Source organism: Acidovorax sp. NB1, from assembly GCF_005405905.1.
GTDB lineage: Bacteria > Pseudomonadota > Gammaproteobacteria > Burkholderiales > Burkholderiaceae_C > Acidovorax.
The window spans coordinates 1-89,789 of the sequence record NZ_BJHU01000032.1 but is presented as its reverse complement, the minus strand read 5'-3'; the positions used below and the strand labels follow the sequence as shown (position 1 = coordinate 89,789).

The following is an 89,789-nucleotide window of genomic DNA, read 5'->3' as shown; positions in this document are numbered from 1 at the left end:
GCGCCGCCTGGCGGCATCGAATGCGCGCATTGGCGCTGCCATCTCGGAGTACTACCCCAAGCTGTCCCTCAGCGGCCTGGTGGGGAGCGCGACCTCTGTCTCCAGCGGCAACCTGTTCTCGGGCGGCGCCAGCCAGGCCACGGGCGTGCTCGGGCTGCGCTGGCGCCTTTTCGACTTCGCGCGCATCAATGCGCAGATTGAACAGGCCAAGGGGCAAGAGGCAGAAATGCTGGCTGCCTATCGGCTGGCAGCGCTCAAGGCCACGGAGGACGTCGAGAACGCTCTGTCTTCCCTTGCCAGGCGGCAGGAGCAGGTGGCGGTGTTGACAAGCGGTGTTGACGCGCTGGGCCGCGCGCGCGCCGCTTCATTCTCGGCGTACCAAAAAGGCGTCGTCAGCTTAATCGAGGTTCTTCACGCTGATGAGACCTTGCTGCGCGCGGCCGAGGCGCGCGTGCAGGCACAGACGGAATCCGCCCGCTCGGCCGTGGCCATCTTCAAGGCGCTGGGAGGCGGGTGGGAGGCAAATTTATATACAACAACGCCTCCCACGGTTGAGGTGCCCGCCTATTCGAGCGTCAAAACCCGCTCATGAGCAGCCGTTCGTAGTCCATGCTGCGAACGACTGCAATCAGCGGCGGATTCAACCGGTCGATGCAACACACTAACCACCGCGCAGGTGCAAGGAGTGTTGCAGATGAAACAGCGACCAAGAATCTACTATTCGGATACCCAGAAGGCACTGATGTGGGAGCGCTGGAAGCAAGGCTGGACGCTGCATGAGATCGGCAAGCTCTTTGATCGCGCCCACTCGTCTATCCACCGAATAATCGCTGAAACAGGTGGATTCCGACCTCCTGAGCGATCACGTGCAGCGATTGCATTGACGTTGGCAGAGCGCGAGGAGATCTCGCGGGCGATGGTGTCAGGCGATTCGATTCGCTCCATCGCAACTCGGCTCGGGCGAGCACCATCGACCATCAGCCGAGAGATCAAGCGCAATGGCGACTGCGATGGCTACCGTGCAAACCAGGCCGATGAAGCAGCCTGGGGGCGAGCGCGGCGCCCAAAGCGCTGCAAGCTCAGTGAGAATCGTGCATTGGCACGAATCGTGGCTCACAAGCTGCGAATACTGTGGTCGCCAGAGCAAATTGCAGGTTGGCTCAAGCAAACTTATCCTTGCGACGAGAGCCACCACGTGTCACACGAGACCATTTACCGCAGTCTGTTCATTCAAGCGCGTGGCGCCCTGAAGAAGGAGCTTTTGGAGCACCTCAGGCGCACTCGCGGGATGCGTCGATCACGGCACTACACACAGAAGACGGCAATTCACGGAAAGATTGTTGATGCAGTTTCGATCAGCGAGCGTCCTGCTTGCGTCGAGGACCGAGCGGTGCCTGGTCACTGGGAAGGCGACCTGGTCTTTGGCAGTGGCAATAGCCAAATTGCGACGCTGGTTGAACGTCAAACGCGATACGTGATGCTGGTGAAGCTGAATGGCAAAGACTCGGAGTCGGTCGTCAAAGCACTCATCAAGAGCGCCAGCAAGCTACCGCAGGAGCTGTACAAGTCACTGACCTGGGACCGGGGCACGGAGATGCACGCTCACAAGCAATTCACGATGGCTACCGACATCCAGGTTTACTTCTGCGACCCGCGAAGCCCATGGCAGCGGGGAAGCAACGAAAACACGAACGGCTTGCTCAGGCAGTACATGCCCAAGGGCATGAATCTCTCGGGTCTCTCACAGCTTCAGCTCAACGCCATTGCGAGACAATTGAATGAGAGGCCGCGTAAGACGCTGGGCTTCCACACACCCGCTGAGATGTTCAGCGAATGTGTTGCATCGACCGGTTGAATCCGCCGCCTGTAGCGGTCTTCAGCTCCCGCTTTCTTGATGGCAACATTTCGCTGATCGCTGAAGTCCAGTTTCCCTCGCACACCCGCCTGGCTGAGCTCGATTGCCTCACACCAAAGCTGAGCGGCTGCAGTCTGCCGAAGATCATCCCGCATGCGCTGGGAAATGAGGAACAACGTACTCACCGAGCTCCTGCACTACTTCTGCGGCGGGGCGAACTCCATATTTGAGATTGAAGCCAACATGGTTTACGCCAATCTCGCTTAGGGCACCGAGGTAGTTTATGAGGAAGCGGCGGCCCGACCGAAAGCCCAAAAAGGTCGGCGTCGGCGGCGCGTCCGGATCGTCAGATAGATCGATATACAGGGATTGAGAGAACGGTTTAAAGGAATGGTGCATAGAGCGCCATTGGCGAATCATCTCTGCCTGTTTATCAGCGCTTTGCGGGTAGTAAAGCCATCCGTCCGAATGCTCCGCAATCCAAGCAACTGACTGACGTGAGTTCCCTGTGACTAGCACCGGAATATCGCGCAGCGCCGGCTTGGGGAGCGTATCGCCGCCTGACAGGTCGACCCTGGGTGTTGAAACACGCGCAAAATCTTCCCGCCAGACGGTTCGCATGACGGCTAGTGCATCGCGAAACAACTCGCCTCGATCATCGATAGGTTGACGGAAGGCGGCGAACTCCGTTGGTCGATCGCCGGTCGCCAGCCCCAGCACCAGGCGCTGGGTCGAAAGCCGATCCACGGACGCAGCGGCCTTGGCAACATGCAAGGGATGCCGCAGTGTCGAAATAATGCTGCCGGTCGCAAGCGCTATGCGTGACGTGTGCGCCCCCACATGACCCATGAACACCCAGGGATCGTAGATGTGGCCCACGTCACCGAAAGACGGGACATGAAGGGGAACGTCCCGGAAGAAGAGCGCGGCGAAGCCAGCCGACTCCGCCATCTTCGCCAGTCGTACCTGGTTGGCGACGTCCATCTCAGGGACGGAACCTTGATAAGACTCGATTGCAAAGAACAGGCCCAGCGTCAGGCGCCCTTCCTTGAACATGGCAGAGTAGCCGCGGTGGCTTTCGAATTTCGTCATGCTGGCGACGACCTCAGTGTCCGTTCCGTGGTGCGGAGGGCAGGGGTGAATTTTCCAGCTTCCTCTTGCGCTGATAGGCGCGCCAAGTCATGGCCCAATGCTCGGGGCTATCGATCAGCGCGTTCTTCAGGCGGTGTACAGCCTGATTGTGCGGCGCCGTCTTCACGATCTCGGGGTTCGAATAGGCTTCTTCGGAGATCCGGGCAAGCACTGCAATCCAGGTGTCCAGTGCTTCCTTGCCGTACATCTCGCCCGCCTCGGGTGTGAAGGGCTCGGGAATCAGCCACGGATGGTGGCTCGTCCACATTGGGTCGATACCGAAATCGGCCATGCGATTCTGCACATCGTGTACATCGACACCGGTGTCCTCTTTGAGTTGTTGGAGGCTGTAGCGCGTCATTTCGAGGCGCGGGCTCTTGGCATCTGGATGAGAACGCGTGACACCACGGATGGCGAGCAGGCCACGCTCCATGTAGTTGTTCGCGAGTACCGAGAGGTCCGAAGCCTCTGCCATGCCTTCGGCCCCCATGGAGCGCGACCAAGCGTACGCCTTAACGATGACCGGAAGATTGCCCCAGAACTCACGAATCTTGCCGCAGCTTTGCGGGCGGTCGTAGTCGAGGCTGTAGCGCTCGCCGTCGAAAGCTACAAGTGGCTTGGGCATATAAGGCGCGAGCGCTGCCGAGCAACCATAGGCTCCGACTGCGGGGCCTCCCACGCCGCTTTTGGGCGCACCGAAGGTTTTGTGCAGCATGAACATGCAGGCATCGAATCCCAGCTCACTAGCGCGGATTTTGGTCATCGCAGCATTGAAGTTCGCGTGGTCGTAGAAGCTGATGCCTCCCGCTTCGCGCACGATGCGGGTCCACTCGCGGATCTCGGGGTTGTAAACACCCATATCATCGGGATTGTTGAGCATCAGTGCGGCTGTTCGGTTCGAGACCGCCGCTTTGAGCGACTCCAGCGACGGGTAGCCGTTCTCTTCGATCATCAGCGTGATCACCTTAAACCCTGCCGCGGCGGCAGTGGCGGCGCTGCTAGGATGGGTTTGAATCGTGGTGATGATCTCATCGCGCTGAGCGAGCTCGCCGCGCGCCGCATGGTAGGCCCGCGTCACCGCGCAGCTGGTGTAGGCTGCATCCGCGCCGCCGCCCGCCTGGAACACAAACTGGTCCATGCCCGAAAGCTCGCGCAGGATCTTGTCCATCCCATGAACGATCTCAAGGGCGCCCTGCATCGTGTCCTCGTCCTGGTACGGATGAAGGTGTGTGACCTCTGAACGCCAAGCCATCGCTTCGTTGATCTGCGCGTTGTACTTCATCGTGCAGGTTCCGAACAGGCTGATGTTCATCATGCCCAGGGTCTGCTGTGATAGCCGCAGATAGTGGTACAGAACTTCGGGCTCCGACAACTCGGGCAGCGCCGGCTTTTGCACCCTGCGCATGGACGACGGCACCAAGTCCGCAGCGTCGCCGACTGTGGCCCGTACCTTGTCCTCGACCGGAGAAAAGAGGACGCCTCGGCGCCCTGGATAGCCCATTTCCAGAATGACGGGCTCACTCCATACAGGAGCGTGATATTCGCGCAGCTTGGTGTTCATGCTTGAGTCACTTTCTTGAGAGCGTCGGCCAGGCGCTCGATGTCGGCCAGTGTGTGGATCTCGGTCACGCAGTACAAGGCGCTTGCACCGAGCTCCGGGAAGTCCTTGCTCAAGTCTTTGCCGCCGAAGATCCCATGCGCGAGAAGACGCTTATTGATTTGCGCCACAGGAACTCCGGTGTCATCGAAGTTGATGACAAACTCCTTGAAGAATCCATTGGGAAAAGTGACGCGCACCCCGGGGACTTCTCCTAGCAAGCGTGCGGCGTGGTGCGCGCGCTGAAGAATGAGTTCGCCAACTTCCTCGAAGCCCTTGGGACCCATCATGGCCATGTACACCGCATTTGCGATCGCCCACATATAGACGGAATGCCCTGTCCAGTCATTGCCCTTGTCGCGCAGTCCGTACGACGATTGTTCGAAGAGACTCAGCCCGAACCCATACTCGCCTTCTTTGGTCGTCTCGGAGATGCTGATGAACAGCGTGGGGTATTGATGGGCGTAGCGCTCGTCATCCCGCGAGGCGATAAATCCCGCAGAGCCTCCACCGCCATTCATGTGTACACCCAGCGGCTGGGTCGTTCCTACGACGATATCCGCGCCATAGCTGACTGGCGCTGACAGGACACCAAGAGAGATGGCGTCCACGCCCACGATCACCTCGGCACCGGCAGCATGCGCAATCTCAGCGATGGCAGCGCCATGCTTCTCGATCACGCCAAAGTACGACGGCGTTTCGAAGTACACGGCAGCGGTCTTCGAGCTGATCGTCGCCCGCAAATGGTCAAGATCCATCAGGCCGGTCGAGGGGTCGTAGTCGACCATGCGGATCGCGATATGGCTAGCCATATCGACCGGTTCACACAGGTTCTGGATGACAGCGAGTCGCTCTGGGTCAATCGCACGGACGACAATGACCTCGTTTCGACTGGTGATTCTCGATGCCATGCGGATCGCGTGCCCAGCAGCAACACCCCAGCTACGAACAGGCAAGCCGACCAGATCCATGTCGAGCAATTCCCCAAGCTGGCTGCAGAACTCGAACCACGCCTGGTTGCGACCGTGATCGGAGCTGGGCTCCCCGAAAACCGAGGTCAGCCATTCGTTGCGGCGCACGACCTCGTCGCAGGCTGCGGGAACGTGATGCTGCCAGCAACCGGCCCCAAGAAAGTTGAGGTTCTGCTCGGCGGTTTTGTTCTTGGTAAGTGTGGTCACCAGGTGTCGGCGCAGTTCGCTTTCGGCGAGCGCAGGTGGCAGGTCGATTGGCCGCTGGAGGCGATGCCCGGTTGGAATCTGCTCGAATAGCTCTTCGATGGTCTCGACACCGATGGCGTCAAGCATCTCCCGCTTGATCGAGGGCACCGAATTCGCCATGTAGGGATGGGCTGTACCGTTATTCATCTTGATTTCCTTTGCGTAAACTTGGCATTGATAAGGTCACGATCTGACTTTGAAATACACCTTGCGATCAGGCGCCGTGTGAAGCGACATGTAGCCGCTCAACATGGCGTCGATTTCTTCATCGCCTGTATCGACGTGCAGCGCACCTGCGTCCAATGCAATGAGCTTCTCCAGGGTTGTGACGACCTGGATGTGGTCACGTCCGACCTGTCGAATCACCTCTGCGCTGATCTGCTGGTTGCCTCTTCCAAACAAGCTGCCATGCCCGCCGAGCACGCTCACGACGATGTATGTTTCGCGCCCTTGCATCAGTTGCAGCAGCGCGTTTTCATTGAGGTCTGCGCCAACAAGTGTTCCGTCCAGTACAGCATCGACACCGAGTAGCGTTTTAGGCAAACCGAGTGCCGACATCACCCGACGGGTCGTAGTGCCTGGGCCTAAGATGTAAAGGCACCCTGGGCGCATCTCCCGGGCCAGTTGCCGGGAGACAGCTTCAAGCGCCACGTTCTCGGAAAAGCCGGATCCCGCCTTGGCGTTTTGGGTAAGCTGACGGTGATGGGGGCTTTGCGCATATCCGTAGAGTCGGGCCGCCATCCGGTCTTCCCGCATGGCCACCTCGTCGATGTCCATAACCTCGGCCTCGCGGAGCCGTACTGACGGATCGCCTTTTATGAAGCGTGCTGCCAGGTCGCCCGCGTTTTGTGCGTTCGTGCCAAAGACGGCGGAATACATCTTCACGCCCGTGGGAATGCCCAACACCGGTACCCGCTCCCCCACGACGCCCAACACATCGCGCGCTGTGCCGTCACCCCCTGCAAATATCAGCAGGTCGACTCCCGCTGCGATCATTGCGGCCACGGCGCCTTGCGTGTCCACGGATGTGCTTCTTGGGTGTAACTGCCCATAGACCACGTTTGGGTGCAAGCCGGCCAGTCGCGCAACGTCTTCGCCAAGGTGCCCTTGCCCCGTGACCAACGAAAATTCGACACCCGATGCTGTGAGCTTGTGCAACGCCTGCAGCGCTCTTGCGCTTGAAACAGGTTGCGCACCAAGGCGTCTCGCCTCATCCAGGATGGCGGAGCCATCGGTCCCTTTCAGGCCGACTCGCCCGCCCATGCCTGCGATCGGATTGACGATGAGGCCTAGCCTCTTGCTAGGCCCAGTTCGATGAGGCGACGGGTTGACGCTCGCTGTAGCTAGCAACTTTCGGCTGTTCATCGGGGTGGTCCTGCAACACGTCCGCCATCGCGCCTGCCGTGCATGCGAGGCTCCTTCTGCAGCTCAGAGCCCCCCCAATACAGCCAGGTCCAGCCGTCTGTCTTGCGCCTGAATATTCCGGTCGACAGATACGGGATCACTGCAGGCGCACCGCGCTCCGTTTTGTGGCCATCGATGCGGATTTGTGTCCAGGCGATATCGCCCTGCATCCAGGACATGATGATCTTCGGCTCCCACCGGATCCCCAGCGTGGTCATCCAACGCGCGCCTGCCTGCGCCATCTCAGGACCGATGAAGCACTCGTCCAGTCCGGGGCCGGTGATCACTATGTCCGGATCCGCGAAGTACGCTGCGATGCCAGATTCGGGCATGGACAGCGCATGGAGTGTCCGGGCGATGAAGGCATCAAGGGATGCCTGCGTCGCCGCGTCAGAAATCATCGATGGCGACTCGTAGTTGGTGAGACTATCGGTCATGAATGCTCCTGTGCAAGGTGAGACGGGTTAGGGCCGCTTGTTCGGCTGGGTTGACGGTCAAATGGACGTGTGCAGGCACTCGCCACCGGTGGTGGAGAGTTCCCTGCAAGGTCGGTGCCGCTGGAAGGTGGAAAGCAGGGAAGCGCTAAGAAGCTCAGGACGCGATCATTCGAGCGCTTCCACGGAACTGGCCTTGCGGCGGAGCTGGAACTTCTGGATCTTTCCGGTGGCTGTTTTGGGCAGTGCCTCGAATCGAATTTCGCGCGGGATCTTGTATTTCGCGAGCATCGTTCGGCAGTGAGCTATCAGCTCTTCGGCCGTGGCCTCGGCGCCGGGCCGCAATTCGACGAATGCCAATGGCGTCTCGCCCCATCGGGCGTCGGGCTTTGCTACAACCGCACACGACAAGACTGCTGGATGGCTATAGAGAACATCCTCGACCTCGATCGAACTGATGTTCTCCCCCCCTGAGATGATCACGTCCTTGCTGCGATCGCGAATCTTGGCGTAGCCATCTGGCTCGATCACCGCGAGGTCGCCTGTATGAAACCAGCCACCATCAAAAGCGCTGCGGGTGGCCGCCTCATTCTTCAGGTAGCCTTTCATCACAAGGTTTCCCCGAAACATGATTTCGCCGATGGTTTCGCCGTCGGCCGGCACTTCCTGCAGCGTGAGCGGGTCGCGCACCGTCATGCCTTCTTGCAGGGGGTAGCGCACGCCCTGCCTTCCATTCAAGCGAACCTGCTCGCTCAGGCTGGCTTGCTCCCAGAAAGGCTTCTTGGACGATACGGCGGCTGGTCCATATACCTCCGTGAGTCCATAGACGTGGATGAGCTCGATACCGAGACGATCCATTCCCTCGATCATGGCGGCGGGCGGCGCAGAGCCTGCCACCATCGCTCGCACCTTGTGTCCAATCTTGCGCCGGTCTTCAGCGGGCGCTGCGATCAAGAGGTTGTGCACGATCGGCGCCGCGCTGTAGTGATCAACGTTGTGATCTTGTATAGCCGCGAAGATCGCTCTAGCCTCCACCTTCCGCAGACACACGTGCACCCCACCCAGAAGCGCCACCGTCCAGGGGAAGCACCAGCCGTTGCAGTGAAACATCGGCAACGTCCAGAGGTAGCGCGAGAAATGGGGCATCGTCCAGACCGCGACGTTGCACACCGCGTTCAGGTACGCACCGCGATGGTGTGTCACAACGCCCTTAGGATCGCCGGTCGTGCCCGAGGTATAGCTGACGGCAATCGCATCCCATTCGTCAAGCGGCCCCTGCAGCCTGCTAACCGGCGCGTGTGTTGCCAGTAGCAGCTCGTACGCATGCTGGCCGACGCACTCATGCGTGCCTGCATATTCAGGATCGCAAACATCGATCACGATCGGCGTGCGAGCATGAACCTGCTTGAGTGTGGCCAGTGCTTGCCGCATCACCGGGGCGAACTCGCTGTCGGTGATCAGCACCTTCGTCTCGCAATGATTCATCTGCCACGCAAGCAGCTCTGCGTCGAGGCGGGTGTTTAGCGTGTTCAGCACCGCATTGATACCTGGCACCGCGTAGTGCGCCTCGATCATCTCGGGTGTGTTGGCAAGCATGACGCTGACCGTGTCGCCTCTTCGAACGCCGAACTGTTGGAGTACGGCAGCCAGCCGTGCGGAACGATCCCTGCATTGGGACCAAGTAAAACGTCGATCACCATGAACCACGGCGGGCATTTCGCCGAAGACTTCGGCACTTCGCTCAACGAAACTCGTTGGCGAAAGCGGCGCGAAGTTGGCGCTGTTTCGATCAAGTCCCTGCTCATAGATGCTCATCGCTATACCCCCGGTTCCAAACAAGTCCAAATTGGTCAGGCGGTGGCAGCCCCTCTCCAGAGTGCTCGCCGCAGTTAACATACGTTTCGTATGCGAGCATCTTATTTCACATACACGGCGTATGTCAACTAACATACGCAACGTAGGTCAATTTGAGGATTTCATGGCACAGAAGCGTTCGGACAAGATCTTGGAGACTCGTACCAAGCTCATCAAAGCGGCGAGGGAAGCATTCGCCACACAGGGATTCGCGGAGAGTTCGATGGACGTATTGACGGCCCAGGCAGGACTTACGCGCGGTGCCCTCTACCACCACTTCGGTGACAAGAAGGGTTTGCTCGAGGCGGTGATAGCGCAGATCGATGGGGAGATGACAGCTCGGCTCACCGCCATCGTGGAGAAGGCAGATACGACATGGGATGGCTTCATCGACGAAAGCATCGCCTACGTCCAAATGGCGCTGGAGCCGGAGATCCAGCGCATCATGTTCCTCGATGGCCCCGCTGCGCTCGGCGACCCATCTCGCTGGCCCAGTCAGAACTCCTGCATCATGAGTACGCAACGGAGCATCGAGAAACTCATGGAGGAAAAGACGATCCGACCCGTTGATGCACCTGCAACTGCACGCCTGATCATGGGCGCATTGCTTGGGGCGTCACTGTGGATCGCCAGTGCAGAAGACCCGCACTCGGCATCCCAAAAGGCAGTAGATGGTTTCTTAGCCCTTGCATCCGGGTTGCGTCGCGATGCGCGTTAGGCGACCTCGACGCGCCAGCTTTACTAGCTTCGGGCGTCGAACAAACAGTGCGCCCTCCACAATCGCGACGGTCAGCATTGCAGCGGTTGCAGCCTTCCGCTACTAGCAGGCCAATTTCCGCTTACTCCCAGAAACCGGAAGCTCGTGCGGCAAGGCCGAGATGACAGCCCGGGTCGAAGAAGACCCATTTGTGAAGTACCAAATTGCGGAGCCAGAGATCGTCGGCACTGCGCCGTCGCGCATGGCGATGGTCTTGGCTGAGCTTGCGGGATGAGCTGGCGCATGTACAGAGGTTGGCTCCCCACAAGCAGCGCGAGGGCTACGCATAGGTTGCAGCAAACGCCCCTGCGGTTTAGGTGATTTTTTTGATGAATCGCAATATCTACGTGCCACATGCGCGCATGCTCCGAGGCCATCTCCACCAATGGGGGACTGCCATGGACACTTCGGCCAGCAATGCGCATCACGAGCCTTGGAACAAGGGCAAGATCGTGGGGCAAAAGGCACCCTTCAAGATCAAGGAAATCTGGGCTCTGCGTGTGCGACTTCAGATGGAGCGACGCCTTCGCGAGCTGGCGCTCTTCAACTTAGGCATCGACAGCAAACTTCGTGGATGTGATCTTGTTGCATTGAAGGTTCGCGACGTGTCACATGGCGATCAATTGGCATCACGGGCGACGATTCTGCAAAGTAAAACCAAGCGCCCAGTCCAGTTCGAGATTACTGCAGTGACTCGGGACACCCTATCAGCTTGGATCAAGCAAGCTGCGCTGAAATCTGATGACTACCTATTCCCCAGCAGACTGCACAGATCGCCCCACCTGGGAACTCGGCAGTACGCTAGGATTCTTGGACATTGGGTCGATGAACTTGGGCTCGATCGCTCAGAGTATGGAACTCATTCGATGCGCAGGACCAAGGCGACTTTGATCTATCGACGCACAAAGAACCTGCGCGCTGTGCAACTGCAGCTTGGTCACTCCAAGCTGGAATCAACGGTGCGGTATCTCGGTATAGAAGTAGACGATGCACTTGAAATCTCAGAACAAACGGAGATTTGACCCGGGATCTGTATAAATCCACGCCTCACTCTGTCGTCGGATTAGAGGCGTCGGTTGGTGCGCTGTGAAGTCTACGGGGAGTGTTTCTCTGGAGTCAAAGCGGACGTTAGCGCTGCGGGAACGCATAGCTGCTCACAGTCTGAAGACGACAAGTCAAACCTGCGGTTTTGGCACCGAGGTTGCTGAAGTAAGGACTTTCATATCGAGCGCGCTGGAATCGGTCACCGCTCAACAATAAATGGCTGCGTTGGCCTGTTTTGAGGTCACAAATGTCATTCGGCGAAAAATCGGTCCTGTCATTCATCTCATGGGCTAGATTGCCAGGCTTGAACTAGCGCCTTCAGCGTGCCGCAACAGCTTCCGCCTCATAGATATCGATCTGCGGTGGCTCCTGACACAAGCTTGCCATTGACTGTGCGAACGTGCGCGATGCTTCCACGCGGAAATGGGCTTGCAGTGCGGCCATGTCGCTCCAGCGCTCGAAGAACACGAACCGCAGCGGCTGTTGCACGTCGCGGCTGACTTCGTGGGACACGCAACCCGGCTCCGCCCGGGACCGCAGAACATGCTCCACGGCCAGTCTCTCAACGGTCTCCTCCGTGTCCTTGCGCGCGATCACATGGCCTGTGACGATGATCATGGTTTGGTTTCCTCTTTTTGTAGTGGCTGTAGTGAACGGATGGATGCTCCCCCAGCGCTAACGTGCGCTGGCACCACCGTCGATGGGGATGATGACTCCGGTCATGTAGCTGGAAGCCGGCGAAGCCAGCAGCAGCGCCAGCCCCTGGATCTCATGCGGCTGGGCGATGCGGCCCAGTGGGATGTAGGTGCGCATGCGTTCGGCGCTCTCCTGCAAACGCAGGCGGCCTCCGTTGATGCCGGTGGCAAAGGGGCCGGGAGCGATGGCGTTGACCAGGATGTTGAACGGCGCCAGCTCGATAGCTGCCTGGCGCACCACGTTGTTCACCGCGGCCTTGGAGGCCACGTAGGCGTAGCCGGAATGTGCCTCCGACCTCAGTCCGGCGATGGACGAGGTCACGATGATCCGTCCTTGTCGGCGGGGCTTCATGTGGCGGCTGGCGGCGCGCAGCGTGGTCAGCACGCCCGTCAGGTTCACCTGGAGGACCTTTTCCCAAGCTGCCGGGTCCACATTTTCCAGACGGCCTTGCTCGGCCAGGAAGCCACGTCCAGCGCTCATGCCAGCATTGGCAAACACGCAATCGATGGGCCCTTCGGCCGCGATGGCGTCGATGTGGCGGTCTACCTCGGCGCCGTCGCTGACGTCCATCACCCGCTGCTGCACCTTCGTGTATGCCTTGCGCAGACGCTGCACTTCGGCGTCCAGCGCCTGGGCATTGCTATCAGACAGCACGACTTCCGCACCCGCCTCCAGAAGGGCTTCTGTAATCGCCAGCCCGAGACCGCTGGCAGCACCCGTCACCAGCGCTCGCTGGCCGGTCAGATCGAACAAGGATGGCAACGAGGCCATGGTGGCCGTGCCATTCATCAACGAACCCCTTGCAGCGGAATGAGGTGGTCCCAGCGCTCGGAGGCCTCGATCATGTAGTGCACGCTCAAGGTCACACGCTGAAAGAACCACTGGCCTTCCAAACGGATGTACTCGTCGTCAAAGCGCCCCACCACATAAAAGCTCTTGCCGTCCTTCACAGGTCGGCCGTCCAGGTAGCTACACCCCGTGCCCCGGTCGCCCTGCACTTGCACCACATGGCTGTGGATGAACTGCCGGGCCGTTTGCACGGGAAAGGATGCGAAGAAGGCGCGGATGTTGTCGCGGCCCCGCACTTCGGGGCGGCCGCCATAGGCCACGCAGGCATCGGGCGCAAACAGCTCGTAGAGGCGGTTGCCCGCATCCTCGTTCACGAGTTCGTGGTAGCGGGCGCGCAGCGCGCGGATGGCTTCGATGCTCTCCATGCGTTCAATGCGTTCTGACAGAGCCCTCACATGGTCGTGCAAGGCTGCAAGGTCGGTGGATGGGTGGGCTGCGGTCACTGAAGGCTCTCCTGATGAAGGTGGTGGAAATCACCCATGATTTTTTGGGCGCGTTCCCTCACGGACGCACCCGTGTGGGCATGGGGAATGACGTAGAAGCGGCGTGCGTGAATCGCGTCGACCGCGGCGCGCGCGACATCCTCGGCACTCACGGCGGAGGCGGCCATGCCGGCGCGCACCCGCTCTTCATACGCCGCTGCCGTCGGGCCGGCCCCTGCCAAGGCGGCGGGCCGGTTGCGCTGTGACTCGTTGATGCGCGTAGCCACCAAAGAGGGACACAACACCGACACGCCAATGCAAGAGCCCACCTGCTCCAGATCCTTGGCCAGGCATTCCGAATACGCGACGACCGCGTGCTTGCTGGCGCAGTACACCGCAGAGCCCCCGACGGTGGCGAGGCCTGCGGCCGACGCGGTGTTGACGATGTGGGCCGGTGTGCCCCGGGCGCGCATGCGCGGCACAAAGCTGCGCACGCCATGCACTACCCCCATCAGGTTCACGCCCAGAACCCACCGCCAGTCGTCCTCCGTGGCGTCCCAGGCCGTCCCGAGCACCGCCACGCCAGCGTTGTTGAAAAGCCAGTCCACGCCACCCCACCGGCGCCAGCTGGTTTCAGCCAGCCGCTCCACGTCGGCGGCGTTCGACACATCGCAGCGCTGTGCCATGCAATCGGCGCCTGCGGACTCCACCAGCGCCTGCGTTTGCGCCAGGGCCTCCGCCTCGATGTCCGCCGCCACCACCGGCATGCCTTCGCGGGCACATGCCAACGCCAGTGCGCGGCCGATACCGCTGCCTGCGCCGGTGACTACGGCCACTTTGGGCGACGGCATCAGAGACTCGCCCCAGACTTGCGAATCACCTCAGCCCACTTGGCGGCCTCGCTGGCCACGAAGGGCGTGAACTGCTCGTGGGGCATGCCAATCTTCACGCTCGAGACCGCGTCCAGCGCCGCTGTGACCTCGGGCGAATTCAGTGCCTGACCCACCCCATCTGACAAGCGTTTTACGATGGGCGCAGGCGTATTGGCCGGTGCAAAGATACCGCCCCAGTTCATCGCCACCACGCTGGGGATTCCGGCCTCGGTCATGGTGGGCACGTTGGGCAGCGCGGCAAGGCGGCTCGTGCTGGTCACCGCGAGCGCATTGATTTTTCCGTCCCGGATGTGCGCCCGAGATGTCTGTACATAGTCGAACAGCACATCCACATTGCCCGCGATCAGGTCGACCAGCGCTGCGGTGGTGGCCTTGTAGGGAATGTGATTGAACCGCGCGCCGGTCTGGGTTTGCAGCAACTCCAGACACAGGTGGGCAGACGTGCCATTTCCACCCGATCCAAAGTTGAGCTTGCCAGGCTGTTGCTTGCCGAACTCGATCACGTCGGCGACCGTTTTGAACTTTGTATTGGGATTGCAGACCAGGACGTTGGCGTTGCCTGTCAACCCATGGATGGCCACGAAGTCCTTGACCGGGTCGTAACGGATGTTCTTGAAGAGAACGGTGTTGGTGCCTTGTGTGCCCTGGGTGCCGAGCAGGATGGTGTAGCCGTCGGGCGCCGCGCGGGCCACGTACTCCGCACCGATGGAGCCGCTCACACCGACCCGGTTTTCGATGACGATGGGCTGACCCAGGTTGTCGCTCAGCGCCTTCGCGATCAAGCGCGCCTGGACATCCACAACGCTGCCTGCAGAGAAGGGAACGACGAGGGTGATCGGGCGCTGCGGGTAAGCGCTCTGTGCAAACACCGAGGGCGAGAGTGCCAAAGCCCCCATGGATGCCGAGAAATGGCGGCGAGTCATCATGGTCTTGTCTCCATGTTGTGTATTCGGTCGTGCTGCATGAGAGCGCAGTACGGTGAGCACCTGAGTGGTGCGGAGCGGTTTGCCCGACCGCCCCTTCCTGCATCAAACCATCGCGAAACCGCCCGATGCGCCGATGGTCTGCCCCGTGATGAACAGCGCGCGGTCTGACGCCAGGAACGCCACGATTCCCGACACATCGGTCGGCCGGGAAAGTCGCCCCACGCCTTTGGAGATAGGGTAGGCATTGAGCATCTTGCCCAGCAGCTCGTTGTTCTCCACCGTGGCGTGGATGTTGAGCGGGCCGTCCTTGATGCCCTCATGGGACACGGCGCCCAGAGCGATGGAGTTGACGGTGACCGCGTGGCGACCATGCTCCCGTGCCAGGGCCTTGGCGAAACCGGCAATGGCGGCCTTGGCGCCCGAATACACCGCCATGTTGGCCTCGCCGATGCGGCCCGCTTCCGAGATGATGTTGATGATGCGGCCTGTCTTGCGCCCCACCATGCCTGGTAGCACGGCCCGGCAGCAGTGCATGGTGCCGTAGACGTTGAGGTTCACGATCTTGGCCCAGTCCACCACGGGGGTGTCCACAAAGGCGGGTGTGCGGCCTCCTTTTTCGCGGCGCTCGGGGATGATGCCCGCGTTGTTGACCAGCACGGTGATGGGTGCGCCGAAGTGCTCAGCGGCACTGGCCACCATGGCGTCGACCGCGTCCAGTTGGGTGATGTCCGCCGGTGCGGCGTAGGCTTGCCCGCCTGCGGCGTTGATCTCATCCGCCACCGCTTGGGCGCGTTCGGCAAACAGGTCGTTCACCACCACGCGCGCACCTTCGGCGGCGAGTTCGATACAAATCTGCCGGCCTACGCCTTGCCCGCCGCCAGTGACGAGCGCGACCTGTCCGTTCAATCCGAGTTCCATGGGATGCCTTTCGTGTGTGTTGTCTGATGAAGTCGCCAGTGCGTTCAGGCCCTAGCGCCCTTTGAATTGAGGTTCGCGTTTCTCGACAAAGGCGCGCATGCCCTCGATGCGGTCTTCGCTGTCCACGATCATTGCGGCCGCATAGCGCTCGTATTCCAGTCCCGAGTCCAGGTCGGTCTGCATGCCGCGATTGATGGCGCGCTTGGCGAAGCGGACTGCCAGCGGTGGGTGCTGCGCGATGCGCTGGCTCAGTTCCAGCGCAGCCGTCATCAGTTCGGTCTGCGACACCACACGGCTGACGAGGCCGTAGCGCAGCGCCGTCTCCGCGTCCACCAGGTCAGCCGTCAGGATCAGCTCTTTGGCCCGGGCTTCACCCACCAGCCGTGGCAGCCGCTGTGTGCCACCGGCTGCTGGAATGACGCCCAGCTTGATTTCGGGCAGGCCAAAGCGCGCGTGGGAGGCCGCAATGCGCAGGTCGCAGCACAACGCGATCTCCAGACCGCCGCCCAGGGCCACGCCGTTGATGGCCGCAATGACGGGTTTTTCAAACTCTTCGATGTTGCGGAACAGTTCGTGGGTCGCTTTCTGGCGCACGAAATACTCGGTGCCGCGCACCACGTCGGTGGCGCGCTCCTTGATGTCGGCGCCCGCGCAGAACGCCTTGTCGCCGCTGCCGGTGATCAGCACCGCGCGCACCTGGTCATCGTTGCGCGCCAGCTCGAAGAAGGCGCGCGCCAAGTCCGGCTTCATGGTGCTGCCCAACGTGTTCATGCGGTCGGGCCGGTTGAGGGTGATCACGGCCACGCGGTCGCGCACCTCATAGAGCAATGTGCCCAGATCCTGGATGTCAGGGGTAGTCATTGGCTTGCTTTCAAAAATAGAGCTGAAGTGCCGTCACGCCGATGCCGACAGCACATGAGCGACGGAGACAGAACCCAGGCCGATCATGTGGGCCATGCCCCAACGCGCGTTGGGGTGCTGTCGGCCTTCGGCCTCACCGCGCAACTGGCGGGTGATTTCCGCCAACTGGCCAATGCCCGTGGGGCCGAGCGGGTGGCCCATGCCGATGAGGCCGCCCGATGCGTTGATGGCGCAGCGGCCGCCGATCTGCGAATCCCCCCGCGCCAGGTAGCGGGCGCCCTCGCCGGGGTCGCACACTCCAATGGCTTCGCTGTACAGCAGCTCCTCTACCGAGAAGGCATCGTGCAGCTCCAGCAAGTCGAGCTCCTTGGGGGCAAGGCCTGCTTGGTCAAACGCGGCTTGCGCGCTGGTGCGGACCAGCTCCACGGCGCTGTCGCCGTATTGCGTTTCGGGCCGCTCACTGCCTGCGACCGACGCCTTAATGCGCACGCAGCGGCTCGCATCCAGTCCCAATTTGCGGATGGCGTTGCCCGACACCACGATCACTGCCGCAGCCCCTTCGCCGCGCGGGCAGCATTGCTGCACCGTGAGGTCGCCCACCACGCGCGGCGATGCGAGCACCTGTTCCAGCGTCCGGGGTTTGCGGAACTGCGCAAACGGGTTGCGTGCCGCATTGCCGTGGTTCTTCACGGCCACGTTGGCCATTTCCTCGACGGAGGCACCGCGCTCCCGCAGATAGGTGCGAGCCATCATCGCGAACTTGGCCGCCGGGATGGTGGCGGTTTCGCTCAGTCTCTCCAGTCCGTCCTTGTTGGCAGCGCGGCGTCCGTCGCCATGTTTGTCCACTCCTGCCGCCAGCACCACATCGCTCATGCCGGTCGCCACTTCCATACACGCCTGGCGGAATGCGAAGGAGCCAGAGGCCGATGCGTTTTCCACCTGCGTCACCGCCAGACCCGTGGACCCCAGGTGGCGCAGCATGACGCGGCCCGCCGCCATGCCGATGGAAGTGGTGCCCACATACGCACTTTGCACGCGGTCCCATGCCAGCCCCGAGTCGGCCAGCGCAGCGCGCACGGCCGTGAGGCCCAGTTCGGTGTAGGGCGTTTCGGTAGGGAATTGATAGGGGTGCAGGCCAATACCGGCGATAAACACGCCGCCGTTGGCATCCAGCCAGTTGCCCGAATTGGATTGCTGGGTAGGGCTCATTGCGCCGCTCCTTCGTTCACGGGCACAAAGCGGCAGGCGTAGACGCCTTCTTCCGGCTTCACATCGGCAACGGCGCGAACCTCCATGCCGTGCTTCAGTGCCGATTCATCTGCAACGGCCATCACGCCTTCTTCGACGATGCCGGGGGCGATACGAATGTCTCCTGCAATGCTGGGCGCGGCCATGCCGGGCAGCAGCGGCACGTGCAGGGTCACGAACTCGAGCAGCTCTCCACCACCCGGGCGGGTAATGCGCGGGGCTTTGCTCAGCGGTTCTCCGCAATGCATGCAGCCCGGTGCGTTGGCAGGAAAGCTCAGTCCCCCACAAGCACTGCATTGCGCAAAGAAGAAGTTGAGCGAGCGGCCGTCTTCTGCCAGCTCATACAGAGTCGGCTGCAACGGCTTCAAGGAAGTCTTTGAATCGGTCATAGAAAGAAGGGAGGGGGAAAAGAAAGCTGCTGTGGGAGGGCAGGGATTGCCCGCAGCCTGTCAATCAAGCTTGGCGCCCGACTGCTGCACCACTGCACGCCACCGGGTCATCTCCGATTTCACGAAGGCGCCCATCTTGGCGTCGCGCAGGCCGACCAGCGGGACGCTGCCGAACTTCTCGGTGGCCTGCAGCATTTCGGGGTTCACGATGGCTTTGGCGATCTCGTCGCCCAGGCGCTTCACGATGTCGGGTGGCGTCTTGGCCGGAACGAACACCGCGCCCCAGGCGGTGGATTCGGCCTCGGGAACGCCCAGCTCACCCACGGTGGGCACGTCGGGCGAACTGGCCAGACGCGTCTTGGAAGTGACCGCCAGCGCCTTGAGCTTGTTCGCCTGCACCTGGGGCAGCACCACCGCCGGGTAATCGAACATCAGATCGATGCTGCCGGCCATCAGGTCGCTCAAGGCCGGCGCGCTGCCGCGGTACGGCACATGGGTCATCTTGATGCCTGCGGCGGTTTGGAACAGCTCGGCCGTCAGATGGGTGCCCGTGCCAGGCCCGGCGGAGCCGTAGTTCAGCTTGCCGGGGTTGGCCTTGGCGTAGGCAATCAGCTCCGGCACCGTCTTGAATGGGCGCGAAGGGTTGATCACCAGCATGAGCGGCGTTTCCGACATGGCGTGCACGGGCACGAAGTCCGCCACGGGGTCGTAGCGCACGTTCTTGTACAGCGCCAGATTGGCGCCGTGCGTTCCCTGCGTGCCGTAAATGATGGTGTAGCCATCGGGCGGCTGACGCGAACCCGACTCGACACCGATGGAGCCACCAGCCCCGGGACGGTTGTCCACCACCACCGATTGGCCCAACTGCGCGCTGAGCAGCTTTGCCAGCAGGCGCGAGGTGTTGTCTGTGATGCCTCCGGGTGGAAACGGCACCACAAAGGTGATCGGCTTGTTCGGCCAGGCATCGCCTGCAGCGTGCAAGACACCGAAGGCCAACGAGGCAATGACAAAAACAACCAGTTTTCGGAAGGTTCTACGCATGCTTGTCTCCATTTTTTGTTGCCACTTGATTGCGGCTGGTCGTAGAATACTTCAATATTTCGTAGACATGCAAGAAGTTTTGGTGATCAGGTGAAAAGAAAAAATCGGAACTTCAAACAAATTCCCCTCGGGGTTTGCTTCGATCTCAAAGATATGATTCGTTGATATCTACGAAATACCGGAGAACCTATGCCCACCATCGTCCCTGCCGCTTCTCGCACCATGGCCCTCCTGGAGGTCTTTGCCCGCGAGCGCCGCGAACTCTCCAACTCAGACCTTGCGCGCCTGCTGGACCTGCCCGAAAGCAGCTGCTCCGATCTCTTGCACACGCTGCATGAGCTGGGCTACCTGATGCGGACTGCGCGGACCCGGCGCTTCTATCCCACAGCCCGTCTGCTCACCATTGCCAAAGGCATCGCTGCGGGCGATTCGCTCTACGCGGTGGCGTCTGAGGCCTGCGAACTGCTGCGCGACAAGACCGGAGAGACCGGCATGTGCGGCCGCGTGGAGGCCGGCGTGGTCAAGGTCCTGGCGTTTGCCGAGGGCACACACCCGCTGCGCTATGTAGAGAACGTGGGCAACAAGATCGCCCTGCACGTATCTGCTTTGGGCAAGGCCGAGCTGGCGCTGGGCACGCCCGAAGAGGCTGCGCGCCAGCTGCGGCTCAAGCCGCTCAAGCAGATCGCCCCCGGCTCCATTACCGACCTCGCAGCGCTGGAGGCGCAGATCGCGCAAGCGCGCGAGCAAGGCTGGATGTGGGTGGAGAACGAAGGCTTTGACGGGTTGGCCGCCATCGCCGTGGCTGGATACCTGGGCGACGAACCTCTCGCGCTGTCGATTGCCGGCCCCACCGAACGACTGCGCCGCACCAAGGATGCCTGCCTGCAAGCCTTGCAAGAGGTACAGGCAGTCGTGTTCCATCCCCAGAACCCCGCGCCCACGCTGCGCGCCACGGCCTCGGGCCGGCGCGGCGCGGGCACCAAAGACACCACGCCCGCCTAGCGGCGGGGCCAAGCATTCAACCCAGGAGACATAGCCATGTATGCAACGATGAATTCCGAACAAGAAATGCTGCGCGACAGCGTGCGCCGCTTCATGAAAAGCGAAGTCGCACCCCGTGTGGCCCAGCACGACCGGGACAAGACCTTCCCATTCGAGCTCCTCAAGGAGCTGTCCCAGTTCGGATACATCGGTGGCCGCCTGCCCGAGGCCCTGGGCGGCATGGACATGGACCAGATGACCTGGGCGATGCTCATGGAAGAGGCGGGCTACACCTGGCTGTCGCTGCGGACCATGGTGAACATCACCAACGCGGCCATCAACAAGCTGGCGGCCGAAGCCAATGAGGAGCAGCGCGAACGCTTCCTGAAGCCCCTGCTGGCGTCCGAGCGGAAGGTGTTCAACGCCATCAGCGAGCCGGGCACGGGCTCGAACATTGCGCAGGTCCAGACACGCGCAGACCTGCAGGGCGACCACTACGTTCTCAACGGCCGCAAGCTGTGGATTACCAACGGCGCTTTCGGCGACTTCGGCATCGTGGTCGCGCGCACCTTCAGTCCCGATTGTCAAGGCGGACTCTCCACCTTTCTGGTAGAGCGCGATGTATCGCCCTATGAAGTGCGCAATGTCGACACCATGGTGCTGCGCAGCACCGGCACGGCGGAGCTGGCGTTCGACAATGTCAAGGTGCCCCGCGAGAACCTGCTGGGCGAAGAGGGCAACGCGCTCAAGAAGATGCTCATGGGCCTGGACGGCGCACGCGTCAACATTGCCATGGGTGCCGTGGGCGCCGCCCAGGCGGCGCTCGACCTGTCCATCGACTACGCCCGCACCCGTACTCAGTTCGGCAAGCCCATCGGGAGTTTCCAACTGGTGCAAAAGCTCATCGTGGACATGACGATCCGCGTGGAAGCAGCCCGGGCACTGAGTCTGCGCGCGGCCGCCGCGCTGGACGCCAATGCCGATGCGCGCACCGCCTGCTCCATCGCCAAGCTCTACGCCACCGAGGCCGCACACGAAGTCGCCAGCATGGCGCTGCAGGTGCACGGCGGCCTGGGCTACGCCACCGACTATCCCATCGAGCGCATCTTCCGCGACACGCGCGGCGGCACGATCCCTGAAGGCACCACTGAAGTGCAGACCTTGATCGCCGGTCGCGAAATCCTGGGCATCTCTGCGATTGTCTGATCCTCAGCATCGCCACACCCATAACGACCAGGAGACAAGATTGACTGACCTTTCACGACTGATCCGCCCCCGCTCGATTGCCCTTGTGGGCGCGTCCGACCGCCCGCAGAGTATCGGCGAGCGCACGCTGACCAACTTGCTGGACCATTCCGAGTTCGACGGGGACATCTACCTCGTCAACCCGACCAAGGCAGAAATCCGCGGGCACCGCTGCTGGCCCAGCGTGGCATCGCTGCCCGCCACGCCCGACGTGGCGGTGATCGTGGTGCCCGCATCGGGTGTGCTGGCCGTGGCCGAGGAGTGCGCGGCGCGGGGCGTGCTGTTTGCCATCGTGCTGACCTCAGGCTTTGGCGAGGCCGGTGAAGAAGGCGAGCGCGCCCAGGTGCGGCTCAAGGAGATTGCCGATGCAGGCGGCATGCGCCTGTACGGCCCCAACTGCCCGGGCCTCACCAACGTCAACCACCGCCTGGGCCTGACCTTCTCGCCGTCTTTCCCGCACGACCTGGTCAAGGGACCTATCGGTCTGGCCACGCAGGGGGGTGGCCTGGGGCGCAACGTGATGCAGGCCATGGACCGGGGCATCGGCATTGGCCTGTGGGCCTCCACCGGCAACGAGGTGGACCTGCAGGTGGCCGACTTCATCCACTACATGGCCGATGCGCCCGACATCAAGGTGATCGTGACCTTGCTGGAGGGCATCAAGGACGGCGCGAAGTTTGTGGCCGCCGTGAACCGTGCGGCGGCCAACGGCAAGCCCGTGATCGCACTCAAGGTGGGCAAGTCGGCTTACGGGCAAAAGGCGGCGCAATCCCACACCGCATCCCTGACCGGATCGGCCGAGGTGAATAGCGCCGTGTTCAAGCAGTGCGGCGTGATCGAGGTGGATGACATCGACGAGCTGGTCGATACCGCCTGGCTGTTTGCACGCGGCGAGCCGGCACCCAGCGAAGGGGTGGCCATCTACACTTCATCGGGCGGCACGGCGGCCTTGACGGCGGATGCCGTGGGCACCGCAGGCCTGACCCTCGCGCAGTTTGCCCCGCACACACGGCAGGCCCTGGCCGATCTGCTGCCCGACTTCGCTGCGCTGGACAACCCGGTGGACACCACCGCCGCCGTGCTGAGCGATGCGGCGCTGATCGAGAAGTCGCTGAGTGCGGTGGCGGCAGACCCCCACCTGGGCTGCGTGATCGTTCCGATCGCGCTGGACTATGGCGACACCACGATCCAGCTGGCGCGCACCATCATTGCGGCGCAGAAGGGTTGCACCACCCCGATCCTGCCCATCTGGATGAGCGATCGGATGGGCGAGGGCTATCGCATGCTGGTCGAAGGCGGTTTTGCCCCGCCACGGTCGGTGGGCAAGGCCATCAAGGCCATCCAGCGCTGGATCGAATATGGCCGCTGGAAGCGCACGCGTGGCACGCACACCCCGCTGAACCCGGTAGCGGCGCTGCCACCCGCCAGCGCCACGCGCAGCCTGTCCGAGGCCGAGGCCAAGTCCCAGCTGCTGGCAGCAGGCATCGCGTTGCTGCCCAATGCATTGGCTCCTACCGTGGAGGACGCCGTTGCTGCGGCCAACGCCATGGGCTACCCCGTGGTGGCCAAGATCGCCAGCGAGCAGATCGTGCACAAGTCCGACATCGGCGGCGTCATGGTGGGGCTGCAGAACGCCGACGAACTGCGCCAAGCCTGGGAGGACATCATGGCGGCGGCGAAGCACCACCGGCCCGACGCGCACATCGACGGTCTGCTGATCGAGAAGATGGCGCCACGCGGCGGCCTGGAGCTGATGGTCGGCGTCACGCGCGACCCGGTGTTCGGCCACGTGATGACCTTCGGGCTGGGCGGCATCTACGTGGAGATCCTGCGCGACGTCACGCGGCGCATGTTGCCGCTTTCCGCCAGCGAGGCAGCGGCCATGGTCCGCGAGATGCGTTGCTTACCCTTGCTGGAAGGGGCACGCGGCCGGCCACCGGCAGACCTGGAAGCGCTGCACACGCTGCTGGTGCGCATCTCGGACTTCGTGATGCACAACGCAGCCCGCATCGAGGAAATGGACCTCAACCCCGTGTGGATTGGCGCGCAGGGCGAGGGCGTGCTGCCGCTCGACGCCGTGATCATCGAAAGAACCACCGCATGACCTCAACCACAGCCCGGCCGCCGCTACAGGGCATCACCGTGGTGGATTTCAGCGAGCTGCTGCCGGGGCCGTTCCTGACGCAGAACCTGGCGGAGATGGGCGCGCGCATCATCAAGATCGAGCGCCCGCCGCACGGCGACAACGCGCGCCATCTGGGCCAGGGCGCGTTCGAGGCCGTGAACCGGGGCAAGCAAAGCCTGATGGTGGACCTCAAGGACGAGGCCCAGCGCGACCAAGTTCGCACGTTGATCGCGTCAGCCGACGTGGTGGTCGAGTCCTACCGTCCGGGCGTGATGGCTCGCCTGGGCCTGGACGCTGCTGCGCTCTGCCAGGCCTTTCCGCGACTCATCTATGTATCCCTCAGCGGATATGGCCAGACAGGGCCCTGGGCCGACCTGCCGGGGCATGACATCAACTACCTGGCCGCCGCTGGCGTGCTGGCCGTCTCGGGCCAGCCCAATGGCGCCCCCGCGCAGAGCTTCGGGCTGCCGGTGGCCGACCTGTGCGGGACCATGTACGCCCTGTCCGCCACGCTCGCTGCGCTGTTCCAGCGCGAAGCCACGGGCAGGGGACAGTACCTGGACGTTGCGCTGGCCGGTTGCGCCTTGCACTGGATGAACCCACGGCTGGGCGCCTACCGGTCGGCCAGTGCGCGCACGGTGCATGCGCAGCGCGAGGCCACGCTGGTGAAAGCCGCCTACGGCGCATTCCGGTGCAAGGATGGGCGCTACGTGTCGATTGCCGCGCTGGAAGACCATTTCTGGAAGCGCCTCTGCGCAGCGCTGCCGCTGGCGCCCTTTGACGGGCCGGAGTACGCCACGCACAAGGCGCGCAAGGCAGTCGCTGATGCGATCAATCTGCGCATTGAGCAGGCCATGGAGCCACTGGATTCGCGGGAAGCCTTCGAATTGCTGTGCCGCCATGACGTTCCAGCTGCACCCGTGGTTCATCCCGTCGAACTGTCGTCCCAGGCGCACTTTGCCTCGCGCGGCAAGTTTGCCGCGGGTGATGACATGCCCTGGGTCCGCTTTCCGGTGGCCATGGAGGGGATGGGCGGCACCGACCTAGCGGGCGCACCACCACTGGGTGCAAGGGGCGACTGAGTCATGGCCGCCGTCCTGCGCACGCGCATTACGCAGCTGCTGGGGATCGACCACCCCATTCTGGGAGGCGGCCTGATGTGGCTGTCCGACGCCCGGTATGTGGCGGCACTGGTGAATGCGGGCTGCATGGGATTCATTACGCCCCGGTCGTACGCCAGCGAAGCGGATTTTTGCGACGCGCTGGCGCTCTGCACGGAGCTGACCTGTGGAAAACCGTTTGGCGTGAACCTCACGCTCTCGCACCGGCCCGAAGCCAATGCCATGGTTCCGCGCTGGACGGATTCTGCTTTGGCGCATGGTGTGAGGATCTTTGAGACAGCAGGGCATGTGCCAGCCGAACTCATTAAAGCGCTGCACAAAGCCAACGCCGTCGTTGTCCACAAAGCTTCCAGCATCCGCCACGCGCTTTCTGCAGAGCGTGCCGGTGCCGATGCCATTGCCCTGGTCGGCATGGAGGAAGGTGGTCACCCCGGCATGAACGAGCTGCCCACCATGCTGTTGGGCGCTCTCGCCCATGGCCAGTTCAAGGTGCCCGTGGTGCTGGGGGGCGGCATCGGCCGCGGCAGGCAACTGGCAGCGGTGCTGGCCCAGGGGCTGGACGGTGTGCTCATCGGCAGCCGCTTTCTGGTGTGCGAGGAGGTCCAGACGCACCCTCTTTACAAGGAGCATTTGCTTACCTGTGACGAGCACTCCACAGTGCGGCTGCTGCAGTCACTGGGCACCACCTGGCGCGTGCTTCTGAATGACACCGCGAGCCAGGTTCAGGCCATCGAGCGGGCGGGTGCCACTGAACACGCTGCATTCGGCGACCTCATCAGCGGAACCGTCGCGCGCGACCGTTGCTACGCAGAGGGCGACTGGCGCCATGGCATGGTCTCCCTGGGGCCGTCCATCGCATTCGCTCAGAGCATCGAGCCGCTGCAGGCCATCGTCAACGACCTCGTGGACGAAGCGGTGCAAGCCATCGCGGCCCTTCACGCAATGCATTCACAGAACGGAATGGAACAAGAATGAACCGACTGCCTTTTATGGAGCGGCTGGTGGTGCCCGTCATTGCGGCCCCCATGCTGCGTGTCTCTGGCATTGAGCTGGTTTCGGCCGCGTGCGCGGCCGGCGTCATTGGCGCGTTTCCCACAGCCAATTGCACGTCGCTGGACGAGTTTGCGGCGTGGCTGCAGCGGCTTCAGCGCGAAGCCGAAGAACAGCCCAGCCGAGCGCCTTATTGCCCCAACCTCATCATGCGGCGCGACCCCGCACGCCTCAAGGCCGAAGTGGACTTGATCGTGCGCCACGGTGCGGAACTGGTGATCACGAGCGTGGGTTCACCCGCTTCGGTGATTCCCGCTTTGCGAGATGGCGGTTGCCTTGTATTTGCCGATGTCGCTTCGCTGCACCATGCAGAGCGCGCGCTGGAGGCCGGCGTCGACGGCCTCGTTCTTTTGTCGTCCGGTGCAGGCGGTCACACCGGCTGGGCCAACCCTTTCGCGTTCGTGCGCGCCGTGCGCCAGATCTTCGATGGTCCTATCGTGCTGTCGGGCGGCCTCTCGGACGGCGTGGCGCTGCGCGCCGCGACCGTGTTGGGGTGCGACCTGGGGTGTGTGGGTACGCGATTCATCGCCACCCAGGAAAGCATGGCGACGGCGGACTACAAAGAGATGCTTCTGGAAAGCTCCATGGACGATGTGCTCGCCACACGCGCCTTCACCGGGTTGCCCGCGAACTTTTTGAAGCCGTCCATCGTCCGGGTGGGTCTCGACCCCGAAGCGTTGGACGAGACAGTGTCCGTTCAGGAAGCGCGCAACAAATTCGGAGGAGGATCTGAAGGACCAGTCATTCAACGGTGGTCGGATCTATGGAGTGCGGGGCATTCGGTGTCGGGGGTGACATCCTTACCGACTACTGCCGACCTGGTTCAGTCCATGAAGAGGGAATATCTAGCTGCCTTATAGCCTGTACGCAGGTGCCGAGGATGCAGTGGCATGGAATTGTTCCCCGATAGTTGCCAGTGTCCGGTATGAACATATGCAGTCAGTGAACGGCTGAACATCGACGACTGCTATCAGCCTGTAGCCGCCGCTTGGCCAAAACGCTGTTCTTTGCGTCAAGCGTTTAAATGCGGCCCTAAGTAGAAAGATCCTGAGCTGATGGCGCGCCAAGCGGCCAAGCTGGAAAAAATACAAGACTCAGTGAGAAACACCCGGGAAAGTACAACACTGAAGGAATAAAAAGTACAAGGGTATGCACCCCGTGTCGCTCCAAGTCGTTGATTTCTCAAATTCGGCAGTACAACACTCAATGCACATCGACACGGGTGACAGGTGTGCAAACACAGAGTTGTTTTTTAAGCTGTTGATTTAAAAGGGTTTTTTCGATGAATTCACCAAGCTTCAGACGTTTGCATGGTGTGTGAGCAAGCAAAAAACCCAGGGTTCCGCGCAGCGTTGCTCCAGGTTTTCTCGATTGTTGCGACAAACGGAACTGTCTTTTCACGCTTTGGGTGGTGGTTGGTTGAGGCTCTGGCATTGCACTTTCCGCCGTGGCAGACTGCATCGCCCAATGCTTTCTGGAGACGCGCATGACCGAGCCGACCGCTCTTTGCGATATTGCCGTTGTCACCACTACCGTGGCCACCGACGCGCAAGTGCGGCTGCTGGCGCAGTTGGTTCTGGATGCACGGCTGGCGGCCTGTGTGCAGGTGGAGCCGATCACAGCCCATTTCCGTTGGCAGGGTGCACTGCAGGAGGACCGCGAATTCCGGCTGGTGTACAAAACCGCACCGCGGGCCCTTCGTCCGCTGCTGGCCCTCGTGCGGGCGCACCATCCTTATGAGCTACCGCAGTTGGTGGTGCAGACGTTGCAGGCCTCGGCGGAGTATGCCGACTGGGTGGATGCGCAGGTGGCCCATGCGTCAGTGTCGGCCTGAAGACGGGTTGGACATCACCCAGTTCTTCCGGCTATCTGAGTGAGCCTGCCAGCCCCTTGGTTTTTCACACACTCAAATCAATCTGCTGCACCGTCCCCACCCCTCCGTCCTCGCGCAGGTACACACTGGTGGAGCGCACGGCGCCCAGAGGGGTGTTGTCGGCGGTGCGCAGGGCAAACGGGGTAGTGGCCGATGTGGCGGTCTGCACGGCGCCTACACCGAGTTCGGCCAGGGTTTGCAGGCGGCCGGTGCCGTCGGCGCTGGGGGTCCACACGCGCAGTTGCTGGTAGACCGGGTCGGCTTCGTCGATCCAGCCGTTGCCGTCGCTGTCGTGCTGTGCCAGTTCGGCAAAGCCGTTGCCGGTGCCGGGGCCGAAGAGTTCCAGGCCGTTGTCGATGAGCGCGTTCTGGTTGGTGTCCAGCGCCAGATAGCCCCGGTTGCCTGCCAGAAGTGGCACGTTTTCGGTTTCGCCGTCGCCGTTCAGGTCGAAGGCGAAGCGCTGGTCTTGCAGCTGGGCGGCGGTGCCGTCGAAGTTGATCACCAGCGGGTCGATGGCGGTGGCGTCGCCCAGGCGCAGGCTGAATGAGGATTCCTGGCGGTAGCTGCGCTGCATGTCCAGCTGCAAGGTGAAGCGGATCTCGCGGCCGTCGGCGGTGCGCACCACGCCCTGGGCGCTGAACTGGGTGCGTTCGGTTTCTTCGATGACTTCGCGCTGTTCATAAACCAGGCCAAAACCAGCGCGCTGGCGCCCGGGGGCCGAGTCGGCCTGGGCTTGCGCTGGGCGCCTGGGTGGGGTGGGGGCTTCGGTCGGGGCCTCGGTGCCGGTGTAGACGCGCACCCGCACGCCGGTCATGAGCGCGATGAGGTCGCGCATCAGGGCGAGCTGGGGTGTCAGGCCTTCGTCGGCGTCGGTTTCTCGGGGGGCAGTGGTGGCCTCGGTGGACTGTGCAGCCTGGGCCAGGCGCGCGGCGCTGGAGATCTGGACGGCTGGGACCGCTCGGGCGGGGCTGGGGGCGTTGGCGGGGCGGCGGTCACCCACCCAGGCTTCAAAGCGGCTGCTTTGGGTGTGCACGCGCGTCGCGACGTGCTGGGCCTGCATCTGCAGGGCGGATGATTCGATCTTCATGGGACACCTCCGCGGTTGCCACAAGGAGATATCGGCCAGCGGGCGGCAGAACTTGATTGCCCCTGCTAAGGGCAGGGCCGTGGGGCGGGGCTGCCTGCCAATGTGTGGGGTTAGGTGGCCTGCTGCTGCACCTGGCGCTCGAAGTCTTCCAGCGCCAGCGGGCGGCCAAACAGATAGCCCTGGAACGCCCGGCAGCCATGCGACAGCAGAAACTGGTGGTGTTCGGTGGTTTCCACGCCTTCGGCGATCACGTCCAGGCCCAGGGCGCCTGCCAGGCCGATGATGGAGCGCGCAATGGCTGCGTCGCTGGGGTCCAGCAGCACGTCGCGCACAAAACCCTGGTCGATCTTGATCTGGTCGAGCGGCAGGCGTTTGAGGTAGCTGAGCGACGAATAGCCGGTGCCAAAGTCGTCCAGCGAGAAGCCCAGCCCATGGGCCTTGAGGGCCTGCATGGTGGCGATGACGTTGTCCACGTTGTCCAGCAGCAGGCTCTCGGTCAGCTCCAGCTTGATCTGCGCCGGGCTGGCCCCGGTGCTCTGCAGCAGTGCAAGCACCTGTGCCACAAAGTCTTCTTGCAAAAACTGGCGTGCGCTCACGTTGATGGCGAGGCTGAGGTGGGCGAACTGTGGGTTGTGCCGCCAGTGGGCCTGCTGGCGCAGGGCGGTTTCCATGACCCAGTGGCCCAGGGGCAGGATCAGGCCGGATTCTTCGGCCAGCGGGATGAACTCTGCGGGCGAAACCATGCCGTGCACCGGGTGGCGCCAGCGCACCAGGGCCTCGGCGCCGGTGATGTGGCCCTGGCTGTCCACTTGCGGCTGGTAGAGCAGCAGAAACTGCGCCTGGCGCAGGCCGTTGTGCAGCTCGGTCTCCAGCAGCGCGCGGCGGTTCACAGCCTGCTGCATGTCGGGGTCAAAAAAGCGCAGGGTGTTGCGCCCCGCGTCCTTGGCGCGGTACATGGCCATGTCGGCCTGCTTGAGCACTTCGTCCACCGAGTCGCGGTGGTGGCGCAGCAAGGTGGCGCCGATGCTGGCCGAGAAATGGTGCTCGTGCCCGGCCAGGTCATACGGCTGGCGCAGCTGGGCCAGGATCAGCTCGCCCAGGGTGCGGGTCTGGGCGGCGGCCTCGGTGGGGTCGCTGCTCAGGTTCTGCAGCACCACCACAAACTCGTCGCCGCCCAGGCGGGCCACGGTGTCCTGCTCGCGCACGCAACCGCGCAGGCGCTGGGCCACTTCCTTGAGCAGCAGGTCGCCCACCTCATGGCCCCGGGTGTCGTTCAGGGTCTTGAAGTTGTCCAGGTCCACAAACAGCACGGCCGTGGTCAGGCCCGAGCGCGCGCCGCTGACCAGCACCTGCTGCAGCCGGTCCACCAGCAGGCGCCGGTTGGGCAGCTGGGTGAGGGCGTCGTAGAACGCCAGGTAGCGCGCCTCGTCTTCGGCGGCCTTGCGGCCCGAGATGTCGATGTCGATGCAGAACATCTCGGGCGGGTGGCCGGGCACCTGGATGTAGGCGTGGCTGGAGAACACATCCACGGGCGAGCCGTCTTTGCGCTGCAGCTGCAGCTCGCCCGCAGGGATGACCTCGCCCGTCTTGAACATGTGTTCCACATGGCTGCGCACGGCCTCGCGCATGGGTGGGGGGATGATGAGGTCGAGCAGGTTGGCGCCCAGCGCCTCTTCGGCGGTGTAGCCGTAGAGGTGTTCGGAGGCTTTGTTCCAGTAACTGGTGGTGCCGTCTTCCAGGTAGCCCTGCACCGAGATGGATGGGATGTTGCGCAGCAGCGAGCGAAAGCGCAGCTCAGACTCGCGCAGCGCGCTTTCGGCCTGTTTGCGTTTGGTGATGTCGCGGGCCAGGAACACCACGGCGGCCTGGCCACCCACCTTCACGCCCAGGGGCTGGGTGCGCCCCTCGAACTGGCGCAGCCCCGCCTGCGTCTGCATCTCGTACTCGATGGTGTGGGTCTGGCCCGATTGCAGGGTGTCGCGGACCAGGGCCATGAAGCGGTCGGCCTGCTCGGCGGGCAGCACCTCGTGCAGGCGTTTGCCGATGAGCGCGGGCGCGCTGGCGGCCAGCGCCGTGTCGTCGGGCGAGAGCACTTCCACATAGCGCCCCTGCGCGTCCAGCACCAGCAGCACGTCGGGGATGGCCTGGGCGATGGCGTGCAGGCGCGCGGCCGTGCCCGCCAGCGCGTGTTCGGTGGCCATGCGCTCTTCCACATCGCGCAGCAGCAGGCCCAGCACCACGGTGGCGGGGGTGAAGGTCAGCAGATAGGGCAAGGCCAGCGTCTGGTTGATGCGCTGCACGGCCTCGGCAGGCAGCAACTGAAACAGCGCAATCACCGCCGTGTGCAGCAGCAGCCCGAACAGTGCCAGGGTAACGGGCTCCACACCCAGTCGCCCCCGTGCACGCCCCTCGCGGTAGACCAGGCCCATCACGGTGCACAGGGCAATCACCATCAGGCCCACCTCGGCGCCCGCGCCGCCCAGCCACAGGCGCCCCGTGGCCGCCATGGCCGCCGCGATGCAGGCCACCAGCGGCCCGCCAAACAGCCCCGCCATGCTGAGCACGACCGAGCGCGCATCAAAAATCACGCCGGGCATGAGCACCACCGGGGTGAGCATGCCCACCACGCAGATGCCGCCAAAGATCAGCCCCGAAAAAGCCTGCCCCACCAGCGGTCGGTGGCGCCACAGGCGGATGTTGAAGCCATGCAGAAAACACAGCGCCAACAGCAAGGCAACGCCTTTGACCAGCTCAATGAACATGGGCCTCCGTGCTTTTACTTGGGAAGGCCCATCATGGGGGAATTGTTGCGATCCGTAAACGTGAAAATGGCCCCAGATGGGGCCATTTGATGTCAAACCAGGCCCAGAAAGGCCACCTGCCGGGGGGCAGTTGAAAGCGGCTTCAGGCCAACAAGGCCTGGGCAAACTCCCGGGCGCTGAAGGTTTCCAGGTCTTCGAGCTTTTCGCCCACGCCGATGAAGTACACGGGGATGGGGCGCTCCTGCGCAATGGCGGCCAGCACGCCGCCCTTGGCCGTGCCGTCGAGCTTGGTCACGATCAGGCCGGTGAGCTGCAGCGCGTCGTCGAAGGCGCGCACCTGCGCCAGCGCGTTCTGGCCGGTGTTGCCGTCGATCACCAGCAGCACCTCGTGCGGGGCGGTGGCGTCGGCCTTGGTCACCACGCGGCGGATCTTTTTCAGCTCTTCCATCAGGTGCAGCTGCGTGGGCAGGCGGCCGGCGGTGTCCACCAGCACCACGTCCTTGCCGCGCGCCTTGCCAGCGGTCACGGCATCAAAGCTCACGGCGGCAGGGTCGCCGCCTTCCTGGCTCACGATCTCGACCGTGTTGCGGTCGGCCCACACCCCGAGCTGCTCGCGCGCAGCGGCGCGGAATGTGTCGGCTGCGGCCAGCAGCACGGCGGCGCCTTCGCCCGCCAGGTGCTTGGTGAGCTTGCCAATCGACGTGGTCTTGCCCGCGCCATTGACGCCCGCCACCATGATCACAGTGGGCGTGTGCTCGCCAATCACCAGGCTTTTTTCGAGCGGGCGCAGCAGGTCGGCCAGCGCGTCGGCCAGCAGGCCCTTGACAGCGGCGGGGTCGGTGGCCTTGGCCTCCTTCACGCGGCGCTTGAGGTCGGCCAGCAGGTGGGCCGTGGCCTTGACGCCGGTGTCAGCCATCAGCAGGGCCTCTTCCAGCTCTTCATACAGCGCATCGTCGATCTGCGTGCCGGTGAACACGGTGGCAATGCTGCTGCCGGTCTTGCGCAGCCCCGCCTTGAGGCGGTCCAGCCAGCCCTTGCGCTCGGCCGCCACGGGGGCCGGGGTGGCGGGGGCGGCCGGGGCAGTCGCTTGGGCTACAGGCTGAGGCACGGGGGCAGGGGCGGGTGCCACCGGTGCCGGGGGCGCAACGGGGGTGGGCGCAGCCACAGGGCCTGGGGGCGCGACCGGCGCTGCCACGGGCGCGGCAGCGGGGGGTACTACAGGTGTTGTGGGGGCGACAGGTGCCGCAGCAACGGGCGGAACCACAGGCGCCGCAACGGGGGCCGCTGCAGGCACCGGGGCGGGCGCTGCAACAGGTGCCGCGACAGGCACTGCAACAGGCGCCTGCTGCGGCGTGGCCTCGGGCTCAGCGGTCTTGGCTGCGAAGGGGTTGCGTAGCCAGCCAAAACCCGTTGGAGCAGGTGCGGCCACGGGGGCCGGGGCGGCGGCAGGGGGGGGGGCGGGCAGCGGGGGCGCTGCAGGCGTGGGCGTGGGAGCAGCGGGCGCCGGGGCGTCTACCGGCGAGGCCGGGGCGGGCACGTCGGCGAGGGCGGGGGCATCGGCCGGGGGCGGGGCGGGTTTTTTCTTGAAGAAACTGAACATTGGAGGGTTCTTAGAATCACTCCATTCTATGAAACGCGCTTTCAACCTCCTGGGCCTCATGGCCTGCCTTTCGTGCGGGGCTGCCTTTGCGGCAACGCCACCGGTGTCTTCCACCCCTGCCGCAACCGCTGCTGCGGCGCCTTCCACGGCGTCTGGCGCGCAGCAGTTCACGCTGAAAAACGGCATGCAGCTCATCGTGCAGCCTGATCGGCGCGCGCCCACGGCGGTGCACATGGTCTGGGTGCGCGTGGGCTCCATGGACGAGGTGGACGGCGTGACCGGTGTGGCCCATGTGCTGGAGCACATGCTGTTCAAGGGCACCAAAACGCTGCAGCCGGGCGAGTTCTCGCGCCGTGTGGCGGCCCTGGGCGGGCGCGAAAACGCCTTCACCAGCCGCGACTACACCGGCTACTACCAGCAGATTCCGTCCCACCGGCTTGAAGACGTGATGAAGCTCGAATCGGACCGCTTTGCCAACAACCAGTGGCCCGATGAGGAGTTCAAGAAAGAGATCGAGGTCGTCAAGGAAGAGCGCCGCCTGCGCACCGAAGACCAGCCCCGCGCCATGCTGGCGGAGCAGCTGTTTGCCACCACCTTCATCGCCGCGCCCTACCGCCGCCCCATCGTGGGCTGGATGAGCGACCTGGACGCGATGACCCCCGACGACGTGCGTGCCTTCTACCGCCAGTGGTACACGCCCACCAACGCCGCCGTGGTGGTGGCGGGCGATGTGGACGTGGCCCAGGTGCGCGCGCTGGCCGAGAAGTACTACGGCAGCCTGCCCACCCATGCGCTGCCCGCGCGCAAGCCGCGCCTGGAGCCCGCGCAGAAGGGCCTGCGCCGCATCGCCGTCAAGGCACCGGCCGAGCAGGCCTATGTGGCGCTGGCCTTTCGCGCGCCCAGCCTGCGCCGGGTGGAGAGCCTCACCGATGACGACCGCGATGCGCTGGCGCTCATGGTGCTGTCGGCCGTGTTCAACGGCTACGACGGCGCACGGCTGGACCGCGCACTCACGCAGGGCGCAGACCGCGTGGCCGACAGTGCCAGCAGCGGTGCGATGGTGACGGGGCGCGGCCCCAGCCTGTTCATGCTCAGCGGCGTTCCCGCCGCAGGCAAGACCGCCCAGCAGGTCGAAGATGCGCTGCGCGCCGAGGTCGCCCGCGTGGCCCGTGATGGCGTGAGCGAGGCCGAGCTGACCCGCGTGAAAACGCAATGGATCGCCTCCACCGTGTACGAGCGCGACTCGGTGATGAGCCAGGCGCAGGAGTTGGGTGGCAACTGGGTGCAGGGTTTTCCGCTGGATGCGCAAGAGCGCCTGCTGGCGCTGTTGCGCACCGTGACGCCCGCCCAGGTGCAGGCCGTGGCCGCCAAATATTTTGGTGACGACCAGCTCACCGTGGCCACGCTGCTGCCCCAGCCGCTGGACGCCCCCCGCCCCCGCGCGCAGCCCGCGCCCGGTGCGGCCCGCCACTGAAACCGATTTGCGCACTCACCCATGATTACTATTAAAAAGATAGCTGTTCGCGCTTTACTAGCGGGCGCAGGAGCCGCTTTTTATTCACATTCTGCCTGGGCACTGCTGCCCATCCAGCACTGGACCGAGGGGAGCGGTGCCAAGGTGTACCTGGTCGAAAGCCCCGTCATCCCCATGGTGGACGTGCAGATCGACTTTGACGCCGGCACCCGCCGTGACCCGGCCGGCCAGTCGGGCCTGGCCAGCGCCGTGGCCATGATGGCCAGCAAGGGCGTGAAGGCGCTGGGCAACGCCCCCGCGCTGGACGAAAACGGCCTGGGCGAGGCCTGGGCCGACCTGGGCGCCAACTTCGAGGCCGCTGCCGACAACGACGCGCTGCACTACACCCTGCGTTCGCTCACCGACCCGCCTCTGCTCGACCAGGCCGCCCGCCTGGCCGCGCGCCAGATCGGCGAGCCCAGCTGGCCCGCCGATGTGTGGCCGCGTGATCGCGCGCGCTGGAGCGCCAGCATCAAGGAGTCGCTCACCCGCCCCTCCACCGTGGCCGCGCACGCGTTTGGCGCCGCCGTGTACGGCAGCCACCCCTATGGCGTGCGCACCACCGAAGAGACCCTGGCGCGCATCAACGTGGCCGACATGCAGGCCTTCCACAGCCAGCACATCGCAGCCTGCCGCGCCAAGGTCAGCATCGTGGGTGCCGTGACGCGTGCCCAGGCGCAGACGCTGGTCGCCACGCTGCTGTCGCGCCTGCCCGCCAGCACCGGCTGCGCACCGCTGCCGCCCGTGGGCGAGATCGCTGCGCTCACGGCCCCGGCCGAGCAGAACATCCCCTTCACTTCGGCCCAGGCCCATGTGCTGATCGGCCAGCCCGGCTTTCAGCGCCGCGACCCGGACTTTGTGCCGCTGCTGGTGGGCAACCACATCCTGGGCGGCGGCGGTTTTGTCTCGCGCCTGACCAGCGAGGTGCGTGAAAAGCGCGGGCTTTCGTACAGCGTTTACAGCTACTTCGCCTCGGGCCTGCACGCAGGCGCCTTCACCGTGGGCTTGCAGACGCGACCCGACCAGGCGGCGCAGGCGGTGCAGGTGTCGCGCGACGTGATTGCCCGTTTTGTGGCCGAAGGCCCCACCGAGGCCGAACTGCGTGCCGCCAAGGACAACCTCATCGGCGGCTTTGCGCTGCGCATCGACAGCAACAAGAAGCTCTTGGGCAACGTGGCCAACATCGCCTGGAACGATCTGCCGCTCGACTACCTGGACCAGTGGACGAAGAAGGTCGAAGCCCTGACGGTGGCCGATGTGCGCACCGCCATGGCCAAAAAGCTGCAGCCCGACCGCATGGTGACCGTGGTGGTGGGGGGCAAGCAGCCATGAGCCGTTCCACCCTGCGCGGCAGCGCCATCACCGCCGAAATCCGCAAGGCCCAGGCCGCCGCCGCTGCGGCCCCCGTGGCCCCCAAAAAAGGCGCCAAAGACAAACCCGCCGCTGCCGCCGCCCCCAAGGGCGCGGGCGAAATCCGCATCATCGGCGGGCAATGGAAGCGCACCCGCCTGTCCGTGGCCCAGCGCCCCGGCCTGCGCCCCACGCCCGACCGTGTGCGCGAAACCCTGTTCAACTGGCTGGGCCAGGACTTGGCGGGCTGGCGCTGTCTGGACGCGTTTGCGGGCACGGGCGCGCTGGGGCTCGAAGCCGCCTCGCGCGGCGCCGTATCGGTGCTGCTGGTGGAAAACGATGCAGCCCTGGTCGCCCAGCTGCAGGTGCTGCAGGCCAAGCTGCAGGCCAGCGCCGTGCGCGTGCAGCGCGGCGATGGCGTGTCTGCACTGAAGCAGGCCGCACCCGCCAGCCTGGACCTGGTGCTGCTGGACCCGCCATTCGATGGCCCGTTTTTTGAACCCGCACTGCAGGCCGCCGCCCAGGCCGTGGCGGCCGGGGGCTTCATCTACCTCGAAGCGCCCCGCGCGTGGGCGGATGAGGAACTGGCAAAACATGGCCTGGTGCTGTACCGGCACCTCAAGGCCGGTGCGGTGCACGCGCATCTGCTGCAGCGCGGCTGATACAGCCCGGCGAATCCAGCCCGGCCAAAACAGCCGGGCCCACAGGCGGCTGATGGGCGGCTGACACAGGGCTGTCCTGCAGCCGCCTTCTCCCTCTACTTCCTCAGTGTTGCCAGCCGCGCGCTGCCGTCGGCTTCAATACCCTGCATGTTCCAGCGCAGCGTTTGCGCCAGCCCTGCCAGCGCGGGTTGGCGCACCCAGGCCAGGTGCACCGTGTAGTCGCCTGCGGGCAGGCTGGGCGGGGTCCAGGTGGTGCTGATCTGCGCGGGCTGGCCCGGCAGAACGGCGCGCGCCTGCGTGGTGCTCAGCAGCACCTGCTGGTCCACCACCTGGTCTGTGGCGTTGCGCAGCTGGGCCTGCAGCTGCCAGGGCGCATACAGCGGCGCATTGCCGGTGTTGTCCACGCGCAGCTGCAGCTGCACCGTGGTGGCCGACACAGGGGTGACGCTGATGGGCCCCAGCGCAAAGCGGTAACCCGCCTCGCGCCCCACGGCGGCCAGGTGGGCCTGCTCGCTGGCCGAGAAGCTGGCCCAGGGCGCGTTCAGGTTGCCATTGCCCACGGTGGACACATGGAAGTCGCGCACCTGCTGCAGCGCCGTGGCGGCGTTGGTCTGCGCCTCGCCGGGGCCAAAGGGGCAGAACTCTGCCACCCAGGGCGCGGTTTTCCAGCGGTCCACAATCAGTGCCCAGTCGGCCGGGCGGTTGGTCCACTGGTTCATGTAGCCCGACTGGGCCAGGCAGTCCCAGCGCAGGCCCACGGGCAGTGTGGTGGTGGTTTGCTGGAAGAGCCCGTACTGCAGCGCATCGAGGTTGGAGTAGGGGATGAACATCGCGTGCTGCGCGTGCGGGAACACGTCGAAGTGCATCTGCGCGATGCTGCGCTTGGTGGTGCTGGTGGCTGCCTCAATGCCCTGCGCCTGCAGGGCCGGGGTGTAGACCACGTTGGTGCTGCTCTGCGCCCATTCGCCGTACTGGCCATACAGGCCCACGTCGATCCAGGCGAGGTCGGAGGTGTCGCCCAGCGCCGCTGCCACCGCCTGCAGCAGGGCCTGCATGCGGGCCAGCACGTAGGGGTGGTTCCAGTTGGGGACCAGCGTGGGCGGGGTGGGTGGCACGGTGGCGGGCATGGGGGCCGCCCACACGCAGGCCGGGTTGGGGCTGGAACATTCGGGGCGCGCCGTGCCTGCGCCATAGAGGTAGGTGGGCACGTCCAGCGTCTCGGTGCCATAGCCGCGCATGGCCTGGAGGCGGAACGCAAACTGCTGCCCCGCCGCCCGCGCGGCGTCGCGTGCCGCCACCAGGCTGCTCAGGGTGTACTGGCCCGGCGTGGCGCCTTCCAGCTCGTTCCAGCGGTAGCGCTGGAAGGCGGCCAGCGGCGGCGCCGAATCGCCCAGCGGCACGGCGGCCGGGTTGGCACGCCAGCGGTGGTAGCCCCGGCCGGGGTTGGGTGTGAGGTCGCTGGCGATGGGCAGGGGCGCGAGTGTGGAGTTGACCGACACCACCGTCCAGCCCGGACTGGCGGGCGCAGGGCTGGGTGCGGGCGTTGGCGACGGTGATGGCGCAGGCGTTGGAAAGGGCGCAGGTGCCGAAGGCGATGTCGGCAAAGGCGCCACCGGCGGGTTGCCCGGCTGCGGCGTGGGCGAAGGGGGCGGGGCGGGTGTGGTGGTGTTGCCCGGCAGGGGCGCAAGCGCAGGTGCATCTGCCGTGTGGGTGTCGCTGCCGCCACAGGCTGACGCCAGCAAGGCGGCCGCCAGGGCCGAGAGCCGCGCCATGCGGGCCGGGTGCAGGGTGCTGAGGGGTGTCATGGGCGGCTTTCTTGAATGAAATTCGGCCTTTGCGCGCGTCTGGTAAGCGCTGATTGCTATTGTTTTTGATGTGACCCGCCGGTGCCGGTGCCGGAGGCGAGGGGCTCCGCCATCACGGCCAGGCGCAGCGCGCCTCCTTCGAGCGTGTAGGTGAAGGTGTAGTGGCCTGGCGCCAGCGTGGCCTGGCCCCCGGGGAAAGACTGGTCGGTGACATGGGTGAGCTGGCGCTGGCCGATCTGGATGCGGGTCTTGCGGTAGTGCGCCAGCGTGGCGGGCAGTGCGTGCCAGCGGCTGGTGTCGCCGGGCAGCAGCGGGCCCAGGTCCACATCGGTGCCCTGCTGCGGCAGGCCCTGCCAGACATGGGTGAAGGCTTCCTGACTGTCGTTGCGGATGCGCAGCCATACCTTGTCCGATCGGGCCTGGCTCAGCGAGGGCGCCAGCGCTGCGGCCAGCCACGGCAGCGCTTGCACGATACGGCGGCGCATCATGGCGAATCCTTCAGGCTATCCAGGTCGTTGGTGAGCGCGCACACGCGGGTGCGTCGGCGCTCCAGTGCCGCACCGCCAATGTTCAGCGCGGCCGAGCTGCCCTGTTCGGCAAACACGGCGCTGTCCCACTGGCCCTGGGCGGTGTCAAACGCGAGCCAGGCACGCTGGGCGGCCCGCAGGGTGTCGCGGCGGCCGGGGCCAGCGGCTTTCAGTACCTGGGCGTAGATGCGGTTCAGCTCCTTGTCCCACGCGGCGTAGGCGGCGTTCTGGGCGTCGATCAGGTCCACCGTCACGCCACCGCTGCGCTCGGAGGCGGCGCCCAGGGCCTTGTCGATGGGGTGTGCCGTGCGCTGGCCGCAGAAATGTTCGGCGGCGTGGGCGCCCTGCGTGCCGGAGGCCAGCAGCATGAATGCGGTCAGCAGCGCAGGGGCGGCGCGGCGCCGGGGTGGGGGGAGGTGGTGGTGCATGGGGGTGTGTCCCTCTGTGTCTTTCTTGCTGGCGTGATTTCTTCAGTCTTTGAGATGCGGAGCAGCCCACTCATGCCCCCACCCACAGCAGCGCCACCAGGGTGGACAGCAGCGCCAGCACGGTGAAGGCCGCCACCGCACCGCCGCTGGCGGCCGCCACGCTGGCCACGGTGGACCATCCGCGTGCCTGGCACCAGTGCGCCAGGTGGCGGGCCAGCCACAGCGCGGCGAGCCAGCCCAGCACCAGCAACACGGCCAGGGTGCCCAGCAGCTGTCCGCCCTGCGCGGAGTTCATGCCGTTGCTGCCCAGCAGTGCGGTGAACATGAAGAACAGCGCGGGCAGCAGGTTGGCGGCGCCCGCCAGGAGCATGGTGAAGGTGGTGGCGGACATGCGGTGGGCCAGCGCCTTACTCCGTGACGGCGTAGCTCAGCACGTCCAGCGACTGCGTGTCCTTGGGGTTCCACGACAGGAAGTCCGAGCGTGCGATGACGGTGTAGGTCTTGCCCTGCACCAGCTTGCCGCCGGGCATCATGGCCTCGGTGCGCGGATCGACGTAGAGCATGGTGGTCAGGCCCTCGGCGCTGCGCATCAGCACGGCCTTCTTGCCATCCTTCAACTTGGACTCGGTCACGTACGCGCTCTTGACGCCCGTGGGCGGGTTCAGGTTTTCCACGGTGCCCGACAGGCGGGTGATCTTCTGCCAGGTCTTGCTGTCCTGTGGCTTGACGGACTTGCCGCTTTCTGCCGCGTCGGCCTTGTGCAGGTCGCCCAGCGAGTTGTAGGCAATGGTCCAGTCGGCATGGCGGGTATCGCGGCGGATGTGGTCGGCTGCGAGCATCAGGTTTTCCGTCCAGCCGCCGCAGGCGTTTTTCTTCTTGCACAGCGCCCAGGCTGTGTTCATCCAGCGCTTGAGCTGCTCGGCCTTGTCGTGGCCGCGCATCTCCAGCGCCACGCCCGCGCCCAGCACGGCGGCGGCCTGGTTCTGCTCGGGCGCCACCACCAGCACGGCGCCGTTGCCCACGTCGAGCTTGCCCACGCGCAGCTGGCGCATCATGGCGTGGGCATAGTCCTCGGCGCTCTTGCCGCCCAGGTCCTTCACGAGCAGGGTGACGATCTCCACGCCCGTCTTCTGCGCATGCTCGTACATCTGCTTTTCAAACTGCGCGCGGATGGCCGGGTCCAGGATGCCGAACTCGTCGTAGATGAACTGCGTGCCTTTGGACGGGATGGCGGCCATGTCGGCCTTGGGCAGGGTTTCGGCGGCTGCAGCTGCCAGGGCCGGGGCTGGCGCCTTGGCCGCAAGGGGGGCTGGCGTGGGGATGGGCGCAGCCGTGGGTGCCGGGGCCTTGGCCACCGGGGTGGCAGGTGTCTGCGTTGGCGATGGCGCAGCAGGTGCCGCCGCCGCAGTGCGCACCGGCAGCCCGCCGGAGCACTGCGGCCCGCCGCCCTGCAGTTCGCACGCTTCCTTCCAGCCCGCCTCGATGGCGGCCAGGCGCTTTCTGCGGCCGGGGTGGGTTTCGCCGTCCTTCTCGGGGATCAGCGTGGCGATGGCGCGCTGGGCGTCGGCCAGCGGCGCGCCCATCTTGTAGAGCACAAAGCCGCTGAACTTGTCAGACTCCAGCTCGATGGGCGGCTGGCTGCCGCCGGGCACGATGGTGTGGCCCGAGAGGTGGTGCCCGATCTCGTGCGCCATGATGCTCACAGGCGCCCAGTTGTTGGACTTGGTGGCCTCGATCACCTGGCCCATGAAGGCGGGGTTGTAGGCAATCACGCGGCGCGGCACCTGGTCGGGCCCTTGCATGATCACGGCTGCCGCGTTGGGCACCTTGCCCTCCACCACCACAAAGTTGGCGGGCAGGCCGGTGTATTTCATGATCTCGGCCACCACCTGCTTGCCGGTGCCGCCGCCCTTGGACAGGTCGGGCGGCGAAAACGCCAGCGGGCTGCCGTCGTACGAGCAGGCCTGCAGCGTGGCGGCCAGGTCGGCCACCAGTTGGGCCTTGCTGGGTTTGGCCACGGCGGCCGTCTTCTGGGCCATGGCCAGGCCGCCCACGGCCAGGCCCAGCATGGTGGCGCAGGCAAAGGCCACAGGGCGAACATTGCGGTGTTTCATGGGTGCAGGTTCCTCAGGTTGGATCGGTGAATTCAGGGGGCTGCTGCGCCGTGCGTCGCCCAGGGACGTCGATACGGGCGCGCCCCAGGCGAGGGCGGCCGAGCAAGGGCCGCCCCGCAGTGAGGGCCGCGTCCCCCTGCCCGCATGGCGTAGCCATGCGAGAGCGGGGGGAAGGCGCCGAAGGCGACTCAGGGGGGTGTCTCATGCCGCCACCAAGGCCGCCACGCGCAGCACGCGCTGGGCCAGCTCGGCCTGGCCCCGGGTGCCGGTCTTGGCATACAGGCTGGCGAGCTGCGAGCGCACGGTGGGCATCTTCACTTGGCGGGTGTCGGCCATTTCGCGCGGTGTCATGCCCTGCAGCAGCAGGGGCAGCAGGGCCGCTTCGGCGGGGGTGAGGCCGTAGAGCGCGCTGCACACCGACACGGTGGCGCCTGCGTGGGGCGGGGTTTCGGGCACCAGGATGAACTGGGCCAGTGCCTCGCCGGTGGCAGGGGTCGTACCGCCGCGCAGGGGTGCGGCAAGGGCCACCAGCGTAGCGGGGGCACCGGGGTGCTGGGGCTGCAGGCGGGCGGAGACAGGTGTCTGCGTGCTCAGGCTGGCGCCCAGCAGCGGCACCAGCGCGGGGTGGATCTGAGCCAGTTGCTGCGGCTGGCGCGCCTGCCAGCCTGTGGCGCTGTGCAGCAGGATGCGGCAGGCGTCTTCAATGCCCAGCCAGGCGCGCGCGTGCTCGTTCAGGTAGCGCAGCTCGCCCCGGCGGTTTACATGCATCACGCCCAGGGGCAGCTGGTCCAGCGTGCGCTCCAGCGCGCTGGTATGGCGCTGGGCCTGCTGCAGCCGCCGCTGGGCGCGCATGAGACTGCGCACCCAGGGCGTGGCGGCGCGCAGGCGGGCGAATTGTTCGGGCGTGAACTCGCTCTGGCCCAGATCGTTGTACATCGCCAGCACATGCATGCCCACTTCGGGCGAGGTTTCGACAATGCTGTTGACCATGGCATCAATGCCCAGGGGCCGCAGGTAGTCGGCATAAAACGCGCCCCTGCGCAGTGCCGAGGTGCTGACCAGCTGCTGGCTCAGCGAGCCGCCACGCGCCAGCGCCGCGCCCTGCTGGCGCTCCAGCGCCTCGCTCCAGGCGTCGCAGCCCTGGATGAGGTTGGCGTAGCGCGCCAGAAAATCGTCGGGCATGCCCCATTGGTAGGCGGCCAGCGGGTCGTCCGAGCCGGGCAGGGGGCAGAACAGCACCACCTTGTGGCTGCCCAGCGCCTCGCCCAGGCGGCGCAGCAGGCGCTCCACCATGCCGGGCTCGCCCAGGGCCTCCAGGCTTTCGGCCATCAAGGCCTCAAAGCCCGGGATTCCAAGGTGCTGCCCCAGATGCTGCATATTCCGCTCCTGACCGGCCAAGGCGGCCTCCTTTTCGCTGAATGGGTTGAACTGCGGCGGATCGTAGGTGCGTTGCCGCCAGGGCAACATCATTCAGGTGAAGGATGTGGTGGCACTCCGACACACAATCGTGAACTGGTTCACATTTTTCAGCGGGCGCCGGGTGGCTCATCCGCCCATCTGCCAGAGCACCAGCTCCACCACGCCCCGGGCATAGAGCTGCGTGGCCTGCCACTTGAGCCCGGCAAACAGCGCCCCGGCCAGCAGCAGCCAGCCCGCGTCGCGGCGCAGGTCCAGCAGAAAGAACTGGCGCAGCGCCAGCATGAACATCAGCGTCTGCAGCGCCGTCATGTACCAGGGCGACCACTGCTTGTGCCACTTGAGCAGCTCCGGCGAGTGCGCCAGCACCAGCGGCAGCTGGTTCACCATCTGCAGCGCAATGAACACCGCCTGGCAGTACAGCGCGAGCGCCAGCAGCTCGGCCAGGTTGTAGCCGCGCCGGCGGAACACCAGCCAAGTGCTGGCAAACACTGCCACCGCCCCCAGCGAAAACGACCACTTCGAGTACCCGGTGACGAGTGCATACATGCGCTGCGCGGCCTCGCTGGGCAGCTCGGGCCGCAGGTAGTCGGTGTGCCCCAGCACGATGAGCAAAAAGCCGATGGACAGGAACAGCAGCGTGAGCGGGTGCGGGTGGTCCTTGCGCTGCCCCAGCACATACTCGCGCGCCATGGTGCCCGGCTGCGGCAACACCCGCAGCGCATTGCGGATGGTGCTCCATTCAAACCAGCGGAACCGCTCCCAGGCCTCCTTGCGCACCATGCGGGTGCCCATGCGCGCCGCCTTCTTCTGCCCGCAGTGCGCGCAGTAGTGGCCGCCCAGAGGCGCCCCGCAGTTGAGGCAGGCGGCCGTGTCGAACACGGCGTCGCTGATGGGGGTGGAGGTAGCGGGTGCAGAGGTCACGGGTGGGCCATACCAAGCGGCAAAAGGGCTGCGGATGGTAGGCCGCGAGCCCGTCCGTGCCATTGTTCAGGTGAACGATGTGGCGTGGACGCCTCGGATGCTGCTGTGGTGGCAATTGCATTCCACCATTGCTATGTTTTGTATAGCTTTCAGCGATTGAGGGGTGCGCGCAGAGCGCCTGAAGCACTACAGATTTTTTCTGCGGCGCAGTGTCGCCATGCCCCACGCAGCCGCCGCCAGCGACATCAGGATCAGGCCCCATTCGCTGAGCGTGGGGATGGACGTTGCACCACCGGGGGCAGGGGGCGCGGCGACGCAGGCGGCGTGCCATGGGGTACTGCCGGTGGCGGTGTCCCAGGCCACACTGGCTGAAGGAGTGAGGTTGTTGGGGCACAGGGAGGAGTTGCCAGCGGTCAGCGTGGCGGGTGGTGCAGGCACGGCTCCCGTCAGTTGGTTGTTGCGGGCTACCAGTTGAAGGAGGTTCGCAGGGAGCGCGGGAATGCTGCCCGTGAGATTGTTGTCTCGGAACGACAGGCGCTCCAGGTTGGGCGCACCCCCCAGTGCCGGAACGGCGCCTGTGAGCTGGTTCTGGTGGACCCAGAAGTTCCGCAGCGCGGGCAGGCCGACCAATGCGGGAATGGCGCCGGTGAACTGGTTGTTGAAAGCGTAGTAGGCATCCAACACGGCCAAGTTGGAGGGTGAAGGCAGAGCCCCGGTCAGTTGGTTGGCCGATACATCAAAGGTGACGAGCGCAGAGAGGCTGGAGATGGCGGGCACGGTGCCTGAAAGCGTATTGGTGGCCAGGCCGATTTGCTCCAGGTCTGGAAGTGCTGACCAGTCAGGGATCGTCCCCACCAGGTTGTTGCTGGGCAGATTCAACCGGGTCACGGTGTTTTGCCCTGCATCGCAAACGATGCCGTGCCAGGTGCACTCTGTGCCGGGGGCTCCGTTCCAGTTGGTGCTGGTTGTCCAGCCTGCGCCGTTGGTGGCGACGTAAAAATCCAGCAGGTATTGCCGCTGGGGCGCTGGCACGGCGGCCTGGGCTGCGGTGGTGGCGAGTGCGGCGGATGCCAGCGCAATGCGCAGCAAAAGGCGGGAACAAGGCAGTTTCATATGAATGCGTGAACGTTGGAAAGTAGCGATAGATATCGCTGGAGAGTCCCGTCACCATGGGGCTGGAGCAGGCGCTGTGGCGGGAATTTAGGGCGGGTAGGGGGTGCCGCACATCCTCTGCCTGAAGGAGGAAAAGCGCTGCCTGTGCCCGGACGCAACACGTCGTTCACATGACGGATGATGTGCAGAAGCGTTGCCCCTAACATCCGCTGTTTTTTCTGAAAGGCCCCCGTTGCACCACGCGCTGGGTGATCTGCTGGAATCCGTTGCCGACGATGCGCGTTGGGGTGACGCGCTGGCCCGCTACGCCGCCAGTTTTGGCGCGGACCTGCTGGGAGGCGCGTTCCTGGCCTGCGACATGGACCAGTTGGCGCAATGGGGGGCGGAGTTTGCCGTGCATCCCGATGTGGACTACTGGTTGCAGTCGCCCTCCAGCGATGGCACCCCGGCGCTCTTGGCCATGGGCGTGACGCCCGAGGCCGCGCAGCGCTACGCCACACACTACCGCCTGCGAGACCCTCTGTGGGACGAAGCCACGGCGCAGCGTGCACGACTGGGGGTGGCGGCTGGCGTCTGGGTGGCTACAGATGCACCGGTGCAGGCCACCCGCGGGTTTCGCCACACCGAGATCTACAACGACTTCTTGCGTGAATACGGTATCGGCACCCGCATGTTTGGTGGCAGCCAGGGCACAGCGCACCCCGTGGCTAACCTGTTTATGTCGGTGTATCGCCAAGGCGATGGTGAGGGCTTCACGCGCGAGGAGGTAGCCCGCTTTCAGGCCGAGTTTGGCGGCGTACAGCGTGCGGCCTACCTGCACCGCGAGATGGTGGCTTTGCGTGCGCGCACCTTGGGTCTGGAGTCGTTGATGGAGCAGATGCCCATGGGTCTGCTTTTTTTTGACACGGCAGGACGGCTGCTGCACGCCAATGCCCGTGCCCGCGTGCTCAGTGCCCGGCCTGAAAGCGTGGCACTGCGCACGCTGCAGCGTGGTCCGGTGCTGGCCAGCACGGCCGATGCGGCGCTGCATATGCTGTTCCAGCAGTCGCTGCAAGGGCGCAGCGGCTGTGTGGAACTACCGGGCGCAGATGCCGGACTGCTGCTGGTGACCCTGCCGCTCAGCGACCTGGCCGCGCTGGGTCTGCACCACCGCGCTCCTGGTGTCGCCTGGGCGGTGCTGGAGCGCAGTCTGGGCGCAGAAGCGGCCGTGGCCCTGGCCCGTCAGGCCTACCGACTGAGCCCGTCAGAGTCGGACTTGCTGCTGGCCCTGATGCGTGGCCAAACGCCGCAGGACTTTGCCGATGCACGCGGCTCCCGTATATCGACCGTGCGCACCCAGATGAGCGCCTTGTTGGCCAAGACCCGTACCCAGCGGCAGCAGGACCTGGTGGCGTTGGTGGCCCGGCTCATGCTGCTTGCGCCGGGACAGGCGTCCCTGCAAGGAGTTCCCGTGGTCTGACGGTGGGCGGTGTGAGCGAGCCCGCCGGTTCTGCTCGGGTGCGCAGGTCTTGGCATCAGGCTGGGCGGAGCCGTGCGTGGCATGGGGCCCTGCAGGTTTATGTTGCACTGCACTGCATAATGCGCGCACGCGGCCCGGCAGATGGGGCCGACGAACATTCCGCCATACAGGAGACAACCAGCCATGGCCCAGAACGTGCTCGCCGTGTACCCCGGAACCTTTGACCCCATCACCCTGGGGCATGAAGACGTGGTGCGCAGGGCCACCCAGTTGTTCGAACGCGTGATCGTGGCCGTGGCGGCAGGCCACCACAAGAAGGCCATGTTCTCGCTGGAAGAGCGGATCGACATGGTCCGCGAGGCCGTGAAGATGTATCCCCAGGTGCAGGTCGAGCCCTTCTCGGGCCTGCTGCGCGACTTTGTGGTGGAGCGTGGCGGCAAAGCCATGGTGCGTGGCCTGCGCGCCGTGACCGACTTTGACTACGAGTTCCAGCTCGCGGGCATGAACCGCAGCCTGATGCCCCAGGTGGAAACCGTGTTCCTCACCCCCAGCGACAAGTACCAGTTCATCAGCAGCACCTTTGTGCGCGAGATCGCGGTGCTGGGCGGGGAGGTGACCAAGTTCGTGTCGCCCTCGGTGGAGGAGCGGCTCGCGGTCAAGGTGCGCAGCCTGGCAGCGCCGGGCTGACCCGCTCAGCGGGTGGTGGCCCGATTTCATACAAGAAAATGGCCGTTTCCGCGCGATGGTAAAAGGTTTATTGCTATATAAATAATAGCTAATGATCCTGATGTACCAAGCGCTGTGCAATGGCGGCGGCTTCGGCCCGCAGGGCCTCCAGCATGGGCGCCACCTCGGGCAGGGGCGGGCGGTACAGCGGCAGCAGCGCCGTCACGCTGAACGGGATTGAAAATGCCAGGGGCCGCAGCACCAACCGCTCGCTGGCGGCGGCCAGGGCCGTCACCGGGTTGACGATGGCCACGCCCAGACCCTGCTGCACCATGGCGCAGACGGCGGCGGCGCTGTGGGTTTCCATGCGCAGGGTGCGGGCCACCCCGGCCTCGGCAAAACGCGCGTCGATCAGGCGTCGGTAGGGGTCGTCGGCCGACAGGCTCACAAAATACTCACCGGCAAAGTCCGCCAGCTGCAGCACGGGTTGCCGGGCCAGCGGGTGGCTGGTGGGCAGCACGGCCACCTCGTCGAGCGTGAGCAGCACCTCGGCGTGGGTGCCGGGCGGGGCGCTGGTTTGCTCGCACAGGCCCAGGTCAAAGCGCTGGGCGCTCATCCATTCTTCGAGCAGCGGCGACTCCTGCGGCGTGACCGACAGGCGCGCCTGCGGGTGGTGCTGCATCAGCCGCGCCGCCGCGCCGGGCAGCAAGGCGTGCGCCAGCGCGGGCAGGCACAGCACCGAGAGCTGCACGGCGTCGGGCCGGCCCAGCGCTACGGCCCGGTCCACCACACGCTCCAGCCCCTGCCAGGAGCGCTGCACCTCGTCCCACAGCGCCAGCGCCCGCGCGTTGGGGCGCAGGCGGCCCTGCACGCGCTCGAAGAGGGCATAGCCCAGCAGCGACTCCAGCCGCGCCAGCTCGCGGCTCACGGTGGGCTGCGAGCTGTGCAGCAGGTCGGCCGCGCCGGTGGCGCTGCCTGCGGTCATCACGGCGCGGAAGACCTCGATATGGCGGTGGGTGATGCGGTGGGTGGTACGGTGATTCAGTGGGGGCTCGGTCATGCCAGTCATGTGCGAAGCATATCCATATTGAATGGATGGCGTAAATCAAAGCATTCGACTGAATACGCGGATGGCGGCATCATCCGCGCATCGTTCACGCTTAGAGCGGCTAACAAAACTCTTCTGGCGTCGTTGCTGTGTCTTGTCGTACTGCTCGTACTGCCTGCGACACAGCGCCTAGCCAGAACCGCTTCGCTGAGTTTTGTTAGCCGCTCTTAGTACCCTTGGAGCCTCCCATGTCCAACCCCTTTTCCCCCGCCCAGCTCTGGGCCCTGGCCGACCAGTTCGGCACCCCGCTGTGGGTGTATGACGCGGCGACCATCCGCCAGCGCATCGCGCAGGTGTCCAACTTCGAGACCATCCGCTTTGCCCAAAAGGCCTGCTCCAACATCCACATCCTGAAGCTCATGCGCGAGCAGGGCGTGAAGGTGGATGCCGTCTCGCGTGGCGAGATCCTGCGTGCGCTGGCCGCGGGCTATGTGGTGGGCGGTGAGCCGTCGGAGATCGTCTTCACCGCCGACCTGTTCGACGCCGCCACGCTCGACTGCGTGGTGGAGCACGGCGTGCCGGTCAACGCAGGCTCCATCGACATGCTGCACCAGCTGGGCGCGCGTTCGCCGGGCCATGCGGTGTGGCTGCGCATCAACCCCGGCTTTGGCCACGGCCACAGCAACAAGACCAACACGGGCGGCGAGCACAGCAAGCACGGCATCTGGCACACCGACCTGCCTGCGGCGCTGGCCGCGATCAAGCAGCACGGCCTGAAGCTGGTGGGCCTGCACATGCACATTGGCTCGGGCGTGGACTACAGCCACCTGCAGGAAGTGTGCGGCGCCATGGTCAACCTGGTGCGCACGGCGCATGCAGCGGGGCATGACCTGCACGCCATCTCGGCCGGTGGTGGCCTGTCCATCCCCTACCGCAGCGGCGACCCGGTGGTCGATACGCAGCACTACCACGGCCTGTGGGATGCCGCGCGCCAGCAGGCCGAGGCCATCGTGGGCCACAAGCTCGGCCTGGAGATCGAGCCCGGCCGCTTCCTGGTGGCCGAATCCGGCGTGCTGCTGGGCCAGGTGCGCGCCAGCAAGAACGCGGGCAGCAACCACTTTGTGCTGGTCGATACCGGCTTCAACGAACTCATGCGCCCGTCCATGTACGGCAGTTACCACGCGATGAGCGTGCTGCGCCGCGACGGCTCCACGGCGGCCGCGCAACCCACGGTGGTGGCGGGCCCGCTGTGCGAATCGGGCGACGTGTTCACCCAGGGCGACGGCGGCGTGGTGCTGCCGCGCGACCTGCCCGCCGCGCAGGTGGGTGACCTGCTGGTGATCCACGACACGGGCGCGTACGGTGCCAGCATGTCCTCCAACTACAACACGCGGCCCTTGATTGCCGAGGTGCTGGTGGACGGCGGCCAGGCCCGCCTGATCCGCCGCCGCCAGACGGTGGACGAGCTGCTGGCGCTGGAGCTGGGGCTGGGGCTGGGGCTGTAAGGCGCGGCTGGGGGCCGCCGGGGCGGCTCTGCCTTGCCATTGGCGAATGTGGTGCCACCGTTGGTCGGGAGCCGCCCCCGCCACTGATGCCGGTGTTGCGGGATGCGGCTACGCTGGCTGCTTGCCGCGCTCCAGGCCCGTCGTTTGCTGGGGCGCCAGTTCCCGTCATCCGAGCCTGTCATGCCCGCAGAAGAGCAGACCATCGTCGAGCTGGCCTACCCCGGCGAATACCTGAGCCGCCTGGGCCAGGCGGAAACCAAGACCTGCAAGATCCGCCTCTCGCGCAAGGGCCAGGGCCTGCTGGCGCGCATGTATGCCAGCCGAGGCTACAACATGCAGGCCACTTTGTCGCACGACTGCGACATGAGCAGCCTGGTGGTGCAGATCGACGGGCAGGCCCAGGGCACGATCTCGGTCCGCATGGACGACGGCTACCTCGCCGCCGAAGAGCATTACCCCGAATACATTGCCGCGCTGCGCCTGCGGGGTGCGCGTATCTGCGAAATGGGCAAGCTCGCCATGGACCCGGGCGTGCGCTCCAAGCATGTGCTGGGCGCCATTTTTCACATTGCGTGGATCACGGCATTCCGCGCCCGGCGTGCCACCGATCTGGTCATCGAAGTGAATCCGCGCCATGCCCCGTTCTACCGGCGCATGCTGCGTTTTGACCTGCTGGGGCCAGAGCGCATGTGCGAGCGGGTGGGCGCACCGGCCGTGCTGTTGCACATCAGCGCAGAAAAGGGGCGCAGCCTGATCCAGCAGTTCGGCGGGCAGCCGCAGCTGTCGAGCGAGGAGCGCAGCTTTTACCCCTATTTCTTCCATCCCGACGATGAAGAGGGGCTGCTGCGGCGCCTGTCGGTGGGATAAAGCTTGTGATGGGCCCCCAGTTCGGCCGGGGGCCAGGGGTCAGAGTTCGCCCCGGGGGCCGCGCCCCATGAGCTGGGCCACGGCCTCGGCGGGTTGCAGGCGGCCGTCGAGCAGGGCCACGGCGGCTTCGGCGATGGGCATGTCCACGCCCAGGGTCTGCGCCCGCTGCACCACGGTGCGGGCGCTGTAGACGCCTTCGGCCACATGGCCCAGTGATTCCACCGCCTGCGCCAGCGTCTGGCCCTGGGCCAGCAGCATGCCCACGCGCCGGTTGCGCGAGAGGTCGCCAGTGGCGGTCAGCACCAGGTCGCCCAGGCCGGACAGGCCCATGAAGGTGTCGGGCCGTGCGCCCAGCGCCAGGCCCAGGCGGGTCATCTCGGCCAGGCCGCGCGTGACGAGCGCGGCGCGGGCGTTCAGCCCCAGCGCCAGCCCGTCGCACAGGCCGGTGGCAATGGCCAGCACGTTTTTCACCGCACCGCCCACTTCCACGCCCACGATGTCCTCGTTGGCATACACGCGCACGCTGGGGCTGTGGAAGGCGGCGACCAGCGCATCGCGCACGGCAGCGTGGGGGCTGGCGGCCACCAGGGCCGTGGGCTGGCCCAGTGCCACCTCTTGCGCAAAACTGGGGCCGCTGAACACGCCTGCTATTAAATCAGGAGCTACTTGCGCTTGCACCTCGTGCGCCAGCAGCCCAAAAGACGCTGACTCCGCACCGGCAGACACCGCTTCGAAACCCTTGCACAGCCAGGCCACGGGTGCCGTGCACCCGCGCAGCGCCTGCAACATGCCGCGCAGCGCTGCCATGGGCGTGGCCACGATGACGAGGTCGGCGCCTGGCAGCAGCATGCTGAAGTCGCCATCGGCCACGGTGAGGGAAGGGGGGAGGGCAATGCCCGGCAGGTAGCGGGCGTTTTCTGACTGGGCGCGCATGCTTTGCGCCTGGGCCGCATCGCGGGCCCAGAGGGTGACCGCGTGCCCGGCAGGGTGCTGGGCCGCGCTCATGGCCACCGCAGAACCCCAGGCGCCAGCGCCTAGTACTATGATTTTCATAGCTGCTTGCGCTTATGTATCAGGCGGTAGAGGCCAAAAAAGCCTCTCAACGCTGATGGTTACTGCGTGATGATGGGCGAGGCTTGGCCGGCGGCCTGCGCTTGCTGCTGTTCGTACATGGCCTGGAAGTTGATTTCGGCCAGGTGCACGGGTGGGAAGCCAGCGCGGTTGATCACGTCGGCCACGTTGCCACGCAGGTAGGGGTACACGATCTGAGGGCAGGCGATGCCCATGATGGGGCCCATCTGGTCTTCCGGCACGTTGCGGATTTCGAAGATGCCGGCCTGCTTGGCCTCGACCAGGAACACGGTCTTGTCCTTGATCTTGGTCTGCACCGTGGCCGTCACGGCCACTTCGAAGATGCCTTCGGCCACGGGGGTGGCTTCCACGCCGAGCTGGATGTCCACGCTGGGCTGCTCTTGCTCGATCAGGATGGCGGGGGAGTTGGGTTGCTCCAGCGACATGTCCTTGAGGTAGACGCGCTGGATTTGGAACACGGGGTTTTCTTGGTCGGCCATGGTGAAGTCTCTTTGCTCTTACGAAATTGCTAGCAAAACAAAACCCGCCGGGGAGCAGCTCCCGCAGCGGGCACATGGGGCTGCATTATGCAGCGCCCGGGGGGCCGGGTCAGGCGGCGCCCAGCAGGGGCATCAGCCCGCCACGGCTGTCCAGAGCCACAAGGTCGTCATGCCCGCCCACATGGGTGTCGCCGATGTAGATCTGCGGCACCGTGCGGCGGCCGGTGATCTCCATCATGTGGCTGCGCGCGGCGGGGTCGGTGTCGATACGGATCTCTTCGATCTGCTCCACGCCCTTGGACTTGAGGATCTGCTTGGCCCGGATGCAGTAGGGGCAGACGGCGGTGGTGTACATCTTCACGGGTTGCATGGCGAACCTTCCTCTTTCTTCCTGTGGGGCTGAAAACCAGCGGTAAGCGTAGCGCTGACCGAATAACTGGGGGCGGATCAGGCTTTTTCCACAGGCAGGCTGGCTTCGCGCCAGGCCTTCAGGCCACCGGCCATGGCCTGGGCGTTGTCGTAGCCCAGCTTCTTGGCAATCGCCACGGCGCGGTTGGCGCGGGCGCCGCTGGCACAGATCAGCACCAGGGGCAGGGCCTTGTTCTTGACCACGGTGGGCAGGCGCTCTTCGAGCTGGCCCAGGGGGACGTTCTTGGCGCCGCCCACGTGGCCTGCGGCGAACTCTTCGGTCTCGCAGACGTCGATGACCACGGCTTTTTCACGGTTGATGAGCTGCACGGCGCGTGCGGGCGTCAGCGAGCCGCCACTGGCGTTCTTGAGGACCGGCCACAGCAGCATGCCGCCCGAAGCCAGTGCAACAAAGATCAGATACCAGTTGTCGATAATGAATTTCACGAAGTTTCCTTGGGTTGGCGAACGGCGTAATTCTAGAATGCTGGGTTTTGGCCCGCTTTCTTTTAGACCCGTCTTTCCTGGGGAAACCATGTACAAGCTCGTTTTGATCCGCCACGGCGAATCCACCTGGAACCTTGAAAACCGCTTTACCGGCTGGACCGATGTGGATCTGACGCCCACCGGTGTGTCCCAGGCCATGTCGGCCGGCAAGCTGCTCAAGGCCGAGGGCTACGAGTTCGATCTGGCCTTCACCAGCGTGCTCAAGCGCGCCATCCACACCCTGTGGTACACGCTCGACGAGATGGACAGCACCTGGCTGCCCGTGGTCAAGGACTGGCGCCTGAACGAGCGCCACTACGGCGCCCTGCAGGGCCTGAACAAGGCCGACATGGCCAAGCAGTACGGCGACGAGCAGGTGCTGGTCTGGCGCCGCAGCTACGACACGCCCCCGCCCGCGCTGGAAGCCACCGACCCCCGCAGCGAGCGCGGCGACCGCCGCTACGCCGGTGTGGCCGCCGAGAACGTGCCCCTGACCGAATGCCTCAAAGACACCGTGGCCCGCGTGCTGCCGTTCTGGAATGAGGCCATGGCGCCCGCCATCCGTTCGGGCAAACGCGTGGTGGTGGCTGCACACGGCAATTCCATCCGCGCGCTGGTGAAGTACCTGGACAACATTTCCGAGTCCGACATCGTGGGCCTGAACATTCCCAACGGGATTCCACTGGTATACGAGCTGGACGCCGACCTCAAGCCCATCCGTCACTACTATCTGGGTGATGCCGAGGCGGCTGCGAAGGCTGCCGCAGCCGTCGCATCCCAGGGCAAGGCGTAAACCGTTGGTAAAGGCGGGGAAAAACCCCGCTGATCGCCGCCAAAGTGAGCATCCATGCGGAACTGCGGCGGGTTTGGCCCTTCCAAGGTGTATATTGGTTTTGAAGCGGTAAAAGGTGTTGTATGGGCCAAAAACTCAAGATTGCAGGATGGGTATCGGTAGGCGTGGTGGCCGGTGCACTCACCACGGTATCGCTGCAGACCGTGGCGCGTGGCGCCATGACGCCGCTGCCGCTGGAGGAAATCCAGCAGCTGTCCGCCGTGTTTGGCCTTGTCAAGACCGACTACGTGGAGCCGGTGGACGACAAAAAGCTCATCACCGATGCCATCTCGGGCATGGTGTCCAGCCTGGATCCACACTCGCAGTATTTCGACAAGAAGTCCTTCAAGGAATTCCGCGAGGGCACCTCGGGCCGTTTTGTGGGCGTGGGCATCGAGATCACGCAGGAAGACGGCCTGATCAAGGTGGTTTCACCCATTGAAGGCTCTCCCGCCTTCCGTGCGGGCCTCAAGACCAACGACCTGATTACCAAGATCGACGAAACCGCCGTCAAGGGCCTGGCGCTCAATGACGCCGTCAAGCGCATGCGCGGCGAGCCCAATACCAAGGTCACGCTCACCATCTTCCGCAAGGATGAAGGCCGCACCTTCCCCGTCACCATCACACGCGAAGAAATCAAGACCCAGTCCGTCAAGGGCAAGGTGATGGAGCCCGGCTATGCCTGGATCCGCCTCTCGCAGTTCCAGGAGCGCACGGTAGACGACTTCGTGCGCAAGGTCGAAGAGGTCTACAAGCAGGAGCCCAACCTCAAGGGCCTGGTGCTGGACCTGCGCAACGACCCGGGCGGCCTGCTGGATGCGGCCGTGGCGATCTCGGCGGCGTTCTTGCCCGAAAACGTGACGGTGGTCTCCACCAACGGCCAGCTGGCCGACAGCAAGGCCACCTACAAGGCCTCGCCCGACTACTACCAGCGCCGGGGCGGCGGTGACCCGCTCAAGCGCCTGCCCGCTGCGCTCAAGTCCGTACCGCTGGTGGTGCTGGTGAACGAAGGCTCGGCCTCGGCCAGCGAGATCGTGGCCGGTGCGCTGCAAGACCACAAGCGCGCCACCGTGATGGGCAGCCAGACCTTTGGCAAGGGCTCGGTGCAGACGGTGCGCCCCCTGGGGCCGGACACCGGCATCAAGCTGACCACAGCGCGCTACTACACCCCGAGCGGCAAGTCGATCCAGGCCAAGGGCATCGTGCCCGACGTGATGATCGACGAGTCGGAAGAAGGCAACCTGTTTGCCGCCCTGCGCATGCGCGAGGCCGACCTGGACAAGCACCTGGGCAGTGGCCAGGGTGAAGAGAAGAAGGACGAAGCCCGCGAGAAAGCACGCGAGGAAGCTCGCAAGCGCATGGAAGAAGAGGCCAAGAAGCCTGCTGCCGACCGCAAGATTCCTGAGTTCGGAACCGACAAGGACTTCCAATTGGTGCAGGCGCTCAACCAGCTCAAGGGCCGCCCGGTGCTGGTCAGCAAGACCCTGGCGGAACGCAAGGAAGAAAAGAAAGAGAATTGAGCCCTTCGCGCTCTGTTCCCCAGGCTGGATTTCGCGAGGAATCCAGCCTTTTTTGTGCCTGCTTCTCTGATTTTTCTTGCCCGATTCCCATGACCGACGACCAGCTTCTGCGCTATTCCCGCCACATCCTGCTTGATGAAATGGGCATTGAGGGGCAGGAGCGGGTGCTGGCGGCACATGCCCTCATCATCGGTGCGGGCGGGCTGGGCTCTCCGGCTGCGCTCTACCTGGCATCGGCCGGTGTGGGGCGCATCACGCTGGTAGATGACGACGTGGTGGACCTCACCAACCTGCAGCGCCAGATTGCGCACACCACAGCGCGGGTGGGGCGCCCCAAGGTGGATTCGGCTGCCGAGGCCATCGCGGCCATCAACCCCGAGGTGCATGTGACCCGGCTGCAGACCCGAGTGGATGCGGCGGCCCTGGAGGGCTTGGTGCAAGAGGCCACGGTGGTGCTTGACTGCTGCGACAACTACACCACGCGCCATGCGGTCAACGCCGCCTGCGTGCGCCACGGCAAGCCCTTGGTGGCGGGCGCGGTGATCCAGTTCGATGGCCAGATCACGGTGGTGGATCCCCGCGACGAACAGTCGCCCTGTTATGCCTGCATCTTTGCGCCTGACGCAGATTTTGAAGAGGCGCGCTGCTCGACCATGGGGGTGTTTGCGCCCCTGGTGGGAGTGGTGGGGGCCATGCAGGCCGCCGAGGCGCTCAAGCTGCTCGCGGGCATCGGGCCCTCGCTGGCGGGGCGGTTGCTGATGCTGGATGGCCGCTCGATGGAGTGGAACACCATGCGTGTGCAGCGCGCACCGCATTGCCCGGTGTGTGGGGAGCGGTAGGACTGCTCCTACATCCCCAGCCTGTGGCCGCTGGCAGAATCCGGAAGCTCCAACACATACATTGGAGGTAAGAGCAGCGTGCCCCTGCGCTGATCGCCAAAGTGGACCCGTCTGTGAAGCTGCGCACTTACATTGTTGAAGACAACGCAACCATCCGTGAGAACCTGATCGGGACTCTGGAAGAGCTGGCGTCTGTGGAAGCCGTGGGCGTGGCAGAGACCGAGGACGAGGGCACGCAGTGGCTCTCTACCCACAGCGAGCAGTGGGACCTGGCCATCGTCGATCTGTTCCTGCGCCAGGGCAGTGGGCTTGGGGTGCTGGCTGCCTGCCGCACGCGCCGCCCGGGCCAGAAGATGGTGGTTTTGAGCAACTACGCCACGCCGGATGTGCGCATGCGCTGTGCGCAGCTCGGGGTGGACGCGGTGTTCGACAAATCCAATGAAATTGATGCGCTGGTGGATTACTGCATGCTGCACAGCAGCCATCCAGGCAGCACGGATGCCAGCGGTTCGCTGGGCCCGTCTTCGGGCGCCTGATGCGCGCTCGCCGGGTCCATGGGCACCTGTCGAGCACCTCCTATTTCATCCCGCATCCAGTCCTGGCACATGCCACAGAAGGCATTGCCTGGCCCCACCACTGCGGACGCGGGCCAGGGCTTCCCCATGTCAGTCAATCAGGCGGTTCTTGAGTGCGTAGTAGGTCAGGTCGCTGTTGGACGACAGGCCCATTTTTTCCATCAACCGCGTGCGGTAGGTGCTCACGGTCTTCACGCTCAGCGACAGGGCCTTGGCGATGTCGCCCGCCGTCTCGCCCTTGGCCAGCTTGAGGAACACCTGGAACTCGCGTTCCGACAGCTGTTCATGGGGCGGTGCATCGTCCTTGCGGTTGAGCTGCTGCGCCAGCAGCTCGGCCACCGTGGGGGTCAGGTAGCGGCGGCCCAGCGCGATGGTGCGGATGGCTTCGACGATTTCTGCAGGCTCGCATTCCTTGTTCAGATAACCGCTGGCGCCCTGGCGGATCAGGTTGATTGCATAGTGCTCTTCGGGGTAGCCGCTCAGGATCAGGATGCCCATGTCGGGGGCCTTGGCACGCAGCATGGCCAGGGCATCCAGCCCGCTCTGGCCGGGCATCGACAGGTCCATCAGCAGCACATCGATTTCCTTGTTGCGCACCAGGTCGATGGCTTCGCGGCCGTTGGCAGCTTCGCCTTCTACCCGCAGGTCCACATGTTCCGACAGAAACTGCCGCAGCCCGGAGCGAACAATTGCATGGTCATCCACAATGCCGATCTTGATCATTGATGTTTCTTTCGTGGGGCAGCGGCAGCGCTGCCAGTGCGTGTGGGCATCCAGGGAGGGCGGCATCACGGTGCGTTGCCCAGGCCCCTGGCAAGTGATGGTCCATTATCCAGAATAAAGAACAAGCCTATGAATCTCCAAGAAAACTCCCGGCTTTGGCTGCCCAAGGTGCGCAAGATGGCGCTGAGCCTGCCCATGGCTTTGCTGGCGGCGATGGTGCTGGTGGGCATCAATGAAACGGGGCACATGCGGTCGCAGGATGCGCTGGAGCAAATGGACCAGAGCATGGCCACCCGGGGGGATGTGAACAAGCTGCTGCAGAGCATGCTGGATGCCGAGACCGGCCAGCGCGGCTACCTGCTCACCGGCAATGACACCTACCTGGAGCCTTATGACAAGGCCGTGGCCACCGTGCAGACCAACCTGGACCGGTTGCGCGGCCAGTTCATGGAGTCCCCGGACGACATGCAGGAGTTCGCGCTGCTGTCTCGGCAGATATCGCGCAAGCTGGCCGAGATGGAGCTGAGCCTGCGGCTGCGCCGCAAGGGCAATGAGGACGCCTGGAAATTCATCCTGAACACCGACGTGGGCAAGGAGCACATGGAGGCGATCCGCGCCCATGCCCAGGAGCTGATCAAGCGCAGCGATGCGCGCCTGTCGCAGGGCCAGCAGCAGATCGAGCAGTCGCTCACGCTGTCGCGCATCGGCATTGCGACTGTCACCGTGATTGGCCTGCTGGCCTTCTACATGTACCTGCGCCAGGCGCAGGCGGTGCAGACCGTGAACCTGCGGGAACAGGCGCTGCTGGAGCGGGAGCGGGACCGCCTGGAGGGCCTGGTGCGCGAGCGCACGGCCACGCTGTCGGAGCTGGCCAACCACCTGCAGCAGGTGCGCGAGGAAGAACGGGGGCACCTGGCGCGCGAGCTGCACGACGAACTGGGCGCCCTGCTGACGGCCGCCAAGCTCGATGTGGCGCGCCTCAAGTCCAAGATCAACGCCGCGGCGCCGGATGTGGCCGAACGTCTCAAGCACCTGACGGACACCCTCAACAGCGGCATCGCGCTCAAGCGCCGCATCATCGAAGACCTGCGCCCTTCGTCCCTCTCCAACCTGGGGCTCACTGCTGCGCTGGAGATCCTCACGCGTGAGTACGCCGAGCGTGCAGGCATCGAGGTGGAGACCAGCCTGGAGGCCGTGCAGCTGCCCGACGCCACCCAGCTCACCGTGTACCGCATGGTGCAAGAGGCCCTGACCAACATCGGCAAATATGCTCAGGCCAAGAAGGTGCTCGTGTCGGTGCACGCCCACCCCACCCACGTGGCAGTGCAGGTGCGCGACGACGGGGTAGGGTTTGACCCCGCCACCGTGCGGCCCACCTCGCACGGGCTGGCGGGCATGCGCCACCGGGTCGAGGCGGCAGGGGGGCGGCTGGCACTCACCTCGCGCCCCGGCCATGGCACCCTGCTGTCGGCCGTGCTCCCGCTGCAGCGTGCGCCTGTGGCGGTGCCAGCCGTTGCCGCCCTGGGCGGCTGAAGGCATCCACCCCATCCATCACCACCCACAGGGGCCGTGGAGTCCACGTCACCCCGCGGCTTTCTGCGTGCTGCGGGGCTCCGGGTGTGGCGCTCCGTCCTACACCGCCCCCGCAGCGGCGCCGACAGCAGCGCGCGCCGGGCACCGGCATCCGTGGTGCATCCCCTTGCCTACAGTGGAGTCCAGGCGCTGAAGTTCTCGCGCCACCCAATCGCCGGTGTTCCGGCCACCCACAAGGAGATGGAAAAAATGTTGCACTACGCAGTCGTCTTTCTGGTGATCGCCCTGGTCGCCGCGCTCTTTGGTTTTGGCGGTATTGCCGCTGGTGCCGTGGGCATCGCCAAGATTCTGTTCTTCGTGTTTGTGATCATGGCCGTGGTCACCTTTGTCTTGGGCCTGCTCAAGAAGGGGTAGTCCACCCCGCGCCCATCCCCTCTGGTCGCGGCAGCGGCCCGCACCCGAAACACATGACTCCAAGGAGCTTTTCAATGAGCCTTCAAACCGCCACCCACACCGCGACCGACAGCGCCCGAAACCTGGCCGACAACGTGCTGCAAAGCGCGCAGGAAGCCGTGCAGACCACCCGCGCGGTGGCCGACCACACGCTGGACCAGGCCGAAGACAAAGTGCGCGCGCTGCGCAAGCGGACCGACCCCGCCATCGACGACCTGGCGGCCCGCGCCCAGGCATTGGCTTCACGCAGCATCGACTACTGCGCAGACACCAGCGCCCGTGCACGCCGCCAGATCCAGCAGGCCGCCGACGCCACGGGGCGGTATGTGGCAGAGCAACCCGGCAAGTCGCTGGTGATTGCCGCCGCGTCGGGCGCTGCTGTGGCCACGCTGGCGCTGTGGTTGTCCCGCCGCCGCACGGCCCGCAGCACATACTGAACCCCGGGCAGGGCAGGAGACAACCGGCCCCGCCTTTAGCGCAGTCCACCGGTGACGGAGGGTGTCACTGGCCGGTAGACTGGACATGTTCTTGCCCCCGCGTTCCCCACCATTCTTTTCATAGACAAAGGAAAACACCATGAAATACGCACGTGCCCTTGCTTTCGCCGCAGTCGCCGGCATCACCATCGTCACCGCTACCGGCTGCTCGGTGGCCCGCGAGCAACAGACCGTGGGTTCCTACGTGGACGACGCGGGCATCACCACCGCCATCAAGGCCAAGATGGCCGAAGACAAGAGCGTGTCTGCCACCTCCATCAGTGTGGAGACGCTCAACGGCACGGTGCAGCTCTCGGGCTTTGCCAAGTCGCAGGCCGAAAAGAACCAGGCCGAGAACATTGCCCGCACCACCAAGCATGTGCGTGAAGTGCGCAACAGCATCGTTGTGCGCCCCTGATCCCGTGGCTTGAGCTGATGCGCTGGCAGGCTGTGGGCCTGCCGCGCAAGGGCGATTGCCACAAAGCAGGCACCAGGCATGTCCTGGTGCCTGCTTTTTTATTTCCATTTTCTGTGCAATGCGCAAGGCACGGGGTGTGCCCCGTGCCTTGCGCATTGCAGCGCCCCCGATAAGCTCCACACCATGCGTGTATTCAATTGCGACCACTGTGGTCACCTGGTGTTTTTTGACAGTGTTCAGTGCCTGCACTGCGGCAATGCACTGGCTTTTCTGCCCGACGCCCTGGCCATGGCCGCCATGGCGCCTGCGTCGCCACCGCCACCGCCACCGCCACCGCCACCGCCAACGGATAGCGGGCTGTGGCGCCGGGTGGGCACAGGCCATGGCGACACAGGTGCCGCGCTGTACCGCATGTGCCGCAACCACACCGATCACCAGGCCTGCAACTTTGCGGTGCCCGCCGATGACGCCGACCCGCTGTGTGTGTCGTGCCGCCAGACCCGGGTGATGCCCGATGTGACCGAGCCCGCCAACCTGGGCCGCTGGATGCAGATCGAGGCAGCCAAACGGCGTCTTTTCTATGGTCTGGCACGCCTGGGCCTGGAGCCTGCGCCCGGCCGCAGCGGGCCGGTGTTCGAGCTGATGGCCGAAGTGCCCGGGGGGCCGCCGGTGCTGACGGGCCACCACAACGGCACCATCACACTCAATGTGGCCGAGGCGGACGACGACGAGCGCGCCCGTCGTCGCATTGCACTGGGCGAGCCCTACCGCACGCTGATTGGCCACCTGCGCCACGAGTCCGGCCACTTCTACTGGGACCAGCTGGTGCGCGACGGCGGCCGCATCGACGATTTCCGCCGCGTGTTCGGCGACGAGCGCCAGGACTACGCAGCAGCACTCAAGGCCCACTACGCCAGGGGCAATGACCTGGGCGACTGGGCCGACCACCATGTGAGCGCCTATGCCTCGGCCCACCCGTGGGAGGACTGGGCCGAGACCTGGGCTCACTACCTGCACATGATCGACCTGCTGGAGACCTCGGCCAGCTACGCTACCGAGGTCACAGTCCCAGGCATCTACGGCGCGCAGCACAGCCGTGCCGTCGATCCCTTTGGCACCCCGGCGCCGGGCTTCGACGCCATGCTGCAGCACCTCGTACCCCTGACGCTGCTGCTCAACAGCCTCACGCGCAGCCTGGGCCAGCTGGACGCCTACCCCTTTGCGCTGGCCGAGCAGGCGCTTGCCAAGCTCCGCTTTGTGCACGACGTGGTGCGCGCTGCGGGCCAGCGCCCGGCCGCAGCCGTGGCAGCGCCAGCACCGCTGCCGCCTGCGCCTGTTGTTGTGAATGCTATTAAAAATATAGCTAAAAAGTGAATAGAGGCAGGCGGTAGCACCTGTTTTTGCTCGGTATTGGTAGCCGGGGCCTGGAACTTGCTTGGTATGGGCAGTGCCACGCCAACCCCGGGAGGACATGACCATGCTGAGCCGCACCGCCGACCACCTGTTCTGGATGGCCCGCTACACCGAGCGGGCCGAGAGCATTGCCCGCATGCTCGATGTGAACCACCAGGCCGCTCTGCTCCCCCAGCCCGCCGATGTGGCCACGCGGGGCTGGCAGGGCCTGCTGTCCATCAGCGAGCTGTTGCCCACCTACACCGCGCTGCATGGCGAGGTCACGCCCGCCAAGGTGCTGGACTTCATGGTCAAGGACCCGGCCAACCCCTCCTCCATCGTGGCTTGCCTGCAGGCGGCGCGCGAGAACGCACGCGCGGTGCGTGGTGCGCTCAACACCGAGGCCTGGGAGATCCAGAACCAGACCTGGCTGGAGGTGAACCGGCTGCTGGCCAGCGGCGCACTGGAGCGCGACCCGGCGCATTTCTTTGAATGGGTGAAGTTCCGCTCGCACCTGTCGCGGGGCGCCACGGTGGGCACGATGCTGCAGGACGAGGCGCTGCACTTCATGCGCCTGGGCACGTTTCTGGAGCGTGCCGACAACACCGCGCGCCTGCTGGATGTGAAATTCCATGCCGTGCAAAGCGATTTTTTGGGCGCGGCGGCCCTCGCACAGGACCAGAGCCGTGACCAGGACTATTACCACTGGAGCGCGGTGCTGCTGAGCGTCTCGGGCTTCGAGACCTACCGCAAGGCCTACAGCGACGTGATCACGCCCGAGCGTGTGGCCGAGCTGCTGATCCTGCGGGCCGACATGCCCCGTTCGCTGCACGCCTGCGTGCAGGCGGTGACGGGCCACCTCGACATGCTGGGCAGCGGCCCGTCGGGCGAGACCCAGCGGCAGGCCGGGCGCTTGCTCGCCCGCCTGAAGTTTGCGTGCATCGACGAAATCTTCACCAACGGCCTGCATGCCTACCTCATGCAGTTCCTGGAGCGGGTGAACGACCTGGGCGCGCGGATCAGCCGGGATTTTCTGGCGCCGTCGGCGGCCTGAAGCCGATGGGTTCCACCGTGACCGCCACCTGCAGCAGGTGGTGGTCGCCACCGTGGATCACGCCGCGCAGCGGCGAGACATCCGAGTAGTCGCGCCCGATGGCCAGGGTCACATAGTCCTCGCCTGCCGCACGGTCGTTGGTGGGGTCCAGGTCAAACCAGGCATCCCCTTCCAGCCCGTCGCCCCGTGGGGCGGCGCAGGGCGACCACACCGACACCCAGGCGTGCGAGGCATCGGCCCCCACCAGCCGGGGCTGCCCGGGCGGGGGCTCGGTCAGCAGGTAGCCGCTCACATACCGGGCTGCCAGGCCCAGGCTGCGCAGGCAGCCGATCATCACGTGGGCAAAGTCCTGGCACACACCCCGGCGCAGCCGCAGCGATTCGAGCGCGGGCGTGCCCGCGTCGGTGGCGTTGGAGGTGTAGGCAAAGTCGGCATGGATGCGTGCCATCAGGTCACGTGCTGCATCCATCAGCGGGCGCCCCGGCGCAAAGCTCTCGGCGGCATAGGCCACAAAGTTCGCGTGCCGGGGGATGTAGGGCGAGGCAAAACTGAACTCGGTGGCCGCGTGGTGGGGCTGGCCGCGCCGGTAGGCCAGGCGCTCGCGCACTGCCTCCCAGGGCTCGCCAGAGGGGACGGGCGGCGGCGGGCTTGTCTCCAGCAGGCTTTCGGCGCGCACGCGCAACTGCTCGTGGGTGAAAGGCAGGCTGAAGAACGCGCGGGTGTTGCCAAACACGTCCTGCATGGCCTCGCACTGTGCGGGGGCAGGGTCGATCTGCAGCGCATGGGTCAGCACCCGCTGCACCGGGCCGGTGCGCGGGCGCAGGTGGGCCATGTGCTGGGCGTTCTGCACGGCGGGCGTGTACTGGTACACCGTTTCGTGGATGACGCGCAGTTTCATGGTCAGGCCCCTACGCTGTGCCGCAGTGCGTCGGCAGAGTGGGTGAAATACCGCGTCGCCAGCACATCTGACAGGCCCATCACGCCCTGCACACAAGCTGCCAGGTACTGCTCCAGTGCGGCGTAGCGACCCTCGGCATCCTGCGTGCACAGTGCCGCCAGCGACAGTTCCGAGGCGTCGGGAATGCCCGTGGCGGCGGATTCCCCGGGCGTGCCTGCGGCCGCCTCGATCTTGGCGATGCGCCCGCGCAGCGTCTGGGCCACCCAGGCGAGGGACCGGGGGTTGTCCCGGTCGATCACCAGCAGGTCCAGCAGTGCGGGCATGTCGCGCCGCTGCTGGTACTGCGCATGGAAGGTGATGGTGCTGTCAAACAGCGCCACCATGGCTTCGAAGCCGCCCTCATCAAACACCGCCCCGGTCTGCAGGCCGCTGTCCAGCGCAGCCGCCAGAAAGCCCAGGCGCTCCAGGTGCCGCCCGATCGACAGCAGGCGCCAGCCGTCGTCGCGTGTCATGCGGTCGGTCTGCTGGCCCGTCATGGCGGCGGTGCGGCCGCTCAGGGTTTCGAGCTGGCGCAATGCCTCCAGCGGGGAGTGGTCGCCGTCGTCGGCACCGGGGGGACGCTGCGCAAAAAACTCGGCTTCGGTGCTCACGATCAGATTCCAGTGCTCCTGCGACAGGCGGTCGCGCACGGCCGAGGCGGCGCCCAGGATGCCACGCAGGTTGTAGCCCACGCTGGTGACCTGGGCGGGCTGGGTCAGCCCTGCAACGAGTGAACGCTCGAACACGCGCCGAGCCTGGGTGGCGGGCGGCACCGATGGCAGTACCAGGCCCTGGCCGACGGCCAGGGTGCTGAGCCAGGCCAGTAGAGGCTGTGAGGACTGGTCTTCGCCGTTCAGGCACTGCAGCGCAATGCGCGCCAGGCGCGTGACGTTCTCGGTGCGCTCGGTGTAGCGGCCCAGCCAGAACAGGTTTTCGGCCGCGCGGCTGGTCACCTGGCGGCTGCGGTGCACCACGGCCGGTGCACTCTGGTTGTGGGCCAGCAGCGTGGTGGTGTCCACCGGGTCATCGGTCTGCACCCACACATCGGCGCTGCTGCCACCGCGTTGCATCGAGGCAATCTCGCGCTCGTCGGTGGCGATGCGTGCCAGCCCGCCGGGCAGCACGCGCCACGAGCCCGGGCCGTCGCACACGGCAAACACGCGCAGCATCACCGAGCGCGGGGCGATGTGGCTGCCGCCATGGCTGCTACCGTCGCTGCCTTCGGTGCGCCAGGTGGGCACCTGCGACAGCGGCAGGTAGGCCTGCACGGTGTATTCATCGCCCTGGCCCTGGATGTGTTCCGTCCACCGGGCCAGGTCTTGGGGCGACAAGGTGCCGCCCAGCACCGGGGGCCGCTGCAGGCTGGGCCAGGTGGGCCGGATCACGCTGTGGGGCAGCTGGGGCAACACTGCCTGCTGGGCCGCCTGCTCGCCACACCACCAGGTGGGCAGCGAAGGCAGTGCCAGCTCCTCGCCCAGCAGGTGGCGCGACAGCGCAGGCATGAAGCCCAGCATGGCCGAGGATTCGAGGAACGCCGAACCCGGCGCATTGGCCACCAGCACGTTGCCCGCGCGGATGGCCTGCAACAGGCCGGGCACGCCCAGGCGCGAGTCGCTGCGCAGCTCCAGTGGGTCCAGAAACTCGTCGTCCAGGCGCTTCAGCATGCCGTGCACCGGCTGCAGGCCGTGCAGTGTCTTGAGGTACAGGCGCGCGTCGCGCACGGTGAGGTCGTTGCCCTCCACCAGCGTCAGACCCAGGTAGCGCGCCAGGTAGGCGTGCTCGAAGTAGGTCTCGTTGTACGGGCCGGGCGTGAGCAGCACGATGCGCGCATCCGCCCCCGCAGGGCTCATCCGCCGCAGCCCGTCGAGCAGTGCGCGGTAGGTGGCGGCCAAGCGCTGCACATGCATCTGGCTGAACGCCTCGGGGAACAGGCGCGAGATCAGCAGCCGGTTTTCCAGCAAATACCCCAGGCCCGACGGTGCCTGCGTGCGCTGCGTGACCACCCACCAGGCGCCCTGCGCATCGCGCGCCATGTCGAACGCTGCAATCGGCAGGTGCGTGCCGCCCACGGGCTTCACGCCGTGCATGGCGCGCAGATAGCCCGGGTGGCCCTGCACCAGCGCACTGGGCAGCAGACCTGTGCGCAGCAGCTCCTGCGGGCCATACACGTCGGCCATCACGCGGTCGAGCAGGCGCGCGCGCTGCAACACACCGCGCTCGATGTGCGCCCAGTCGCCCTGCGAGAGGATCAGCGGGAACAGGTCCACCGACCAGGGCCGCTGCGGGCCATTGCTGTCGGCGTACACGTTGTAGGTGATGCCGTTGTCGCGCACCTGGCGCTGCAGGCTGTGCATGCGCCGGTCCAGGTCCTGAAAGCCTTCGGGGCCCAAATGCTCAAAAAAATCGGCCCATGCGCGGGACAGGTCTGGGTTGTTTGCTATTGAAGAAGGAGTATTCGCGGCACCTGCCAGGTGGCTGGTGGGGGGCGTGGGCGCGCTGACACCGGCGCCCCGCAGCTCATCAAAATGCCCCGCCGCAGCGGCGGGCGCCAGCGCGGCAGCGAGTTGGGCCGCGCTTTCAGGGAGGTCGGTGGGCAAGAGGCGGTCGTTGGGGTTTGTCACTGCACTCGATTTTCGGGCATTTGGTCTCCGGCACTCTGCGGGTTACCCGCACCCGTCGAAACTGGCGGGGCCGATGCCAGGGACGCCGAGCAAGGGCCGCCCCGCAGCGAGGGCATCGTCCCCCTTCAAGGGGGAAGGCGCCGCAGGCGACTCAGGGGGTGGCTTTCCTACGGCCGCATTTTTCGCCGCAGATCCAGCGTGAACGGAAACTCCCGGCTGCCCGGCAGCTCAATCGTCGCAGGCGGCACCGCCAGCCGACCCGGTGTGTGCCCCATGCGCGAGAAGCGCGCCAGGCGGCGGCTTTCGGCCTCGTACGCGTTGACCGGGAAGGTGTCGTAGTTGCGCCCGCCGGGGTGCGCCACGTGGTACTGGCAGCCGCCCAGCGACCGGTTCATCCAGGTGTCCACGATGTCGAACGTGAGCGGTGCATGCGCGCCAATGGTGGGGTGCAGGGCCGAGGGCGGGTTCCACGCCTTGTAGCGCACACCGGCCACAAACTCGCCGGTCGTGCCCGTGCTTTGCAGCGGCAGTGGCTGGCCGTTGACGGTGACCACATGGCGGCTTTCGTTCATGCCCGTCACGCGCACCTCGATGCGCTCCAGCGACGAGTCCACATAGCGCACGGTGCCGCCCGCAGAGCCTTCTTCGCCCATCACATGCCAGGGCTCCAGTGCGTTGCGCAGTGTCAGCTCCACGCCCATGGATTGGACGGTGCCAACCATGGGGAAGCGGAACTCAAACTGTGGCGCAAACCAGGCGGGGTCAAACGCATAGCCTGCGGCGTTCATCTCGGCCACCACGTCGTGCATGTCCTGCTGGATGAAGGTGGGCAGCATCCAGCGGTCGTGCAGCTCGGTACCCCAGCGGGCGGCGGGGGCGCGGTAGGGCGCCTTCCAGAAGCGTGCGATCAAGGCGCGCAGCAGCAGCTGCTGCACCACGCTCATGTGGGCATGGGGCGGCATCTCAAAGGCGCGCAGCTCCAGCAGGCCCAGGCGGCCGGTGCTGCTGTCGGGCGAGAACATCTTGTCGATGCTGAATTCGCTGCGGTGCGTGTTGCCGGTCACATCCACCAGGATGTTGCGCAGCGTGCGGTCCACCAGCCAGGGTGGCATGTCCTGGCCGTAGATGGCGCGGTTGGCCTCGATCTCGCGCAGGGCGATTTCCAGTTCGTAGAGCTGGTCGTTGCGCGCCTCGTCCACGCGCGGCGACTGGCTGGTGGGGCCGATGAACAGGCCGCTGAACAAATAGCTCAGGCTCGGGTGGTTGTGCCAGTACAGCAGCAGGCTGGCCAGCAGTTCGGGCTTGCGCAAGAAGGGCGAGTCCGCCGGTGTGGCGCCGCCCATCACAAAGTGGTTGCCACCCCCGGTGCCGGTGTGGCGGCCGTCGGTCATGAACTTCTCGGCCGACAGGCGCGTTTCCCACGCCGCGTTGTACAAAAACTCGGTGTGTTGCACCAGCTCCTTCCAGTGGCTGGCGGGGTGGATGTTCACCTCGATCACGCCGGGGTCGGGCGTGACCGCCAGCAGCTTGAGGCGTGCGTCGCGGGGCGGCGGGTAGCCTTCGAGCACGATCTTCATGCCCAGTTCTTCGGCTGTGGTCTCGATGGCGGTCAGCAGGTCCAGGTAGTCGTCCAGGCGCGCCAGGGGCGGCATGAAGACGTACAAAACGCCGTACTTCTCGCCCACCTTCTCGGCCTTGGGGCCGCTGGCGCGGCGTGGGTCGCGCACCTCCACACACAGGGCGGTGCGCGACAGGCCTGCGGCGGACTGGAACTTGCCCGGCGCTTGCATACCCGCATGCGGGTCGGGCTGCCCGGCCTGGCGTGCGTGGTCGCCGCCAGCCGTGCCTTGCGCCATGCGGCGTGCCTCGCCCGGCGCGGTGGCGCCCGCCAGGTAGGGCAGGTCGCGGTCGCCGGTGACGGGGCCCGCTGAAACGGAATACCGCGCCCGCAGCGTGGTGGCAGCGGGCAGTGGGCCCTGCGGCGCCGTCGGGTCGTGCGGGATCAGGTGCTCGGTGTCCGATGTCTTCACCCAAGGCAGGGCGTCCAGCGGCAGGCGGTAGCCCATGGGCGAATCGCCGGGGATGAGCAGCATGCGGTCGTCGCGGAAGAACCACGGACCGGTGCTCCACACGCTGCCCGCCAGCGTGCCCGCACCCACACCCGCTTGCAGCGGCAGCACATAGCCCACCACGCTGTCGAGTTTTTGCTCGAACACGCGGCGCAGGCGGGCGCGCTCCAGCTCGTCGTCCAGGCGGGCGTCGAACGGGTCTACGTTGATGGGCAGGCGCCGCTCGCGCCACAGGTAGTAGAAGGTGTCTTCGTAGCCCGGCTGGATGTAGCGGTCGGTGATGCCCAGCTTGCGCGTGAGCGTGCGCACAAAGCGCTCGGCGTCAGCACTGGTGTAGTGGCATGGGTCACGCTCGTCGGCAAACAACGCGGGGTTCTGCCACGCGGGCTGGCCATCGGAGCGCCAGCAGATCGACAGCGCCCAGCGCGGCAACTGCTCGCCCGGGTACCACTTGCCCTGGCCAAAGTGCAAAAAGCCACCCTGGCCGTATTCGGCGCGCAGCTTGTGCGTGAGTTCGGTGGCAAAGCCGCGCTTGGTGGGGCCCAGCGCATCGGTGTTCCACTCGGGTGCGTCGCGGTCGCCCACGGCCACAAAGGTGGGCTCGCCGCCCATGGTCAGGCGCACATCGCCCGCCACCAGGTCGGCGTCTACCTGCTCGCCCAGCGCCAGCACGGCCTGCCACTGGTCTTCGGTGTAGGGCTTGGTCACGCGGGGCGATTCGTAGATGCGCGTCACGCGCATCTCGTGGCTGAACTCCACCTCGGCCTTGTCCACGCCGCCTTCAATCGGCGCGGCGCCCGAGGGCTGTGGTGTGCAGGCCAGCGGGATATGGCCCTCTCCCGCCATCAGGCCGCTGGTGGCGTCCAGGCCAATCCAGCCTGCGCCGGGCAGGTAGACCTCGCACCAGGCGTGCAGGTCGGTGAAGTCGTGGTCGGTGCCGCTGGGGCCATCGAGCGCCTTCACGTCGGGCGTGAGCTGGATCAGGTAGCCCGACACAAACCGTGCCGCCAGCCCCAGGTGGCGCAGCAGCTGCACCAGCAGCCAGCCCGAGTCGCGGCACGAGCCGCTGGCTTTTTGCAGCGTCTCTTCGGGCGTCTGCACGCCGGGTTCCAGGCGGATCAGGTAGCGCACGTCTTGCGCCACTTGCTGGTTGAGCTTGACCAGGAAGTCGATGGAGCGTTGTTTGCTGCGGTCGATCTTGTCCAGGTACTTTTGCACCATCGGCGTCACCGGGTCGGTGGCCAGGTAGGGTGCCAGCTCCTGCTGCACATCGCTGCTGTACTTGAACGGGATGTGCTCGGCCTCGGGCTCCAGGAAGAAGTCGAAGGGGTTGTACACCGCCATTTCCACCACCAGGTCCACCGTGACCTTGAACTCGCGTGTCTTCTCGGGGAACACGAGCCGTGCCTGGTAGTTGGCGAACGGGTCCTGCTGCCAGTTGATGAAGTGCTGCGCGGGCTCGACCTTGAGCGAGTACGAAATCACATTGCTGCGGCAATGGGGCGCAGGCCGCAATCGGATGGTCTGCGGTCCGAGGCCGACCAGCCGGTCGTATTGGTAATGCGTGACGTGGTGGAGCGCGGCGTGGATGGGCATATGCGGGCCATGCTAGCAAGTCCTGAGCCATCGCGGGCAACTATTCCCGGGCCGGTGACACGCGGTCATGGGCTGTTCACAATGTGTGCTGCCGTGCGGCTGGGCCTTCGGCGCCAGAGCACGCACCATCTTGGTGACAACCCCTTTTTTTGCCCATGACCCTTCCACCCCAGCTTTTGCTCTTGCCCGGCCTGGCCGCCGATGAACGCATGTGGCACGGCGTGCTGCCGCGGCTGCCCGCCGCGCTGCGCCCCCAGGTCGCCACCGCCCACCAGGACGTGAACCTGCACCGCATCGAGGACTTTGCCGCCCGGCTGCTGGCGCAGCATGCGGGGCCGTTGGTGCTGGCCGGCGCGTCGATGGGCGGCATGGTCGCCATGGAGGCCGCGCGCCAGGCGCCGCAGCGGGTTGCAGGGCTGGCCTTGCTTGGCACGACCGCACGGCCCGAGACACCCGACATGCGCGCCCTGCGCGAAGGCGCCATCGAACTGTTTGAACAGGGCAGGGTGCGCGAGGTCATCGAGCCCAACGTGGCCCTGGCCTTCCACCCCGTGAACGCCGCCAACGCGGAGCTGGTGCAGGCCTACCTGGACTTTGTACTGGACGCGGGCCCCGACCACCTGGTGCGCCAGAACCGCGCCGTGATCCACAGGCCCGATGCGCGGTTGCACCTGCCCCAGCTGGCCTGCCCCGTGCTGGTGGTGTGTGGCGCAGCCGACCAGCTCACGCCGCCCGAATGTTCTGCAGAGATCGCTGCGCTGGTCCCCGGCGCGGAACACCATCTGCTGCCCGACAGCGGCCACATGCTGACCATGGAGCAGCCCGAAGTGGTGACCGGCTTGCTGGTGCAGTGGCTGGCCCGCAATGGATGGATTTGATCTGGGGTTTGAGGCTTTTTTGGCCGCTACCGCGCGATGGGTAAGCACTGATAGCTATTGAATTAATAGCTAATCAGAACTCCAGGTTGTCAATCAGCCGCGTGCTGCCCAGCCGCGCAGCACCCAGCGCCACCAGAGTTCCCGCCGCATCGTCGGCCGTGGCGGGCAGCAGGTCGGCCCGGCGGCGCACGGTGAGGTAGTCGGGCGCCCAGCCCCGGGCGCGCAGCGCGTCTTGCGCCTGGGCCTCCAGCGCGCTGCGGTCGCTGGCGTACAGCCACTGCTGCGCTAGCCGCTTCAGGGCCTGCGACAGTGCCACGGCCTCCTGGCGTTCTTCCAGGCCCAGGTAGCCATTGCGCGAACTCAGCGCCAGCCCATCGGCCGCGCGGCAGGTTTCGCCCGCCACGATCTCGATGGGCAGCGCAAACTGCCGCACCATGTGGCGGATCACCATGAGCTGCTGGTAGTCCTTCTTGCCAAACACCGCTGTGCCACCGGTGGCGCCCAGCACGCAGGCAAACAGCTTCATCACCACCGTGCTCACGCCCACAAAAAAGCCGGGGCGGAAGTGGCCTTCGAGCATGTCGGCAAGTTGTGGGTCGGGGTGCACCTTGAAGGTCTGGGGCTCGGGGTAGAGGTCGGTCTCGCGCGGGGCAAACAGCACATCGCATCCAGCGGCCTGCAGCTGGGCGCAGTCGGCCTCCCAGGTGCGGGGGTAGCTGTCAAAGTCCTCGTGCGGCAAAAACTGCAGCCGGTTCACAAAGATGCTGGCCACGGTCACATCGCCCAGGGGCTTGGCCTGGCGCACCAGGGCAATGTGCCCATCGTGCAGGTTGCCCATGGTAGGTACAAAAGCCGGGCGGCGGTAGGGGGCCAGGGCCTGGCGCAGGTCGGCAATGGAGCGGGCAATCAGCATGGGGTGGGAAGGGTCAAAGATAGAAATTCGTTGAAGGCCTTGAGCGGCTCTTACCAGGCGTGCTGGGCGTTGTCGGGAAAACTGCCCCGCTTCACGGCCTGCACATACGCCTCCATGGCGCCGCGCACGCTGCCTGCGTCCTGCATGAAGTTGTGCACGAACTTCGGCATCTTCCCGAGGTTCATGCCCAGCATGTCGTGCAACACCAGCACCTGCCCGGCCGTGCCGTTGCCCGCGCCGATGCCGATGGTGTGGCAGTGCGGCAGCTCTGCCGTGAGGTCGGCAGCCAGCGTGGCGGGCACCATCTCCAGCACCAGCATGGCGGCGCCTGCGTCCTGCAACTCATGCGCCTCTTTGCGCAGCGTGCGGGCGGCATCGTCGGTCTTGCCCTGCACGCGGTAGCCGCCCAGCGCGTGCACCGTCTGCGGTGTGAGGCCCAGGTGGGCGCACACCGGCACGCCACGCTGCACCAGAAATTCCACCGTGGGCGCCGTCCAGCCCCCACCTTCGAGCTTGACCATGTGTGCCCCCGCCTGCATCAGCACACAGGCGCTGCGCAGCGCCTGTTCGCGGCTTTCGGCATAGGTGCCGTAAGGCAGGTCAGCCACCAGCCAGGCCGTGCCCTGCACGCGGTGCAGGCCGCGCGCCACGCTGGCCGTGTGGTACGCCATGGTGTCGAGCAGCACACCCACCGTGCTGGGCAGGCCCTGGCACACCATGCCCAGCGAATCACCCACCAGAATGCATTCCACCCCCGCCGCATCGGCCACGGCGGCAAAGGTGGCGTCGTAGGCGGTGAGCATGGTGATTTTTTCGCCCGCTGCGCGCATCTGCGCCAGTCGGGGCAGGCTCACGGGGCGGCGCTGGGGCAGGGGGGCTGCCGGGGGCAAGGTGCCGTAAGGCGTGGTGGAGTGGGGGCTTGTCGTGGTCATTTGCTAAATGTCGGTCGCCAGACGCGAGTAGATGAGAAGACTCTGTGGCTGGCCGTCTTTCCATTCGCATTCACGCTTGATACCTTCGCAGCGAAATCCCGTGGCTTCCAAGACTCTTGCGCTGGCTACATTCGCGGGTTCCACAACGGCTTCGACTCTGTGCACAGCCAATGCTTCGAACGCATACTTGAGGGCCATTGGCAAACACTCGCTCATAACGCCCTTTTTCCAGTGCTCGGGCAGTAGCCAGTAGCCCACTTCGATCGTTTTATGTTCGGGGTTCTTCCCATTGAATCCGCATGCGCCCATCAATGTTGATGGTGATTCGGGATCGCAAATTGCCCACCAAATTCCACTGCCTTCTCTTTCAATCGTTGCATACCAGTCCATTTGAACTCGTGTTGCATCCAAAGATGCGTATGAAATGCCGTAGTGCGAAATCACCTGGGGGTTGGAAAGACCTGCGAATACCGCATGGATGTCGTGGTCGTTCATCTTTCTCAGAAGAAAACGCGGCCCTCTTAGGTCCGTGAACATCCGAGTACTTTCGTTCATGTTTCAACAATCCGTGTTTGCCGCCACTGCATTGTGTAAACGATGCTCGTTGAGCGGCGTGTGCAGTCGGTGAGACTTTTGCCGAGAGGTGGTTCGCAGAAAAAATTGCCGCGAGTCTATGCGACCAATAATGGGTGTACTTATTGGTTTCCAGCCTGTGTGGAAGTGGCCTGCGCCATCGCTGTGGCCTTTGCGTTCCCGGTATGCTCGCGGCCCATGACAGCAGCGTTACCCCCCGCAAACACTCCCATGAGCGATACCGAAGTGATGGCCCTGGCCCAGGCCGATGTGGCCCACGCCCTGGCCGAAGACGTGGGCACTGGCGACCTTACCGCCGGCCTGATCGACCCCGCCCGCCGCGCCCGCGCGCGCATCCTGGCGCGCGAAACCGCTGTGATCTGCGGCGCCCCCTGGGCTGAAGCGGCCTTGCGCGCACTCGACCCCACGGTGCAGATCACCTGGCATGTGGCCGAAGGCCAGCGCTGCGCCCCCGACCAGGTGGTGCTGGAGATTGAGGGCCAGGCCCGCGCACTGCTCAGCGCCGAGCGCACCGCGCTCAACTTTCTGCAGCTGCTCTCGGCCGTGGCCACCAAGACCCGCACCTATGTGGATGTGGTGGCGGGCACGCGCGCGCAGATCGTGGACACGCGCAAGACCCTCCCCGGCCTGCGCCTGGCGCAAAAGTACGCCGTGCGCGTGGGCGGCGGCACCAACCACCGCATTGGCCTGCACGATGCGGTGCTCATCAAAGAGAACCACATTGCTGCCGCCGGTGGCGTGACGGCGGTGCTGCGCGCCGCACAGGCCGTGGCCGCGCAGGCGACCTTCATCGAAATCGAAGTCGAAACCCTGGAGCAGCTGACCGAGGCGCTGAACGCAGGCGCCAAGATGGTGCTGCTGGACAACATGCCGCTGCCCATGTTGCGCGAGGCCGTGCGCATCAATGCAGGCCGCGCCATTCTGGAAATATCGGGCGGGGTCACGCTCGAAGGTTTGCGCGAACTGGCCGAGACCGGCGTGGACCGCATCTCCATCGGCACGCTGACCAAGGACGTGAAGGCCACCGACTTTTCCATGCGCCTGCAGGAGTTGGCATGAGCACCGCAACCCTGAACCGCATCGACGTCGAATACGAGCAGCCCGACGAGGCGACATCGGGCGCCGTCTGCTCCACCAAACACGCCTGGGCGCGCGTGCCGCCCGAGCCCACCCAGGCCGAGCGCGCCGCGCTCAAAGACAAGATCCGTCGCCTGCTCAAGGAAAAGAACGCGGTCATGGTGTCGCACTACTACGTGCACCCGGACCTGCAGGACCTGGCCGAGGAAACCGGCGGCTTGGTGAGCGACTCGCTGGAAATGGCGCGCTTTGGCCGCGACCATGCGGCGCAGACCCTGGTGGTGAGCGGCGTGCGCTTCATGGGCGAAACGGCCAAGATTTTGAGCCCGGAAAAGACCGTGCTCATGCCAGACCTGGACGCCACCTGCTCGTTGGACCTGGGCTGTCCCATCGACGAGTTCAGCGCGTTCTGTGACCAGCACCCCGACCGCACCGTGGTGGTCTACGCCAACACCAGCGCGGCTGTGAAGGCGCGGGCCGACTGGCTCGTCACATCAAGCTGCGCGCTGGAGATCGTGAGCGCCCTGAAGGCTGCGGGCCAGAAGATTTTGTGGGCGCCCGACCGCCACCTGGGCGCCTACATCCAGCGCGAGACCGGGGCTGACATGGTGTTCTGGAACGGCGCCTGCATCGTGCACGACGAGTTCAAGGCGCTGGAGCTGGAGCTGCTGAAAAAGCAGCACCCGCATGCCAAGGTGCTGGTCCACCCCGAAAGCCCCGCCGACGTGGTGGCCCTGGCTGACGCCGTGGGCTCCACCAGCGCCATCCTCAAGGCCGCGCGCGAGATGGATGCCACCGAATTCATCGTGGCCACCGACAACGGCATGATGCACAAGCTGCGCACGCTCAACCCCGGCAAGACGTTTTACGAAGCCCCCACCGCTGGCAACAGCGCCACCTGCAAGAGCTGCGCGCACTGCCCCTGGATGGCGATGAACGGCCTGGCCGATGTGGCTCGCGTGCTGGAGACCGGTGTCAACGCCGTGCATGTGGACCCCGTGCTGATCCCGCGTGCGCGCCAGCCGATTGACCGCATGCTGGCCTTCACGGCGGCGCTCAAGAATGGACAGCCCACGGCCACCCTGGTGCCGCACCTGGGGGCCGCCTGAGGTCGTCGCAGAAGCATCTGTACAGTCATTTGCTCTGCTATTAATAGCTAACTATGTCCACTGGTCAGGCGCCAGTGGCCTTTTTTGTTTGTGATTTCTCGCATTGACTTCACCCAGCCGCTGGCCCCCGGCGCCCCGCGCCTGCGCTACGCCTTTGGCACGCCCCGCGAGGTGCTGGCCGCCCATGCGCTGCACGAGGTGCGTGGCGTGCTCGACGCGGTGCATGCCGCTGCAGAGCAGGGCCGCTGGTGCGTGGGCTTTGTGCGCTACGAGGCGGCCGCAGCCTTCGATGCCGCGCTGTTGACTCACGCGTCCGACGGCCCGCTGGCCTGGTTTGCGGTGTACGACGCGCCGCTGCCCTGGTCCGCGCCGGATGCCGAGCCGCCCGCACAGGTGACTTGGACCGACAGTCCCGACCGCGCCACGTTCGATGCCGCTCTGGCGCAGATCCAGCAGGCGATTGCGGCGGGCGAGCTGTACCAGGTCAACCACACGGCGCCGCTGCGCGGCACGCTGCAGGGCTCGCCACAGGCCCTGTTTGCCGCGCTGCAGCGCGCCCAGCCCGGCGGGTATGCGGCGCACATCGATACCGGGGGGGAGCAGGTGCTGTCGGTCTCGCCCGAGCTGTTCTTCGACTGGCAAGACGCGCCGGAGGGCGGCCGCCTCCTGACCCGGCCCATGAAGGGCACGGCCCCGCGCGGCGCCACGCCCGAAGACGATGCGTTGCAGGCCGCGCACCTGCGCACGGCGCCCAAGGAACGCGCCGAGAACGTGATGATCGTGGACCTGCTGCGCAACGATGTGTCGCGCATTGCGCTGCCCCACAGCGTGCGGGTGCCCGTGCTGTTTGCCACGCAGGCCCTGCCCACGGTGTGGCAGATGACCTCGGATGTGACCGCACGCACACGGCCCGGCACCACGCTGACGGAGGTGTTTGCCGCGCTGTTCCCCTGCGGCTCGGTCACCGGTGCGCCCAAGGTGCGTGCCATGCAGATGATCCATGCGCTGGAGGGTGCGCCGCGTGGCGTTTATTGCGGCGCCGTGGGCGTGGTGCGCCCGGCCGGGCCGCTCGGTGCGCAGGGCCAGCATGCGGTGGCCGCGACCTTCAACGTGCCCATCCGCACCGTGGTGCTGCGCGCTGAAGGTGCGCAGACCCGCGCCACCTGCGGCATTGGCAGCGGCATCACCTCGGGCGCGCTGGCCGATGCCGAGTGGCAAGAGTGGCAGCACAAGCGCGCGTTTGTGGAGCGCGCGAGCCAGCCCTTTGACCTGCTCGAAACCCTGGCGTTGAAGACCGGGACCTTCCAGCACCTGGATGAGCACCTGGCACGCCTGCAGTCGGCGACAGCGCACTTCGGTGTGCCTTGGGATGCGGCGGCAGTATCGCAATGCCTGCAGGCACTGGCGGCAGGCCATGCCGAAGGCGCATGGCGCGTGCGCCTGCTGCTGGACGCCACGGGCACGCCCCGGGCCGAGGCCTTTGCCCTGCAGCCCACGGCCGAGCCCGTGCGCCTGCAACTGGCCCCGCGCCCGCTGGCCGAGGCCCACAGCGAGTTTGTGCGCTACAAGACCACCCGCCGCGCGCACTATGCGGCGTTCGCACCCACCACGCCCGGTGTGTTTGACACCGTGTTGTGGAACACGGCGGGCGAGATCACCGAGGGCACCTTTGGCAACATCGCTGCGCTCATCGACGGGCGCTGGGTAACGCCACCCCTGTCCAGCGGCCTGCTGCCCGGTGTGGGCCGTGCCGTGGCGCTGCGCGAGGGGCGGGTGGTGGAAGCGGTGCTGCGCGTGGCCGATGTGCCCCGGGTGCAGGGCTGGGCCTTCATCAACAGCCTGCGCGGTTGGCTGGCCGCCGAGCTGGATTAACAGGAGATTTGAAGAGAATTGGCCCCCAGCGCCCGTGGGCCAAGCGCTGGCAGCTATCCAATTTTCAGAGCCGCTCTTTCACATAGCTCGGCCGGTCCATGTCCACGATCTCCACGCTCAGCTGCACCATCACGCCCTGCGGCCGGGGCGTGCGCTCGCGCAGCACGGCGGCAATGCGGCCCGCCAGCTCCGTCTTGGCTTCGGGCGTGCGGCCAGCGAGCAGGCGCAGCTGCGCGTGCACAAAGGCGCGGTTTGCGGGGGCGGTGCCAATCTCGAAGCTGTCGGCCACGATGAAGCGCGTCTTCAGGTCCGCTTCGTCCTGCACCTGGGGGTGGGCGCAGAGTGTGGCGTTGAGGGCCGTCAGCGTTTCGGCCTCGGGGTAGTGGGGCAGGTTCGCGGAGTATTCGATGGTCAGGTGGGGCATGGAGTCGTCTCGCTGGAGGGATGGGGTAGTGCCGACGTGGGCAGGTCGATGTAGCCGTGCATGGTACTGCGGCTCATCCACTGCGTTGCCAGTTCGTGCAGCGCGGCCAACAACTGCGCCACATCACCCGTGGTGTGCGCAGCCGACAGGGCAATCCGCAGCCGCGCGGTGCCCGCAGGCACCGTGGGTGGGCGGATGGCAGGCACCCACAGGCCCCGGGTACGCAGGCCTTCCATCACCCCAAGTGCGGCCTCGTTGCTGCCGATCACCAGGGCCTGCACGGGCGTGTGCGAGGGCAGCAGGTGCCAGCCCAGCGGCGCAGGCAATGTGGCCAGGCCCTGGCGCAGCTGCGCGATGAGCCCGTCCAGGTGTGCGCGCCGGTCGTCGGCTGCCTCCATGATCTGCAGGCTGGCACGCAGCGCGCTCGCCAGCAGCGGCGGCGCGGCGGTGGCAAAGATGTAGGTACGGGTTTTTTGCAGCAGCCATTCGATGAGCGCTGCATCCCCCGCCACAAACGCACCGGCCACACCCGCAGCCTTGCCCAGCGTGGCCATGTAGAGCACGCGGCGCGAGGCGTTGGGCCCCGTCAGCCCTGCGTGGGCCAAGCTGCCGCGCCCCTGCGGCCCCAGCACGCCAAAGCCATGGGCGTCGTCCAGCAGCAGCAGGGCGTCGTAGTGCTCGCACAGCGCCAGCAGGGCAGGGATGTCGATCAGGTCGCCGTCCATGCTGAACACCGCATCGCTGATGACCAGCTTGCGCCGTGCGGGGCTGGCGGCGAGTTGAGCCTCCAGCGCAGCCAGGTCGGCATGCGGATAGCGGTGGATGGTGGCGCGCGACAGGCGGGCGCCGTCGATCAGGCAGGCGTGGTTGAGCGCGTCAGAGAACAGCGCATCGCCGTCGCCCACCAGCGCGGGGATGATGCCGGTGTTAGTCGCATAGCCCGCATAGAAGTACAGCGCGCGGGGCAGTTGCACATAGGCGGCCAGGTCGTGCTCCAGCGCGTCGTTGGCGGCGCTGTGGCCGCTGACCAGGGGCGAGCCACCCGAGCCCACGCCAAAGCGCTCCGTGGCCTCGCACGCAGCGTGGGCCAGCGCGGGGTGGCTGGCCAGGCCCAGGTAGTCATTGCTGCAGAAGGCCAGCATGGGCTGGCCGTCCACCCGCAGGCGAGCGCCGCCCGCGGGCTCCACCACGCGGCGGCGGCGCAGCAGGTGGGCGCGTTCGATGTCTGCCAGGCGCGCGGGGATCTCGTCCAGCCAGGAGGGCTGGGGTGCTGTAGGGCTTGTCATCGCCAGTCCTTCGGCAAATCAAAGACCAGGCTACCGGGCTCGGGCAGGTCCTGGTAGGGCACCTCGGCCAGCAGCGGTGCATGGAGGCGTGCGCGCAGGTAGGCGATGTTCTCGTCGGCGGCACCCATCTCGGGGTCGATGCGGTTGGCCACCCAGCCCGCCAGCGTGAGGCCGCGTGCGCGGATGGCCTCGGCCGTGAGCAAGGCGTGGTTCAGGCATCCCAGGCGCAGGCCCACCACCAGCACCACGGGCAGGGCCAGGGCCTGGGCCAGGTCGGCGCCCGTGAGCGTGTCGGTCAGGGGCACGAGGAATCCGCCCGCGCCTTCCACCACCACGGCATCTGCCTGGGCGGCGAGCGCCTGGTAGCTGGCGACGATGGCGGCGATGTCGATCTCTACACCCGCCCGCGCGGCCGCGATGTGGGGCGAGAGCGGGTCGGGCAGCAGCACCGGGTTGTCCAGCGCGGGCGGCACGGCCAGGGTGGAGGCGGAGCGCAGGGCGATGGCGTCCTCGCTGGCCCAGTCCTCGCCCCAGGGCACGAGGCCCGCTGCCACGGGCTTCATGCCCACCACGCGGCGGTGGTGGCGTGCCAGTGCATGCAGCAGGCCCGCGGACACCAGCGTCTTGCCGACACCTGTATCGGTGCCGGTCACAAAACATCCCATCATCAAATTTCCTCCTGCAGGGTGGCGTTCAGCGCATCGAGCGCGCCGTGGGCCAGGCATTGCACCGCCTCGTCGTCGAGCGCATAGGGCGGCATGGCGTACAGCGTTTTCCCGATCGGCCGCAGCACCAGTCCCCGCGCCATCGCGTGCTGGTGGTAGCGGCGCGCAAAGTCGGGCAGGGTGGTGTCTACATCCCAGGCCCAGATCATTCCAAGATGGCGTGTATGCCGGACACGTGGGTGCTGCGACAGCGGTGCGCAGGCCGCGTCAATGCGCTGCGCCAGCGCCTGGTTGGCGTTCAGCGCATCCAGCTGCTCAAACAATTCCAGCGTGGCCAGCGCTGCGCGGCAGGCCAGCGGGTTGCCAGTGTACGAGTGCGAATGCAGGAAGCCGCGCGCCACGTCGTCGTCGTAGAACGCGGCGTACACCGCGTCCGTCGTCAGCACGGCCGACAGGGGCAGCGTGCCGCCCGTGAGGCCCTTGGACAGACAAATGAAATCGGGCCGGATGCCCGCCTGCTGGTGCGCGAACATCGTGCCCGTGCGGCCAAAGCCCACTGCTATCTCATCGATCACCAGGTGCACCTCGTAGCGGTCGCACAGCGCGCGCGCCAGGCGCAGGTATTCAGGGTCGTGCATGGCCATGCCGGCGGCACACTGCACCAGCGGTTCAACGATGAAGGCGGCGGTGGTGCTGTGGTGCTCCTGCAGCCACGCTTCCAGCGCCGCAGCGGCGCGCCGGGCCACGTCCTGTGCTGTCTCGCCCGGGGCGGCGCTGCGTGCGTCGGGGCTGGGCACGGTGTCGGCCAGGCGCACCAGGGGGGCATAGGCCTCGCGGAAGATCGCGATGTCGGTCACGGCCAGTGCGCCCACGGTTTCGCCGTGGTAGCCGCCCGCCAGGCCCACAAACCGGCTCTTGGCAGGGCGGCCGGTGTTGCGCCAGTAGTGCGCGCTCATCTTGAGCGCGATCTCGGTGGCGGCGGCGCCGTCGCTGCCGTAGAACGCGTGGCCCAGGCCGGTGAGCGCGGCCAGGCGCTCGGACAGTTCCACCACGGGCGCATGGGTAAAGCCCGCCAGCATCACATGGTCCAGCTGGCCGAGCTGGTTCACCAGCGCGGCCTGGATGTGCGGGTGGCTGTGGCCGAACAGGTTGACCCACCAGGAGCTGATGCCGTCCAGATAACGCTGGCCGTCGGTGCCATAAAGCCACGGGCCCTGGGCGCGGGTGATGGCCACGGGCGGCTGGGCCTCGTGCCGCTTCATCTGCGTGCAGGGGTGCCAGACGCTGGCCAGACTGCGGGCCACCAGGGTGTCGTTCGGAGGATGCAGGGATGTGCTCATACGGTGTGGCGTTCCATCATTCACTACCGTTCGGGCTGAGCCTGTCGAAGCCCTGCGCGGCGCTTCGACAGGCTCAGCGTGAACGGTGGGTTGTATGCTTGGCAGCAAAGCAACCGGGTTACAGCGCCTGCGTGGGCACGGCGTGGCGCAGTTCGGTCTGGCGGTTGTGCTCATCCACAAACACCAGCTGCGGCTGGTGTGTGGCCACCTGGTCTTCGTGCACCTGCGCGAAGGCCGCGATGATGATGAGATCGCCTGCGGACGCGCGGCGTGCGGCCGAGCCATTCACCGAGATCATGCCGCTGCCGCGCTGGCCCTTGATGGCGTAGGTGACAAAACGCTCGCCGTTGTTGATGTTCCAGATGTGGATCTGCTCGTTCTCGGCGATGTTGGCGGCGTCCAGCAGGTCTTCGTCGATGGCACAGGAGCCTTCGTAGTGCAGCTCGCACTGGGTCACGGTCACGCGGTGGATCTTGGATTTGAGCAGGGTGCGGAACATCGGCTTCCTTCAATGAAGTCTGTGGATGGGGGAAGGGCCTGCCGGTGGCAGGGCCGTGGCCGGTCAGGGCTGGGAGAAGTCCAGCGCGCAGCTGTCGCCCAGTGCCTCGCGCCACACGCGCACGCGGCTCACGCTGGCGCGCAGGTCGGCGGGCAGTGCCTGGGCGATGAACAGGCAGAGGTTCTCCAGCGTGGGCGTGCCCAGGCCGGGCACCTCGTCGAGCATGTGGTGGTCCAGCTGCTCGCGCACCACGGCCAGGCCTTGGCGCAGCAGGCCCAGGTCCAGCACCATGCCGGTTGCAGGGTCGCGCGGGCCGGTCAGGAACACTTCGGCATGGTAGGTGTGGCCGTGCACACGGCGGCTGCCTTCGGCCTCGATCTCGCGGCGCAGGGTGTGGGCGGCGTCGAAGAAGAAGCGTTGGGAGATGGTGAACAACATACTGTGATTTAGAAGGACTTGGAGAGGCTAACAAAGCTCAGCGAAGCGGCCCTGGCTAGGCGTTCCGCCGCAGGCAGTACGAGTAGTACGACAAGGCGGGACAACGACGCCAGGGGAGTTTTGTTGGCCTCTCTCACCTGATGCCGGTGAGCTTGTGGGTTTGCAGGCTCAATCGCCATGCAGGGTGCGCCAGGCAGGCGTCAATGCAGGTGGCGGTGTTCTGGCGCTGCAGCAGGCCGTCCATGGGCTGCAGAAAGCGGTGGGTGAACTGCGTGTCCTGCTCCAGCGCCTCCAGGTCAAAGCCGGGTTGCGGCCAGACCAGTTTCAGCTCCTGCCCGCTGCGCTGCACCCACGGCGCGCCGGCCTTGGGGCTGATGCACAGCCAGTCGATGCCCTCGGGTGCGGCCACGGTGCCGTTGCTCTCGACGGCAATGCGGAACTGCTGGGCGTGCAGCGCGTCGATCAGCGCCGCATCCACCTGCAGCAGGGGCTCGCCGCCCGTCAGCACCACCAGCCGGTGGCCCGCGCCTGCAGGCCATTGGGCGGCGATCAATTCGGCCAGCGCGGCAGCCGTCTCGAACTTGCCGCCCAGCGTGCCGTCAGTGCCCACAAAGTCGGTGTCGCAGAACTGGCAGATGGCCTGTGCGCGGTCTTGCTCGCGGCCGGTCCAGAGGTTGCAGCCTGCAAAGCGGCAGAACACGGCGGGCGTGCCCGCCTGGCCGCCTTCGCCTTGCAGGGTGTAGAAAATTTCTTTGACGCTGTAGGTCATCGGGGTACTGGAGGGACAAGGATGGTGGGTGCGGCGGGCGCAGCCACCTCGGGGTAGTCGCGGCTGAAATGCAGGCCCCGGCTTTCGCGGCGCAGCTGGGCGCTTTTCACGATCAGGTCGGCCACCTGCACCAGGTTGCGCAGCTCCAGCAAATCGCGCGTGACGTGGAAGTGGGCGTAGAACTCCTGGATCTCGCCCTGCAGCATCGCAATGCGGTGCGCGGCGCGCTCCAGGCGCTTGTTGGTGCGCACGATGCCCACGTAGTCCCACATGAAGCGGCGCAGCTCGTCCCAGTTGTGCGAGATGACGACGGACTCGTCCGCATCCTGCACGCGGCTGTCGTCCCAGGCGGGCACGGCGGGCAGTTCGGTGGTCGGGGCGGCTGCAATCGCCTGGGCGGCGGCGCGGGCGAACACCATGCATTCGAGCAGCGAGTTGCTGGCCAGCCGGTTGGCGCCGTGCAGGCCGGTGCAGGCCACCTCGCCCACGGCAAACAGGCCGGGCAGGTCGGTGCGGCCCGCCAGGTCGGTCAGCACGCCGCCGCAGGTGAAGTGGGCGGTGGGCACCACGGGGATGGGTTCCTTCGTGATGTCGATGCCCAGCGACGCGCAGTGCGCGAGGATGTTGGGGAAGTGCTCCTGCAGAAAAGCGGGGCTCTGGTGCGAGATGTCGAGGTGCACGCAGTCCAGGCCGTGTTTCTTCATCTCGAAGTCGATGGCGCGGGCCACCACATCGCGGGGGGCCAGTTCGGCGCGCGAGTCGTGGTCGAGCATGAAGCGTGTGCCACCGGCTGAAGGAGGCAGCTTGAGTTGCCCACCTTCGCCGCGCACTGCCTCGCTGATGAGGAAGGACTTTTCGTGCGGGTGGTACAGCCCCGTGGGGTGGAACTGGATGAATTCCATGTTCGCCACGCGGCAGCCCGCACGCCAGGCGGCGGCAATACCGTCGCCGGTGGCGGTGTCGGGGTTGGTGGTGTACAGGTACACCTTGCCTGCGCCGCCCGTGGCCAGGATGGTCTGGGGCGCGCGGAAGGTCACCACCTCGTCGGTGTCGCTGTCCAGCGCATACAGCCCCAGGCAGCGGTTGCCAGGCAGGCCGAGTTTGCGCGTGGTGATCAGGTCCACCAGCGTGTGTTGTTCGAACAGGGTGATGCCGGGTGTGCTGCGCACCACGTCGATCAGCGTACGCTGCACGGCGGCGCCCGTAGCATCCGTCACATGGGCAATGCGGCGCGCGCTGTGGCCGCCCTCGCGGGTCAGGTGCAGCTGGTCGCCTTCCAGCGTGAAGGGCACGCCCAGGCCGCGCAGCCAGGCGATGGACTCGGGCGCGTTCTCCACCACAAAGCGGGTGGTGGCCAGGTCGCACAGGCCTGCACCGGCCACCAGCGTGTCTTCGATGTGCGCGGCAAAACTGTCGTCGTCGGCCAGCACGGCGGCAATGCCGCCCTGGGCCCAGCCGCTGGAGCCGTCTTGCAGCGTGCGCTTGGTGATCACGGCCACGCGGTGGGTGGGCGCCAGGTGCAGGGCGGCCGAGAGGCCTGCGAGGCCGCTGCCTACGATGAGAACGTCGAAGTCGTGGGATGCCATGGAAGGTGTCAGTTGCCGTTGAAGTGGGCGCGGCTCCCGGCCAGTGCCACCGTGGAGCTGGCTTTGCCAGGCCACCGGTGGCGTCCCCCTCCCGAAGGAGAGGGGGAAGGCGCCGAAGGCGACTCAGGGGGTGTCATGCAGGTGTATAGGCCAGGCGCACGTAAATGGGGGCGAAGGCTTCGGCCTGCGTGATCTCGATCAGCGTCTCTTTGGCCAGTTCCAGCAGCGCGATGAAGGTCACCACCAGCACGGTGCTGCCTTTTTCGGGCTCGAAGAGTTCTTCAAACTCCACAAAGCGGCGGCCCTGCAGGGTCTTGAGCACCATGCTCATGTACTCGCGCACGCTCAGTTCTTCGCGCGTGATCTTGTGGTGCTGTACGAGCTTGGCGCGCTTCAAAATGTCGCGCCATGCCTCCTGCAGCTCCACCACGTGCACGTCCGGAAAGCGCGGCTGCAGGCTTTGTTCGATGTAGACCTGAGCTTTCAGGAAGTCGCGGCCGTACTGCGGCAGCTGCCCCAGGCGCGCGGCGGCCATCTTCATTTGCTCGTACTCAAGCAGGCGGCGCACCAGCTCGGCGCGTGGGTCTTCAGGCTCCTCGCCCTCGGCTTGCTTTTTGGGTGGCAGCAGCATGCGCGACTTGATCTCGATAAGCATGGCGGCCATCAGCAGGTACTCGGCCGCCAGCTCCAGGTTGCGGCTGCGGATCTCGTCCACATACGCCAGGTACTGCTTGGTCACCCCCACCATGGGGATGTCGAGGATGTTGAAGTTCTGCTTGCGGATCAGGTACAGCAACAAGTCCAGCGGGCCTTCAAAGGCTTCGAGGAAGACTTCGAGCGCATCGGGCGGGATGTACAGGTCGGTGGGCAGCGCAAACAGCGGCTCGCCGTACAGGCGCGCCAGCGCCACCTGGTCCACCACGTCGGGCATACCCGGCGAATCGGCCGTGTCGGCTGCGTTCGCGGTGGTCATGGATGCTATTGAAATATGAGCTATCAGCGCTTGATGGTCGCGCGCAGAAGGCCAATTTAATGCTTATTCTGCGTTCGTCTGGTAGACGTAGGGCTTCTGGGCGACCTGGCCTTCGCGGTACTCGCCCCAGATCTTGCGGTCCACTTGCTTGTCCCACAGCAGGGCGCGGCCCGCTTGCTGCTGCTGGTCCAGCTCGGGGCGGCTGGACTTGAGCTGGTTGATGAACTGGGTGGCGTCGGATTGGTAATCGGGGCGGCGGAAAATGGACATGGACTGTTAACCTCGTTTTCCGTGGATTTTACCGGGAGCCCCCATGCCCTTGATATATCGCGCCGCCACCTTAGCGGCGGTCGCCTTTTCCCTGCTGGCGCTCACCGCCTGCGACCCGCAACGCATCAGCGAACTTAAGGAAGGCGTATCGACCGAAGCCGACGTGCGCGACCGCTTTGGCGCCCCCGAGAACGTATGGGACGAACCCGGTGGCGCCCGCACCTTTGAATACAACCGCCAGCCCGCAGGCCAGGTCAATTACATGATCACCATCGGCCCCGATGGCCGCATGACCGCGTTGCGCCAGGTGCTCACGCCCGACACCTTTGCGCGCGTGTTGCCCGGCATGCGCATGGACGAGGTGCGCCGCCTGCTGGGCAAACCCGCCAAGACCACGCCCTACGAGCTGAAGAAGGAGACCTGGGTGGACTGGCGCTACCTGGAATCGCCCAACCAGGCCAAGGTGTTCACCGTGGTCCATGGGCCCGACCATGTAGTGCTGCGCGCGCAGACGGGGGCCGACACGGACGCGCCGGAGTTCAAGGGCGGCAAGTAGGGCATCTCACCCTGCCATCTTTCCCAGTTGCTCAAACGGGCAGATCGTCCTGCGCCGCCAGCCGCGCAGCAAAGCCCGAGCGCTCGATCAGCGAGCGCGGCTGCTCATGCAGGTGCTCGATGCGCAAGCGCCCGCCGCGCGCCGACACGGCCTTGAGCACCTGGGCCAGTGCATCGAGCCCTGTGGTGTCCAGCGCCACCAGTTCGCTCGCGTCCAGTACCACGTCCTCGCCTGGCGGGCCCACCTCCACCGCCTGGATGATGGTGTCCAGCTTGGCGGCAGCACCAAAGAACAGCGCGCCATGCAGGCGCCAGGTGGTGGCAGGGTGGGCTGCGTTTGCCGGGTCCACGGCGTTCACAGCACCTTCGGGCTCTGGCTGCCGCTCCACCCGGAACAGTGCGCTCATGCGCCGCACAAACAGCGCGCAGGCCATGAACAGGCCCACCTCCACCGCCACCGTGAGGTCAAACACCACCGTGAGGAAAAACGTGCCCAGCATTAGCAGCCGGTAGTGGTTGCTGAAATGCTTGAGCCGCACAAACTCGTGCCACTCGCCCATGTTCCAGGCCACAAACAGCAGGATGCCCGCCAGCACCGCCAGCGGAATGTGCAGCGCCAGCGGCGCGGCCACCAGCACGATCACGGCCAGCGTGAGCGCATGCACCATGCCCGCAATCGGTGTGGTGGCGCCCGAGCGGATGTTGGTCACAGTGCGCGCGATGGTGCCCGTGGCGGGCATGCCGCCAAAAAACGGCACCACGATGTTGGCCAGGCCCTGCGCCACCAGCTCCTGGTTGGGGTCGTGCTTCTTGTGGTGCGGGTCGGTGGCCAATTGGTCGGCCACACGCGCGCACAGCAGCGACTCGATGGCACCCAGCAGCGCAATGGTGAGCGTGGGCGTGACCAGCAGGCGCACCGTCTCCCATGAAAAGTCGGGCAGCGCAAACACTGGCAGCGCCTGCGGAATGCCGCCAAAGCGCGAGCCGATGGTCTCCACCGGCATCTCCAACGCCCAGGCCAGCAGGCTCAGCGTGACCAGGGCCACCACGGGCGCGGGCACGCGCGCAAAGGTGCGCACGGTGTGCTGCTCCAGCACCCGCATCACGGGGGATTCCTTCATCGTGAGCTTGGGCCAGAGGAAGAGGCCCACGAGGCAGGCCGCCCCCAACCCGAAGGCATACGGGTTGAAGCTACCCAGGTGCTGCGCAAGCAGGCCCACCTGCGAGAAAGAATTGCCCGGCATGCGCTCGATCGACAGGCCCAGCCAGTCCTTCACCTGCGACAGCGCAATCAGCACCGCAATGCCGTTGGTAAAGCCAATCACGATGCTCACAGGCACAAACCGCACCAGCGTGCCCAGCCGCAGCAGGCCCAGCATCACCAGCAGCACGCCCGCGCAGGCGGTGGAGATCAGCAGGTTGGCCACGCCGTAACGCTCCACGATGCCGTAGACGATCACGATGAACGCGCCCGCTGGTCCGCCAATCTGCACGTTGGTGCCGCCCAGCGCCGAGATCAGAAAGCCCGCGATGATCGCCGTCCACAGCCCCGCCTCGGGCTTGAGTCCGCTGGCAATCGCAAACGCCATGGCCAGCGGCAGCGCCACGATGCCCACCGTGACCCCCGCGCCCACATCGGCCAGCCAACGGCTTTTGTCGTAGCCGCGCAGCGCGTCGATGAGCCGGGGGTGGAAGGTGAAGCTCAGCGACATGGTGGCGGGCGCTTTCGGGGTGGGGTGACGGGTTTCAGTGTAGGGAGCCTGTGCACAGGGGCCAAGCAGGTTGCATGCCGCGCCGCCACCTTGCTGTCCCTTTGAATCGAAGTAATGCTATTTATTTGATAGCTGTAAACGCAATACCATCAGGCGCAAGAGCCCAGAAAATCCTGAAAGTTCTTGAACTTCGACTGAGCCACGGGCCCCCACGCCGGTGCAGACATGGTGGGCCTGGCATGTTGCTTGCTGACCCTGGTCTACCCGCTGCCATGCACTTTTTTCAGCGCACAGACCCTCTGTGCCAGCCGACGATGGTTGAATTGCCCATGCCCGACACACCCACCCCAGGCTCCGCCGTGGACGCCGCCGCGCAGGCGGCCACCCTGCGCCACGGCGCTTTTGAAGACGCCCAGGCCCTGTTTGCAGGCACCTTGTTCGTGGCCATGGCGCTCATGCTGTTCAACCAGGCGGGGCTGCTGGTGGGCGGCACGGCGGGCGCGGCATTCTTGTTGCACTACGTCACGGGCATCTCGTTCGGCAAGCTGTTCTTTGTGGTCAACCTGCCGTTCTACTGGTTCGCCTGGACGCGCATGGGCCGCGAGTTCACCCTCAAGACTTTTGTGTGTGTGGCGCTGCTGTCGCTGCTGACCGAGCTGTTCCCGCATGTGATGCGCGTGGACTACCTCAACCCGCTGTTCGCGTCCTTGCTGGGTGGGTTGCTGCTGGGCACGGGCTGCCTGTTCCTGGCGCGCCACCGCTCCAGCCTGGGCGGCGCCACCGTGGTGTCGCTGTACCTGCAAGGCCGCTACGGCATGCGCGCGGGCAAGGTGCAGATGGTGATCGACGGCACCGTGGTGCTGCTGGCACTGTTTGTGGTGCCGGTGGAGCGCGTGGCGTATTCGGTGCTGGCCGTGCTGGTGATGAGCGGGTTCTTGTGGATCAGCCACCGGCCGGGGCGGTACGTGGGGCATTGAGGGGCAGGCGGCCGGGACGTTGCTGGCGGTGGCGCCGCAGCCGTCCTGAACGTGCACGCAAGATGGCGCCGCCCACAGCCCTTGCCTTTGGACGCGCGCCTATGCCGGAGGCAGGTTCGAGTCCCACCCGCCCCCCAATGCCTTGAAGATGGCCACGGCCGAGCGGGCGGATTCTGTCTGTGCCTGCACGCGCGCCTCGGTGGCGCGCAGCAAGGTCTCATCCGCGTGCAGGACCTCGATCAAGCTGACAACGCCTTTTTGGTAGGCCGAGAACGATGCGGCGCGTGCGCGGCCCAGCGAGTCAACGCCGCCCGTCAACACCGCCACCTGCTCTTGTCGGCGGGCGAGGGCCGAGAGCGCGTTTTCCACATCCTCCGTGGCCTTGAGGGCTGCCAGCCGGTAGGCGGCCAGCATCTCAGCCTCTTGCCCCTTGGCTTGTTCAATCTGCGCATTGATGCGTGCAAAGTCGAAAAGGCGCCAGCGCAGCCCGAGCACGCCCGTGGCCTGGCTGGCGCCGCCCGAGAACAGGTTGCCGCTGGAGACAGAGGTCGCGCTCCCCACCAGGCCGCTGAGGGACAGCTTGGGGTAGTACTCCGAGATGGCAGCGCCAATGCGCGCATTCGATGCCGCCAGGCGGCGC

General features: G+C 65.7%; 86 protein-coding genes. 34 read left to right on the top strand and 52 right to left on the bottom strand.

Going from position 1 to position 89,789, the window contains the following annotated elements:
• Both AvAM_RS17210 and AvAM_RS17205 read left to right on the top strand, forming a co-directional pair.
• Positions 1–592 (top strand): TolC family protein (locus tag AvAM_RS17210; RefSeq protein ID WP_137748196.1); only part of this gene is annotated, 592 nt, incomplete at its 5' end.
• 102 nt (positions 593–694) lie between these two features.
• A complete protein-coding gene (locus AvAM_RS17205) occupies positions 695–1,855 on the top strand; it encodes an IS30 family transposase (RefSeq protein ID WP_137748195.1) in 1,161 nt (386 codons plus the stop codon).
• 144 nt (positions 1,856–1,999) lie between these two features.
• On the opposite strand, the gene AvAM_RS17200 is transcribed toward AvAM_RS17205, so the two are convergent.
• The 6 genes from AvAM_RS17200 to AvAM_RS17175 form a co-directional block, all read right to left on the bottom strand.
• Positions 2,000–2,947 carry an LLM class oxidoreductase gene (locus AvAM_RS17200; protein WP_171012294.1) on the bottom strand — a complete coding sequence of 316 codons (948 nt, stop codon included), beginning with the start codon at positions 2,945–2,947 and terminating at the stop codon, positions 2,000–2,002.
• A gap of 13 nt (positions 2,948–2,960) precedes the next feature.
• Entirely contained in the window at positions 2,961–4,547 is a 1,587-nt protein-coding gene (gene gcvPB, locus AvAM_RS17195) for an aminomethyl-transferring glycine dehydrogenase subunit GcvPB (protein ID WP_137748194.1), read from the bottom strand.
• On the bottom strand, positions 4,544–5,947 hold the full coding sequence (gcvPA, locus tag AvAM_RS17190) for an aminomethyl-transferring glycine dehydrogenase subunit GcvPA (RefSeq protein WP_137748193.1): 1,404 nt from the start codon (positions 5,945–5,947) through the stop codon (positions 4,544–4,546). Before gcvPA ends, gcvPB begins: the two co-directional genes overlap by 4 nt.
• A 36-nt stretch (positions 5,948–5,983) precedes the next feature.
• A complete protein-coding gene (locus AvAM_RS17185) occupies positions 5,984–7,165 on the bottom strand; it encodes an ATP-NAD kinase family protein (protein WP_137748192.1) in 1,182 nt (393 codons plus the stop codon).
• Complete coding sequence (locus AvAM_RS17180) at positions 7,162–7,641, bottom strand: nuclear transport factor 2 family protein (RefSeq protein ID WP_137748191.1); 480 nt, start codon at positions 7,639–7,641, stop codon at positions 7,162–7,164. The genes AvAM_RS17185 and AvAM_RS17180 overlap by 4 nt, the downstream gene beginning before the upstream one ends.
• Before the next feature lie 165 nt (positions 7,642–7,806).
• On the bottom strand, positions 7,807–9,453 hold the full coding sequence (locus AvAM_RS17175; protein WP_171012292.1) for an acyl-CoA synthetase: 1,647 nt from the start codon (positions 9,451–9,453) through the stop codon (positions 7,807–7,809).
• 121 nt (positions 9,454–9,574) lie between these two features.
• On the opposite strand from AvAM_RS17175, the gene AvAM_RS17170 reads away from it, so the two are divergent.
• Positions 9,575–10,210 carry a TetR/AcrR family transcriptional regulator gene (locus AvAM_RS17170; protein WP_249368197.1) on the top strand — a complete coding sequence of 212 codons (636 nt, stop codon included), beginning with the start codon at positions 9,575–9,577 and terminating at the stop codon, positions 10,208–10,210.
• Positions 10,211–10,647: 437 nt separating this feature from the next.
• Entirely contained in the window at positions 10,648–11,271 is a 624-nt protein-coding gene (locus AvAM_RS17165; protein WP_137748190.1) for a tyrosine-type recombinase/integrase, read from the top strand.
• 340 nt (positions 11,272–11,611) lie between these two features.
• Here the strand turns inward: AvAM_RS17165 and AvAM_RS17160 are convergent, their stop codons facing one another.
• The 10 genes from AvAM_RS17160 to AvAM_RS17115 all read right to left on the bottom strand — a co-directional run bounded on the left by AvAM_RS17160 (position 11,612) and on the right by AvAM_RS17115 (position 19,536).
• Positions 11,612–11,911, bottom strand: coding sequence for a putative quinol monooxygenase (locus tag AvAM_RS17160; protein WP_137748189.1), 300 nt, complete (start codon positions 11,909–11,911; stop codon positions 11,612–11,614).
• Positions 11,912–11,968: 57 nt separating this feature from the next.
• On the bottom strand, positions 11,969–12,778 hold the full coding sequence (locus tag AvAM_RS17155; RefSeq protein WP_137748188.1) for an SDR family NAD(P)-dependent oxidoreductase: 810 nt from the start codon (positions 12,776–12,778) through the stop codon (positions 11,969–11,971).
• Positions 12,778–13,281: a nuclear transport factor 2 family protein gene (locus AvAM_RS17150; protein WP_137748187.1), complete on the bottom strand. Its 504-nt coding sequence runs from the start codon at positions 13,279–13,281 to the stop codon at positions 12,778–12,780. Before AvAM_RS17150 ends, AvAM_RS17155 begins: the two co-directional genes overlap by 1 nt.
• Positions 13,278–14,111 (bottom strand): SDR family NAD(P)-dependent oxidoreductase, encoded by an 834-nt coding sequence (locus tag AvAM_RS17145; RefSeq protein WP_137748186.1) that lies wholly within the window; start codon positions 14,109–14,111, stop codon positions 13,278–13,280. Before AvAM_RS17145 ends, AvAM_RS17150 begins: the two co-directional genes overlap by 4 nt.
• Positions 14,111–15,079: a tripartite tricarboxylate transporter substrate binding protein gene (locus AvAM_RS17140; RefSeq protein ID WP_137748185.1), complete on the bottom strand. Its 969-nt coding sequence runs from the start codon at positions 15,077–15,079 to the stop codon at positions 14,111–14,113. The genes AvAM_RS17145 and AvAM_RS17140 overlap by 1 nt, the downstream gene beginning before the upstream one ends.
• 102 nt (positions 15,080–15,181) lie before the next feature.
• Positions 15,182–15,997 (bottom strand): SDR family NAD(P)-dependent oxidoreductase, encoded by an 816-nt coding sequence (locus AvAM_RS17135; protein ID WP_137748184.1) that lies wholly within the window; start codon positions 15,995–15,997, stop codon positions 15,182–15,184.
• 51 nt (positions 15,998–16,048) lie between these two features.
• Positions 16,049–16,858 carry an enoyl-CoA hydratase/isomerase family protein gene (locus tag AvAM_RS17130; protein WP_137748183.1) on the bottom strand — a complete coding sequence of 270 codons (810 nt, stop codon included), beginning with the start codon at positions 16,856–16,858 and terminating at the stop codon, positions 16,049–16,051.
• Between the two features lie 33 nt (positions 16,859–16,891).
• Positions 16,892–18,067, bottom strand: coding sequence for a thiolase family protein (locus AvAM_RS17125; RefSeq protein WP_137748182.1), 1,176 nt, complete (start codon positions 18,065–18,067; stop codon positions 16,892–16,894).
• Entirely contained in the window at positions 18,064–18,495 is a 432-nt protein-coding gene (locus tag AvAM_RS17120; protein ID WP_249368195.1) for a Zn-ribbon domain-containing OB-fold protein, read from the bottom strand. Before AvAM_RS17120 ends, AvAM_RS17125 begins: the two co-directional genes overlap by 4 nt.
• A 60-nt stretch (positions 18,496–18,555) precedes the next feature.
• Positions 18,556–19,536, bottom strand: coding sequence for a tripartite tricarboxylate transporter substrate binding protein (locus AvAM_RS17115; protein WP_137748181.1), 981 nt, complete (start codon positions 19,534–19,536; stop codon positions 18,556–18,558).
• Between the two features lie 189 nt (positions 19,537–19,725).
• Here AvAM_RS17115 and AvAM_RS17110 point away from each other — a divergent pair, with 189 nt between their 5' ends.
• Genes AvAM_RS17110 through AvAM_RS17085 form a run of 6 tightly spaced genes read left to right on the top strand, consistent with a single transcriptional unit; the run spans position 19,726 to position 26,918 of the window.
• Positions 19,726–20,538, top strand: a complete 813-nt coding sequence (locus tag AvAM_RS17110) for an IclR family transcriptional regulator (protein ID WP_137748180.1) — start codon at positions 19,726–19,728, stop codon at positions 20,536–20,538.
• Between the two features lie 36 nt (positions 20,539–20,574).
• The gene (locus AvAM_RS17105) at positions 20,575–21,723 is read left to right on the top strand and encodes an acyl-CoA dehydrogenase family protein (protein ID WP_249368193.1); all 1,149 of its coding nucleotides are present in this window, start codon (positions 20,575–20,577) and stop codon (positions 21,721–21,723) included.
• A 40-nt stretch (positions 21,724–21,763) separates the two neighbouring features.
• A complete protein-coding gene (locus tag AvAM_RS17100) occupies positions 21,764–23,866 on the top strand; it encodes an acetate--CoA ligase family protein (RefSeq protein ID WP_137748179.1) in 2,103 nt (700 codons plus the stop codon).
• On the top strand, positions 23,863–24,969 hold the full coding sequence (locus tag AvAM_RS17095; RefSeq protein ID WP_137748178.1) for a CaiB/BaiF CoA-transferase family protein: 1,107 nt from the start codon (positions 23,863–23,865) through the stop codon (positions 24,967–24,969). The genes AvAM_RS17100 and AvAM_RS17095 overlap by 4 nt, the downstream gene beginning before the upstream one ends.
• A gap of 3 nt (positions 24,970–24,972) precedes the next feature.
• A complete protein-coding gene (locus AvAM_RS17090; protein WP_137748177.1) occupies positions 24,973–25,983 on the top strand; it encodes a nitronate monooxygenase family protein in 1,011 nt (336 codons plus the stop codon).
• On the top strand, positions 25,980–26,918 hold the full coding sequence (locus AvAM_RS17085) for a nitronate monooxygenase family protein (RefSeq protein ID WP_137748176.1): 939 nt from the start codon (positions 25,980–25,982) through the stop codon (positions 26,916–26,918). Before AvAM_RS17090 ends, AvAM_RS17085 begins: the two co-directional genes overlap by 4 nt.
• 343 nt (positions 26,919–27,261) lie before the next feature.
• Here the strand turns inward: AvAM_RS17085 and AvAM_RS17080 are convergent, their stop codons facing one another.
• Positions 27,262–27,519, bottom strand: a complete 258-nt coding sequence (locus AvAM_RS17080; RefSeq protein WP_137748175.1) for a hypothetical protein — start codon at positions 27,517–27,519, stop codon at positions 27,262–27,264.
• Between the two features lie 25 nt (positions 27,520–27,544).
• Between AvAM_RS17080 and cutA the strand changes: the two genes are divergently transcribed.
• Positions 27,545–27,892 (top strand): divalent-cation tolerance protein CutA, encoded by a 348-nt coding sequence (gene cutA / locus AvAM_RS17075; protein ID WP_137748174.1) that lies wholly within the window; start codon positions 27,545–27,547, stop codon positions 27,890–27,892.
• 64 nt (positions 27,893–27,956) lie between these two features.
• Here the strand turns inward: cutA and AvAM_RS17070 are convergent, their stop codons facing one another.
• The 3 genes from AvAM_RS17070 to ftsY all read right to left on the bottom strand — a co-directional run bounded on the left by AvAM_RS17070 (position 27,957) and on the right by ftsY (position 33,380).
• On the bottom strand, positions 27,957–29,018 hold the full coding sequence (locus AvAM_RS17070) for a hypothetical protein (protein WP_137748173.1): 1,062 nt from the start codon (positions 29,016–29,018) through the stop codon (positions 27,957–27,959).
• A gap of 110 nt (positions 29,019–29,128) precedes the next feature.
• Positions 29,129–31,780: an EAL domain-containing protein gene (locus AvAM_RS17065; RefSeq protein WP_137748172.1), complete on the bottom strand. Its 2,652-nt coding sequence runs from the start codon at positions 31,778–31,780 to the stop codon at positions 29,129–29,131.
• Between the two features lie 142 nt (positions 31,781–31,922).
• Positions 31,923–33,380 carry a signal recognition particle-docking protein FtsY gene (ftsY, locus tag AvAM_RS17060; protein WP_171012290.1) on the bottom strand — a complete coding sequence of 486 codons (1,458 nt, stop codon included), beginning with the start codon at positions 33,378–33,380 and terminating at the stop codon, positions 31,923–31,925.
• Positions 33,381–33,408: 28 nt separating this feature from the next.
• Between ftsY and AvAM_RS17050 the strand changes: the two genes are divergently transcribed.
• From AvAM_RS17050 to rsmD, 3 genes are read left to right on the top strand one after another with little or no spacing between them, the layout of a single operon-like run.
• Positions 33,409–34,854 carry a pitrilysin family protein gene (locus AvAM_RS17050; RefSeq protein WP_137748171.1) on the top strand — a complete coding sequence of 482 codons (1,446 nt, stop codon included), beginning with the start codon at positions 33,409–33,411 and terminating at the stop codon, positions 34,852–34,854.
• 21 nt (positions 34,855–34,875) lie between these two features.
• The gene (locus AvAM_RS17045) at positions 34,876–36,225 is read left to right on the top strand and encodes a pitrilysin family protein (RefSeq protein WP_137748170.1); all 1,350 of its coding nucleotides are present in this window, start codon (positions 34,876–34,878) and stop codon (positions 36,223–36,225) included.
• Positions 36,222–36,905, top strand: a complete 684-nt coding sequence (rsmD, locus tag AvAM_RS17040) for a 16S rRNA (guanine(966)-N(2))-methyltransferase RsmD (RefSeq protein ID WP_171012288.1) — start codon at positions 36,222–36,224, stop codon at positions 36,903–36,905. Before AvAM_RS17045 ends, rsmD begins: the two co-directional genes overlap by 4 nt.
• Before the next feature lie 95 nt (positions 36,906–37,000).
• Here rsmD and AvAM_RS17035 read toward each other — a convergent pair whose 3' ends face one another.
• The 8 genes from AvAM_RS17035 to AvAM_RS16995 form a co-directional block, all read right to left on the bottom strand.
• Entirely contained in the window at positions 37,001–38,710 is a 1,710-nt protein-coding gene (locus AvAM_RS17035; protein WP_137748169.1) for a DUF4832 domain-containing protein, read from the bottom strand.
• A gap of 56 nt (positions 38,711–38,766) precedes the next feature.
• Positions 38,767–39,198, bottom strand: coding sequence for a hypothetical protein (locus AvAM_RS17030; RefSeq protein WP_137748168.1), 432 nt, complete (start codon positions 39,196–39,198; stop codon positions 38,767–38,769).
• Positions 39,195–39,665 (bottom strand): lysozyme inhibitor LprI family protein, encoded by a 471-nt coding sequence (locus tag AvAM_RS17025; protein ID WP_137748167.1) that lies wholly within the window; start codon positions 39,663–39,665, stop codon positions 39,195–39,197. The genes AvAM_RS17030 and AvAM_RS17025 overlap by 4 nt, the downstream gene beginning before the upstream one ends.
• 70 nt (positions 39,666–39,735) lie before the next feature.
• The gene (locus AvAM_RS17020) at positions 39,736–40,056 is read right to left on the bottom strand and encodes a hypothetical protein (RefSeq protein WP_137748166.1); all 321 of its coding nucleotides are present in this window, start codon (positions 40,054–40,056) and stop codon (positions 39,736–39,738) included.
• Between the two features lie 16 nt (positions 40,057–40,072).
• Positions 40,073–41,779: a YgcG family protein gene (locus AvAM_RS17015; protein WP_137748165.1), complete on the bottom strand. Its 1,707-nt coding sequence runs from the start codon at positions 41,777–41,779 to the stop codon at positions 40,073–40,075.
• 201 nt (positions 41,780–41,980) lie between these two features.
• On the bottom strand, positions 41,981–43,156 hold the full coding sequence (locus tag AvAM_RS17005; protein WP_212742280.1) for a helix-turn-helix transcriptional regulator: 1,176 nt from the start codon (positions 43,154–43,156) through the stop codon (positions 41,981–41,983).
• Positions 43,157–43,324: 168 nt separating this feature from the next.
• Entirely contained in the window at positions 43,325–44,119 is a 795-nt protein-coding gene (locus AvAM_RS17000) for a DUF3667 domain-containing protein (protein WP_171012287.1), read from the bottom strand.
• A 186-nt stretch (positions 44,120–44,305) separates the two neighbouring features.
• The gene (locus AvAM_RS16995; RefSeq protein ID WP_137748162.1) at positions 44,306–45,232 is read right to left on the bottom strand and encodes an IPTL-CTERM sorting domain-containing protein; all 927 of its coding nucleotides are present in this window, start codon (positions 45,230–45,232) and stop codon (positions 44,306–44,308) included.
• Positions 45,233–45,464: 232 nt separating this feature from the next.
• Here AvAM_RS16995 and AvAM_RS16990 point away from each other — a divergent pair, with 232 nt between their 5' ends.
• Both AvAM_RS16990 and coaD read left to right on the top strand, forming a co-directional pair.
• On the top strand, positions 45,465–46,691 hold the full coding sequence (locus tag AvAM_RS16990) for a helix-turn-helix transcriptional regulator (RefSeq protein WP_249368191.1): 1,227 nt from the start codon (positions 45,465–45,467) through the stop codon (positions 46,689–46,691).
• A 183-nt stretch (positions 46,692–46,874) separates the two neighbouring features.
• Positions 46,875–47,378 (top strand): pantetheine-phosphate adenylyltransferase, encoded by a 504-nt coding sequence (coaD, locus tag AvAM_RS16985; RefSeq protein ID WP_137748161.1) that lies wholly within the window; start codon positions 46,875–46,877, stop codon positions 47,376–47,378.
• An 88-nt stretch (positions 47,379–47,466) separates the two neighbouring features.
• Here the strand turns inward: coaD and AvAM_RS16980 are convergent, their stop codons facing one another.
• Positions 47,467–48,417, bottom strand: coding sequence for a LysR family transcriptional regulator (locus tag AvAM_RS16980; RefSeq protein ID WP_137748160.1), 951 nt, complete (start codon positions 48,415–48,417; stop codon positions 47,467–47,469).
• 236 nt (positions 48,418–48,653) lie between these two features.
• Between AvAM_RS16980 and lysA the strand changes: the two genes are divergently transcribed.
• A complete protein-coding gene (gene lysA, locus AvAM_RS16975) occupies positions 48,654–49,910 on the top strand; it encodes a diaminopimelate decarboxylase (protein ID WP_137748159.1) in 1,257 nt (418 codons plus the stop codon).
• A 180-nt stretch (positions 49,911–50,090) separates the two neighbouring features.
• On the top strand, positions 50,091–50,777 hold the full coding sequence (locus tag AvAM_RS16970; protein WP_137748158.1) for a long-chain N-acyl amino acid synthase: 687 nt from the start codon (positions 50,091–50,093) through the stop codon (positions 50,775–50,777).
• A 39-nt stretch (positions 50,778–50,816) separates the two neighbouring features.
• On the opposite strand, the gene AvAM_RS16965 is transcribed toward AvAM_RS16970, so the two are convergent.
• The 4 genes from AvAM_RS16965 to AvAM_RS16950 form a co-directional block, all read right to left on the bottom strand.
• Positions 50,817–51,830 (bottom strand): NAD(P)H-dependent glycerol-3-phosphate dehydrogenase, encoded by a 1,014-nt coding sequence (locus AvAM_RS16965; protein ID WP_137748157.1) that lies wholly within the window; start codon positions 51,828–51,830, stop codon positions 50,817–50,819.
• Positions 51,831–51,889: 59 nt separating this feature from the next.
• The gene (gene secB / locus AvAM_RS16960; protein WP_137748156.1) at positions 51,890–52,348 is read right to left on the bottom strand and encodes a protein-export chaperone SecB; all 459 of its coding nucleotides are present in this window, start codon (positions 52,346–52,348) and stop codon (positions 51,890–51,892) included.
• Positions 52,349–52,457: 109 nt separating this feature from the next.
• Positions 52,458–52,718, bottom strand: coding sequence for a glutaredoxin 3 (grxC, locus tag AvAM_RS16955; RefSeq protein ID WP_137748155.1), 261 nt, complete (start codon positions 52,716–52,718; stop codon positions 52,458–52,460).
• A 77-nt stretch (positions 52,719–52,795) separates the two neighbouring features.
• Entirely contained in the window at positions 52,796–53,203 is a 408-nt protein-coding gene (locus tag AvAM_RS16950; RefSeq protein WP_137748154.1) for a rhodanese-like domain-containing protein, read from the bottom strand.
• An 88-nt stretch (positions 53,204–53,291) separates the two neighbouring features.
• Here AvAM_RS16950 and gpmA point away from each other — a divergent pair, with 88 nt between their 5' ends.
• The 4 genes from gpmA (at position 53,292) to AvAM_RS16930 (ending at position 56,969) form a co-directional block, all read left to right on the top strand.
• The gene (gpmA, locus tag AvAM_RS16945; RefSeq protein ID WP_137748153.1) at positions 53,292–54,035 is read left to right on the top strand and encodes a 2,3-diphosphoglycerate-dependent phosphoglycerate mutase; all 744 of its coding nucleotides are present in this window, start codon (positions 53,292–53,294) and stop codon (positions 54,033–54,035) included.
• Positions 54,036–54,157: 122 nt separating this feature from the next.
• Positions 54,158–55,594: a S41 family peptidase gene (locus AvAM_RS16940; protein WP_137748152.1), complete on the top strand. Its 1,437-nt coding sequence runs from the start codon at positions 54,158–54,160 to the stop codon at positions 55,592–55,594.
• Positions 55,595–55,683: 89 nt separating this feature from the next.
• Positions 55,684–56,433 (top strand): HesA/MoeB/ThiF family protein, encoded by a 750-nt coding sequence (locus tag AvAM_RS16935; RefSeq protein ID WP_137748151.1) that lies wholly within the window; start codon positions 55,684–55,686, stop codon positions 56,431–56,433.
• Positions 56,434–56,546: 113 nt separating this feature from the next.
• Positions 56,547–56,969: a response regulator gene (locus tag AvAM_RS16930; protein ID WP_137748150.1), complete on the top strand. Its 423-nt coding sequence runs from the start codon at positions 56,547–56,549 to the stop codon at positions 56,967–56,969.
• Between the two features lie 129 nt (positions 56,970–57,098).
• Here the strand turns inward: AvAM_RS16930 and AvAM_RS16925 are convergent, their stop codons facing one another.
• Complete coding sequence (locus AvAM_RS16925) at positions 57,099–57,731, bottom strand: response regulator transcription factor (RefSeq protein ID WP_137748149.1); 633 nt, start codon at positions 57,729–57,731, stop codon at positions 57,099–57,101.
• Positions 57,732–57,860: 129 nt separating this feature from the next.
• On the opposite strand from AvAM_RS16925, the gene AvAM_RS16920 reads away from it, so the two are divergent.
• The 6 genes from AvAM_RS16920 to AvAM_RS16895 all read left to right on the top strand — a co-directional run bounded on the left by AvAM_RS16920 (position 57,861) and on the right by AvAM_RS16895 (position 63,057).
• The gene (locus AvAM_RS16920) at positions 57,861–59,264 is read left to right on the top strand and encodes a CHASE3 domain-containing protein (RefSeq protein ID WP_137748148.1); all 1,404 of its coding nucleotides are present in this window, start codon (positions 57,861–57,863) and stop codon (positions 59,262–59,264) included.
• A 249-nt stretch (positions 59,265–59,513) separates the two neighbouring features.
• Entirely contained in the window at positions 59,514–59,678 is a 165-nt protein-coding gene (locus tag AvAM_RS16915) for a DUF1328 domain-containing protein (RefSeq protein ID WP_082836264.1), read from the top strand.
• Between the two features lie 74 nt (positions 59,679–59,752).
• On the top strand, positions 59,753–60,154 hold the full coding sequence (locus AvAM_RS16910) for a hypothetical protein (protein WP_137748147.1): 402 nt from the start codon (positions 59,753–59,755) through the stop codon (positions 60,152–60,154).
• Positions 60,155–60,293: 139 nt separating this feature from the next.
• Positions 60,294–60,611 carry a BON domain-containing protein gene (locus AvAM_RS16905; protein ID WP_137748146.1) on the top strand — a complete coding sequence of 106 codons (318 nt, stop codon included), beginning with the start codon at positions 60,294–60,296 and terminating at the stop codon, positions 60,609–60,611.
• Between the two features lie 183 nt (positions 60,612–60,794).
• Positions 60,795–61,985, top strand: coding sequence for a putative zinc-binding metallopeptidase (locus AvAM_RS16900; RefSeq protein WP_137748145.1), 1,191 nt, complete (start codon positions 60,795–60,797; stop codon positions 61,983–61,985).
• A gap of 103 nt (positions 61,986–62,088) precedes the next feature.
• Positions 62,089–63,057: an alpha-E domain-containing protein gene (locus AvAM_RS16895; RefSeq protein WP_137748144.1), complete on the top strand. Its 969-nt coding sequence runs from the start codon at positions 62,089–62,091 to the stop codon at positions 63,055–63,057.
• Here the strand turns inward: AvAM_RS16895 and AvAM_RS16890 are convergent.
• The 3 genes from AvAM_RS16890 to AvAM_RS16880 form a co-directional block, all read right to left on the bottom strand.
• Positions 63,023–63,955, bottom strand: coding sequence for a transglutaminase family protein (locus AvAM_RS16890; protein ID WP_137748143.1), 933 nt, complete (start codon positions 63,953–63,955; stop codon positions 63,023–63,025). The two genes, AvAM_RS16895 and AvAM_RS16890, sit on opposite strands and share 35 nt — an antisense overlap.
• Positions 63,956–63,957: 2 nt before the next feature.
• Positions 63,958–66,615 carry a circularly permuted type 2 ATP-grasp protein gene (locus tag AvAM_RS16885; protein ID WP_137748142.1) on the bottom strand — a complete coding sequence of 886 codons (2,658 nt, stop codon included), beginning with the start codon at positions 66,613–66,615 and terminating at the stop codon, positions 63,958–63,960.
• A 167-nt stretch (positions 66,616–66,782) separates the two neighbouring features.
• Entirely contained in the window at positions 66,783–70,280 is a 3,498-nt protein-coding gene (locus AvAM_RS16880) for a DUF2126 domain-containing protein (protein WP_137748141.1), read from the bottom strand.
• A 155-nt stretch (positions 70,281–70,435) separates the two neighbouring features.
• Between AvAM_RS16880 and AvAM_RS16875 the strand changes: the two genes are divergently transcribed.
• Positions 70,436–71,158 (top strand): alpha/beta fold hydrolase, encoded by a 723-nt coding sequence (locus AvAM_RS16875; protein WP_137748140.1) that lies wholly within the window; start codon positions 70,436–70,438, stop codon positions 71,156–71,158.
• A 73-nt stretch (positions 71,159–71,231) separates the two neighbouring features.
• Here AvAM_RS16875 and panC read toward each other — a convergent pair whose 3' ends face one another.
• From panC to AvAM_RS16860, 3 genes are read right to left on the bottom strand one after another with little or no spacing between them, the layout of a single operon-like run.
• Entirely contained in the window at positions 71,232–72,071 is an 840-nt protein-coding gene (gene panC, locus AvAM_RS16870) for a pantoate--beta-alanine ligase (RefSeq protein WP_137748139.1), read from the bottom strand.
• 50 nt (positions 72,072–72,121) lie between these two features.
• A complete protein-coding gene (panB, locus tag AvAM_RS16865; RefSeq protein WP_137748138.1) occupies positions 72,122–73,003 on the bottom strand; it encodes a 3-methyl-2-oxobutanoate hydroxymethyltransferase in 882 nt (293 codons plus the stop codon).
• A 3-nt stretch (positions 73,004–73,006) separates the two neighbouring features.
• Positions 73,007–73,540, bottom strand: a complete 534-nt coding sequence (locus AvAM_RS16860; RefSeq protein ID WP_137748197.1) for a GNAT family N-acetyltransferase — start codon at positions 73,538–73,540, stop codon at positions 73,007–73,009.
• 267 nt (positions 73,541–73,807) lie between these two features.
• Between AvAM_RS16860 and nadC the strand changes: the two genes are divergently transcribed.
• The 3 genes from nadC (at position 73,808) to AvAM_RS16845 (ending at position 77,655) form a co-directional block, all read left to right on the top strand.
• Complete coding sequence (nadC, locus tag AvAM_RS16855; protein ID WP_171012285.1) at positions 73,808–74,656, top strand: carboxylating nicotinate-nucleotide diphosphorylase; 849 nt, start codon at positions 73,808–73,810, stop codon at positions 74,654–74,656.
• Positions 74,653–75,783 (top strand): quinolinate synthase NadA, encoded by a 1,131-nt coding sequence (nadA, locus tag AvAM_RS16850; RefSeq protein WP_137748136.1) that lies wholly within the window; start codon positions 74,653–74,655, stop codon positions 75,781–75,783. The genes nadC and nadA overlap by 4 nt, the downstream gene beginning before the upstream one ends.
• Positions 75,784–75,873: 90 nt before the next feature.
• Positions 75,874–77,655 carry a chorismate-binding protein gene (locus AvAM_RS16845; protein ID WP_375708161.1) on the top strand — a complete coding sequence of 594 codons (1,782 nt, stop codon included), beginning with the start codon at positions 75,874–75,876 and terminating at the stop codon, positions 77,653–77,655.
• A 64-nt stretch (positions 77,656–77,719) separates the two neighbouring features.
• On the opposite strand, the gene AvAM_RS16840 is transcribed toward AvAM_RS16845, so the two are convergent.
• The 10 genes from AvAM_RS16840 to AvAM_RS16795 all read right to left on the bottom strand — a co-directional run bounded on the left by AvAM_RS16840 (position 77,720) and on the right by AvAM_RS16795 (position 85,905).
• A complete protein-coding gene (locus AvAM_RS16840) occupies positions 77,720–78,079 on the bottom strand; it encodes a 5-carboxymethyl-2-hydroxymuconate Delta-isomerase (RefSeq protein WP_063458819.1) in 360 nt (119 codons plus the stop codon).
• Positions 78,067–79,365, bottom strand: a complete 1,299-nt coding sequence (gene bioF / locus AvAM_RS16835) for an 8-amino-7-oxononanoate synthase (RefSeq protein ID WP_249368189.1) — start codon at positions 79,363–79,365, stop codon at positions 78,067–78,069. Before bioF ends, AvAM_RS16840 begins: the two co-directional genes overlap by 13 nt.
• On the bottom strand, positions 79,362–80,033 hold the full coding sequence (gene bioD / locus AvAM_RS16830) for a dethiobiotin synthase (protein ID WP_137748134.1): 672 nt from the start codon (positions 80,031–80,033) through the stop codon (positions 79,362–79,364). The genes bioF and bioD overlap by 4 nt, the downstream gene beginning before the upstream one ends.
• Positions 80,033–81,370 (bottom strand): adenosylmethionine--8-amino-7-oxononanoate transaminase, encoded by a 1,338-nt coding sequence (gene bioA, locus AvAM_RS16825; protein WP_137748133.1) that lies wholly within the window; start codon positions 81,368–81,370, stop codon positions 80,033–80,035. The genes bioD and bioA overlap by 1 nt, the downstream gene beginning before the upstream one ends.
• Before the next feature lie 118 nt (positions 81,371–81,488).
• Positions 81,489–81,869: an aspartate 1-decarboxylase gene (panD, locus tag AvAM_RS16820; RefSeq protein WP_137748132.1), complete on the bottom strand. Its 381-nt coding sequence runs from the start codon at positions 81,867–81,869 to the stop codon at positions 81,489–81,491.
• A 63-nt stretch (positions 81,870–81,932) separates the two neighbouring features.
• Entirely contained in the window at positions 81,933–82,307 is a 375-nt protein-coding gene (locus AvAM_RS16815) for a 6-carboxytetrahydropterin synthase (RefSeq protein ID WP_056636973.1), read from the bottom strand.
• Between the two features lie 133 nt (positions 82,308–82,440).
• Positions 82,441–83,076, bottom strand: a complete 636-nt coding sequence (queE, locus tag AvAM_RS16810) for a 7-carboxy-7-deazaguanine synthase (protein WP_137748131.1) — start codon at positions 83,074–83,076, stop codon at positions 82,441–82,443.
• A complete protein-coding gene (gene nadB, locus AvAM_RS16805) occupies positions 83,073–84,662 on the bottom strand; it encodes an L-aspartate oxidase (RefSeq protein ID WP_137748130.1) in 1,590 nt (529 codons plus the stop codon). Before nadB ends, queE begins: the two co-directional genes overlap by 4 nt.
• A gap of 133 nt (positions 84,663–84,795) precedes the next feature.
• Entirely contained in the window at positions 84,796–85,635 is an 840-nt protein-coding gene (locus tag AvAM_RS16800; protein ID WP_137748129.1) for a ScpA family protein, read from the bottom strand.
• 63 nt (positions 85,636–85,698) lie between these two features.
• On the bottom strand, positions 85,699–85,905 hold the full coding sequence (locus AvAM_RS16795; RefSeq protein WP_137748128.1) for a DUF3460 family protein: 207 nt from the start codon (positions 85,903–85,905) through the stop codon (positions 85,699–85,701).
• Positions 85,906–85,948: 43 nt separating this feature from the next.
• Here AvAM_RS16795 and AvAM_RS16790 point away from each other — a divergent pair, with 43 nt between their 5' ends.
• Positions 85,949–86,461, top strand: a complete 513-nt coding sequence (locus tag AvAM_RS16790; protein ID WP_137748127.1) for an outer membrane protein assembly factor BamE — start codon at positions 85,949–85,951, stop codon at positions 86,459–86,461.
• A gap of 31 nt (positions 86,462–86,492) precedes the next feature.
• Here AvAM_RS16790 and AvAM_RS16785 read toward each other — a convergent pair whose 3' ends face one another.
• Positions 86,493–88,172, bottom strand: coding sequence for a SulP family inorganic anion transporter (locus tag AvAM_RS16785; protein WP_137748126.1), 1,680 nt, complete (start codon positions 88,170–88,172; stop codon positions 86,493–86,495).
• 329 nt (positions 88,173–88,501) lie between these two features.
• Here AvAM_RS16785 and AvAM_RS16780 point away from each other — a divergent pair, with 329 nt between their 5' ends.
• Positions 88,502–89,149 (top strand): YitT family protein, encoded by a 648-nt coding sequence (locus AvAM_RS16780; protein WP_137748125.1) that lies wholly within the window; start codon positions 88,502–88,504, stop codon positions 89,147–89,149.
• A gap of 99 nt (positions 89,150–89,248) precedes the next feature.
• Here AvAM_RS16780 and AvAM_RS16775 read toward each other — a convergent pair.
• Positions 89,249–89,789: TolC family protein (locus AvAM_RS16775; protein WP_137748124.1), on the bottom strand; the 541-nt coding region annotated here is incomplete at its 5' end.

Bases quoted from the DNA above. Each gene is read 5' to 3' on its own strand.
- AvAM_RS16875 (WP_137748140.1), top strand. From the start codon at position 70,436: ATGACCCTTCCACCCCAGCTTTTGCTCTTGCCCGGCCTGGCCGCCGAT.
- AvAM_RS17170 (WP_249368197.1), top strand. From the start codon at position 9,575: ATGTCAACTAACATACGCAACGTAGGTCAATTTGAGGATTTCATGGCA.
- AvAM_RS16840 (WP_063458819.1), bottom strand. From the start codon at position 78,079: ATGCCCCACCTGACCATCGAATACTCCGCGAACCTGCCCCACTACCCC.
- gpmA (WP_137748153.1), top strand. From the start codon at position 53,292: ATGTACAAGCTCGTTTTGATCCGCCACGGCGAATCCACCTGGAACCTT.
- rsmD (WP_171012288.1), top strand. From the start codon at position 36,222: ATGAGCCGTTCCACCCTGCGCGGCAGCGCCATCACCGCCGAAATCCGC.
- AvAM_RS17155 (WP_137748188.1), bottom strand. From the start codon at position 12,778: ATGAATGGCACGGCCACCATGGCCTCGTTGCCATCCTTGTTCGATCTG.
- AvAM_RS16795 (WP_137748128.1), bottom strand. From the start codon at position 85,905: ATGTCCATTTTCCGCCGCCCCGATTACCAATCCGACGCCACCCAGTTC.
- AvAM_RS17110 (WP_137748180.1), top strand. From the start codon at position 19,726: ATGCCCACCATCGTCCCTGCCGCTTCTCGCACCATGGCCCTCCTGGAG.
- AvAM_RS16915 (WP_082836264.1), top strand. From the start codon at position 59,514: ATGTTGCACTACGCAGTCGTCTTTCTGGTGATCGCCCTGGTCGCCGCG.
- AvAM_RS17105 (WP_249368193.1), top strand. From the start codon at position 20,575: ATGTATGCAACGATGAATTCCGAACAAGAAATGCTGCGCGACAGCGTG.
- AvAM_RS17020 (WP_137748166.1), bottom strand. From the start codon at position 40,056: ATGTCCGCCACCACCTTCACCATGCTCCTGGCGGGCGCCGCCAACCTG.
- nadC (WP_171012285.1), top strand. From the start codon at position 73,808: ATGAGCGATACCGAAGTGATGGCCCTGGCCCAGGCCGATGTGGCCCAC.
- AvAM_RS17160 (WP_137748189.1), bottom strand. From the start codon at position 11,911: ATGATCATCGTCACAGGCCATGTGATCGCGCGCAAGGACACGGAGGAG.
- grxC (WP_137748155.1), bottom strand. From the start codon at position 52,718: ATGCAACCCGTGAAGATGTACACCACCGCCGTCTGCCCCTACTGCATC.
- cutA (WP_137748174.1), top strand. From the start codon at position 27,545: ATGACCGAGCCGACCGCTCTTTGCGATATTGCCGTTGTCACCACTACC.
- AvAM_RS16940 (WP_137748152.1), top strand. From the start codon at position 54,158: ATGGGCCAAAAACTCAAGATTGCAGGATGGGTATCGGTAGGCGTGGTG.
- AvAM_RS17135 (WP_137748184.1), bottom strand. From the start codon at position 15,997: ATGGAACTCGGATTGAACGGACAGGTCGCGCTCGTCACTGGCGGCGGG.
- queE (WP_137748131.1), bottom strand. From the start codon at position 83,076: ATGACCTACAGCGTCAAAGAAATTTTCTACACCCTGCAAGGCGAAGGC.
- AvAM_RS17120 (WP_249368195.1), bottom strand. From the start codon at position 18,495: ATGACCGATTCAAAGACTTCCTTGAAGCCGTTGCAGCCGACTCTGTAT.
- AvAM_RS16895 (WP_137748144.1), top strand. From the start codon at position 62,089: ATGCTGAGCCGCACCGCCGACCACCTGTTCTGGATGGCCCGCTACACC.
- AvAM_RS17080 (WP_137748175.1), bottom strand. From the start codon at position 27,519: ATGCAGTCTGCCACGGCGGAAAGTGCAATGCCAGAGCCTCAACCAACC.
- AvAM_RS17070 (WP_137748173.1), bottom strand. From the start codon at position 29,018: ATGAAGATCGAATCATCCGCCCTGCAGATGCAGGCCCAGCACGTCGCG.
- AvAM_RS17140 (WP_137748185.1), bottom strand. From the start codon at position 15,079: ATGATGACTCGCCGCCATTTCTCGGCATCCATGGGGGCTTTGGCACTC.
- AvAM_RS17025 (WP_137748167.1), bottom strand. From the start codon at position 39,665: ATGCACCACCACCTCCCCCCACCCCGGCGCCGCGCCGCCCCTGCGCTG.
- AvAM_RS17035 (WP_137748169.1), bottom strand. From the start codon at position 38,710: ATGACACCCCTCAGCACCCTGCACCCGGCCCGCATGGCGCGGCTCTCG.
- bioA (WP_137748133.1), bottom strand. From the start codon at position 81,370: ATGAGCACATCCCTGCATCCTCCGAACGACACCCTGGTGGCCCGCAGT.
- AvAM_RS16800 (WP_137748129.1), bottom strand. From the start codon at position 85,635: ATGACCACCGCGAACGCAGCCGACACGGCCGATTCGCCGGGTATGCCC.
- AvAM_RS16925 (WP_137748149.1), bottom strand. From the start codon at position 57,731: ATGATCAAGATCGGCATTGTGGATGACCATGCAATTGTTCGCTCCGGG.
- AvAM_RS17090 (WP_137748177.1), top strand. From the start codon at position 24,973: ATGGCCGCCGTCCTGCGCACGCGCATTACGCAGCTGCTGGGGATCGAC.
- AvAM_RS17205 (WP_137748195.1), top strand. From the start codon at position 695: ATGAAACAGCGACCAAGAATCTACTATTCGGATACCCAGAAGGCACTG.
- AvAM_RS16815 (WP_056636973.1), bottom strand. From the start codon at position 82,307: ATGTTGTTCACCATCTCCCAACGCTTCTTCTTCGACGCCGCCCACACC.
- gcvPA (WP_137748193.1), bottom strand. From the start codon at position 5,947: ATGAATAACGGTACAGCCCATCCCTACATGGCGAATTCGGTGCCCTCG.
- AvAM_RS17085 (WP_137748176.1), top strand. From the start codon at position 25,980: ATGAACCGACTGCCTTTTATGGAGCGGCTGGTGGTGCCCGTCATTGCG.
- lysA (WP_137748159.1), top strand. From the start codon at position 48,654: ATGTCCAACCCCTTTTCCCCCGCCCAGCTCTGGGCCCTGGCCGACCAG.
- AvAM_RS17145 (WP_137748186.1), bottom strand. From the start codon at position 14,111: ATGCCGTCGCCCAAAGTGGCCGTAGTCACCGGCGCAGGCAGCGGTATC.
- AvAM_RS16970 (WP_137748158.1), top strand. From the start codon at position 50,091: ATGCCCGCAGAAGAGCAGACCATCGTCGAGCTGGCCTACCCCGGCGAA.
- gcvPB (WP_137748194.1), bottom strand. From the start codon at position 4,547: ATGAACACCAAGCTGCGCGAATATCACGCTCCTGTATGGAGTGAGCCC.
- AvAM_RS17175 (WP_171012292.1), bottom strand. From the start codon at position 9,453: ATGAGCATCTATGAGCAGGGACTTGATCGAAACAGCGCCAACTTCGCG.
- panC (WP_137748139.1), bottom strand. From the start codon at position 72,071: ATGCTGATTGCCCGCTCCATTGCCGACCTGCGCCAGGCCCTGGCCCCC.
- AvAM_RS17005 (WP_212742280.1), bottom strand. From the start codon at position 43,156: ATGCAGCATCTGGGGCAGCACCTTGGAATCCCGGGCTTTGAGGCCTTG.
- AvAM_RS17130 (WP_137748183.1), bottom strand. From the start codon at position 16,858: ATGACTACCCCTGACATCCAGGATCTGGGCACATTGCTCTATGAGGTG.
- AvAM_RS16920 (WP_137748148.1), top strand. From the start codon at position 57,861: ATGAATCTCCAAGAAAACTCCCGGCTTTGGCTGCCCAAGGTGCGCAAG.
- AvAM_RS16995 (WP_137748162.1), bottom strand. From the start codon at position 45,232: ATGAAACTGCCTTGTTCCCGCCTTTTGCTGCGCATTGCGCTGGCATCC.
- AvAM_RS17015 (WP_137748165.1), bottom strand. From the start codon at position 41,779: ATGAAACACCGCAATGTTCGCCCTGTGGCCTTTGCCTGCGCCACCATG.
- AvAM_RS17095 (WP_137748178.1), top strand. From the start codon at position 23,863: ATGACCTCAACCACAGCCCGGCCGCCGCTACAGGGCATCACCGTGGTG.
- AvAM_RS17065 (WP_137748172.1), bottom strand. From the start codon at position 31,780: ATGTTCATTGAGCTGGTCAAAGGCGTTGCCTTGCTGTTGGCGCTGTGT.
- AvAM_RS16905 (WP_137748146.1), top strand. From the start codon at position 60,294: ATGAAATACGCACGTGCCCTTGCTTTCGCCGCAGTCGCCGGCATCACC.
- AvAM_RS16980 (WP_137748160.1), bottom strand. From the start codon at position 48,417: ATGACCGAGCCCCCACTGAATCACCGTACCACCCACCGCATCACCCAC.
- AvAM_RS16880 (WP_137748141.1), bottom strand. From the start codon at position 70,280: ATGCCCATCCACGCCGCGCTCCACCACGTCACGCATTACCAATACGAC.
- panD (WP_137748132.1), bottom strand. From the start codon at position 81,869: ATGTTCCGCACCCTGCTCAAATCCAAGATCCACCGCGTGACCGTGACC.
- ftsY (WP_171012290.1), bottom strand. From the start codon at position 33,380: ATGTTCAGTTTCTTCAAGAAAAAACCCGCCCCGCCCCCGGCCGATGCC.
- AvAM_RS17165 (WP_137748190.1), top strand. From the start codon at position 10,648: ATGGACACTTCGGCCAGCAATGCGCATCACGAGCCTTGGAACAAGGGC.
- bioD (WP_137748134.1), bottom strand. From the start codon at position 80,033: ATGATGGGATGTTTTGTGACCGGCACCGATACAGGTGTCGGCAAGACG.
- AvAM_RS17185 (WP_137748192.1), bottom strand. From the start codon at position 7,165: ATGAACAGCCGAAAGTTGCTAGCTACAGCGAGCGTCAACCCGTCGCCT.
- AvAM_RS17180 (WP_137748191.1), bottom strand. From the start codon at position 7,641: ATGACCGATAGTCTCACCAACTACGAGTCGCCATCGATGATTTCTGAC.
- AvAM_RS16910 (WP_137748147.1), top strand. From the start codon at position 59,753: ATGAGCCTTCAAACCGCCACCCACACCGCGACCGACAGCGCCCGAAAC.
- AvAM_RS17045 (WP_137748170.1), top strand. From the start codon at position 34,876: ATGATTACTATTAAAAAGATAGCTGTTCGCGCTTTACTAGCGGGCGCA.
- AvAM_RS16965 (WP_137748157.1), bottom strand. From the start codon at position 51,830: ATGAAAATCATAGTACTAGGCGCTGGCGCCTGGGGTTCTGCGGTGGCC.
- AvAM_RS17200 (WP_171012294.1), bottom strand. From the start codon at position 2,947: ATGACGAAATTCGAAAGCCACCGCGGCTACTCTGCCATGTTCAAGGAA.
- AvAM_RS16785 (WP_137748126.1), bottom strand. From the start codon at position 88,172: ATGTCGCTGAGCTTCACCTTCCACCCCCGGCTCATCGACGCGCTGCGC.
- AvAM_RS16790 (WP_137748127.1), top strand. From the start codon at position 85,949: ATGCCCTTGATATATCGCGCCGCCACCTTAGCGGCGGTCGCCTTTTCC.
- bioF (WP_249368189.1), bottom strand. From the start codon at position 79,365: ATGACAAGCCCTACAGCACCCCAGCCCTCCTGGCTGGACGAGATCCCC.
- nadB (WP_137748130.1), bottom strand. From the start codon at position 84,662: ATGGCATCCCACGACTTCGACGTTCTCATCGTAGGCAGCGGCCTCGCA.
- AvAM_RS16890 (WP_137748143.1), bottom strand. From the start codon at position 63,955: ATGAAACTGCGCGTCATCCACGAAACGGTGTACCAGTACACGCCCGCC.
- AvAM_RS17115 (WP_137748181.1), bottom strand. From the start codon at position 19,536: ATGCGTAGAACCTTCCGAAAACTGGTTGTTTTTGTCATTGCCTCGTTG.
- AvAM_RS17030 (WP_137748168.1), bottom strand. From the start codon at position 39,198: ATGATGCGCCGCCGTATCGTGCAAGCGCTGCCGTGGCTGGCCGCAGCG.
- AvAM_RS16860 (WP_137748197.1), bottom strand. From the start codon at position 73,540: ATGTTCACGGACCTAAGAGGGCCGCGTTTTCTTCTGAGAAAGATGAAC.
- coaD (WP_137748161.1), top strand. From the start codon at position 46,875: ATGGCCCAGAACGTGCTCGCCGTGTACCCCGGAACCTTTGACCCCATC.
- AvAM_RS17125 (WP_137748182.1), bottom strand. From the start codon at position 18,067: ATGAGCCCTACCCAGCAATCCAATTCGGGCAACTGGCTGGATGCCAAC.
- panB (WP_137748138.1), bottom strand. From the start codon at position 73,003: ATGACCACGACAAGCCCCCACTCCACCACGCCTTACGGCACCTTGCCC.
- secB (WP_137748156.1), bottom strand. From the start codon at position 52,348: ATGGCCGACCAAGAAAACCCCGTGTTCCAAATCCAGCGCGTCTACCTC.
- AvAM_RS16780 (WP_137748125.1), top strand. From the start codon at position 88,502: ATGCCCGACACACCCACCCCAGGCTCCGCCGTGGACGCCGCCGCGCAG.
- AvAM_RS16935 (WP_137748151.1), top strand. From the start codon at position 55,684: ATGACCGACGACCAGCTTCTGCGCTATTCCCGCCACATCCTGCTTGAT.
- nadA (WP_137748136.1), top strand. From the start codon at position 74,653: ATGAGCACCGCAACCCTGAACCGCATCGACGTCGAATACGAGCAGCCC.
- AvAM_RS16900 (WP_137748145.1), top strand. From the start codon at position 60,795: ATGCGTGTATTCAATTGCGACCACTGTGGTCACCTGGTGTTTTTTGAC.
- AvAM_RS17050 (WP_137748171.1), top strand. From the start codon at position 33,409: ATGAAACGCGCTTTCAACCTCCTGGGCCTCATGGCCTGCCTTTCGTGC.